Source organism: Ruegeria sp. (assembly GCF_965199275.1).
Taxonomy (GTDB): Bacteria; Pseudomonadota; Alphaproteobacteria; order Rhodobacterales; family Rhodobacteraceae; genus Ruegeria.
Window position 1 is genome coordinate 113094 of sequence record NZ_CBDAQX010000014.1, and the last position, 110181, is coordinate 223274.

General features: G+C 58.1%; 119 protein-coding genes, 3 tRNA genes, 1 other RNA gene, 3 pseudogenes and 1 riboswitch (2 of these 127 running past the window's edge). Of the genes and pseudogenes, 60 read left to right on the plus strand and 66 right to left on the minus strand.

The genetic code is table 11. The annotated features are described in order from the left end of the window. Positions 1-2884, plus strand: a pseudogene (locus tag ACOERD_RS10420) (ABC transporter transmembrane domain-containing protein) (it extends 111 nt beyond the left edge of the window). Between the two features lie 34 nt (positions 2885-2918). Here ACOERD_RS10420 and ACOERD_RS10425 read toward each other — a convergent pair. From ACOERD_RS10425 to ACOERD_RS10480, 12 genes and pseudogenes are all read right to left on the minus strand, one after another. Beyond that, positions 2919-3205 (minus strand): annotated as a pseudogene (locus ACOERD_RS10425) (ArsR/SmtB family transcription factor). A gap of 112 nt (positions 3206-3317) precedes the next feature. Then, complete coding sequence (locus ACOERD_RS10430; RefSeq protein WP_419738985.1) at positions 3318-4550, minus strand: mandelate racemase/muconate lactonizing enzyme family protein; 1233 nt, start codon at positions 4548-4550, stop codon at positions 3318-3320. A 1-nt stretch (position 4551) separates the two neighbouring features. Beyond that, positions 4552-4920, minus strand: a complete 369-nt coding sequence (locus ACOERD_RS10435; RefSeq protein ID WP_170659828.1) for a hypothetical protein — start codon at positions 4918-4920, stop codon at positions 4552-4554. A gap of 4 nt (positions 4921-4924) precedes the next feature. Then, complete coding sequence (locus ACOERD_RS10440) at positions 4925-6016, minus strand: Zn-dependent alcohol dehydrogenase (protein WP_419738986.1); 1092 nt, start codon at positions 6014-6016, stop codon at positions 4925-4927. Between the two features lie 81 nt (positions 6017-6097). Further along, positions 6098-6391, minus strand: coding sequence for a hypothetical protein (locus ACOERD_RS10445; protein WP_419738987.1), 294 nt, complete (start codon positions 6389-6391; stop codon positions 6098-6100). Positions 6392-6471: 80 nt separating this feature from the next. Next, a complete protein-coding gene (locus tag ACOERD_RS10450; protein WP_419737624.1) occupies positions 6472-8214 on the minus strand; it encodes an IS1634 family transposase in 1743 nt (580 codons plus the stop codon). Positions 8215-8327: 113 nt separating this feature from the next. Continuing rightward, positions 8328-9431, minus strand: coding sequence for a TCR/Tet family MFS transporter (locus ACOERD_RS10455; protein WP_419738988.1), 1104 nt, complete (start codon positions 9429-9431; stop codon positions 8328-8330). A 97-nt stretch (positions 9432-9528) separates the two neighbouring features. Further along, a complete protein-coding gene (locus tag ACOERD_RS10460) occupies positions 9529-10242 on the minus strand; it encodes an alpha/beta fold hydrolase (protein ID WP_170555753.1) in 714 nt (237 codons plus the stop codon). An 11-nt stretch (positions 10243-10253) separates the two neighbouring features. Beyond that, complete coding sequence (gene pcaD / locus ACOERD_RS10465) at positions 10254-11042, minus strand: 3-oxoadipate enol-lactonase (RefSeq protein WP_419738989.1); 789 nt, start codon at positions 11040-11042, stop codon at positions 10254-10256. 55 nt (positions 11043-11097) lie between these two features. Further along, on the minus strand, positions 11098-12072 hold the full coding sequence (locus tag ACOERD_RS10470; RefSeq protein WP_419738990.1) for a threonine ammonia-lyase: 975 nt from the start codon (positions 12070-12072) through the stop codon (positions 11098-11100). Then, on the minus strand, positions 12069-12896 hold the full coding sequence (locus ACOERD_RS10475) for an alpha/beta fold hydrolase (protein ID WP_419738991.1): 828 nt from the start codon (positions 12894-12896) through the stop codon (positions 12069-12071). The genes ACOERD_RS10470 and ACOERD_RS10475 overlap by 4 nt, the downstream gene beginning before the upstream one ends. Then, a complete protein-coding gene (locus ACOERD_RS10480; RefSeq protein ID WP_419738992.1) occupies positions 12896-13582 on the minus strand; it encodes a haloacid dehalogenase type II in 687 nt (228 codons plus the stop codon). The genes ACOERD_RS10475 and ACOERD_RS10480 overlap by 1 nt, the downstream gene beginning before the upstream one ends. 606 nt (positions 13583-14188) lie before the next feature. Here ACOERD_RS10480 and ACOERD_RS10485 point away from each other — a divergent pair. The 3 genes from ACOERD_RS10485 to ACOERD_RS10495 are packed head-to-tail and all read left to right on the plus strand — an operon-like array spanning position 14189 to position 16104. After that, a complete protein-coding gene (locus tag ACOERD_RS10485) occupies positions 14189-14527 on the plus strand; it encodes a hypothetical protein (protein WP_419738993.1) in 339 nt (112 codons plus the stop codon). Continuing rightward, positions 14520-15746 (plus strand): HlyD family secretion protein, encoded by a 1227-nt coding sequence (locus tag ACOERD_RS10490; protein WP_419738994.1) that lies wholly within the window; start codon positions 14520-14522, stop codon positions 15744-15746. The genes ACOERD_RS10485 and ACOERD_RS10490 overlap by 8 nt, the downstream gene beginning before the upstream one ends. 31 nt (positions 15747-15777) lie before the next feature. Continuing rightward, positions 15778-16104, plus strand: a complete 327-nt coding sequence (locus ACOERD_RS10495) for a potassium channel family protein (protein ID WP_419738995.1) — start codon at positions 15778-15780, stop codon at positions 16102-16104. Between the two features lie 558 nt (positions 16105-16662). On the opposite strand, the gene ACOERD_RS10500 is transcribed toward ACOERD_RS10495, so the two are convergent. From ACOERD_RS10500 to istA (ACOERD_RS10510), 3 genes are all read right to left on the minus strand, one after another. Continuing rightward, positions 16663-18147 (minus strand): BCCT family transporter, encoded by a 1485-nt coding sequence (locus ACOERD_RS10500; protein WP_419738996.1) that lies wholly within the window; start codon positions 18145-18147, stop codon positions 16663-16665. A 464-nt stretch (positions 18148-18611) separates the two neighbouring features. Beyond that, positions 18612-19343, minus strand: coding sequence for an IS21-like element helper ATPase IstB (istB, locus tag ACOERD_RS10505; RefSeq protein WP_419737606.1), 732 nt, complete (start codon positions 19341-19343; stop codon positions 18612-18614). Beyond that, on the minus strand, positions 19330-20838 hold the full coding sequence (istA, locus tag ACOERD_RS10510; protein ID WP_419737605.1) for an IS21 family transposase: 1509 nt from the start codon (positions 20836-20838) through the stop codon (positions 19330-19332). Before istA (ACOERD_RS10510) ends, istB (ACOERD_RS10505) begins: the two co-directional genes overlap by 14 nt. Before the next feature lie 99 nt (positions 20839-20937). Between istA (ACOERD_RS10510) and ACOERD_RS10515 the strand changes: the two genes are divergently transcribed. Next, the gene (locus ACOERD_RS10515; protein ID WP_419738997.1) at positions 20938-21372 is read left to right on the plus strand and encodes a hypothetical protein; all 435 of its coding nucleotides are present in this window, start codon (positions 20938-20940) and stop codon (positions 21370-21372) included. 120 nt (positions 21373-21492) lie between these two features. Here the strand turns inward: ACOERD_RS10515 and ACOERD_RS10520 are convergent, their stop codons facing one another. Both ACOERD_RS10520 and ACOERD_RS10525 read right to left on the minus strand, forming a co-directional pair. Beyond that, positions 21493-21885 carry an ectoine synthase gene (locus tag ACOERD_RS10520; protein ID WP_419738998.1) on the minus strand — a complete coding sequence of 131 codons (393 nt, stop codon included), beginning with the start codon at positions 21883-21885 and terminating at the stop codon, positions 21493-21495. Positions 21886-21900: 15 nt separating this feature from the next. Then, entirely contained in the window at positions 21901-22119 is a 219-nt protein-coding gene (locus tag ACOERD_RS10525; RefSeq protein ID WP_419738999.1) for an SDR family oxidoreductase, read from the minus strand. A gap of 66 nt (positions 22120-22185) precedes the next feature. Between ACOERD_RS10525 and ACOERD_RS10530 the strand changes: the two genes are divergently transcribed. Continuing rightward, a complete protein-coding gene (locus tag ACOERD_RS10530; RefSeq protein WP_419737631.1) occupies positions 22186-23367 on the plus strand; it encodes an ISNCY family transposase in 1182 nt (393 codons plus the stop codon). A gap of 108 nt (positions 23368-23475) precedes the next feature. Here ACOERD_RS10530 and ACOERD_RS10535 read toward each other — a convergent pair whose 3' ends face one another. Further along, entirely contained in the window at positions 23476-24057 is a 582-nt protein-coding gene (locus tag ACOERD_RS10535; RefSeq protein ID WP_419739000.1) for an SDR family NAD(P)-dependent oxidoreductase, read from the minus strand. 121 nt (positions 24058-24178) lie between these two features. Here ACOERD_RS10535 and ACOERD_RS10540 point away from each other — a divergent pair, with 121 nt between their 5' ends. Then, on the plus strand, positions 24179-25054 hold the full coding sequence (locus tag ACOERD_RS10540; RefSeq protein ID WP_419739001.1) for a LysR substrate-binding domain-containing protein: 876 nt from the start codon (positions 24179-24181) through the stop codon (positions 25052-25054). Between the two features lie 405 nt (positions 25055-25459). On the opposite strand, the gene ACOERD_RS10545 is transcribed toward ACOERD_RS10540, so the two are convergent. The 6 genes from ACOERD_RS10545 to ACOERD_RS10570 all read right to left on the minus strand — a co-directional run bounded on the left by ACOERD_RS10545 (position 25460) and on the right by ACOERD_RS10570 (position 31328). Next, on the minus strand, positions 25460-26509 hold the full coding sequence (locus tag ACOERD_RS10545; RefSeq protein ID WP_419739002.1) for a quaternary amine ABC transporter ATP-binding protein: 1050 nt from the start codon (positions 26507-26509) through the stop codon (positions 25460-25462). Positions 26510-26522: 13 nt separating this feature from the next. Then, complete coding sequence (locus tag ACOERD_RS10550; RefSeq protein WP_419739003.1) at positions 26523-27551, minus strand: ABC transporter permease; 1029 nt, start codon at positions 27549-27551, stop codon at positions 26523-26525. A gap of 66 nt (positions 27552-27617) precedes the next feature. After that, positions 27618-28583 (minus strand): ABC transporter substrate-binding protein, encoded by a 966-nt coding sequence (locus ACOERD_RS10555; protein ID WP_419739004.1) that lies wholly within the window; start codon positions 28581-28583, stop codon positions 27618-27620. Between the two features lie 234 nt (positions 28584-28817). Then, positions 28818-29033: a hypothetical protein gene (locus ACOERD_RS10560; protein ID WP_419739076.1), complete on the minus strand. Its 216-nt coding sequence runs from the start codon at positions 29031-29033 to the stop codon at positions 28818-28820. 740 nt (positions 29034-29773) lie between these two features. After that, on the minus strand, positions 29774-30529 hold the full coding sequence (locus ACOERD_RS10565; protein ID WP_419739005.1) for a sulfotransferase family protein: 756 nt from the start codon (positions 30527-30529) through the stop codon (positions 29774-29776). Positions 30530-30533: 4 nt separating this feature from the next. Then, positions 30534-31328: a hypothetical protein gene (locus ACOERD_RS10570; protein WP_419739006.1), complete on the minus strand. Its 795-nt coding sequence runs from the start codon at positions 31326-31328 to the stop codon at positions 30534-30536. 99 nt (positions 31329-31427) lie between these two features. On the opposite strand from ACOERD_RS10570, the gene ACOERD_RS10575 reads away from it, so the two are divergent. Continuing rightward, positions 31428-32369, plus strand: a complete 942-nt coding sequence (locus ACOERD_RS10575; RefSeq protein ID WP_419739007.1) for a LysR family transcriptional regulator — start codon at positions 31428-31430, stop codon at positions 32367-32369. A gap of 268 nt (positions 32370-32637) precedes the next feature. Here the strand turns inward: ACOERD_RS10575 and ACOERD_RS10580 are convergent, their stop codons facing one another. The 5 genes from ACOERD_RS10580 to istA (ACOERD_RS10600) all read right to left on the minus strand — a co-directional run bounded on the left by ACOERD_RS10580 (position 32638) and on the right by istA (ACOERD_RS10600) (position 37892). Then, a complete protein-coding gene (locus tag ACOERD_RS10580) occupies positions 32638-33600 on the minus strand; it encodes an ion transporter (RefSeq protein ID WP_419739008.1) in 963 nt (320 codons plus the stop codon). Continuing rightward, the gene (locus ACOERD_RS10585; protein ID WP_419739009.1) at positions 33593-34783 is read right to left on the minus strand and encodes a low temperature requirement protein A; all 1191 of its coding nucleotides are present in this window, start codon (positions 34781-34783) and stop codon (positions 33593-33595) included. Before ACOERD_RS10585 ends, ACOERD_RS10580 begins: the two co-directional genes overlap by 8 nt. Positions 34784-34980: 197 nt before the next feature. Further along, complete coding sequence (locus ACOERD_RS10590) at positions 34981-35358, minus strand: glutathione binding-like protein (protein WP_419739010.1); 378 nt, start codon at positions 35356-35358, stop codon at positions 34981-34983. 307 nt (positions 35359-35665) lie between these two features. Next, positions 35666-36397, minus strand: a complete 732-nt coding sequence (istB, locus tag ACOERD_RS10595; RefSeq protein WP_419737606.1) for an IS21-like element helper ATPase IstB — start codon at positions 36395-36397, stop codon at positions 35666-35668. Continuing rightward, positions 36384-37892 carry an IS21 family transposase gene (gene istA / locus ACOERD_RS10600; RefSeq protein WP_419737605.1) on the minus strand — a complete coding sequence of 503 codons (1509 nt, stop codon included), beginning with the start codon at positions 37890-37892 and terminating at the stop codon, positions 36384-36386. Before istA (ACOERD_RS10600) ends, istB (ACOERD_RS10595) begins: the two co-directional genes overlap by 14 nt. A 181-nt stretch (positions 37893-38073) precedes the next feature. Here istA (ACOERD_RS10600) and ACOERD_RS10605 point away from each other — a divergent pair, with 181 nt between their 5' ends. After that, positions 38074-38313, plus strand: a complete 240-nt coding sequence (locus tag ACOERD_RS10605; RefSeq protein WP_419739011.1) for a hypothetical protein — start codon at positions 38074-38076, stop codon at positions 38311-38313. A 30-nt stretch (positions 38314-38343) separates the two neighbouring features. Here ACOERD_RS10605 and ACOERD_RS10610 read toward each other — a convergent pair. After that, positions 38344-38427, minus strand: a tRNA-Tyr gene (locus ACOERD_RS10610). A 155-nt stretch (positions 38428-38582) separates the two neighbouring features. Between ACOERD_RS10610 and ACOERD_RS10615 the strand changes: the two genes are divergently transcribed. From ACOERD_RS10615 to ACOERD_RS10635, 5 genes are all read left to right on the plus strand, one after another. Further along, positions 38583-39764 carry an ISNCY family transposase gene (locus ACOERD_RS10615; protein ID WP_419737631.1) on the plus strand — a complete coding sequence of 394 codons (1182 nt, stop codon included), beginning with the start codon at positions 38583-38585 and terminating at the stop codon, positions 39762-39764. A 195-nt stretch (positions 39765-39959) separates the two neighbouring features. Beyond that, positions 39960-40736, plus strand: a complete 777-nt coding sequence (gene rlmB, locus ACOERD_RS10620; protein WP_419739012.1) for a 23S rRNA (guanosine(2251)-2'-O)-methyltransferase RlmB — start codon at positions 39960-39962, stop codon at positions 40734-40736. 9 nt (positions 40737-40745) lie between these two features. Beyond that, positions 40746-41027: a hypothetical protein gene (locus ACOERD_RS10625; RefSeq protein WP_170480654.1), complete on the plus strand. Its 282-nt coding sequence runs from the start codon at positions 40746-40748 to the stop codon at positions 41025-41027. A gap of 99 nt (positions 41028-41126) precedes the next feature. Continuing rightward, the gene (locus tag ACOERD_RS10630; protein WP_419739013.1) at positions 41127-41579 is read left to right on the plus strand and encodes a YHS domain-containing (seleno)protein; all 453 of its coding nucleotides are present in this window, start codon (positions 41127-41129) and stop codon (positions 41577-41579) included. A 197-nt stretch (positions 41580-41776) separates the two neighbouring features. After that, positions 41777-42247 carry a CoA-binding protein gene (locus ACOERD_RS10635; RefSeq protein WP_419739014.1) on the plus strand — a complete coding sequence of 157 codons (471 nt, stop codon included), beginning with the start codon at positions 41777-41779 and terminating at the stop codon, positions 42245-42247. Between the two features lie 2 nt (positions 42248-42249). Here ACOERD_RS10635 and ACOERD_RS10640 read toward each other — a convergent pair whose 3' ends face one another. From ACOERD_RS10640 to hisF, 3 genes are all read right to left on the minus strand, one after another. Further along, a complete protein-coding gene (locus ACOERD_RS10640; RefSeq protein WP_170468060.1) occupies positions 42250-42816 on the minus strand; it encodes a hypothetical protein in 567 nt (188 codons plus the stop codon). A gap of 72 nt (positions 42817-42888) precedes the next feature. After that, positions 42889-43206 carry a phosphoribosyl-ATP diphosphatase gene (locus ACOERD_RS10645; RefSeq protein WP_170554110.1) on the minus strand — a complete coding sequence of 106 codons (318 nt, stop codon included), beginning with the start codon at positions 43204-43206 and terminating at the stop codon, positions 42889-42891. Then, positions 43203-43964 carry an imidazole glycerol phosphate synthase subunit HisF gene (hisF, locus tag ACOERD_RS10650; RefSeq protein ID WP_170460845.1) on the minus strand — a complete coding sequence of 254 codons (762 nt, stop codon included), beginning with the start codon at positions 43962-43964 and terminating at the stop codon, positions 43203-43205. Before hisF ends, ACOERD_RS10645 begins: the two co-directional genes overlap by 4 nt. Positions 43965-44137: 173 nt before the next feature. Between hisF and ACOERD_RS10655 the strand changes: the two genes are divergently transcribed. Beyond that, complete coding sequence (locus ACOERD_RS10655) at positions 44138-44530, plus strand: DUF302 domain-containing protein (RefSeq protein ID WP_170637264.1); 393 nt, start codon at positions 44138-44140, stop codon at positions 44528-44530. 5 nt (positions 44531-44535) lie between these two features. On the opposite strand, the gene hisA is transcribed toward ACOERD_RS10655, so the two are convergent. After that, positions 44536-45255, minus strand: a complete 720-nt coding sequence (gene hisA, locus ACOERD_RS10660; protein ID WP_419739015.1) for a 1-(5-phosphoribosyl)-5-[(5-phosphoribosylamino)methylideneamino]imidazole-4-carboxamide isomerase — start codon at positions 45253-45255, stop codon at positions 44536-44538. Positions 45256-45378: 123 nt separating this feature from the next. On the opposite strand from hisA, the gene ACOERD_RS10665 reads away from it, so the two are divergent. Then, on the plus strand, positions 45379-45780 hold the full coding sequence (locus ACOERD_RS10665; RefSeq protein WP_170374923.1) for a DUF2147 domain-containing protein: 402 nt from the start codon (positions 45379-45381) through the stop codon (positions 45778-45780). A 4-nt stretch (positions 45781-45784) separates the two neighbouring features. On the opposite strand, the gene hisH is transcribed toward ACOERD_RS10665, so the two are convergent. Continuing rightward, positions 45785-46423 (minus strand): imidazole glycerol phosphate synthase subunit HisH, encoded by a 639-nt coding sequence (gene hisH, locus ACOERD_RS10670; protein WP_419739016.1) that lies wholly within the window; start codon positions 46421-46423, stop codon positions 45785-45787. Further along, positions 46424-47011, minus strand: a complete 588-nt coding sequence (gene hisB, locus ACOERD_RS10675) for an imidazoleglycerol-phosphate dehydratase HisB (RefSeq protein ID WP_170460832.1) — start codon at positions 47009-47011, stop codon at positions 46424-46426. A gap of 154 nt (positions 47012-47165) precedes the next feature. Here hisB and ACOERD_RS10680 point away from each other — a divergent pair, with 154 nt between their 5' ends. Then, on the plus strand, positions 47166-47405 hold the full coding sequence (locus ACOERD_RS10680) for an Lrp/AsnC family transcriptional regulator (protein WP_419739017.1): 240 nt from the start codon (positions 47166-47168) through the stop codon (positions 47403-47405). Positions 47406-47530: 125 nt separating this feature from the next. Here the strand turns inward: ACOERD_RS10680 and ACOERD_RS10685 are convergent. From ACOERD_RS10685 to ACOERD_RS10695, 3 genes are all read right to left on the minus strand, one after another. Continuing rightward, positions 47531-47605 (minus strand) — tRNA-Gly (locus ACOERD_RS10685). Positions 47606-47642: 37 nt separating this feature from the next. Then, a tRNA-Gly gene (locus ACOERD_RS10690) sits at positions 47643-47717 on the minus strand. A gap of 234 nt (positions 47718-47951) precedes the next feature. Continuing rightward, the gene (locus ACOERD_RS10695) at positions 47952-49694 is read right to left on the minus strand and encodes an IS1634 family transposase (protein ID WP_419737624.1); all 1743 of its coding nucleotides are present in this window, start codon (positions 49692-49694) and stop codon (positions 47952-47954) included. On the opposite strand from ACOERD_RS10695, the gene ACOERD_RS10700 reads away from it, so the two are divergent. Continuing rightward, complete coding sequence (locus ACOERD_RS10700; protein WP_419739018.1) at positions 49687-49869, plus strand: hypothetical protein; 183 nt, start codon at positions 49687-49689, stop codon at positions 49867-49869. The genes ACOERD_RS10695 and ACOERD_RS10700 overlap by 8 nt on opposite strands. A gap of 390 nt (positions 49870-50259) precedes the next feature. Next, positions 50260-51135: a hypothetical protein gene (locus tag ACOERD_RS10705; protein WP_419739019.1), complete on the plus strand. Its 876-nt coding sequence runs from the start codon at positions 50260-50262 to the stop codon at positions 51133-51135. Between the two features lie 16 nt (positions 51136-51151). On the opposite strand, the gene ACOERD_RS10710 is transcribed toward ACOERD_RS10705, so the two are convergent. After that, positions 51152-51418 carry a DUF2312 domain-containing protein gene (locus ACOERD_RS10710; RefSeq protein WP_170374913.1) on the minus strand — a complete coding sequence of 89 codons (267 nt, stop codon included), beginning with the start codon at positions 51416-51418 and terminating at the stop codon, positions 51152-51154. A 164-nt stretch (positions 51419-51582) separates the two neighbouring features. Between ACOERD_RS10710 and ACOERD_RS10715 the strand changes: the two genes are divergently transcribed. After that, complete coding sequence (locus ACOERD_RS10715; protein ID WP_419739020.1) at positions 51583-51801, plus strand: hypothetical protein; 219 nt, start codon at positions 51583-51585, stop codon at positions 51799-51801. Between the two features lie 9 nt (positions 51802-51810). Here ACOERD_RS10715 and ACOERD_RS10720 read toward each other — a convergent pair whose 3' ends face one another. Continuing rightward, entirely contained in the window at positions 51811-52026 is a 216-nt protein-coding gene (locus tag ACOERD_RS10720; protein ID WP_170468079.1) for a hypothetical protein, read from the minus strand. A 471-nt stretch (positions 52027-52497) separates the two neighbouring features. Between ACOERD_RS10720 and ACOERD_RS10725 the strand changes: the two genes are divergently transcribed. From ACOERD_RS10725 to ACOERD_RS10740, 4 genes are read left to right on the plus strand one after another with little or no spacing between them, the layout of a single operon-like run. Next, entirely contained in the window at positions 52498-53529 is a 1032-nt protein-coding gene (locus ACOERD_RS10725) for an IS110 family transposase (RefSeq protein WP_419737763.1), read from the plus strand. 21 nt (positions 53530-53550) lie between these two features. Next, positions 53551-54414 (plus strand): MBL fold metallo-hydrolase, encoded by an 864-nt coding sequence (locus ACOERD_RS10730; protein ID WP_419739021.1) that lies wholly within the window; start codon positions 53551-53553, stop codon positions 54412-54414. A gap of 30 nt (positions 54415-54444) precedes the next feature. Next, positions 54445-54864, plus strand: a complete 420-nt coding sequence (locus ACOERD_RS10735) for a YeeE/YedE family protein (RefSeq protein ID WP_419739022.1) — start codon at positions 54445-54447, stop codon at positions 54862-54864. Further along, positions 54864-55364 carry a DUF6691 family protein gene (locus ACOERD_RS10740; protein WP_419739023.1) on the plus strand — a complete coding sequence of 167 codons (501 nt, stop codon included), beginning with the start codon at positions 54864-54866 and terminating at the stop codon, positions 55362-55364. Before ACOERD_RS10735 ends, ACOERD_RS10740 begins: the two co-directional genes overlap by 1 nt. 6 nt (positions 55365-55370) lie before the next feature. Here the strand turns inward: ACOERD_RS10740 and ACOERD_RS10745 are convergent, their stop codons facing one another. Next, the gene (locus ACOERD_RS10745; protein WP_419737624.1) at positions 55371-57113 is read right to left on the minus strand and encodes an IS1634 family transposase; all 1743 of its coding nucleotides are present in this window, start codon (positions 57111-57113) and stop codon (positions 55371-55373) included. Here ACOERD_RS10745 and ACOERD_RS10750 point away from each other — a divergent pair. The 3 genes from ACOERD_RS10750 to ACOERD_RS10760 are packed head-to-tail and all read left to right on the plus strand — an operon-like array spanning position 57106 to position 58316. Next, entirely contained in the window at positions 57106-57444 is a 339-nt protein-coding gene (locus tag ACOERD_RS10750; RefSeq protein ID WP_419739024.1) for a YeeE/YedE family protein, read from the plus strand. The two genes, ACOERD_RS10745 and ACOERD_RS10750, sit on opposite strands and share 8 nt — an antisense overlap. Then, positions 57444-57875: a DUF6691 family protein gene (locus ACOERD_RS10755; RefSeq protein WP_419739025.1), complete on the plus strand. Its 432-nt coding sequence runs from the start codon at positions 57444-57446 to the stop codon at positions 57873-57875. The genes ACOERD_RS10750 and ACOERD_RS10755 overlap by 1 nt, the downstream gene beginning before the upstream one ends. Positions 57876-57884: 9 nt before the next feature. After that, positions 57885-58316 carry a TIGR01244 family sulfur transferase gene (locus ACOERD_RS10760; RefSeq protein ID WP_170678331.1) on the plus strand — a complete coding sequence of 144 codons (432 nt, stop codon included), beginning with the start codon at positions 57885-57887 and terminating at the stop codon, positions 58314-58316. A gap of 1 nt (position 58317) precedes the next feature. On the opposite strand, the gene ACOERD_RS10765 is transcribed toward ACOERD_RS10760, so the two are convergent. The 5 genes from ACOERD_RS10765 to ACOERD_RS10785 form a co-directional block, all read right to left on the minus strand. After that, positions 58318-59412 carry a FliM/FliN family flagellar motor C-terminal domain-containing protein gene (locus ACOERD_RS10765; RefSeq protein ID WP_419739026.1) on the minus strand — a complete coding sequence of 365 codons (1095 nt, stop codon included), beginning with the start codon at positions 59410-59412 and terminating at the stop codon, positions 58318-58320. 76 nt (positions 59413-59488) lie between these two features. Continuing rightward, positions 59489-62167 carry an ATP-binding protein gene (locus ACOERD_RS10770; protein ID WP_419739027.1) on the minus strand — a complete coding sequence of 893 codons (2679 nt, stop codon included), beginning with the start codon at positions 62165-62167 and terminating at the stop codon, positions 59489-59491. Further along, positions 62167-62475 carry a hypothetical protein gene (locus ACOERD_RS10775; RefSeq protein WP_419739028.1) on the minus strand — a complete coding sequence of 103 codons (309 nt, stop codon included), beginning with the start codon at positions 62473-62475 and terminating at the stop codon, positions 62167-62169. The genes ACOERD_RS10770 and ACOERD_RS10775 overlap by 1 nt, the downstream gene beginning before the upstream one ends. Further along, a complete protein-coding gene (locus ACOERD_RS10780; protein ID WP_419739029.1) occupies positions 62472-62852 on the minus strand; it encodes a response regulator transcription factor in 381 nt (126 codons plus the stop codon). Before ACOERD_RS10780 ends, ACOERD_RS10775 begins: the two co-directional genes overlap by 4 nt. A gap of 77 nt (positions 62853-62929) precedes the next feature. Continuing rightward, the gene (locus ACOERD_RS10785) at positions 62930-64222 is read right to left on the minus strand and encodes a helix-turn-helix domain-containing protein (RefSeq protein ID WP_419739030.1); all 1293 of its coding nucleotides are present in this window, start codon (positions 64220-64222) and stop codon (positions 62930-62932) included. 189 nt (positions 64223-64411) lie between these two features. Between ACOERD_RS10785 and ACOERD_RS10790 the strand changes: the two genes are divergently transcribed. The 4 genes from ACOERD_RS10790 to aat all read left to right on the plus strand — a co-directional run bounded on the left by ACOERD_RS10790 (position 64412) and on the right by aat (position 67643). Beyond that, a complete protein-coding gene (locus ACOERD_RS10790) occupies positions 64412-64948 on the plus strand; it encodes a LuxR C-terminal-related transcriptional regulator (RefSeq protein WP_170460784.1) in 537 nt (178 codons plus the stop codon). 151 nt (positions 64949-65099) lie between these two features. Next, positions 65100-65603: an acetyl-CoA carboxylase biotin carboxyl carrier protein gene (gene accB, locus ACOERD_RS10795; protein WP_170468101.1), complete on the plus strand. Its 504-nt coding sequence runs from the start codon at positions 65100-65102 to the stop codon at positions 65601-65603. 9 nt (positions 65604-65612) lie between these two features. Beyond that, positions 65613-66962, plus strand: coding sequence for an acetyl-CoA carboxylase biotin carboxylase subunit (accC, locus tag ACOERD_RS10800; protein WP_170460778.1), 1350 nt, complete (start codon positions 65613-65615; stop codon positions 66960-66962). 48 nt (positions 66963-67010) lie between these two features. Further along, positions 67011-67643, plus strand: coding sequence for a leucyl/phenylalanyl-tRNA--protein transferase (aat, locus tag ACOERD_RS10805; protein WP_419739031.1), 633 nt, complete (start codon positions 67011-67013; stop codon positions 67641-67643). Here aat and ACOERD_RS10810 read toward each other — a convergent pair. From ACOERD_RS10810 to ACOERD_RS10835, 6 genes are all read right to left on the minus strand, one after another. Further along, positions 67598-67966 (minus strand): DUF2155 domain-containing protein, encoded by a 369-nt coding sequence (locus tag ACOERD_RS10810; protein WP_170468105.1) that lies wholly within the window; start codon positions 67964-67966, stop codon positions 67598-67600. The genes aat and ACOERD_RS10810 overlap by 46 nt on opposite strands. Then, complete coding sequence (mlaD, locus tag ACOERD_RS10815; RefSeq protein WP_170468107.1) at positions 67963-68415, minus strand: outer membrane lipid asymmetry maintenance protein MlaD; 453 nt, start codon at positions 68413-68415, stop codon at positions 67963-67965. The genes ACOERD_RS10810 and mlaD overlap by 4 nt, the downstream gene beginning before the upstream one ends. A gap of 13 nt (positions 68416-68428) precedes the next feature. Continuing rightward, positions 68429-68812: an NADH:ubiquinone oxidoreductase subunit NDUFA12 gene (locus ACOERD_RS10820; protein ID WP_170460766.1), complete on the minus strand. Its 384-nt coding sequence runs from the start codon at positions 68810-68812 to the stop codon at positions 68429-68431. 79 nt (positions 68813-68891) lie between these two features. After that, positions 68892-69257: a RidA family protein gene (locus ACOERD_RS10825; protein ID WP_419739032.1), complete on the minus strand. Its 366-nt coding sequence runs from the start codon at positions 69255-69257 to the stop codon at positions 68892-68894. Between the two features lie 165 nt (positions 69258-69422). Continuing rightward, entirely contained in the window at positions 69423-70691 is a 1269-nt protein-coding gene (clpX, locus tag ACOERD_RS10830) for an ATP-dependent Clp protease ATP-binding subunit ClpX (protein ID WP_419739033.1), read from the minus strand. A 133-nt stretch (positions 70692-70824) separates the two neighbouring features. After that, the gene (locus ACOERD_RS10835; protein WP_170662077.1) at positions 70825-71457 is read right to left on the minus strand and encodes an ATP-dependent Clp protease proteolytic subunit; all 633 of its coding nucleotides are present in this window, start codon (positions 71455-71457) and stop codon (positions 70825-70827) included. Between the two features lie 324 nt (positions 71458-71781). Between ACOERD_RS10835 and ACOERD_RS10840 the strand changes: the two genes are divergently transcribed. The 3 genes from ACOERD_RS10840 to ACOERD_RS10850 all read left to right on the plus strand — a co-directional run bounded on the left by ACOERD_RS10840 (position 71782) and on the right by ACOERD_RS10850 (position 73435). Further along, the gene (locus ACOERD_RS10840; protein ID WP_170718966.1) at positions 71782-72126 is read left to right on the plus strand and encodes a metalloregulator ArsR/SmtB family transcription factor; all 345 of its coding nucleotides are present in this window, start codon (positions 71782-71784) and stop codon (positions 72124-72126) included. Positions 72127-72246: 120 nt separating this feature from the next. Next, complete coding sequence (locus ACOERD_RS10845) at positions 72247-72384, plus strand: entericidin A/B family lipoprotein (protein WP_170374868.1); 138 nt, start codon at positions 72247-72249, stop codon at positions 72382-72384. Between the two features lie 640 nt (positions 72385-73024). Continuing rightward, complete coding sequence (locus tag ACOERD_RS10850; protein ID WP_419739034.1) at positions 73025-73435, plus strand: hypothetical protein; 411 nt, start codon at positions 73025-73027, stop codon at positions 73433-73435. A gap of 284 nt (positions 73436-73719) precedes the next feature. Here the strand turns inward: ACOERD_RS10850 and ACOERD_RS10855 are convergent, their stop codons facing one another. Beyond that, positions 73720-74172, minus strand: a complete 453-nt coding sequence (locus ACOERD_RS10855) for a hypothetical protein (protein ID WP_419739035.1) — start codon at positions 74170-74172, stop codon at positions 73720-73722. Positions 74173-74409: 237 nt separating this feature from the next. Between ACOERD_RS10855 and ACOERD_RS10860 the strand changes: the two genes are divergently transcribed. From ACOERD_RS10860 to ACOERD_RS10885, 6 genes are all read left to right on the plus strand, one after another. Next, positions 74410-76287 carry a DEAD/DEAH box helicase gene (locus ACOERD_RS10860; RefSeq protein ID WP_419739036.1) on the plus strand — a complete coding sequence of 626 codons (1878 nt, stop codon included), beginning with the start codon at positions 74410-74412 and terminating at the stop codon, positions 76285-76287. An 88-nt stretch (positions 76288-76375) separates the two neighbouring features. Further along, positions 76376-76568, plus strand: a riboswitch (cobalamin riboswitch). 84 nt (positions 76569-76652) lie between these two features. Further along, positions 76653-76874 (plus strand): glutaredoxin-like protein NrdH, encoded by a 222-nt coding sequence (nrdH, locus tag ACOERD_RS10865; RefSeq protein ID WP_170374861.1) that lies wholly within the window; start codon positions 76653-76655, stop codon positions 76872-76874. Positions 76875-76889: 15 nt separating this feature from the next. Continuing rightward, positions 76890-77303 (plus strand): class Ib ribonucleoside-diphosphate reductase assembly flavoprotein NrdI, encoded by a 414-nt coding sequence (gene nrdI, locus ACOERD_RS10870; RefSeq protein WP_170702026.1) that lies wholly within the window; start codon positions 76890-76892, stop codon positions 77301-77303. After that, on the plus strand, positions 77285-79408 hold the full coding sequence (gene nrdE, locus ACOERD_RS10875) for a class 1b ribonucleoside-diphosphate reductase subunit alpha (RefSeq protein WP_419739037.1): 2124 nt from the start codon (positions 77285-77287) through the stop codon (positions 79406-79408). The genes nrdI and nrdE overlap by 19 nt, the downstream gene beginning before the upstream one ends. 11 nt (positions 79409-79419) lie before the next feature. Beyond that, positions 79420-80391, plus strand: coding sequence for a class 1b ribonucleoside-diphosphate reductase subunit beta (gene nrdF / locus ACOERD_RS10880; protein ID WP_419739038.1), 972 nt, complete (start codon positions 79420-79422; stop codon positions 80389-80391). Beyond that, a complete protein-coding gene (locus ACOERD_RS10885; RefSeq protein ID WP_419739039.1) occupies positions 80391-80777 on the plus strand; it encodes a hypothetical protein in 387 nt (128 codons plus the stop codon). Before nrdF ends, ACOERD_RS10885 begins: the two co-directional genes overlap by 1 nt. A 92-nt stretch (positions 80778-80869) precedes the next feature. Here ACOERD_RS10885 and ACOERD_RS10890 read toward each other — a convergent pair whose 3' ends face one another. The 3 genes from ACOERD_RS10890 to ACOERD_RS10900 form a co-directional block, all read right to left on the minus strand. Then, complete coding sequence (locus ACOERD_RS10890; protein ID WP_419739040.1) at positions 80870-81481, minus strand: hypothetical protein; 612 nt, start codon at positions 81479-81481, stop codon at positions 80870-80872. Positions 81482-81584: 103 nt separating this feature from the next. Beyond that, a complete protein-coding gene (gene rpmG / locus ACOERD_RS10895) occupies positions 81585-81752 on the minus strand; it encodes a 50S ribosomal protein L33 (protein ID WP_037309480.1) in 168 nt (55 codons plus the stop codon). A gap of 278 nt (positions 81753-82030) precedes the next feature. After that, positions 82031-83212: an ISNCY family transposase gene (locus ACOERD_RS10900; protein ID WP_419737631.1), complete on the minus strand. Its 1182-nt coding sequence runs from the start codon at positions 83210-83212 to the stop codon at positions 82031-82033. A 234-nt stretch (positions 83213-83446) separates the two neighbouring features. Between ACOERD_RS10900 and ACOERD_RS10905 the strand changes: the two genes are divergently transcribed. From ACOERD_RS10905 to ACOERD_RS10915, 3 genes are all read left to right on the plus strand, one after another. Further along, a complete protein-coding gene (locus ACOERD_RS10905; RefSeq protein WP_419739041.1) occupies positions 83447-84082 on the plus strand; it encodes a DUF1326 domain-containing protein in 636 nt (211 codons plus the stop codon). A 12-nt stretch (positions 84083-84094) separates the two neighbouring features. Beyond that, positions 84095-84916, plus strand: a complete 822-nt coding sequence (locus ACOERD_RS10910) for a DUF2182 domain-containing protein (protein WP_419739042.1) — start codon at positions 84095-84097, stop codon at positions 84914-84916. 76 nt (positions 84917-84992) lie between these two features. Beyond that, positions 84993-85325, plus strand: coding sequence for a GYD domain-containing protein (locus ACOERD_RS10915; RefSeq protein ID WP_419739043.1), 333 nt, complete (start codon positions 84993-84995; stop codon positions 85323-85325). Between the two features lie 9 nt (positions 85326-85334). Here the strand turns inward: ACOERD_RS10915 and rnpB are convergent. The 5 genes from rnpB to gatC all read right to left on the minus strand — a co-directional run bounded on the left by rnpB (position 85335) and on the right by gatC (position 89046). Beyond that, positions 85335-85734: RNase P RNA component class A (gene rnpB, locus ACOERD_RS10920), an RNA gene on the minus strand. A gap of 126 nt (positions 85735-85860) precedes the next feature. Beyond that, complete coding sequence (locus ACOERD_RS10925; protein ID WP_419739044.1) at positions 85861-86577, minus strand: N-acetylmuramoyl-L-alanine amidase; 717 nt, start codon at positions 86575-86577, stop codon at positions 85861-85863. Beyond that, positions 86528-87229, minus strand: coding sequence for a hypothetical protein (locus tag ACOERD_RS10930; protein WP_170768500.1), 702 nt, complete (start codon positions 87227-87229; stop codon positions 86528-86530). Before ACOERD_RS10930 ends, ACOERD_RS10925 begins: the two co-directional genes overlap by 50 nt. 38 nt (positions 87230-87267) lie before the next feature. Continuing rightward, positions 87268-88755: an Asp-tRNA(Asn)/Glu-tRNA(Gln) amidotransferase subunit GatA gene (gene gatA, locus ACOERD_RS10935; RefSeq protein WP_419739045.1), complete on the minus strand. Its 1488-nt coding sequence runs from the start codon at positions 88753-88755 to the stop codon at positions 87268-87270. 3 nt (positions 88756-88758) lie between these two features. Beyond that, a complete protein-coding gene (gene gatC / locus ACOERD_RS10940; RefSeq protein ID WP_170325838.1) occupies positions 88759-89046 on the minus strand; it encodes an Asp-tRNA(Asn)/Glu-tRNA(Gln) amidotransferase subunit GatC in 288 nt (95 codons plus the stop codon). A gap of 524 nt (positions 89047-89570) precedes the next feature. On the opposite strand from gatC, the gene ACOERD_RS10945 reads away from it, so the two are divergent. Continuing rightward, positions 89571-90134 carry a DUF4202 domain-containing protein gene (locus ACOERD_RS10945; RefSeq protein WP_419739046.1) on the plus strand — a complete coding sequence of 188 codons (564 nt, stop codon included), beginning with the start codon at positions 89571-89573 and terminating at the stop codon, positions 90132-90134. Here the strand turns inward: ACOERD_RS10945 and ACOERD_RS10950 are convergent. Beyond that, complete coding sequence (locus ACOERD_RS10950; protein WP_419739047.1) at positions 90125-90781, minus strand: ceramidase domain-containing protein; 657 nt, start codon at positions 90779-90781, stop codon at positions 90125-90127. The two genes, ACOERD_RS10945 and ACOERD_RS10950, sit on opposite strands and share 10 nt — an antisense overlap. Positions 90782-90839: 58 nt before the next feature. On the opposite strand from ACOERD_RS10950, the gene ACOERD_RS10955 reads away from it, so the two are divergent. Beyond that, positions 90840-91532 carry a metal-dependent hydrolase gene (locus ACOERD_RS10955; RefSeq protein WP_419739048.1) on the plus strand — a complete coding sequence of 231 codons (693 nt, stop codon included), beginning with the start codon at positions 90840-90842 and terminating at the stop codon, positions 91530-91532. Continuing rightward, positions 91532-92698 (plus strand): M24 family metallopeptidase, encoded by a 1167-nt coding sequence (locus ACOERD_RS10960; RefSeq protein WP_419739049.1) that lies wholly within the window; start codon positions 91532-91534, stop codon positions 92696-92698. Before ACOERD_RS10955 ends, ACOERD_RS10960 begins: the two co-directional genes overlap by 1 nt. Here the strand turns inward: ACOERD_RS10960 and ACOERD_RS10965 are convergent. Continuing rightward, positions 92695-93147, minus strand: a complete 453-nt coding sequence (locus tag ACOERD_RS10965; protein ID WP_419739050.1) for a nucleoside deaminase — start codon at positions 93145-93147, stop codon at positions 92695-92697. The genes ACOERD_RS10960 and ACOERD_RS10965 overlap by 4 nt on opposite strands. A gap of 61 nt (positions 93148-93208) precedes the next feature. On the opposite strand from ACOERD_RS10965, the gene ACOERD_RS10970 reads away from it, so the two are divergent. The 8 genes from ACOERD_RS10970 to ACOERD_RS11005 all read left to right on the plus strand — a co-directional run bounded on the left by ACOERD_RS10970 (position 93209) and on the right by ACOERD_RS11005 (position 101239). Next, positions 93209-94024, plus strand: a complete 816-nt coding sequence (locus ACOERD_RS10970) for a pseudouridine synthase (RefSeq protein ID WP_419739051.1) — start codon at positions 93209-93211, stop codon at positions 94022-94024. 174 nt (positions 94025-94198) lie between these two features. Next, entirely contained in the window at positions 94199-95113 is a 915-nt protein-coding gene (locus tag ACOERD_RS10975; RefSeq protein ID WP_419739052.1) for a 5-bromo-4-chloroindolyl phosphate hydrolysis family protein, read from the plus strand. Between the two features lie 33 nt (positions 95114-95146). Further along, positions 95147-96337 carry a toxic anion resistance protein gene (locus ACOERD_RS10980; protein WP_170374831.1) on the plus strand — a complete coding sequence of 397 codons (1191 nt, stop codon included), beginning with the start codon at positions 95147-95149 and terminating at the stop codon, positions 96335-96337. Between the two features lie 12 nt (positions 96338-96349). After that, on the plus strand, positions 96350-97306 hold the full coding sequence (locus ACOERD_RS10985; protein WP_419739053.1) for a DUF2927 domain-containing protein: 957 nt from the start codon (positions 96350-96352) through the stop codon (positions 97304-97306). A 22-nt stretch (positions 97307-97328) separates the two neighbouring features. Then, the gene (locus ACOERD_RS10990) at positions 97329-98477 is read left to right on the plus strand and encodes an SPFH domain-containing protein (protein ID WP_419739054.1); all 1149 of its coding nucleotides are present in this window, start codon (positions 97329-97331) and stop codon (positions 98475-98477) included. A gap of 18 nt (positions 98478-98495) precedes the next feature. Further along, positions 98496-99584: a TFIIB-type zinc finger domain-containing protein gene (locus ACOERD_RS10995; protein WP_419739055.1), complete on the plus strand. Its 1089-nt coding sequence runs from the start codon at positions 98496-98498 to the stop codon at positions 99582-99584. Between the two features lie 114 nt (positions 99585-99698). Next, on the plus strand, positions 99699-100136 hold the full coding sequence (gene dtd / locus ACOERD_RS11000; protein WP_419739056.1) for a D-aminoacyl-tRNA deacylase: 438 nt from the start codon (positions 99699-99701) through the stop codon (positions 100134-100136). After that, the gene (locus tag ACOERD_RS11005; RefSeq protein ID WP_419739057.1) at positions 100136-101239 is read left to right on the plus strand and encodes a DUF4147 domain-containing protein; all 1104 of its coding nucleotides are present in this window, start codon (positions 100136-100138) and stop codon (positions 101237-101239) included. Before dtd ends, ACOERD_RS11005 begins: the two co-directional genes overlap by 1 nt. A gap of 236 nt (positions 101240-101475) precedes the next feature. On the opposite strand, the gene ACOERD_RS11010 is transcribed toward ACOERD_RS11005, so the two are convergent. Continuing rightward, complete coding sequence (locus ACOERD_RS11010) at positions 101476-103218, minus strand: IS1634 family transposase (RefSeq protein WP_419737624.1); 1743 nt, start codon at positions 103216-103218, stop codon at positions 101476-101478. On the opposite strand from ACOERD_RS11010, the gene ACOERD_RS11015 reads away from it, so the two are divergent. The 6 genes and pseudogenes from ACOERD_RS11015 to ACOERD_RS11040 all read left to right on the plus strand — a co-directional run. Next, entirely contained in the window at positions 103211-103897 is a 687-nt protein-coding gene (locus ACOERD_RS11015; protein ID WP_419739058.1) for an MOFRL family protein, read from the plus strand. The two genes, ACOERD_RS11010 and ACOERD_RS11015, sit on opposite strands and share 8 nt — an antisense overlap. Positions 103898-104128: 231 nt before the next feature. Beyond that, positions 104129-105715 carry an ABC transporter substrate-binding protein gene (locus ACOERD_RS11020; RefSeq protein WP_419739059.1) on the plus strand — a complete coding sequence of 529 codons (1587 nt, stop codon included), beginning with the start codon at positions 104129-104131 and terminating at the stop codon, positions 105713-105715. Between the two features lie 15 nt (positions 105716-105730). Next, a complete protein-coding gene (locus ACOERD_RS11025) occupies positions 105731-106687 on the plus strand; it encodes an ABC transporter permease (RefSeq protein WP_170374804.1) in 957 nt (318 codons plus the stop codon). Further along, complete coding sequence (locus ACOERD_RS11030) at positions 106687-107502, plus strand: ABC transporter permease (protein ID WP_170375341.1); 816 nt, start codon at positions 106687-106689, stop codon at positions 107500-107502. The genes ACOERD_RS11025 and ACOERD_RS11030 overlap by 1 nt, the downstream gene beginning before the upstream one ends. Beyond that, positions 107499-109139 carry an ABC transporter ATP-binding protein gene (locus tag ACOERD_RS11035; protein WP_419739060.1) on the plus strand — a complete coding sequence of 547 codons (1641 nt, stop codon included), beginning with the start codon at positions 107499-107501 and terminating at the stop codon, positions 109137-109139. The genes ACOERD_RS11030 and ACOERD_RS11035 overlap by 4 nt, the downstream gene beginning before the upstream one ends. A 142-nt stretch (positions 109140-109281) precedes the next feature. Beyond that, positions 109282-109476: pseudogene (locus ACOERD_RS11040) on the plus strand (alkaline phosphatase family protein); the annotation flags it as partial. Positions 109477-109824: 348 nt separating this feature from the next. On the opposite strand, the gene ACOERD_RS11045 reads toward ACOERD_RS11040, so the two are convergent. Beyond that, on the minus strand, positions 109825-110181 hold the 3' portion of the coding sequence (locus ACOERD_RS11045; protein WP_419739061.1) for a hypothetical protein. It continues 114 nt past the right edge of the window; the window shows 357 of its 471 coding nt (coding positions 115-471); its start codon lies off the right edge, out of view — the gene reads right to left on this strand; the stop codon is at positions 109825-109827.

Here is a 110181-nt window from a genome sequence, read left to right on the forward strand (position 1 = left end):
ATCAATGACGCGATCGGTGCCTCGAGCAGCGTGGTTCAAGTTTGGGGCTACAGCCTGCAGCAGACGAATTTCCTGATCATTCTGTGCTTTGCGTTTTTGGCGGCGGTGCTGGCCCACGGCCTGATGAAAATGCGTATCAACACCATGAAAGGTGTCCTGAGCGAGCGTATGTTGCGCCGCTTTCGCTATCAGTTGATCAGCCGCGCCCTGCGTTTTCCCCAACCCTATTTCGAGCGGGTCAGCCAGGGTGAGATGGTCTCGATGATCACCGCCGAAAGCGAGCCGATGGGCGGGTTGATGGGGGATGCGATCAGCCAGCCGGTTTTACAAGCGGGGCAGATGATCACCATCCTGTCGTTTCTGTTTCTGCAAAGCGTTTGGTTTGGTCTGGCTGCGGTGGCGCTGATCCCCGTGCAGGCCTGGTTGATTCCCAAGCTGCAGCGCCAGATCAACCTTCTCAACAAAAAGCGCATCCAGGAGGTGCGTATCCTTGCCGCCCAGATCGGCGAGAACGCGGCTGGGGCCTCGACACTGCGCGCAAATGGGGGCTGGCGGTATCGCCGGGCGATGATCTCGGATCAACTGGGACGGCTATTCGGGATCCGGTTCGAGATCTACCAGAAGAAGTTCTTTATGAAGTTCATAAACAACTTCATCTCACAGCTGACACCGTTCATGTTTTATCTGGTGGGCGGCCTGCTGGTCCTCCAAGGCTCGGTCTCGCTGGGCGCGCTGGTGGCGGCGTTGGCTGCGTATAAAGATCTCAGCTCTCCGTGGAAGGAACTGCTGACCTACTACAACCAGACGCAGGATATGTCGTTGCGTTGGGATGTGGTGATCGAACGGTTTGCGCCGGCTGGAATGCAGGATGAGGAGCTGTTTGAGGGTGAGCCAAAGACCCGCCCGCATCTTGATGGCGACATCGCTCTGGATCGGGTGTCGGTGCGCGATATGGACGGAAACCAGATCCTGGACGATCTTAACCTGACCTTCCCGCATGGAAAGACAATCGGCATCGCCGCGCCTAGCGAAGAAGACCGCCGCGCCATTGCCGAGCTGCTGACCCGTGAAATCCTGCCGAGCGCTGGGCGTGTCCGCATTGGCGAGCAGAATCTGGCCGAACTGCATCAGGGCGTCGTCGCCGCGCGGATCGGCTATGCGTCATCGCGGCCGGTGATGTTTCAGGGAACGCTGGGCGATAATGTGATGATGCCGATTCGCTACAAGCCCCTGTCGGAGGGGGGCGACGATCCCGGATTTGCCGAAACCTTGCGGGCGGGCAACAGCGCCGACCCCTTCAAGGCCGAATGGCTGGACCCGTCTCTCGCTGGGCTGGAATCGGCGGATGCCCTGCGAGATTGGTGGCTGCAACTGATTGATGGAATGGGGTCAGGCGCGGCCTTGTTCCAGCGCGGGGCCGAGCAGGTTTTCGACGCTGCACTGCATCCGGAACTGGCGCAGAAACTGGTCAAGCTGCGACCGTTGGTGCAGCAGGCGGTGAAGAGGCAGGGCTTGAGCAGCAGGCGCTGATCTTCGACAAGTCCACCTATAACCCGGCCTTGCCCGTGGCCGAGAACCTTCTTTTTGCCACGCCCCGTGTACCGGTCACGCAAGCGCTGTTGGCACAGCAGAGAGTCTTTCTGGGTCAGTTGCGCGAACTGGGGTTGGACGAGACTCTTATCGCGCTGACCCGTGATGTGATCGACATGCTGCGCCAGATCTTTGGCCTAGATGGAACAGATCACCCGCTGTTCCGCAAGTTGGGACTTGAGGCGCAGACCTATGAAACAGCCGTCGAACTGGTCGAGCGCACCCGCAAGGAAGGCGCTGAGGGGTTGGACGACGAACAACTGGCAACATTGCTGGCGGTGCCTCTGGTCGTCTCGGCTGAACAGATCGGCCCGGCCTTTTCGGATGAGTTAAAGGATCGTATTCTGGAGCTGCGCCACAGCCACTCGGAAAAGCTGATGCGGCCGTTGATGGACGTCTTCGTGCCGCTGGACCCTGAGGCCGTCGCGCCCGGCCTGACCGTGACGGAGAACGCGCTGTTCGGCAGGTCAGCGAGATCGGCGGCGCGCGCTCGGACGAGGTGCGCAAGCTGATCGTCGACGTTCTGGCCGAACACGGCGCGCGCCCGTTGGTGGTTGAGTTGATCTATGATGTGCCGGTCGCGCTCGGTGGGCAGAACCTGCCCGCAGTTTTTGCCGAACCCCTGGCGTTCACCCGTGCGACGATCAAGAAACCCGACATCCTGATCCTGGAAAACGCGCTGGCCAGCTATGACATGCAGACGCAGGTCGCGGTCTACAAAAACCTGCGCGCGCTGCTGCCCGAGACCACGGTCATCTATCTGAACGATCAATTCCAAAACCCCGATGTCTTCGACATGTATGTCGAGATCCGGCAAGGTCGGGTTGTCACGGATGAAGGACCGGGGGATGTGGAAGAGGATAGTGCCGCCTCGGCCGACTTGGCCCGCAAGCTGCGCGCCCTAGAGCAGACGCCGCTGTTTTCTGGCCTTGATCGGCGACAGTTGCGCCTGCTGGCCTTTGGTGCGCGGTGGTTTGATGCCTCTGCCGGGCAGGTGATCTTCCTCAAAGATGACCAGCCCACGGATGGTGCCTACGTTGTTCTCGAAGGCGAGGCAGGGTTGTACCTGCCCAAATCGGGCACGCCGGATGAGCTGATCCTACGCGTCGGTCCCGGGGCATTGGTTGGGGAGCTGGGCCTGATCCGCAAAGAGCCCCGCGCGTTGAGCATGGTGGCCGAAACCGATCTTTCCTGCTTGCGCATCGGGGAAGAGGAATTCCTGGCCGTGGTGGAAAATGACGCGGCGACGGCGTTCAAGCTGCTGCAGGTGGTTGCGGGATATGTCTCGAACTAGCGCCGTTCCAGGTTAACCCCGGAACGCTCCTCTGTCAGTCTTTCGGCTTGCAGAACAGTTGATAGAGCAACTCGATCACTTCTTTCGTGTTGCCATCCTCAAGCGAATAAAACACCGTTTTTCCGGCGCGCCGGGTCGAGACCAAACCATCCTCGCGCAGACGGGCCAGCATCTGGCTGACGGCGGCTTGCCGGATCTGCAAAAGCGCCTCAAGTTCTCCTACCGATTTCTCGCCGTCTTCGAGGTGGCACAGGATATCAGGCGGCCCTCATGCGCGAGCGTTTTCAGAAACGCGGCGGCGCGGGCTGCGTTGTCTTTCATTTCCGCCAATCCGTCCGATGCCGGGGCTTGCATGGGGCTGTCTTTCAGTGTCACCCGTCCACCGTTCTTCAACTAAATCTTCTGACACTATGCCCTAAGAAACGTTATAATGTCACCCCTCGGATGCGGGTGCCCCACCCTGAAAGGCGTTACCATTGGCATAATCGCACGGTTCTTCCTGCATCTGAAGGTGAAGTCCGTCGCCTTTGTAAGGATGCGCGCGAGCCAAATCTTCGTCCACTTCAATCCCAAGTCCGGCGGTAGTTGGAGGGGTCACGAACCCCTCCTCAACCCGGATAGAGCCCTTGATCAACTGGTCATGGAATGGCGTTTCAATGGTTTCCAGTAGCAACAGGTTCGGGATAGAGGCCGCCAGATGGATATTCGCAGCCCACTCCACCGGCCCGGCATAAAGATGCGGGGCCATTTGCGCGTTGAACACTTCGGCCATCGCAGCGACTTTCTTCATTTCCCAGATGCCGCCTGCACGCCCCAGCGCCGGTTGCAAGATCTCGGCCGCGCCTGCGCGCAGAACCGCGCCAAATTCGGCTTTGGTGGTCATGCGCTCTCCGGTCGCGACAGGTATGCTGACGTTGCGGGCGACGCGGGCCATGTCCTCGATATTGTCGGGAGGAGTGGGTTCTTCGAACCAAAGCGGAGAGTATGGTTCCAACGCCTGACCCAAGCGGATAGCGCCTGCGGTGTTGAACTGGCCATGGGTCCCAAACAGCAAATCGGCCTTGTCGCCCACCGCCTCGCGGATCGCTTTGCAAAACGCGGCGGACAGAGAGATATCGGACATCGCAGGCATGTGCCCGCCCCGGATCGTATAGGGACCGGCGGGGTCGAACTTGACGGCGGTATAGCCCCGACGGACCGCATCTGTCGCAGCCTCAGCCGCCTGTTCGGGCGATGTCCAGAAGTCGGTCAGGTTATGCTGGGGCAGGGGGTAGAGGTAGGTATAGGCGCGAATGCGGTCATTCATCTTGCCGCCCAACAGCGCATAGACCGGGCGGTCGCGGTCCTTGCCCAGAACGTCCCAACACGCGATCTCAAGCCCCGAAAACGCTCCCATCACAGTCAGGTCCGGGCGCTGCGTGAAGCCCGAGGAATAGGCGCGGCGGAACATCAACTCGATGTTTTCCGGATTCTCGCCCTGCATGTGGCGGTCAAACACGTCGCGGATTATGTGGCTCATAGCGTCTGGTCCAACCGAGGAGGCGTAGCACTCGCCCCAGCCGGTGATGCCGGTATCCGTAGTCAGCTTGACCAAAATCCAATAGCGACCGCCCCATCCTGGGGCTGGCGGGGCCGTGACGATGATATCGAGGTCTTGCAGTTTCATCTTAGCCCTCTCGTGCTTGGTCAAAGGCAATGAGTTCGCGATCAATCTCGGCCACCACCTCGGCGCTGCCAAAGAACGCCATGTCCGGGGCGTCGACGTCGTCCATGAAAGCCTGAATTTCGATCAGCGCTGGTTTGCCGTCGAAACTGCCCTCGATCTGCCAGCGGCTGCTTTGGTCCACGGGCAAATCCGACAGGTTCTCCGCGATCTGGGTGACCAGAGCTTCGGGCAGCCCAAACCGGGGATTGTTGGCGAGGCCTGTCAGGAAAGGCGGTACCTCAGCCAAATCGAAATTCATCGACGTTTCCGAAGTGGAAGGCGCAGGTTTCGCCGCCTCGGGTTTGAAGAGATCGGTCAGGAAACGCAGCATCGGCCTACCTGTCGAACAGGATCACGTTGCGCTTGGCGGATCCGGTCTTGGTATCGGCAATCGCCTCATTGATCTGATCCAGAGACCAGCGGCCCGAGACCAGTTCATCCAGCTTCAGTCGTCCTTGCTCATAGAGGTCGATCATCCAGGGGATGTCTCGCTGGATAACCACGTCGCCCATCTTTGACCCCACCAGACCCTGACCAAGCGCGGCGAGGATCACCGGCTCATAGCTCGCTTCGTCCCCGGAATGTGGCATACCGATCATAACGGCTTTGCCGCCCAGACCCAGATACCGTGGGGCCTGATCATAGGCAGGGATCGCGCCGACGGTGATCAATACTGCATCCGCGCCACGGCCGCCCAGGGCTTTGCAAGCTGCTTTCCATGGTTCTTTCAAGCTGGCGAGGACGCCGTGGGTGGCACCGAACTCCTTCGCGATCTCAAGCTTTTCTTCGGTCATATCAACCGCAACGATGCGGCGCGCGCCGGCAATCCGAGCGCCTTGGATGGCGTTAAGGCCCACGCCGCCTGCGCCGATCACCACCACGTCTTGCCCGGGGCGCAAACCCGCGGCGTTGACTGCCGCGCCGACCCCGGTGATCACTCCGCAGGAGAGCAGGCTTGCGAGGTCTTTGGGCAGCGTTTCGGGAATCCGAACGATCTGTCGGTGGCTGACGACGACTTTCTCGGCGAAGGCCCCGCAGGCCATCGCCTGTTCCAAAGGTCCCCCGTCGCTCGTACGCAAAGGACCTTTGACAGTGTCATAGGGGGTTTTGCAGATCGTAGGTTTGCCTCCCGCACATGAAGGGCAGGAGCCGCACGCCCGGATCAGTGTCACGACCACTGGGTCGCCCAGTTTGAAATCCCCCGCGGCCTCGCCCACTGCGCTGACAACTCCGGCGGCCTCATGCCCATAGACAGCGGGCAGGAACCCGCCCCATGCACCATCGGCATATGAGATGTCCGAATGGCAGATGGCCACCGCGTCCAGTGTAACCTCGACTTCGCCGGTGCCAGGGGCGGCCAATTGGACCTCTTCTATCGTCAGAGGTTCCCCGAACGCCCGGCATACGGCGGCTTTGATGGTTTGCATATCGTCCCTCGCTTCGTTTGGTTTACGGTGGCGCGGGAATTGGCATCTCGCAAGACGGAAACCGTCACGGGTATGTCGGTATTACGCCACGGCAGGTCGGGCGCGCAGAAACAGCAAGAACCCCGCGGCCATAAGAACCAGTGCTAGGAGGAATGGCGCTCCGGGCAGGTAGAGCGATGTTTCAGGCCGGATGAACCACGCAAACACGCTGGTCATCAACAGGGGTGAGATCACCATGGACAAGGCGTGCAGAGACGTCAGGACGCCCTGAAGTTCACCCTGTTGCGAGTCTGGCGTCGCGCGCGAGGTCAATGCCTGCAGCGCGGGCGTGATCACCGCGCCCCCTGACTTCCGACATTTTTTCGTATAAGTCATTGATATTATTATGCCTTGGTTGCCAAAAGGCACTACACGGACTTTTTTCGCCAGCGATTGTTTCGGAGTGTTGAGGGAGCTCAGGCTTTGGTCTGGCCAGTTTTTCGGGTGCGCCCGGGGGGTATCTTGAAAGGGGCTTCGTTCCAGGTCAGGCCGACGCAGGTGAGGATGCGTCTGGCATCGACCGTGGCATGGCTTGGCATGCCGTAGCGGTCAGGGGTGCCTTTGTGGCGCAGGATCGAGAGCTGCAATGCGTTCAACTCGTTGCGGATACGAGCCGGGCTCATCGGGTGTCCGAGCAGGTCCAGATGCTTGCGCAGGTGCTGCAGGCAGCAGAAGGCCATGTAGCAGATGGCGATATGGGCCCGGACCCGACGCGGCGACCAGTGATAGATGGGCCGGATTTTCAGATCGTGCTTGTTGGTGCGGAAGCAGGCTTCGATCTCCCACAACTGGTGATAGCGGGCAATGACGTCCTGTGCCTCCAGTTCGTCCGCACCATGAACAACAATGGCATGCAGCCCGTCCCATTGTGCCGCTGCCTTGATCTTTGCATCATCCAGCGTGACGTCCCCGCTGTCGGGGAAGGCCAGGAAGCGGCCATATCCCCGGCTGCTGAAGCTGCCGGGTTTGCGAGAGCGCTTGAGCTTCTTGTGCAGCTTTTCGATTGCCTTGTCGCGCTTGTGGGCATCATTGCGTGCCCGGGTGGGTGACCAGGTCACAATGACCCGCGCTCCCTCCTGGTCGATCACCTTGTACCAGCCCTTCTCGGTTGCCTCTTCAGAACCGTGTCCAGCCCAAGGCTGGCGTCCCTCCGGGCTCAAAATGTTCGCCTTCACGGCGGCCGGGGCGGACTTCATGCGATAGCCGAGGATGTAGGGCAGACCCTTGTTCTGCAACATCTGCTGGTTGTCCTTGCTGAGCATGGCGGCATCGGCCACGAACGTGACCCTGGCCACGTCGAAGCGTCCCTCCAACGCCTTCAGCGCAGCTTCCAGCGTATGACCTTCCCAGGTGTTTCCCGGGAAGAGTTCATAGCCCACAGGCAGCCCATCGGAGGTGACGATCAGCGCCAGCATGACCTGAGCGCGGTGATGCTTGCCATCCTTGCTGAAGCCCTTGGCCAGAAGATGATCCTGCTCGACCCCGTCCGCATCCTCGGCCGGGTCCTCGCGCTCGGTGTCAAAGGCCAGGGTCGTGCAATCGTAGAACAGCACGGTCACTGGCCCGCCCAGCAACTTCTCTGCCGCCGCGTGAGAGGTTTTGCAAATCCCGTCTATCACCGGCGTATTGATGTAATCCATGCTCCGATAGACCACGTCCAGATTGAGCGTGATGCCTGCCTGGTTCTCCAACGCCTCCACGGTCGCGCGCTTGCTCTCGGGCTGTGCGATCCGCGCCATAACCAGCTCTTTCACAATGCGATTGGCACTTTTACGCGCCGCCCCCAGAAGGGCCCCCCAACCCAGTTGGTCATACATCGTCCCCATGACATCCCGCAGACCCAGAGAGACCCGCGCCTCCTCACGGCACTCGGCAAGATCAACGCCAAGCTTGTCCGGCCGCGGAGCGCGGCGCACCAGCGCCTGCAGATCGGCATATTCCGTGGGCGTGAACAGTTCCATTTGCGGCGAGCGATCAATGCGTAATTGCTCCATCAAGCGGCCCGCCAGACGCTTGATATCCTCAATCTCGCTGTCGTTATGGGCCACACCCACATGGCGCAGGATCTTCTGGCGTACCTTGGAGCCGGTGCGGACGGATTCAACGATCTGGATCCGTGTGCGGTTGAGCTTTGCGTCATGTTTGGTGCGGATGAACATGGGCGAAGAGGTTAGCCATCTGAAGGCCCATGTCAATACTTTTTATAATAATGGGGCACTACAACGCGCCTCTGAGCAACCACACCTGAAAACAAACCAAAAACCCAGTCAGATCAACAAAAAGGTCGGAAGTCAGGAAACACGCTGGTCATCAACAGGGGTGAGATCACCATGGACAAGGCGTGCAGAGACGTCAGGACGCCCTGAAGTTCACCCTGTTGCGAGTCTGGCGTCGCGCGCGAGGTCAATGCCTGCAGCGCGGGCGTGATCACCGCGCCCAAGGCGGTGATCGGGATCAGCATCAGGGCGATAGTGCCATTGGTCAGGAAGGCTAGCAAAGCGAAGCTGATGACCTCAAAACCCATGCCGCAGATAATGGTCATGCGCTCCCCAAGATGACGGGTCGCGGGTCTGATCAAACCGCCCTGAACGGCGGCCATGCCGATGCCATAGATGCCGAGAGACAGCCCGATCATCTGCGGCGACCACCCGAAACGCTCGGTCGTGAAATAGGACCAGATCGCGGGGTAGACGTAGATTGACACCGAATAGAGGAAATAGACCCACAACAGGGGGCGAACTCCGGGAAGGGCGGCGATGGCCTTGAGCGCGTTGACAGGGTTGGCGCGTCGCAAATTGAAGGCGCGGCGGGTTTTGTCTGTGACCGTTTCGGGCATGACCATCAGCCCGAGGCCGAACGAGAGAGCGGACAGTGCTGCGGCCGCCCAGAAAGGCGCGCGCGTTCCGTATTCGGCAAGCAGGCCGCCCATTACGGGACCCAGAACAAATCCCATGCCAAAAGCCGCGCCGAGCAGGCCAAAATTGGCTGCTTTGTCTTCGGGTTTCGAGACATCTGCCATGAAGGCAGCCGCGGTCGCGTGGGTTGCGGCTGTGATCCCTCCTACAATACGACCGAGCAAAAGCAACCAGATGCTGCCTGCAATGGCCATGACCACATAGTCCAAAGCCATCACAAACAACGAGACCAGCAAGACCCGCCTGCGGCCATAGGCGTCTGACAGGTTGCCCAGAATAGGACCGAACACGAATTGCATGGCGGCAAAGGCCGTGCTGAGGACGCCTCCCCAAAGTGCTGCGTCGGCAAGCGTTCCGCCCTGCACCTCGACGATCAGTTGCGGCATGATCGGCATCACTAGACCGATACCCATCGCGTCAATCATGACGGTCAGAAGAACAAAGACAAATGGAAGGCGCATGAAACCCGGCTATATGACCCGGCGCTTACCCTAGAGGGGCCAGCAGGATGTGGGAAGGGCGCAAAGACACCAACCCGGATGACGTCTCGTCAGGCGGCTAAAGTTTATCCGACAGCTCATCCAGTATTTGGGCAAGTTGCCGCGGGTGCGAGAAGAACGGAGAGTGTGAGCTGTCGATATCCCGCCGAAGATGTGCTGGAATTCGCTCGCTCATATCTTTCTGATAGGCCGGAGGGATAGTGTGGTCTTCGGTGGTGCGGATATAGGCCTTTGGGACCTGGTCAAAGTGATCCCCTATTGAAAGCGGTGTGTCTTGCGGCTTGATGGCCTGCGGGCAGAGCCGGGCGAATGCATAGGGCAGGATCTCGGGCGTGCAATCATGATAGAACAGGTCCTGAACGCGGTCGGGATGCACGGTATAAGATAGCCCATCGGTGGATTTGTCGACCGCATCGCCAATGGTTTGCACCGGACCACGTCTTCGCATGTCGACCAGAGACAATCCGCCCTGCGGGACATAGGCGCAAAGATAGATCAGCGCGCGCATGGCGTGCGGGTCGGCCTCGGCTGCGGCGCTGATCGGGTAGCCGCCCCAAGAATGCCCGACAAGGATCGCGTCTGGTGTTGAGGCCGCGAGCACGGCGTCTCGGCAGCTCTCTAGCGTGACATCGCAGATCGGCGTCGGGTCCGAGCCGTGGCTGGGCATGTCGATGGCACGAGCGATGTGGCCGAACGCTTCAAGCTCGGGTATCAGGTCCCGCCAGCACCAGGCGCCGTGACAGGATCCATGGACCAATAGAAATTCGGCCAAGGGACGCTCCTTCAGATGTGACCGATCTCGGTCAGGAATTGCCGCAACAGGGCAGCGTATTCAGCGGGTTTTTCGACGCAGGGCAGGTGGCCCACCCGGCGCATCAATTCGAACCGCGAGCCGGGGATCAGGTCCACCGTTTCGCGTACCAGATCAGGCGGTGTCGAGCCGTCTTCATTGCCTGCGATCCCAAGTGTGGGCAGGCGCAGGCCGCTGGTCGGCGTATAAAAATCGGTGCCCGCAATGGCGGCACAACAGCCCAGATACCCTTCGGTCGGCTGACTGACCATCATCTCGCGCCATGCGAGGTGCTGGTTGGCGGCCCGGAAATCACGCGAGAACCACCGCTCCATCGTCGTATCGGCCAGCGCCTCGATCCCACCGGTGCGGACGGCCTCCATCCGGTCCTGCCAGATTTTCGGCATCCCGATCTTGGCGGCGGTGTTCGACAGTACCAGCGCGCGGACCTGATCCATCCGTTTCACCGCCAGCCCTTGGCCTATCATACCACCAATCGACAAGCCGACGAAGACGCAATCCCGGATTTCGAGGTGATCCAGCAGCGCCTCGGCATCGCGGACCAGCGCGCCCATGGCATAGGGCGCAGGCGGGACCGAGGATTGTCCGTGCCCCCGCTTGTCATAGCGAATGATCCGCAGCCCGTCGGGCAAGTGTGGTAGCACATCGTCCCACAGGTGCAGATTGGTGCCCAGCGAGTTTGCAAACACGATGGGCGCACCGTTTAGTGCGCCATCAATCCGGTAGTTTAGCTGAACGCCACCCAGATCAGCGATCGTCATGCTTTGGTTCCTTGCTCGGCCTGTGCGTGCAGATTGCACAAACCCGATATGGGTGTCAGGTCAGGAATTCCAACGCACGCGCAAAGACGCCGGGATCAACATTTCCGCCCGAGGCGACAACGATCACGTCATCCCCTTCGATCTGATCCTTTCGGAACAGGGCCGAGGCCAGCGACACCGCACCGCCCGGCTCCAGCACGATCTTGAGGCGCAAAAAGGCCAGCGCAGTGGCGTGGAGCGCCTCGTCCTCGGTCACGGATAGACCTGGGCCGCAGAGGCGGTTGAGGATCGGAAAGGTAATGTCACCCGGTTGCGGTGTAAGGATCGCGTCGCAGATATTGTCGGCAGTTGCAGGGTTGCTTTGGATCTGCCCCGCCTCCAGCGAGCGCTTGACGTCGTCGAACCCGTCTGGTTCACACGGGCGGGCACGCAGGCTAGGGGCGTGGGCCTCAAGCGCAAGCGCGATGCCCGAGGTTAGACCTCCGCCGCCGCAACAGACCAGAACGTCGGCATTGCTCACGCCCGCGGCTTTGGCTTGTCGCGCGATCTCAAGCCCGGCGGTGCCTTGCCCCGCGATGACTTGAGGTTCGTCGTAGGGGCGGATCAGGGTCAGGCCGCGTTCTGAGGCCAGTTTATTGCCAATCTCTTCGCGGCTTTCCTTGGCTCGGTCGTACAGAACAACTTCACCGCCCAAGGCACGCGTGTTGTCGATCTTCAGCTGCGGCGCGTCCGAAGGCATTATGATGACCGAGGAGGTTCCGTGCTTCGCCGCCGCCAAGGCCACCCCCTGCGCATGATTGCCCGAGGAATAGGCGATCACGCCGCGCTGCCTTTCCGCCTCGCTCAGCGCCGAGATGGCCGACCATGCGCCGCGGAATTTGAAGCTGCCGGTGTGCTGCAGGCATTCGGGTTTGACCCACACCCGCCGCCCGGCGATTTCGTCCAGAAAGGGTGAGGTCAAAAGGGGCGTCTCGCGGACATGCCCTTGCAGCCGATGGGCGGCGGCTTCAATCAGCTCTAGTGTACTCATGTTTGGTCCAGAATCATGCGAATAACGGTGAGGGATTGCGGCTCGTCCAGAAAGGGCACATGGCCGCGATCCGGGATTTCAGCCGTGATCAGGCCCGGATGGCGGGACTGCATCTGTTTCAGTGTTTCTTGGCTGAGGATGTCCGAATTTGCGCCGCGCAGAACGCCCGTTGGAATGCCTTGCAGCGCCTCGAAGAAGGGCCATAGGTCCGGCACAGCGCCTGCTGCGGCTTGTTCCATCAGGGCCGTGCGCAGGGCTGGGTCATAGCGCAAAGCCAGCCCCTCGGTCGTCTCCTGATACTGGTTCTCGGCCTGTATGCGCCAAATTTCCAACGGGACGCCGGGGAAATGAGGCTCCATCACCGCCTTCAGGACGGCGGCGGCCTCATCATAGGTCTTTGAGGTGGGTGCTACGCCCAGGTAGTCCATGATCCGAGAGATACCTGAGGGCTCGATCACCGGACCCACGTCATTGAGGATCACGCCTGCCAGCCGGTTGGGCTGCAGCGTCGCGAGCGTCATAGCAACCATCCCGCCGCGCGACGTGCCCAAAACCGCCACTCGGTCAAAGGCCAGATGGTCCAGCAGTTCGACAACATCCTGAGTTTCGCGCAGGACGTTGTAATTCGCGTGGTTCGGATCATGATCCGACTGCCCACGCCCCCGCGCATCCAATGTGATAAGGCGGGCATCGGCTATATACGGAGCAAGAAGCGAGAAATCGCGTCCGTTGCGCGTCAACCCTGCAAGACACAGAAGAGGAGTGCCTGTGCGACTATCCTCATAGTACAGCCGAAGCCCGTCAGACGTTTTGAATTCCGCCATTATAGCCCGGCCAGTTCGGGGATTGAGGTCAGGTCTGACAGAACATGCGCTGGTTTCCACGGCAGTCGATCCATCGGTTCGCCCGCACGATTGACCCATGCGGTGACAAAGCCGTAACCGCTGGCCCCTGCGGCGTCCCAACCGTTGGAGCTGACGAACAGAACCTCATCGCGGGCACATCCGAACCTGTCTTGCACCAAATCATAGACCTTGGCGTGGGGTTTGAAGATACCGACGCTTTCGACCGACAGCACATCGTCCAGCACATCGCCAATACCGGCCGATTGCACCGCGCCATCCAACATGGGAGGCGACCCGTTCGACAGAATCGCCGTTTGCAACCCACCCTGTTTCAGGGCCTGCAACATCTCGGGCACCTCGGGATAGGCGCGCAGCTCCCAATACAAATCCAGCAGCCGCTGACGCAGCTTGGTGTCCCCCTGCAGCCCCGTTGCCTCGAGCGCCCAGTCCAGTCCGTCTTGCGTGACATCCCAGAAATCGCAATGAGCGTCCGCAACAGCGCGCTGCCATGTGTATTGCAATTGCTTCAGCCGCCAGTGATTGGCCAGATCCGGCCATGTATCGCGGAGCGCCTCAAAGCCGGGCTCAGCCGCTGCCTGGCGTGCCGCAGCGGCCACATCGAACAATGTCCCATAAGCGTCAAATACGCAGGTCGTGATTGCCATCAGCTCTCTCCCCTTTTTCTGGCGCAAGGTGGCACAAGAGGGCGATGCAGGAAAGAGCCAACGTCTGACAACATTTTGTCAGACACGGGCTAGTTAGGCGTAGTGCCGTTAGCGGTTTTGCACTTTTACCGAGGCGAGAGGCCAGGCTTTTTTCTGTCGGTGTCAATGCTAGCGAGACATGCTCATCCCTGCTCAAGAGAGCATAAAGAAACCAATAGTGATCTGAGAATTGGTGGATCCTAGGGGAAACGCCGCCGAACGACTAATGCAATGATAGTAAAAGCTACTGTAGCGTGTTGGTTTGCAGTGTGTCTCACGTCAGTGTCACACTCCAATATGCACAACCTCTTCCGCAAAGCTGTGCACATCAAAGCATACAAACCTCTTTGCTGCCCTGCTTGGTCTACTGTTCAGACCTACTGCTTCTTCCGTTTTTGAAGTGTTGCGAACGATGTTGAACAGTTGTGTGCGGATCTGCTCGGCAACTACCTTACTCACGCCGTACTAAGCCGTAATAAAGCCACTTCGCTATCTGCAGCGAGATTGGTCTTTTTGATTTCAATAAGTTATATTTGAATGTGATCACTTGAAGGCGGGGTGAGGCAGGTGAACAGTTCTATTTCTGATGAGGCAATGGCAAGGCTCCCATTTTGGGTAACACCTCCGGGGCAGACAGACGGTTTTTTGATCGTTGTTGGGTTGGTTCTAGTCATAGTGCTGCTGGGTTTTGGCGCGCTCTACTTCACTGTACAGGCCATTCCAGACCGCATGGCAGCAGGTGCTCACAAAGTGCAAATGCAGTTGGTTGGTGTGCTTGGGTTGATCTCTCTCTTCACCCTGAACAACGCTTTCTGGATCGCGGCTATTTTGATCGCTGCAGTGCCCTTGCATGAAATCTTTCCGCTCAAGACCGACGTAGACATCTCGGAGAGCGACGATGCTTGAGTTGGTATTCTCTGCACTGATCACAATCGTTCCGGACTACCTCTATCGCCGCTACAAGCAGGGCAAGCGGTGGGGCCAGGAAATTACCCTGTTCAATGTCTGGTATGAGTTGCGATGGGGATTGACCGCCTGTGCAATATTGGCTGTGACGCTGATCACGGTGATCTTCTATTTCCACCCTTCAACGCGGAATGTCTCAGCTGCATTTCGCACAGTTACCATTCTGTCGGATCGCGTAGGGCGGGTCGCGGAAGTCTACGTTGCCAATAATGAGGACGTTATGGCTGGCGAGGCGATTTTCCGACTGGACACCACGCGGCAGGAGGCGGCAGCGGAAACGGCGCAGCGGCGTATCCAAGAGATTGAGGCGGCTTTGGGCCTGACCGCTACGGAAGTCGCGAGCGCCACCGCTCGGGTTGATGCGGCAGAAGCTGACCTTTCTCAGGCGACGAGCGATTTGGAGCGACGTCTGGAGCTTGCGGAACGAAACAACACCGTTGTTAGTGAGCAGGAACTGGAACGTTTGCAAACCGCAGTGACCGGCGCAGAAAGTCAGCGCGCAGCCGCTATTGCCTCGTTAGACGGTGCCAAATTGCGCCAAACCACCCTTCTCCCTGCACAGCTTGAAACTGCGCGTGCGGTTTTGAGAGAGGCTGAGAACGAGATATCAAAATCCACCGTTTTTGCCGAGGTGGATGGGACGGTAACGCAATTTCTCCTCAAGCCGGGTGATATCGTTAATCCAATACTACGCCCTGCCGGGATTTTGGTGCCTGAGGTTACCGGACAGGGGCGTTTTATCGCGGCTTTTGGTCAGATTTCTGCCAGCGTACTAAAGCCGGGTATGCTGGTGGAAATTACCTGCGCGTCTAAACCGTTGACCATAGTCCCGATGGTTGTGGATGACGTGCAGGGGGCGATTGCTGCGGGACAGTTCCGACCGGGTGATGCGCTTCTGGATCAGCAGGATCGAGCGCGACCCGGTACAGTTACTGCGTTTCTAGCACCTATTTTTCCTCAGCATCTCGATAGCATCCCGCCAGGTAGTGCGTGCGTGGGCGTTGCGTATACGAGCCGAGCAAAGGAGATCGACGCTGGTGAGATCACGGGCCTGTCTGCCTTCATCGCAAGGATTGTGGATGGCATGGGTATAGCAAATGCAATTGTCTTGCGTGCGCAGGCCATTCTGCTTCCTGTTAAGACATTGGTATTCAACTAGGCCCCGACCGGCAGAGAGGTAGAGTTTCGCTATGGGTTGCGACGCCAGCTACATTTGCACGTTTCTATCGGTTTTCCTTTGGGACCTGATCTACCTGTCACCGATACTTGTATTCTTGTTGGTTTTGGTGTGCATGCTGGGGGTATCAATTGGTCGTATCGAAGGCTGGTCGACCGAGGTGAGCCTTTACCATGCTTTCATAAACGCAACTACGGTTGGCTACGGAGACATTAAGCCGGAGAAACCCGCGAGCCGGGCTTTGGCGGTTATTAACGCATTTGTTGGGCTTATCTTTGCAGGCATTGTCGTAGGTATAGGTGTACATGCAGTCGAGGCTGCGATGGTTGCCGAGTTCTAGTTGTCTCTCTCACTCGTTTGCAGCTGTGCTGTGGGTCTACCAGTTTATGCTTTGTTGTGTACTCAGGATGTGTCACGGTACAGAGCTTGGAGCGGTCTAAACGCGATAGTATCGCTTATCCTGACTAGCAGATGAATTCGCTCCGTTGTAAACCTGTGCACGTAGGCAGTGTATTGCCTTAGCCGTATGAAGAAGTTTAGTCTTTTGCGCGTGCCCGTTATGTCGCTTGAGCAGTGTTAGTGAGACAACAATACCAAACTAAACCGTTAAACTTATGATGATCTACCCATTGGGAGAACTCTCGCTATCGAATACGATAGATACTGGCTCGGTAAAGTTCGCCAAAGTTTCTAGGTAAATTCGGGCAGCACAGCGGACATTGACGCGATATGAAGCGAATGACCCTCCTGAGCCCGAAACGGTCAGTGTCCAAGAGCATTGGTTTCAACGGAGTCGCTTCAAATAAAAATTTTTAATCGCGATGAAGCGCGAGCCAGATCAAAAAACCAATGTATAAAAAAACAGATATGTTCAAAACCGTATCGACGATCGAACCTGTCATTTGGCGACCTCTTTTGAAAGCGACTTGAGGAGACAGACCACAAGAATTGGTACGATGAAAACAAACGCAATGGCCGAGAGTGCGATAATAGATCTGACGAGTGAAACATCGTTTACAAGGATCATGGCCAGTCCTAGAGCGCCGAGCACCATCCCCCAAATGGTTCGAACGCTCGGCGAGGGGTTTTCGTCTCCGCCTGTTCCAATCATTGCAAGTGTGAAGCCTGCGCTCACGACGCTCGTAACAACAAAGAGGAAAGCGGCAGTGATCGTTGCGATCTGCGTGATAAACTTCAATGGAAATTGTTGCAGGAGCGCGAATGTCGTCGCATCAAGGCTCATTTCGTTGACCTCAAGAAGATGACCACTTCCATCCAAAACATCAAAAAAACCTACACCGCCGAGCACTCCAAACCAGAAAATCGAAAATAGAGTGGGCGCAATTATTACCCCAGCCAGAAACTCGCGTATTGTGCGCCCCCGCGAAATGCGTGCAATGAAAATGCCTACAAATGGAGACCATGCAAGCCACCAGATCATGTAATTGAGCGTCCAGTCCTGAAACCAGGTGGAAATGCTCTGATCAAAAAATTCTGTTGTAGAAAAACCGGCAGGTATGACGTTGTAAACATAACGTCCAAAACCCGAGACGATCGAATTCATCATAAAAGACGTGGGACCGGCAACAAGCAAAAAAACCAAAAGACCGATCGCAATCGCCATGGCCAAATTTGACAGTTTTGACATTCCTTCTCCTAGATCACGTCTCAGAGGAATAAGGAAAGCAACGCACATGGCGGCAAAAATAGTTGCTGTCAGATAAGGAGAATTTGGAATTCCAAGAACTCCTGCCAGTCCTGTTTGAATTTGAAACACACCCATTGCCAACGAACCCGCTAGGCCAACGGCTATGGCGACGACCGATAAGAAATCGAACAACCATGCCAACCCGCGGGTCCATGCTTTCTCTCCGTAAACGTCCAGCAACGGAGCGCTGAGCAGCAACGAGCGCTCACGTCGAAACGCAAAATAGGCAACTATCAGTGCAACGACTCCGTAGATGGCCCAGGCGTGGAACCCCCAGTTCAAATAGGTTACGAACATGGCGAGCCTTGCGGCTTCTGGATCGGAAGAAAAATCGCGTATTACCGAAAAGTGAGTAAGTGGCTCTGATACGCCAAAAAACAGCAGGCCCACTCCCATACCAGCCGCGAAAAGCATTGCAATCCAAGCTGTAGTCGAAAACTCGGGCTCTGAACCTTCCGGTCCAATTCGGATAGAGCCGTACTTGGAAACTGCGAGATAAATTGCCAGTAACAAAAGTGCGCTGGCTTCCAGCATAATGAACCAGCCTCGGCTTTCGAACTGGATTGTGACAATTCTTGAGGAGACAGAACCCAAGCCGTGCGGGTCGACAACACCCCATAAGGCAATACAGCTGCTGACGAAGAGAGCCGAAATCAAAAGCGCATTAACTTTCATAAACTACCCAATCGAAGAAGAATGGCTTCGCTCAATCGTATCAGCGATTATCCAGCTCTAATAGCTGGAAACTTTTCTTTCCGGATTGGAACAGATAGCCGTTTTATCCCGCCTTACAGTCGTTCGATTCGTATAGACCAGCCAATTCCACGAGATGCCTGTTTTTGGGTTCCGAGCAGAACTAGAAACAGCTTACAGGGCTATGGGGAGCTTAAGCGTAATGCTTGCTCCTCTATCGACTTGGTTGATTTCGACTATTCCTCCATGCCTGTCAATCGGCATTGAATAATGACCCCCCATCGGCGTCCAAATTTGACCCCCCTTGGAGCTAAGAGGGGCGTTGAGGGGGTCGTGTTTAGGTTGATTCAGGAGGGGGTGGACAGCAGGTCAAACCGAAAAGAGAGCGTAGCTCGACTGAAGGTTTGACCTGCTGTCTGTTTTGAATTTATTCCCCGATTTCGAGGTTAGTCGCGGTGGTTAATTCGCCAGCTTTCGTTCCCGGTTTCGATGATATCGCAATGGTGTGTCAGTCGATCCAGGAGAGCAGTGGTCATTTTGGCATCTGTGAACACACTCGGCCATTCAGCAAATGCGAGGTTGGTTGTTAGCAGAATAGACGTTCGCTCGTACAGTTTGCTGATGAGATGGAAGAGTAATCGTCCACCAGACTCTGCGAACGGCAGATAACCGAGTTCGTCTATAATCACGAGGTCGACGCGGATCAGCTGCTCGCTGAGCCGCCCGGCGTTGCCTTCGCGATGTTCAGCCTCCAGCTTGTTCGCGAGATCCACAGCGCTGAAGAACCTGACCCGCCGGCGGTTATTGACCGCGTGGCCCCCGATCGCTGTTGCGAGATGCGTTTTGCCCGATCCGGTTCCACCGACCAGCACGCCATTCCTGGCCTGGTCCATAAAATCGCCGTCATGAAGATTGCGCACGACTTCCTCGTTGACGGGGCTGACCGTGAAGTCGAACTCAGGTAAGGACTTGCAGACCGGGAACTTTGCGGCACCCATCTGATACCGGATCGAGCGCGCAGTCTTTTCGGCCAGTTCGGCCGTGAGGAGTTCGGCCACGACCTGTTGGGGCCGCCAGTTGTTTTTGGCTGCGGCCTGCATCACTTCGTCAAAGCAGTTGACGATGCCTGGCAACTTCAGTTGACGGGCAAGTTCGAGAATTTCCTTACGCAGTTGCATGGGAGCCTCCAAGCCTGTCATAGCGAGCGCAATCCGCGATCGGTGCCATTTTCAGCTGCAGGTGGGCAGGCGGCTCAATCGCCTTTGGCGGCGGGGGATTGGTGCGCCGAGAGACAATGTTCAGGATCGCATCGGCCTTGCGCAGGCCAGATTTTAGAGCTTCTTCGCAGGCAGCCTCGACCACATCAATGTCGTGCTGGTAAGCAGCGAAAAGAATATCGGCAAGTTGCCGGTCTCCGTCGGATGTGCCCCGCAGATGGGTCCAGATCTGCGTCATTGCCGGTGGTAGGTCCCAGTCACGGAACGGTGCTCCATTGCGCAGAGCGCCAGGCTTGCGCTTGAGGACGGGCACATAGTGCCAAGGGTTGAAGATCGTTTTTCCTCGGCCGAAGCACCGTTCGTGCTCTCCGACAATCTCACCGTCTTGGCGCAGGACAATCCGCGTGGCGTAGACCTGCAACTGGACCTGACGTCCAACAGCTCTTGCCTCAACGCTGTATTTGTTTCTTTCGAAGTTGATCAGGCAGGTTCGGCTCACGGCGACCGTCTTTTCACGGAACCCGACGAAGGGCTTCTGCAGATGCGTCAGCAGCGGCTTTTCCTGCTGGAACTCCTCCCAGACCGTCACCTCCAGGTTTTCCGGATGCCGCAGTTCTTTTGCGCGTTTGATCGCGTCTTTTTGCAGCCGGGCATTCAATTCATCGAAGTCGGCCACCTCCAGACGCGGTGTAAAACTATAGGCGCGGCTCTCCTTGACCAGATTCTCAACCTGACCCTTCTCCCAACCGGCCGCGCGCGTACAGGCGATCGGGTTCACCAGATGATGAGAACACATCCGGGAGAATGCCTTGTTGAACTTTCTTTCCTTGCCCGACAGGATCGCATCGACGGCGGTCGTCATGTTATCGTAGATCCCGTTGATGCAGCCTCCACCAAAGAATTTGAAGGCCTCGTCGTGGGCATCAAAGACCATCTCCTGCGTCTCGCGCGGATAGGCAATGGAGAATGGCATGCGGCTATGGCAAAGTTTGAAATGGGCAACCTTCACGGTCGTGAGTGCACCGTCCATCAAAACCGTCTCCACACTCCAGTCGAACTGGTACGCCTCCCCAGGATCAAAGATCAGCGGGATGAACGCCTGCGCCTGTTGTCGGCCGTGCGCAATGCGCCAATTCTTTGTGTAGCGTCGAACACTGTCATACCCGCCGCCAAAACCATCATCGGAGAGTTCCTTCCAGATTTTGGTCATCCGCTTGCGGTGTTTCTTCGGAAGCGCCTCGTTCTCCTCAAGCGTTTCATCCAGACGCGCGCGCCAAGGCCCGAGCACCGGGTATGGCTGCGATTTGCGCTCATATTTGAACTCCGTCACTCCCGATCGGATTATCTTTCGAACCGTTGCACGGCTCAAATTGAGCGAACGGCAAATTTCCTTGATGCTCTTTTTTTCGATCAGGTGTAAGCGACGCACTTTTCTAATAGTTTCCACGCAAATCATCCCGCTTGCCTCTCCATCGACTGCTCAATGAAAAGGATGTCTACAACCATAGGGAGGGGTCAAATTTGGACGCCGATTTCCCCGCTTAGGGGGTCAAAATTGCACGCTTTTCTACACGGTAGCGCCGCCATTTTCGCCGCCAATGCATCGGTTTTCGTCTTTTCGATGCACGGCGAAAAGAATTTTCCGTTCCACAAGTTTCCGGCGGATCTCGATGTTGCCCTGCCGGATGGTACCGGCGACGAGGACTACCTTCGCGCCTTGGCCGACCACTTGCCGGCTGTGTTCGAGTTTCGCCCCGACCTCATTCTTTACCAGGCAGGCGTTGATCCGCTGGCAGAAGACAAGCTAGGGCGGCTTTCGCTGACCCATAGTGGCCTCATCCAACGCGATCAGGCGGTGCTGTACGCCTGCAAGGGCCGCGGCATCCCGGTCTCAATGGCAATCGGCGGTGGCTATGCCGACCCCATTGAGGCGTCCGTCACGGCATACTCCAATACCTACCGGGTCGCAAAGAAGCTTCACCGATTTTGATGACAGTTCTGATCTCATTGATTTTTCATTCTCACTGTGTTTCGATTGACCGCTTCGAGCCCAAATTTCCAGATGCTGCGCTCTTCATCAACGGCCGGTTTGCGCATCATATCACCGAGCTCATCCAGATACAGTTGGAGCATAACTTCCGTCTTCGCGGTGTACTTCGCGCCCGCTGAGCGGTGGGTTGAACACGCAGACAAGCCGAAGGTCTGCCTCTGTAGCACGCACCAAATGTCGGTCGTGTTGATCCAAGGCATAGAGGGTAAATGGTTCAAGGAAATGCCAGGTTTCATCTTCAAACGCTTTGATCTGCCCCTTGCCCTCGATGCAGTAACACGCTTCCAGATGATGGCTATATTTCAGCTCCAGTACTGCGCCTTTTTTGATGATCGTATCAGTCAGCGAGAACCCCATCCCATCCGACGCGAGAAGCAGTCTTCTGCTGTTCCAACCAGGCCCGGAAACGTCCCGATCTGTGCCAAGGATATCTTTGAGTTCCGTAACAATCATCTTAGCACCTATTTGCTATCGTACCGCGCGGTTCATCCCGCCATCGGATAGAATGCTCTGACCGTTAATGTACCGGGCTCCATCGCTGGCAAGAAATACGCAGGCTTGCCCGATTTCTTCGAACGTTGCCGGCCGCTGAGCTGGGATTTCCCGACGGGCCTGTTCGGATAGATTTACGTTTTCGCAGAACCCGGGCAGCAGGTTGTTCATGCGTATATTATGTGTCGCTAACACGCGATATGTCCGGTGTATGTAACATGCGATCTGTCCGGTTCTATTCTGTCTCTGAGAGGAGGCGTTATGAACCGAGCAGAAGTGTTACAGGAAGTTCGACTGATGAAGTTTGAAGATGTGTATTCGCGGCGAAGCGCGAACAAGCTGACGCAAGAACAGGCGGCTGAGATACTGGGTGTATCCGTGCGCACCGTCAGGCGTTGGGAGGATCGATTTGAGGCGGATGGTGCAGAAGGTCTGTACGACCGTCGGCTTGGCAAACTGGCCAACAATCGTGTTGCCACGGATAAGGTCATGGAGATGCTTGAACTGTTTGATACCAAGTACTGGGATTACACGCCGAAGCATTTCCACGAGAAGCTGGTGGCCCACCATGGTTTCACACAGAGCTACAACTGGGTGCGGCTTACACTGCAGCGCCACGGCCGGGTTCAGGCAGCACCCCGACGAGGTGCCCATCGGCGCAAGCGGCCCCGCCGTCCGATGGTTGGCATGATGTTGCATCAGGACGGCTCCAGCCATGAATGGGTTCCGGGTCAGTGGTGGGATCTGATCGTCACCATGGACGATGCCACCAACCGGGTTTATTCGGCATTCTTTGTCGAGGAAGAAGGGACGATGAGCAGTTTTCAGGGGCTGACAGAGGTGATCGAGGCGCAAGGTCTGTTTTGCTCGCTCTATGCCGATCGGGGCTCTCATTACTGGCATACGCCCGAAGCGGGCGGCAAAGTGGACAAGGACAATCTGACCCAGGTCGGGCGCGCCTTGCAGCAACTCGGCATTGAGCTGATCCCGGCCTATTCACCGCAGGCCCGTGGACGGTCTGAACGCATGTTTGGCACGTTCCAGAACCGATTGCCGCAGGAACTGCGGTCCCATGGGATCACAACCATTGAAGAGGCCAATCAGTTCCTGAAAGAGGTCTATCTTCCCGAACACAATGCCCTGTTTGCAAAGGAGCCGGAGGATACGACCTCGGCCTTCGTGCCGTTTACAGGCAATGTGCGCGACACCCTGTGTGTGCAGGAAGACCGCGTCGTCGGCAACGACAATACGGTGCGCTACAAGGGCCTGGTCATGCAGATCGCGGCAGACAGGCACCGTCATCATTTCGTCAAGGCGAAGGTCAGGGTCCACGAATACCCCGATGGTCAACTGGTCATCTTCCACGGCCCGAGATGCATTGGCCGCTACCAGCCTGACGGATCACCCATCACACAGGAGGATAGCAAACACAAAGTCGCGTGACCCGCTTCGACGTGGCGCGAACGCGGTGGCCCAAATCTACGGTCGCCTACGGCTCCCTCCGAATTGGGCCACCGCGCAATCAACTGAAGCGGACAATTGGCATGTTACCTACACCGGACAATTCAGAATGTTCTCGACAATATTATGCCGTGCGTAGCGATCCCCATAAAGCTTTGAGAAACTGTGCAGAGCGCCACGCAGCATGCTCATGGGATAGGGCGCACGCGGCTCGATTGTGTTCATGGACGAAATGTTCACGAATGCACCCCCGCCCTGTTCGATCAATATGGGCGTGACAATGCGGGCGATCTTGACGACGTTCAGTACGTACATATCCAGACTTTCATGCCACAACGCGTCGCTGAGTTCCAAAAGCGGCCCGTCAAAGTCGGGATCAAACCCTACCGTCTTTATCGCTTCTGGCACCGCACCGCCGTGGCCCATATTGCTAACGATTGCATCGATCCTTCCATATTTGCTCATGGTGTCGTCGATCATCTTTTGGAGATCGACGACATCTATTACAGAGCCACGACGACCAATGCCCCCAAGCTCTTCCGCCAGTTCAACAGACCGGTTTGACGGGGACATCAGCGAAACTTTGTAACCCGCCTTTGCCATTTCAATGGCGCAACCCCGGCCAATACCTTGTCCTGTGCCTGTCATCAGCGCGACTTTGGTATCGGGCATGGTATCCCCTTTCTTCAGATGTATTGTATGTGAGAATTATTGCGTTGATAGCAGTGTACCCTCTTAGAATTAGGTAATCCTATCGAGTTAATTGAACATTTCTGTTAGGTTTCCTCACATCATGGAGAACCTCAGACACCTTCGCGCCCTTCAGGCATTTGACGAGACCGCTACCCACTCCAGCCTGAGCAGAGCAGCGGATGTTTTGAACGTCACCCACGGGGCGATCAGTCGACAAATCAAGTTGCTGGAACTGCATCTTGGTGTGACGCTCTTTCACCGCCGACCAAATGGCGTTGAACTGACCAAGGCCGGGGAACGCCTGCATCAATCAACTCGCGGGGCGTTTTCGACATTGCAGCTGGGCGTGATGGAGGTGAAACGACTTCATCACCGCCAGTCGATTACAGTGTCTTTGTCCACATCGCTTGCGCTCAAGTGGTTTGTGCCGCTACTCAACTCGTTTCAACAAGAACATCCTGGTATTTCATTGTTGCTGGACACGAATGATGTATTTGCGGATTTCGATGTATCCGAAGTTGATGTCGCTTTGCGCTTTGGCGAACCCGGCTGGGACGGGCTATATCATGAGCAAATACGGCAAGAGGAACTGATTGTCGTGGCTGCGCCGTCTCTTATTGATCAAACCTGGCTGCCAATGCGCGCCGAGGACGTGGCCAGTCTTCCCCTTTTGCACGACGCCTTTAACGTCGGATGGGAAAGTTGGGCAGCGCAAGTTGGTTTGAGCTCTGATCGGATCAACGCGCAGAGCATCAAGTACGTCGACAGTGCTGTTTTGTTGGAGGCCGCGATTGACGGGCAAGGCGTGGCGTTGGCGAGACGTCTTTTGCCAGCTAGGGACTTGGAACTTGGTCGGTTGATCCGTCTGGATGAAACCCGTGTTCCATTGGATCGCGCACTCTACTTCGTCTGTCGTCCGGGTGATCAAGAACGAGTCACAGTAAGGATTTTCAAGAAATGGCTCATGTCGATTTAAGCCGTGTGCCTCAATCGAAGCTTCGAAAGAGCGGTCACTAGACCACGTTCTTCAGAAGTCGGCTTTGTCCGCGTCGCGGTCGTTTGCGCAGATTGCAGCGAACGGCGGCTACGAGTCCGATGCAGAAGTGACACAGCCCTGACCTTCGCAGCTGCGGCAACACCACGGTTGAAGCCGATAGCCGCAACGCAGCGGCAAAAGCTGCCGTTCGTCCCAACCGCAGCGAGTTTTTCGACACCGCCGTCCGACTTGCGGGCAAAGCGAGTTTCTACTGCGGCTGCACAAGTGGCTGTTCTTAGTTATTCGCGAAGCATTTATGACCTAACTTCCAGTACAAAGAGCGGTAGTAAACGCCTTAGAATTGGCGGTCTTTTAGAATGCCAATGGCTTTGTAGTAGACCGCGATTACATGACGGTCCTTTGTTCGACGTGAGCTGGTACGAGGGCCTTGACGAGGTCTTTCATGTTGAGAACGCCGACCTGTTCACTGCCGCTCATGACCCGGTAGGTCTTGTAGGTGTCGCCGCCCGAGATCGAGATCAGGTGTTCGAGATTGTCATTTACATCCACATCCCCATCATACTCGCCCTCATGGGCACCGTCCTTGTCCATCACTGAACGCACGCGCAGCACGCGGGCGCGGTTGATGTCGCTGACGAAGTCCTCGATGTAAGGGTCGTTCGGGTTCAGCAGGATATTTTGCGGCTCACCCTGTTGCACCACATAGCCATCCTTGAGGATCACAAGGTGGTCGGCCAGTTTGAGCGCCTCGTCTAGGTCGTGGGTGATGAATATGATCGTCTTGTGCAGATCCTTTTGCAACTCAAGCAGCAAGTCTTGCATGTCGGTGCGGATCAGCGGATCGAGCGCAGAGAACGCCTCGTCCATCAGCATGATCTCGGAATCCGAGGCCAGCGCTCGGGCGATGCCCACCCGCTGCTGCATGCCACCGGACAACTGATGCGGAAAATGATCCTCGTAGCCCGCAAGACCCACTCGGGCGAGCCATTTCCTGCCCGCTGCGACGATTTCGTCTTTGCTGTTGCCACGCACCGCCAGAGCCATGCCTGCGTTCTCGGCCACGGTCTTGTGCGGCAGCAGCGCAAACTTCTGGAACACCATCGACATCGTGTTCAGCCGCATGTCGCGCAGCTTCAGAGTGTCATACTCCAACACGTTCTTGCCATTGACCCACACCTCTCCGGCTGTGGGTTCTATCAACCGGTTCAGGTGCCGGATCAGCGTCGACTTACCTGACCCTGAAAGACCCATTATCACCGTGATCTCACCCGCCTGCATGTCGACATTGATGTCTTGCAGGCCAAGCACGTGGGCCTCTTTTTCAAGCAAGTCAGTCTTGCCCATGCCTTGCCGCACATGTTCCATCGCGCGCTCGGGATGCGCGCCGAAGATTTTGTAGAGGTTGCGGATCGAGATTTTTGGTTCAGCGTTCATATCTCGCCCCTTCTTAGTGTTTCTGCGCGGCAGAGACGCGCGCCAAGGCTGCTTTGGATACGCGGTCGAGCACAATGGCGAGCAGCACAATGCCCAGACCGGCGATCAAACCAACGCCCAATTCCAGATTTCGGATGCCGCGCAGCACCAGAACACCCAATCCGGGCGCAGAAACCAGCGAGGCAATCACAACCATTGCAAGGCTCATCATGATGGTCTGGTTGACACCTGCCATGATGTTGGGCAGCGCCAGCGGCAGCTCTACTCCCCACAGTTTCTGTCTCGGCGACATACCAAAAGCGTTGGCCGCTTCGACCACATCCTTGTCAACCAGCCGGATGCCCAGATCGGTCAATCGGATCACCGGCACGATGGCATAAACGATGATGGCGATGCCATATAGCTTCGGCTCGGTGACGCTAAACAAGAAGATCAGCGGGATCAGATAAACGAAAGTCGGCAGCGTCTGCAAAAGGTCTAGCACCGGCAGGATCATGCGTTGGAAACTGTCGGATTTCGCCATGGCGATCCCGATGGGCACACCTAAATGGATACAGAGCCCGGTACAGACCAGCACAATGGAGAGCGTCTGCATTGCGGGCTCCAGATGGTCGATCAGGCCCAGGAAACAGAAGACAATGATCACGAACCCGGTCACGATGGCCGAGCGCGACACATACCAGGTTAATACGAACAGCGCTGGCAGCATGATCCACCACGGCACCGCATCCACTGCAATCAGCGCCCACTCTAGCATCCACGATAGCGGCTGCGTCAGCGGATCCAGCACGAATTTCAGCGCGTCCTTGATCGCTAGGAACCCGTCCTCGACCGCCGAGACAAAATCCCGCGATTGAGGGATTCTCGGGCAGGCCTCGTTCAGTGCATCCAGCGAGGGGAAAGGAAAGGCCGGGCCATTCTCGCCGTTTGTTGCGTTGGTCTGTGCCAACAGGTCCGCCATTGATAGATTGGCGCCGCTGCCTGATGCGTCACACCATTCCCGAAGTCCCAACGCATCGAACATGCGGTCATAAAAAGCCATGTAATCCCTTTCCCTGCCAACCCGGGCGACGAATTGGGACGCCCGGGCCTTTTTGCGAATTTTTTGTTATTTCAGTAGCGCCGACAGTTTCCCGCGAGCTTCATCGTTCAGCCATTCACTCCATGTGTCCTGGAAGTTGGTCAGGAAATACACCGCAGCCTCTTCGCCTGAGGCGTTGTTCTCTTCCTGCCAAGCCAACAGACCGTTCATGACTTCGTTTGTGAACTGGACGTTTTCCATAAGCGCCGTCTCTTCAGGATGCGACTCCGCAAAAGTGTTGGTAACAACCGTGGTCACGTCGCTCGAAGGGAAGGCCCCCAGCACTGGTTCGGCGCATTCTTCCTGGCTGTTACACTCGTGAGCTTCCGGCACATGCGGGCCTACATCAACCTGCACCATCGGGTAGCGGCCAAGGATTGAGGTCGGCGCCCAGTAATAGCCGAACCACGGCTCTTTGGAGTCATAGGCCGAGGCGATAGAGGCCGCCAGCGTCTCGCCCGAGCCGTGGATGAAATCCTCGATCCCCGCATCCGCAAGACCAGCCGCCTTTGCCATGTTCGAGCTGACCCGCTGACAGGTCCAGCCTACCGGGCAATTATGGAACCGGCCGCCCACCAAATCCGGATTGGCCAAAATGCCTTCCATCGTCGTCAATTCTGGATGCGCCTCGGCCAGATAAGTGGGAATCCACCAGGCCTCGACCCCGCCATCCGACAGCACCTTAGCCCTTTCGATGATGGCGCCGCTTTCGATCAAGCCAGGATAGGCCGGGGCGCCGTTGGTCCATAGCTCGGTTAGAATGTCCGGCTCACCGGTTTCCGCAACTGATGCCAGCGCGGGCGTCGTTGCCGATGGAACAATCGTCACGGAACAGCCATAACCCTGTTCCAGCAGGAACTTGCTAACCTGCGTTACAATGATCGCAGAGCCCCAGTCCATCTCGGTTATTGAAATTTCGCCGCAATCTGCTTGCGCCGAACCGGCAACACCAAGCGCGACCGCAGCGCTGGCCGCGAGTAGTTTCATTTTCATTGTAGTCTCCCTAGTTGGTTGTGCCCTGGGCGCTTGCCGGCCCTTCAGGCGTAGAGTTCGTTTTTCTTTAGCCCGTGCAAATGCTCCCTCTTCTTGTTCCCGGTTCCGAATTGCCGAGTTTTCACGATACAGCGCCTCCAGACGAAGTCCAAAAGTTTCTGGAACCAAGTGCCTGGCACGATGCAATCCATCGAAGCGGGCGCGCATATTCCACTTTTTAGCAGCCTGGTGGGGTTAGGTGTTGTTCATGAATTCAATATCGACCGGCACGCCATCCTCAAAAAAACCGGCGGCAGTCGCAGCCTCCAGCAACTCGGCCCCACGCCGCCTACGTGTCGTGATCGAATTGGCGCCCGGGTCTGTGGCAGAGTCCTCTCGGTCCGGCGCAGCGTCCAGCCAAGTGTCTGCCGCCGCGATTTCGGCACCTTCACTGATGCCATCCGGACAGATCTTGCAGCGAAACGGCGGCGATCAGCAACTTTCGTTTTCCCCCCAAAACAGTCGAGCTAGTGAAAATCCCGCAGCGTCCCATCCATCGTTTCAATCGCGGTGGGTCCCGGGCTACCGCGCCAGCGGTAGCGCAAAGAGGAAACTTGGTTCCGGTCAATCCCGTTGTCGGACAGGAAATGCGGCATTGCTTGATCGGGCACAAACGAGATCAACATCAGCCTTGCCTGACATAGACTGAATGTTGGGCCTTAGCTCACCATTTTCATCCTTGATTATGCTCACTTTTCAGGACCAAGGAGCGAAGCATGAAGCCCGCACCCGATGCATAGCCCATCAGTTACAATCCGCTCGAAACGCGCGTTAGTATCCGTTGCGGTCATTTTTTCGAATTATACCTACTGGTTAAGAATGGTCCAATTGCACTAAGTGATGAAGGAGCAATTTCGTTAGTACATCCTCCCAAAAAGCGGTACGGTCTTTGCTCGGATTGGTGACGCGGCCACCTACTGAAGCCAAGACCACGTGGCTTGCAATGGTGTCCGGTCCAAGGTCGGATTATACTGGGGATTAGCATCTGCCTCGCCAGCCGCCGCCAGGCAGAATTTCATTGAGCTCAACTTGTAGTTTTTTTCGTCGAGGCATACCACACATAGTGTCCAAGAAGTGGGCCACAGTGCGCTCCCCTAGCGGGGCGTCGAGCCACGGCTGTTTCGACCTGTTTGTTCTATTTTGCATTTTTCTCAGACAGTTTTCGACACACGGATGCGGTGCTTGTACAGATGATCATAGTGAGGCTTCATCCGGCGGTGCACACGGCGCACGCGTTCAGGGGCGTCAGCCACTTCGATATACCTGCGTTTCTGGGGTTGCAGACCGGTAGACTGGGCTAAATTAGCATGGAAAGATCCACCGTCCCACCAACTATGCTCAGATGGGTCTCCACCAACTTCCCAGGTCAGCGCGTCTTCGATGAAGGGGATACCGACAGAAGCACAGAACGCTGCGGTGACGTGCTTGGGGTCTTCCAGAAGGTCATCACTGTCGATAACCGGGGGGGACTTGCCGCCATTCAGCGCAGTCAATAGGTCAAATAGCGCGCGCTGCTCGGGAAAACCGACCTCAAGCTCATCAAAGTCCGGCCACTTGTTGTACATTGAGGAAATCGTCTTGGCGGGGTCGCGGATCAGGAACGCATGGGTGAAATGTGACAGGAATTCTGGATCCCACATGTGGTTGATGTAATGCGGGAAATCCTTGATGAAGACCGGACCTTTTTCGGCACGATCTTTGATGTCTTCCCACACGCTTTCCAAGGTCAAGCCGGGGGTTGTGACTTCACCCTCTTTGAAGCGCGGCCACATCGGGTCTTCACCCTGGTACCAGGCCTCACCAAAAGGTTCATGAAGGCAATCCAGATCACCGCGCTGGCGCATCATCCATTCAAACGCGGTTGAGGTGGAGCGAGGAATCGCCCAAACAGCTAAAATCTTGTGCATCACTTCAGTCTTTCAGGGAGGAGAGCAGGCTGCCTTGCCGGGTTTCCGGGGCCAGGCCCAAGGTTTTGAAAATGCGCCAGTAGAGCGCGGTGTCATGGCCGATGACTGGCTTGCCGAGGCGTTTTTCAAGCTCGACTTCGTAGTGAACCGGGCGACGGGCGATTCCGTCGGACGGGCGGCGGTAATTGCTCATCCCGTTGATCAGATAGGCATCGACATTGGGCGCTTTGTCAGCGGTATAGTCGAAGGACTTGTAAATTAGCTCTTCGTCAAAGCACCAAATGCAATCGTCAACCTCTTCCTGGCTGTCGAACCACCCTTGGTCAAAAAAGTTTCCAGCCCAGACCACATCAAACCCGGCTTCTTTTAGAAAACCTACGGTGCCCTGATACCAGGTGTCTCTGTGGTAGCAGGCGTTGAGCGCTACCTTCTCGACATTCTGATCGCGCAGTGCCTCGACCATGGCATAGCCTGCCATATGGAACGCGGTCTCGTACTTGTCGCTCAGCATTTCGCAATGGTGACGGATGCCTTCGACACCCAGCCCGCTGGCATGCACCCAGTTCGAGCCAACTTGTCCACAGACGTCAGCGCCGTTATTGGCCATACATTCCATGTACTCTTCCAGCAGGCCAAAGTTCTTTTTGCGCTGATCCAGGCGGTGGGCATAGTCCGGCACGTGCAGCATTCGACCATGCACGCCAACGCTGCGCGGGGCCATGCGCAGGAAATCGGACGGGGCCGCATCAAAATCATGCGGAGGGCAGGTAAACCCCACTTGGTGGGGAAAAAGTCTCACTTTGGGGTCGGCCCATTTCCGAGGCTTAGAATAGTCTGTCACGGCTTGCCCAATCAGATTTAGATCACGAGTTCTGCTGGTGAGGATGGCTGTGGACGCATGCGTTTTCCATTGCTTTTATGTGCTCATAACCATATCAAGAATGATATAGTAGATCGTAGATACAATATCCCTTCTTTAAGCTCGCTTGTTGCATTCGAAGCGGTTGCTCGTCTAAGGGGTTTTGCGCGCGCTGCCGAAGAGCTTAATACATCGCAGCCGGCAATCAGCCGCCATATACGCAATCTAGAAATCCGGTATGGTGTCGCGTTCTTTAATCGCGATAAGAGCCCTGTAGCCCTTACCTCCAAGGGCAGCCAGTTCTACGCCGGTGTTGTCCAGGGCTTCAATGCTTTAGAAAATGCGATTGAAGATTTGAAACAGGTGGACAATCGGGTCACGCTGGTTTGTTCGCACTCAGTCTCGCACCTGTTGTTAATGCCCCGATACGGAAATCTTCGCAACGCCTTAGGAAATGAGGCCGAACTGCGGATCATGACAGCCGAATACAATCTGATTGAAGCGGCAGTGGATACTGGTGGCGATATTGTCTTCGAGTATTCTGAAACAGAGCCCGATACGGAACATGTCCTGGTATGTGAGGAACAGATAAAACCGGTTGGTACGCCTGAAATGGTCAGGAGAGCGTTAGACGCTTTGTCGGGAAAGTGTGAAGCACCGCCTCTTCTGCGGCTACAGAAAGAAAACTTCGGCTGGGTGGATTGGATAGATTGGTGGAGGGCACACCCAGAATACGCTGATTGGCCGATTTCAGAAGAATTCGACAGTTATGTCTATCTTTTGGAAGCCGCGGCTTTGGGTCAAGGTTTGGGTTTGGGTTGGCGAAGCTTTGTTGATCCGTATCTGGCGCGTGGCGATTTGGTAGAGATGCCAGTCGATTGGCATTCGACATCCACTAAGGTCTATGCCCGGCTAACGCATTTTGGGCAAAAAAATCCTGCGGCAAGAAAATGTTTGTCTTTGCTGGCCAATCTTCAATGAGTGTGACCGCGAAACACGGCTTTTCTAGTATAGACGATGTTTCCGACCCCGCTGACAATATTCTTGGTTGCTACTCTATCTGGCTGAGAAGACGGACAATAACGAGAATCTCGCTTTCTGGATTGCGGTGATCCCGAAAAACGCTCACGCGACGGTAGTTCATGCCCGATGCAGCATTCGTGGCTAAGGGCTCATCGCGGACCTCGGAGGCAGCGCAGCATGCTGTGATAGAATTTTCCGTTCGACGCCGGTTTGTCGTTGTGACCGATCAGGGATTGTCGCTTTGGTTCTTTGGCTGACCGCAGGTGGAACAGCGATCAACCTGTGACATCGTTTCGGCATGCACGCGGTTGCGGATATGATCCGCAGCGCGGCGCGAGAGACCCAATTGCTTGCGAACTGCGTCAATTTCTTTCTCATCGGCCTCGCAGATATCGCCGTCTACCAACGCCTTTCGAAATTCACTTTCCAGGCTGGCCCGTCGGCGGTGCAACTGGTCGTTTAGACCGCTTGCTATGATCCCTGCTGGCAATGCAGCCATACCAATGCCAATCACTGTGATCGCAGCGCCGAAGATCTTACCGGCAACTGTCACGGGCGTTACGTCGCCATAGCCGACGGTTGTCAATGTCGCCATCGCCCACCACATCGCCGCCGGGATTGAGCCAAAGGCTTCTGGTTGCGCCTCGTGCTCTGCGAGCCAAGCGCCACTTGCAGCAAAGATCAGCATCACCATCAGGATGAAGAAACCCGCAAAAAAGGCGCCCGCTTCTTCCTCGAACACCGCAAGCAGCATGCCGAGCGCGGGTGAGTACCTTGTGAGTTTGAGCAAGCGCAACATACGGAAGGTTCTTAGCAGCCGCAGGTCAACCGGAAAGAGTAGGTAAAGCAGCGCTGGGAGTATGGCCAATAGGTCGATTATTGCGATTGGAGAAACGGCCCAGGATGCGCGCGTTTTGTAGTTTGGGTTTTCTGTCGCAACCCACAGCCTCGCCGCGTATTCCACCACGAAAACGAACAATGAAAGGCCTTCAAACAGATTGAGTGCGACCCCCCAGCGGTCATAGATTGAATCGACCGTTTCAAGGATAACAGCGGCCACGTTCAGCGTGATCAGAGCGATTAGAGCGAGTTCAAGTACCCAAGGGCCAGTCGCAGCACGGTCTGGGCGCTCGAGCCACCAGTACACTCTTTTTCTCAGGTAGTTTGCACGTTTCACAGCTTCAGTCATGGCGAAGCTTCGCTCCTGCGCGCATCAAGGGAATCGCGATTTGAGACAGCAAGGCCGTGCCCCAAATCAGATTGCCAACCAAGGAGGGGACATGCGGGACGATATAGAAACACGCGATTGCCAGAACGATCCCAAACACCCGCACATCCCAGCGCCCGAAATCTGAGGCCACACGGTGTTCAATGACGTTCTGAAGTACCCAAAGCATGGCGATGTAGCCCGCAAGGCCGAAACAGCCAATGGCGGCATATTCTGTTGGGTAAGGCTCCCAAAACCCGACCTTAACCTCGGCCGCAAGGGCCACGCCGACCATTACGCCACACAACATCAAGACCAGATGAGCAAGCCACCAGATCACCAAGGTCGAAACCTTTTTGTCTTTAGGTTTGGCGTTGCCAACGAAGTCGAAATAGATCCAACACATCACGAACATCGAAACGCCGCCAATTACAAAGTTGACCAGCACGTCTGGTGAAACTTTGTAGATGCCTTTCTCAGAAAGTGTGACGACCAGTTTGAAGAACCCTTCACCCAAAACGATCAGCGTCAACAAGGCAAACCGCTCTGCCATATGACCGAGGCGCGGGACGAACCGTTCAAAGCGCAGGACAGTGACGCCGGGGATCATGTACATCGCCTGCGTGGCAACCATCGCGGCAGCAAACGCCCAATAGGCAAGCGGTTTAGGCAGAAACGCCGTAATGGCAAAGATCACTGCAAAGGCCGAGAAGTTGCGGATCTGTGCCGCCGACATCGAAACGCCCGAGGAATTGGTTCGCTGAGCACGGAAATATAGCGCGGCGATCATGGCTCTGTTCGCGGCAAACCCCAACGCGAAGAAAACCCAGCCCTTGCCGTCGATGGCGGGGATGGCGGCGGCCATGAACATCACCGTACAGATCATCACGGCCATGATCAGGCGATGCCAGAAATCGGTGCTGACGTAGATCGAGTTGAAAATACTGAGCTCACCCCACGCGTACCAGAGCGTGATGAAGACACCGGCGAACACAAGAAACCCATTCAGATCGAGGTGGTGTGACAGGTAGTTCCCAAGAAGGAAGATCGTCACAACATGGATCAGGTCATAGAACAACTCGGCCCAGTGGACGTGGTCGTGAGTGTGGTCGAGGTCTTGATGATGTTGCGGCTTCCGCCACATGGGGTGGTTATGCAGTGCCATAAATTAGGGACCCTTCAAAATTCCAAGGTTGTAGTGGTCGGCAAGCGACCACCCCGATTGAGTGTTTTTCTATAGGATGAAGGTTGGCGTGGAGACCCTCGCCTTGCAACCCTGCAACGGTTGTTCAGCGAGGGCGCACTGGAATTTCCAGTCCGATCGTGTGGTGATCATGCCGGAAATGCCCGGTATTCACCGCTTCAGCTTCCTTTCACATCGCTCGAAAACCGCGCTGCGTTTTCCTTAGCAAAGGCGCTGGCATCTGCGGCGGCGTCCCAGAACTGAGGGTTGGCCTTGGGAATGGTCAACGCCCGCTGCACGGCGGGCCGGGCATCAATGCGGTCGAACCATGCGTTTAGATATGGCAGGTCCGATACATCCACCCGTGCCCAGACATGAGCACGCGCCCACGGGTACAGCATCATGTCGGCAATGGTGTATTCGTCCGCAGCGATCCATTCACGCCCGTCCAGACGTGTATTCATCACCTCCATCACGCGGCGGCTTTCGTCCACGTATCTGCGGATTGAAAAGGGCTCTTCGTGGCCATTGGGTGCTGCAATGTGTTGGAAATACATTGCCTGTCCCATCATGGGGCCTACATGGCCGACTTGAAACAGAACCCATTGCATCACCTCGGACCGTTTTACTGGATCCGCAGGCAGGAACTTTCCGTATTTCTCGGCCAGATGTCAATCGGCATTGAATAATGACCCCCCATCGGCGTCCAAATTTGACCCCCCTTGGAGCTAAGAGGGGCGTTGAGGGGGTCGTGTTTAGGTTGATTCAGGAGGGGGTGGACAGCAGGTCAAACCGAAAAGAGAGCGTAGCTCGACTGAAGGTTTGACCTGCTGTCTGTTTTGAATTTATTCCCCGATTTCGAGGTTAGTCGCGGTGGTTAATTCGCCAGCTTTCGTTCCCGGTTTCGATGATATCGCAATGGTGTGTCAGTCGATCCAGGAGAGCAGTGGTCATTTTGGCATCTGTGAACACACTCGGCCATTCAGCAAATGCGAGGTTGGTTGTTAGCAGAATAGACGTTCGCTCGTACAGTTTGCTGATGAGATGGAAGAGTAATCGTCCACCAGACTCTGCGAACGGCAGATAACCGAGTTCGTCTATAATCACGAGGTCGACGCGGATCAGCTGCTCGCTGAGCCGCCCGGCGTTGCCTTCGCGATGTTCAGCCTCCAGCTTGTTCGCGAGATCCACAGCGCTGAAGAACCTGACCCGCCGGCGGTTATTGACCGCGTGGCCCCCGATCGCTGTTGCGAGATGCGTTTTGCCCGATCCGGTTCCACCGACCAGCACGCCATTCCTGGCCTGGTCCATAAAATCGCCGTCATGAAGATTGCGCACGACTTCCTCGTTGACGGGGCTGACCGTGAAGTCGAACTCAGGTAAGGACTTGCAGACCGGGAACTTTGCGGCACCCATCTGATACCGGATCGAGCGCGCAGTCTTTTCGGCCAGTTCGGCCGTGAGGAGTTCGGCCACGACCTGTTGGGGCCGCCAGTTGTTTTTGGCTGCGGCCTGCATCACTTCGTCAAAGCAGTTGACGATGCCTGGCAACTTCAGTTGACGGGCAAGTTCGAGAATTTCCTTACGCAGTTGCATGGGAGCCTCCAAGCCTGTCATAGCGAGCGCAATCCGCGATCGGTGCCATTTTCAGCTGCAGGTGGGCAGGCGGCTCAATCGCCTTTGGCGGCGGGGGATTGGTGCGCCGAGAGACAATGTTCAGGATCGCATCGGCCTTGCGCAGGCCAGATTTTAGAGCTTCTTCGCAGGCAGCCTCGACCACATCAATGTCGTGCTGGTAAGCAGCGAAAAGAATATCGGCAAGTTGCCGGTCTCCGTCGGATGTGCCCCGCAGATGGGTCCAGATCTGCGTCATTGCCGGTGGTAGGTCCCAGTCACGGAACGGTGCTCCATTGCGCAGAGCGCCAGGCTTGCGCTTGAGGACGGGCACATAGTGCCAAGGGTTGAAGATCGTTTTTCCTCGGCCGAAGCACCGTTCGTGCTCTCCGACAATCTCACCGTCTTGGCGCAGGACAATCCGCGTGGCGTAGACCTGCAACTGGACCTGACGTCCAACAGCTCTTGCCTCAACGCTGTATTTGTTTCTTTCGAAGTTGATCAGGCAGGTTCGGCTCACGGCGACCGTCTTTTCACGGAACCCGACGAAGGGCTTCTGCAGATGCGTCAGCAGCGGCTTTTCCTGCTGGAACTCCTCCCAGACCGTCACCTCCAGGTTTTCCGGATGCCGCAGTTCTTTTGCGCGTTTGATCGCGTCTTTTTGCAGCCGGGCATTCAATTCATCGAAGTCGGCCACCTCCAGACGCGGTGTAAAACTATAGGCGCGGCTCTCCTTGACCAGATTCTCAACCTGACCCTTCTCCCAACCGGCCGCGCGCGTACAGGCGATCGGGTTCACCAGATGATGAGAACACATCCGGGAGAATGCCTTGTTGAACTTTCTTTCCTTGCCCGACAGGATCGCATCGACGGCGGTCGTCATGTTATCGTAGATCCCGTTGATGCAGCCTCCACCAAAGAATTTGAAGGCCTCGTCGTGGGCATCAAAGACCATCTCCTGCGTCTCGCGCGGATAGGCAATGGAGAATGGCATGCGGCTATGGCAAAGTTTGAAATGGGCAACCTTCACGGTCGTGAGTGCACCGTCCATCAAAACCGTCTCCACACTCCAGTCGAACTGGTACGCCTCCCCAGGATCAAAGATCAGCGGGATGAACGCCTGCGCCTGTTGTCGGCCGTGCGCAATGCGCCAATTCTTTGTGTAGCGTCGAACACTGTCATACCCGCCGCCAAAACCATCATCGGAGAGTTCCTTCCAGATTTTGGTCATCCGCTTGCGGTGTTTCTTCGGAAGCGCCTCGTTCTCCTCAAGCGTTTCATCCAGACGCGCGCGCCAAGGCCCGAGCACCGGGTATGGCTGCGATTTGCGCTCATATTTGAACTCCGTCACTCCCGATCGGATTATCTTTCGAACCGTTGCACGGCTCAAATTGAGCGAACGGCAAATTTCCTTGATGCTCTTTTTTTCGATCAGGTGTAAGCGACGCACTTTTCTAATAGTTTCCACGCAAATCATCCCGCTTGCCTCTCCATCGACTGCTCAATGAAAAGGATGTCTACAACCATAGGGAGGGGTCAAATTTGGACGCCGATTTCCCCGCTTAGGGGGTCAAAATTGCACGCTTTTCTACACGCGCGGTACGACGTTGTCAAACGCCCGCACTGTCCTACAATTTGGGTGTGAACAAACGAAGCGAATGGCCATGTTGGAAGACAAGCGCAAAGATCTTGACTCGGAAAAGCAGAAACAACTCCTCCGGAAGTTGGTTGAAGATCTGAGTAAACAGCAGATCGACCTCTACTATCAGCCCACAAGCGAAATCGCCGCGTTTCTTGAGAAACAGATCGAAAGCGGTGAGTCTCTGCTGGCCGAAGACAGGGCGCTTCTACGTCGGTTGAGCCGCCGCGACATCGAAGTGCTTCTCAGCCTACACTGATAAATTTCGCGAAATTTCTGCTAGAGAAAGTGGTGGGCGACCCTGGAATCGAACCAGGCGTGCGTCTCCGCGAGGGAGTTACAGTCCCCTGCCACACCTTGCGGCCTGTCGCCCACTGTCAGGCGTTGCACCTGACGTGGAGGCGTGATTACTAGCGCACCAAAGGAGCGTCAACAGGAAAATACCGCTTTTGTCGCTAACACGCGATATGTCCGGTGTATGTAACATGCGATCTGTCCGGTTCTATTCTGTCTCTGAGAGGAGGCGTTATGAACCGAGCAGAAGTGTTACAGGAAGTTCGACTGATGAAGTTTGAAGATGTGTATTCGCGGCGAAGCGCGAACAAGCTGACGCAAGAACAGGCGGCTGAGATACTGGGTGTATCCGTGCGCACCGTCAGGCGTTGGGAGGATCGATTTGAGGCGGATGGTGCAGAAGGTCTGTACGACCGTCGGCTTGGCAAACTGGCCAACAATCGTGTTGCCACGGATAAGGTCATGGAGATGCTTGAACTGTTTGATACCAAGTACTGGGATTACACGCCGAAGCATTTCCACGAGAAGCTGGTGGCCCACCATGGTTTCACACAGAGCTACAACTGGGTGCGGCTTACACTGCAGCGCCACGGCCGGGTTCAGGCAGCACCCCGACGAGGTGCCCATCGGCGCAAGCGGCCCCGCCGTCCGATGGTTGGCATGATGTTGCATCAGGACGGCTCCAGCCATGAATGGGTTCCGGGTCAGTGGTGGGATCTGATCGTCACCATGGACGATGCCACCAACCGGGTTTATTCGGCATTCTTTGTCGAGGAAGAAGGGACGATGAGCAGTTTTCAGGGGCTGACAGAGGTGATCGAGGCGCAAGGTCTGTTTTGCTCGCTCTATGCCGATCGGGGCTCTCATTACTGGCATACGCCCGAAGCGGGCGGCAAAGTGGACAAGGACAATCTGACCCAGGTCGGGCGCGCCTTGCAGCAACTCGGCATTGAGCTGATCCCGGCCTATTCACCGCAGGCCCGTGGACGGTCTGAACGCATGTTTGGCACGTTCCAGAACCGATTGCCGCAGGAACTGCGGTCCCATGGGATCACAACCATTGAAGAGGCCAATCAGTTCCTGAAAGAGGTCTATCTTCCCGAACACAATGCCCTGTTTGCAAAGGAGCCGGAGGATACGACCTCGGCCTTCGTGCCGTTTACAGGCAATGTGCGCGACACCCTGTGTGTGCAGGAAGACCGCGTCGTCGGCAACGACAATACGGTGCGCTACAAGGGCCTGGTCATGCAGATCGCGGCAGACAGGCACCGTCATCATTTCGTCAAGGCGAAGGTCAGGGTCCACGAATACCCCGATGGTCAACTGGTCATCTTCCACGGCCCGAGATGCATTGGCCGCTACCAGCCTGACGGATCACCCATCACACAGGAGGATAGCAAACACAAAGTCGCGTGACCCGCTTCGACGTGGCGCGAACGCGGTGGCCCAAATCTACGGTCGCCTACGGCTCCCTCCGAATTGGGCCACCGCGCAATCAACTGAAGCGGACAATTGGCATGTTACCTACACCGGACAATTCAGAATGTTCTCGACACAGGAAAATACCGCTTTGACGCAGGAAATCGAACGCCCGGCCCGGAGGCCAATAAAATGAAGAAACCCAAGTGGGTCGTGGAAAAGGAACAGGCGCGCAAAGCAGCGGCTGCGGAAACGGTTTGGCTATTTGGTCTGCACGCTGTGCGCGATGCGTTGATGAACCCGAAACGGCAGAAATTGCGCCTGATTGTGACCCGAAATGCCCGCGTCAAGCTGGCTGAAGCCATTGCTTTTGCAGGGATCGAGGCAGAGATGGTCGATCCACGGAAGTTCAACGCTCCGATTGATCAGGGATCAGTCCATCAGGGTGCCGCCCTTGAGGTCAAGCCGCTGGAATGGGGCGGGTTGGCCGAAAACTGTATCGGGCGCGAACACCCACGTGTGATTTTGCTGGATCGGGTGACAGACCCGCACAATGTCGGGGCGATTCTGCGCTCGGCCGAGGTACTGGGCGCCAGCGCTGTGATCGGGACTCGGCACCATTCCGCGCCTGAGACTGGGGCGCTGGCCAAAACCGCAAGTGGCGCTTTAGAGCGTCAGCCCTATTTACGGGTCCGCAATCTGGCCGACGCGATTGTCGAGTTGCAGGGCATGGGCTTTCTGGTGCTGGGTCTCGATGGCGAGGCCGAGGATACGATCGAGGCCGCCATAGGGGATCAACGTGATCGTCCGGTGGCGCTGGTGCTGGGTGCAGAAGGCCCCGGATTGCGGCAAAAGACCAAAGAAACCGTGGACAAGCTGGTGAAAATTGACGCAGCCGGCGGTTTTGGATCTTTGAACGTCTCAAATGCGGCGGCGATCGCCCTATATGCCTCACGGTACACAGGATAGGAGCGCGTCATTTCCGGCCCATCAAAAATCGCCACCTGCTGTTATTGCGGGACCCGAGCGGCGCTTGTCCTGAAGGGAAAGCAGCGGCATGAGCTGAGCTGTTCCAGCTGCGGCGCGCCCTTGCATGACCTCAAGATGTTGCCCAAGCGCAAGGTGACCGAAAGCGCGCCCAGAAAACATGCGGTATCCCATACCGCCCCGCCGAAATCCAAGCGCAAGAAAAAGAAGAAAACACTGTTTTCACGCGTGATGGATGAGGCCTGGGATGTGATCGAGGATATCTTTGACTGATCCTCGCGCTTCGGGGTGTTCACAACCGCGTCATCTGGGGTGTCTCGCAGCGCAAAACGTTGCAGATTGAGACGCTGAGTCCATGATTCCGTTGTAACTATGCCGATCCGCCACGCTCTCTTTGGCGCGCTGAGCGCCACTCTTCTCGCTTCTGCCGCTATTGCGCAGCCCATGCCCGTGTATTTCGCGCCCGAGGGGGCTGCGATGGCGGGATACGATCCAGTGTCCTATTTTCAGGGTGACATACCCGTGCAGGGCCGCCCCGAAATTTCGGTGACCTGGAAGGGAGCCGAATGGCATTTCGCATCCCTCGAAAACCGCGCGTTATTTGAGGCTAATCCGCGCGCTTTTGCCCCTCAGTTCGGGGGGTATTGTTCCTATGCGATGGCACAGGGCATCCTCAAGGGAACCGATCCGGGGGCCTGGCAGGTGGTAGATGGGCGCCTCTACTTGACGTTTTCGCCTGAAATTGAGCGGAAATGGCGTGAGGATCAGTTGGAATACATCCATCAGGCCGAAGGGAACTGGCCTGAGATTCTGTATCGAGAATAGGCAATCTTTCGCCGTTTGTGAAAAGTCATCACAAAAATGCGCGCGCCCTCTTTTTTTTAACCAAAACATGCTTAAATGTCACAGTGACCGCGGAACGGAACTGCCGCGGGTCATTTCACTGTCCCTCGTTCCAACAACTGGCGCCCAAGGTTTCTTGGGCGCTTTTTTCTTTTTCAGCCGTAGCATAGGGTAGCGGTATGGCTGAGTATTCTGATGAGCTCCTGAGATCCATTCTGAAGCGCACCAAGACCGTTGCCGTGGTCGGGGTGTCCATGAACGAGGTGCGGCCGAGTTTCTACGTGGCCCGCTACCTGTCGCTGAAAGGCTTTACCGTAGTCCCAGTCAATCCCGGCCATGCGGGAAAGCAGCTTTTCGGTCAAACCGTGCGCTCCACCCTGTCAGATATCACGGAAGACGTTGATATGGTGGATATCTTCCGCCGCTCTGAGGCTGTGCCTCCGATCGTGGATGAGGCGCTGGAGGCGTTCCCATCCCTACGCACCATCTGGATGCAAATCGGTGTTGAACATGCAAAGGCTGCCGCCAAGGCTGAAGCGCGTGGCGTGGATGTGGTGATGAATCGATGCCCCAAGATCGAATATCAGCGTCTGTTCGGAGAATTGCGCATGGGCGGCTTCAGCACCGGCATCATTTCTTCCAAACTATAGCGTCACTGCGCCGGGTAGGGTTTGAGGCGGGCCACCTGTTCTTGCCTGCGCTTTTCCAGAACAACTTCACGCGGGACCCAGTCATATCTTGTGTCTTCCTGCAGCGGAGACCAGAAAAGAACCCCGCCATAGCGCCACGGGTCCAACACAACGCCATCATAGAGCGACTCGCCCCGCGCGCTGATGATCGCTGTGCTGTGGTCGATTCGCAGTGGATTGTCGGCATTGGCGATGGCGCGATGCATGTCCAGCGTTTGGAAGTTCTCTTGCTTCAACCGCCGCTCGATATCTTCGGCCCAGTGCCAGCATAACCCACGCGGGCGCAAGCCCTTGTTGACCTTGGCATTGTGGATCAACGGAGGGTCGGTGATCTCATATTCCTGCACCAGCTGCGCGGTGTAGGAATACGCAATGCGGGCGGCCCGGTTGGCCTCAGCCGGGTCGATATCGGGACCGAGGCTTTGGATTTCCGAGGCAAGACGCTGAACTTCATCACCGGTGGACGGTGGCGGGGCCGCACAGGCGCCCAAAGTCACGAGGGCCAGAACGCAGGCCAAAGCTCTGATCATTGTGATGTCCCTCGCCCGATAGACCGTGAAACATGATCATAGAACCGCTTCGGCGCGGACGGAAGACTGAGCTTAACTTTTTGGGCGTGCGGCCTTTTCGGCGATGCCGCTAAGGCCCTGACGCCGCGCCAACTCCGCCAGCACATCGTCCAGCGCAACGTCGCGCGAGGCCAGCATGACCAGAAGGTGATACAGCACGTCGGCGGCCTCGGCCGTCAGCCCGTCTTTGTCATTCTTGACGGCTTCGATTATGGCCTCAACGGCCTCCTCGCCGAATTTCTCAGCGCATTTTTCTGGGCCCTTGGCCAGAAGCTTTGCTGTCCAGCTGCTCTCCGGGTCCGCCCCTTTGCGCGCCTCGATTGTGGCGGCCAGATCGTGCAGAATGCTCATGTCAGCCTCATCGGGATACCGGCGGCGGCCATGTGTTCCTTGGCCTCGCGGATGGTGTATTCACCAAAATGGAAGATCGAGGCTGCAAGTACGGCGCTCGCCCCGCCCTCGGTGACGCCTTCGACCAGATGGTCCAGATTGCCAACCCCACCCGATGCGATCACAGGCACATCCACCGCGTCGCTGATTGCGCGGGTTAGCGGCAGGTTGAACCCTGACTTGGTTCCGTCCCGATCCATCGAGGTCAGCAGGATTTCTCCAGCACCTTTGGCAACCACGGTTTTCGCGAACTCGACCGCATCGATGCCGGTTGGCTTGCGGCCACCATGGGTGAATATCTCCCATTTTCCGGGGCTGACGGTTTTGGCGTCGATCGCGCAAACTATGCACTGGCTGCCGAACTGGTCTGCCGCCTCAGCAATCACATCCGGGTTGGCGACAGCGGCCGAGTTGAAGCTGACTTTGTCAGCCCCTGCCAGCAACAGGGCACGCACGTCATCCTTGGTACGCACGCCGCCACCCACGGTCAGAGGAACAAAGCACTGCTCGGCCGTGCGCTGAACTACATCGAACATGGTACCGCGGTTCTCATGCGTTGCATGAATGTCCAGAAAACAGATCTCATCCGCGCCGGCGGCGTCATAGGCTTTGGCGGATTCCACCGGGTCGCCTGCATCGCGCAGACCCACGAAATTCACACCTTTGACCACGCGGCCATCGGCGACATCCAGACAGGGAATGATACGGGTTTTCAGCATGCGCTTTCCTTTGTTGCCCGCACCCTTACCGGCAAAGCCCCGCCGATGCCAGACTTGTGATTGTCACCCTTCTCAAACCTGTGAAAACTGTCCCCAAATTCATCAGGAGATCAATAAGATGCGAAACCTTATTCTGACCACCACTTTCCTTTTTTACAGGAGCAGTTGCCGCAATGGCTGACGATATCATCAAAGTAGAAACCACAAAATCTGTGCCCGAGGCGCTGGACGCGCTCGAAGCCGCTGTGGGCAACGCAGGCGCAACGGTCTTCGCGCGCATCGACCACGCAGCCGGTGCCGAAAAAGTCGGCACGCCGATTCCGCCCAATCAGGTGCTGATCTTCGGCAACCCAGCCCTCGGGACACCCGCGATGCAGATAGACCCGCGTGCAGGCCTGTTCCTGCCGCTAAAAGTGCAGGCCTATGAGGATGCGAACGGGCAGGTCTGGCTGGCCTACGAAGACCCAAAAGAGACGATGGATGAACTTGACGAGGTCGAAGACTCTCCCGTGATTGAGAAAATGCGCGGCGCGTTGAAGAAACTGACCTCGGCTGCCGCGCAGTAAGGCGTTTAGTTCAGGGCGCGAATGGCCTCGGCCAGGTCAATCGCGCCATCATACAGCGCCCGGCCCGAGATCGCGCCGTTCAGCTCAACTCCGCAATCGCGCAGGGCGATGAGATCGTCCAATGAGCTGACGCCACCCGAGGCAATGACCGGGATGGAGACGGCTTGGGCCAGCGCGGCTGTGGCCTCGATATTCGGGCCCTGCATCGCGCCGTCGCGGTTGATGTCGGTATAGATGATTGCCGCAACGCCAGCGTCCTCAAAACTGCGCGCCAGATCAGTGACCTGCACGTCGGTTTCCTCGGCCCAGCCTTTGGTGGCAACCATGCCATTGCGGGCGTCGATACCCACTGCGACCTTGCCGGGGAAGGCTTTTGCGGCCTCACGCACCAGATTGGGGTTTTCGACCGCAACGGTGCCCAGAATAACACGCGCCAAACCCTTTTCGATCCAAGTCTCGATCGTAGCCATGTCGCGGATACCGCCACCCAGCTGAGCGGGCACGTCGCAAGCCTTCAGGATCGCCTCGACCGGAGCGGCGTTGACCGGCTCGCCCGCGAAGGCGCCGTTCAGGTCGACAAGGTGCAGCCACTCACATCCTGCATCAACAAAGGCACGGGCCTGCGCGGCCGGGTCCTCGTTGAAAACGGTGGCTTTGTCCATTTCTCCGCGCAGCAGGCGAACAGCGTTGCCGTCTTTCAGGTCTATGGCGGGATACAGGATCATGTCGGGCGGCCTTATCTGAATGTTACACGGGCGGCGTATCGCACAAGCGGGTTAGCGACGCAAAGTCAATCTTGCCCGAAGCCCGACACCGGGCCAGAGTGAACCCAAATCAGGGAGGTTATCATGAAGAAACTTGCACTTTCGATTGCTTTTGCATCGCTGGCCACAGGCGCGATGGCGGCAGATCCGGCGGATGGGCTTTGGAAAACACAACCGGGCGACACAGGTGGGTACCTGCACGTGTCGATCAGCGAATGCGGCAGCGCAATTTGCGGCACTATCGACAGCGCCTTTGACGGCAATGGCGACCAGATACTGGACTATGAAAACCTGGGCAAACAGATCATCTGGGACATGGTTGCAGAAGGCAGTGGCAGCTATGACAACGGCAAGATCTGGGCCCCCGATCGCGACAAGACCTACAACTCCAAAATGACACTGGACAGCCAGAACCAGCTCACGGTCAAAGGCTGTGTCGCAGGCGGATTGGTCTGCCGGGGGCAGACCTGGACTCGCATTCAGTAACGCCCTACGGCGCCCAAGTCAGGAAGTTGCCGATCATACGCAGGCCAACATCCTGGCTTTTCTCGGGGTGAAATTGCATCCCAAGCATCGTGTCGCGGCCAATTACGGCCGTGACGTCCTGCCCATAGTCAACGTAAGCCAGCCGCTGCGCCGGATCCGCGACGCGGAAATGGTAGGAGTGGACGAAATAGACATGATCGCCGGATTTGACACCATTAAACACCGGGTGATCGCTATCCAGAACAAGATCGTTCCAGCCCATATGCGGCACCTTGAGCGAAGCGTCCGAAGGCTCGATCCGCAGCACGTCCCCAGCGACCCAATCCAAACCATCGGTTTCGGTGTATTCATGGCCTTTTGAGGCCATCAACTGCATCCCAACGCAGATACCGAGGAAGGGGCGACCTTTCTGTTCGACCGCCTCAACCATTGAATCATAAATGCCCTTGTGACCGCGCAGCTCGGTAGCGCAGGCCGGAAAAGCTCCGTCCCCGGGTAGCACCAGCCGGTCCGCGCGCGCGACTACATCCGCGTCCGAGGTCACAACGACCTCACCCGCGTGCAGTTCTTTCGCCATACGCTGAAAGGCTTTTTCGGCCGAGTGCAGGTTGCCGCTCTCGTAGTCGATAATCGCGGTTAGCATTTACAACGCGCCCTTCGTTGACGGAATCGCATCCGCCTTGCGCGGGTCGGTCTCAACCGCATCACGCAGGGCGCGGGCAACGGCCTTAAAGGCAGCCTCAGCGATGTGGTGGCTGTTGAAACCGTGCAACTGGTCGATATGCAGCGTGATGCCGCCATGGGTGCTGAGCGCCTGAAAGAACTCGCGTACCAGCTCGGTGTCGAAAGTGCCGATCTTCTGGGTCGGCAGGTCCACGTTCCAGATCAGGAACGGGCGCGCGGACAGGTCCAGCGCACACCGCACCTGCGCGTCATCCATGGGCAAGTGACACTCGCCGTAGCGGCGGATGCCTTTCTTGTCGCCCAATGCCTGCGTCAGAGCCTGACCCAGCGCGATGCCGGTGTCTTCGACCGTGTGGTGGTCGTCGATGTGATAGTCGCCCTTGGCGCTGATCGTCATGTCGATCAGCGAATGACGCGCCAACTGATCCAGCATGTGGTCAAAGAAGCCAACGCCGGTCTGGTTGTCATACTGGCCGGTGCCGTCCAGATTGACCTCGACCGAGATCTCGGTCTCGGCGGTCTGACGGCTGATCTTTGCGCTGCGCATGGGCGAATTCCTTTTGCTACAGGCGCGCTTATAGACGGGGTTGGGCGGGTTGATCCAGTGCCCGCAGTGCAATCGGTACAAACTGTTGCAGGGGATTGCACACAGGTCCGGGCCATGCCAGCCTGCCTGAAACTCAAGTCAAAAGGCCCGGCACATGTCCACCTGCGTTTTTATCCAGATCCGCTGCAAACCCGGTACCACCTACAAGGTCGCCGAAGAGATCGCCCTGCGCGAGATTCACTCGGAACTTTATTCCACCAGCGGCGAATACGACCTGCTGCTGAAGCTCTATATCCCAGAGACTGAGGATGTGGGCCATTTCATCAACGAACACCTGCTGGTGATTCCAAACATCGAACGATCCTTGACCACGATGACGTTCAAAGCGATCTGATCTGAACCTGCACTCTTGATGCGGCAGAATCGGCCCGGTCGCGAAAGACCTCCGGGCCAATGCCAAACACAGATGCTCAGACACTGCATATTTACCGTGATCTACTATTTGGGAAGTTTTGTGTCTGGAGCGGGCGAGGCGATTCGAACGCCCGACCCTAACCTTGGCAAGGTTATGCTCTACCCCTGAGCTACGCCCGCATCAGATACATATTTTGGTCCGAAGACCTTAACTCAATGGAGCGGGCGAGGCGATTCGAACGCCCGACCCTAACCTTGGCAAGGTTATGCTCTACCCCTGAGCTACGCCCGCGCCGTTGAGTGAGGAGGGATGTATAAATTCCCGCGCGAGCCTGCAAGCGGAAAAAGACAAAAACCTGCAAAAATCTTTCGACGGAATTTCGGGGCTGAAGCGTTGAAGGGGTAATGAGGCTTCCTGACTTCCGACATTTTTTCGTATAAGTCATTGATATTATTATGCCTTGGTTGCCAAAAGGCACTACACGGACTTTTTTCGCCAGCGATTGTTTCGGAGTGTTGAGGGAGCTCAGGCTTTGGTCTGGCCAGTTTTTCGGGTGCGCCCGGGGGGTATCTTGAAAGGGGCTTCGTTCCAGGTCAGGCCGACGCAGGTGAGGATGCGTCTGGCATCGACCGTGGCATGGCTTGGCATGCCGTAGCGGTCAGGGGTGCCTTTGTGGCGCAGGATCGAGAGCTGCAATGCGTTCAACTCGTTGCGGATACGAGCCGGGCTCATCGGGTGTCCGAGCAGGTCCAGATGCTTGCGCAGGTGCTGCAGGCAGCAGAAGGCCATGTAGCAGATGGCGATATGGGCCCGGACCCGACGCGGCGACCAGTGATAGATGGGCCGGATTTTCAGATCGTGCTTGTTGGTGCGGAAGCAGGCTTCGATCTCCCACAACTGGTGATAGCGGGCAATGACGTCCTGTGCCTCCAGTTCGTCCGCACCATGAACAACAATGGCATGCAGCCCGTCCCATTGTGCCGCTGCCTTGATCTTTGCATCATCCAGCGTGACGTCCCCGCTGTCGGGGAAGGCCAGGAAGCGGCCATATCCCCGGCTGCTGAAGCTGCCGGGTTTGCGAGAGCGCTTGAGCTTCTTGTGCAGCTTTTCGATTGCCTTGTCGCGCTTGTGGGCATCATTGCGTGCCCGGGTGGGTGACCAGGTCACAATGACCCGCGCTCCCTCCTGGTCGATCACCTTGTACCAGCCCTTCTCGGTTGCCTCTTCAGAACCGTGTCCAGCCCAAGGCTGGCGTCCCTCCGGGCTCAAAATGTTCGCCTTCACGGCGGCCGGGGCGGACTTCATGCGATAGCCGAGGATGTAGGGCAGACCCTTGTTCTGCAACATCTGCTGGTTGTCCTTGCTGAGCATGGCGGCATCGGCCACGAACGTGACCCTGGCCACGTCGAAGCGTCCCTCCAACGCCTTCAGCGCAGCTTCCAGCGTATGACCTTCCCAGGTGTTTCCCGGGAAGAGTTCATAGCCCACAGGCAGCCCATCGGAGGTGACGATCAGCGCCAGCATGACCTGAGCGCGGTGATGCTTGCCATCCTTGCTGAAGCCCTTGGCCAGAAGATGATCCTGCTCGACCCCGTCCGCATCCTCGGCCGGGTCCTCGCGCTCGGTGTCAAAGGCCAGGGTCGTGCAATCGTAGAACAGCACGGTCACTGGCCCGCCCAGCAACTTCTCTGCCGCCGCGTGAGAGGTTTTGCAAATCCCGTCTATCACCGGCGTATTGATGTAATCCATGCTCCGATAGACCACGTCCAGATTGAGCGTGATGCCTGCCTGGTTCTCCAACGCCTCCACGGTCGCGCGCTTGCTCTCGGGCTGTGCGATCCGCGCCATAACCAGCTCTTTCACAATGCGATTGGCACTTTTACGCGCCGCCCCCAGAAGGGCCCCCCAACCCAGTTGGTCATACATCGTCCCCATGACATCCCGCAGACCCAGAGAGACCCGCGCCTCCTCACGGCACTCGGCAAGATCAACGCCAAGCTTGTCCGGCCGCGGAGCGCGGCGCACCAGCGCCTGCAGATCGGCATATTCCGTGGGCGTGAACAGTTCCATTTGCGGCGAGCGATCAATGCGTAATTGCTCCATCAAGCGGCCCGCCAGACGCTTGATATCCTCAATCTCGCTGTCGTTATGGGCCACACCCACATGGCGCAGGATCTTCTGGCGTACCTTGGAGCCGGTGCGGACGGATTCAACGATCTGGATCCGTGTGCGGTTGAGCTTTGCGTCATGTTTGGTGCGGATGAACATGGGCGAAGAGGTTAGCCATCTGAAGGCCCATGTCAATACTTTTTATAATAATGGGGCACTACAACGCGCCTCTGAGCAACCACACCTGAAAACAAACCAAAAACCCAGTCAGATCAACAAAAAGGTCGGAAGTCAGGAAACCTGCAAAAATCTTTCGACGGAATTTCGGGGCTGAAGCGTTGAAGGGGTAATGAGGCTTACAAAGCGAAGGGACGCGTGATGAAATCAAGAGCTTTGGCAGAAATGAAGACGGCGCTGTTGGCGGCGCTGATTGTTTTCGCGGTATTGCTCTGTCCGCCCGAGGACGATCCGTTGGCCGAGGCCCCCTCCCCCATGTATGAGCGGCAGGTTTTGACTGGATAGGCCATCTTGCCGGGATTTGCCAAAAGAAGGCACCGCATTCGAAGCAGGCGTGGTCCAAGCTGACTTTTGCAGACGGGCGCCAAATCTCGATTTCTCCATAACGACGCCAGCAGCCAACCACCTGCTTTCCAGTTACGGCATTTACCGATGAAGGCGCAGGATGTAACACCGGAGAAAGGAGCCCGGCAAGAACAGGACGAAGATGCAGGTTGTTATCCACGCAGGCGTGGCCTTTTCCGACAATGACCGGTTGATCGAAACCCTAATGGCGAACACCGCGGTTCTAAGCCAGCAGCGGGTCATCCCTCTGGACCTCGCGCAGGGGCGGCAGTTTGTGAAAGTCGCCTCGGATTCCATGACAACCGGAGTGCCTCTGCCAGATGTCCAGATGGGCTTGAATGAGGTTCTTCCCGACCGCACCACTTGTGATCGCGTTGTCCTGTCCAGCGACAAGGTTTTTGGCCCCAGACGAGCCGCGATTCTGCACGGGCAGTTTTATCCAAATGCGGCCGAGCGGATTGCGTTCCTGGACCGTGTTCTAGAGGCGGATCAAATCGAGCTGTGTTTCGCGCTGGTCAACCCGGCGAGCTTCATCTCGAAATTGCTGATGTCACTGCCCGAAGAGCGGCGGAAAGCCGTTCTAGGGAATACCGACTTGAGCAACCTGAACTGGCTGACCATGATCAACGACCTGCGAGAAAGAGCTCCGAACGTTCAGATCACGCTCTGGGCCAATGAAGACACTCCGCTTATCTGGGGCGATATCCTCAGAACGCTTGCCAGACTACCCGACAAAGCGGCCCTGCAACATGAATACGCGTTCCTTGCTTCGGTGCTAACAGACGCCGGTCGTGCAGAGCTGACGCAACTGTTGGAACAAATAGCGTGGCAGGATCGGGACATGCTACGGGATAGTCTGACCCATCTGTTTGATGAACATGCCGACCCGGCGCAGATCGAAGAAGAGCTTGAGATTTCGGGTTGGAATTCCGATGTGGTCAGCGCGTTTTCCGAGATCTACGAACAGGATCTCGCGGCACTATGCGCTATGCCGGGCGTAAGGGTGCTGCAGCCCTGACACGGGCTGCATCGCATTACATACCCAGAGCTTCCTTATACATTTCGAGAACCGCCTCTTCTTCGGCGATATCATCCTTGTCGCGCTTGCGCAGAGCGACCAATTTGCGCATGACCTTGGTGTCGTAGCCGCGCGCTTTCGCTTCGGCCATGACCTCTTTTTGCTGCTCGGCCAGATCTTTCTTTTCGGCATCCAGACGCTCGATCCGTTCGATGAACTGGCGCAGCTCGCCTGCAGTCACGCGGTAGTTGGCGGCGGCCTGATCTTCGGTCATGTCTTCCATGTAGGTCTCTCCCAGAGGCTGAATTGCGATGCTGAGACATCGGGCATGGTGCCGGATACATCGCCGCTGCCCGGGTCGCAAGCACCCAATCCCCTAGGCGGGCTTGTCGGCAGGCCCCTGATCCGCTAAGCGCAAAACCACGGCACCAGCAGAGGCAGGCAACCATGTTCGAAATCATCACCTGGGGCGGCGCCGCCCTGTCAGTGGCCGGTCTTGTCGGTCTGGTCTGGTGTATTCTTCGCGTGATGAAGGCCCGCAAAGCAGGCCTTTCAGATGACGAACTACGCGCTGTTGTTCAGGGTGTTCTGCCCTGGAACCTTGGGGCATTGTTTCTGTCGGTCTTGGGACTAATGCTGGTCATCCTCGGCATATCGCTGGGATAACCCGATCAATCAGATCGGCAAATTGTCAAACCGCGCTTCCATCGCGTCCTCGCACAGGGCCGCATCCAGTCGGCGCATGCGCGACGGAACATGCATCCCCTGCTGACGCATGCGATCTACGATCTTGCTGAAACTGGGCTGCAGCGCCAACCGGGTATCCAGACAAGCGTTCTGAAGTTTTTGCTCTAGCTCTTGCGCTTCGAAATAGAGGTTATCTGTCGTCATTGTGATCCTCCCAATTGTCAGTATCCCCGATATAGGTAGCGTGGATACGACACTAAGATGCTACCGGAAACGATGGCGGTTTATTGCCCGCTAAAACACCCTGTTCGGCAAATCTGCGCGTCTGGGTTAAAGTTTAGGCAAATTTCATCTGTCGTGCCTTGACGGACATCAAAAACCGAACTGGCTCTTGCATCATATTCTGTTTTTCTTATATGTTGTCTAAGTGGAGGGGGTATGAATGATTTGTGATCGGCCAAACGCCCTGAATCTGTTAGAGGATTCGGGGAGGCGGATAGGTCTCAGGCTGGATGTTTTCGTAGGGCATTGTGACCCTGTAGTGGAGCTTAGCCTTCGCCTGTTTCCGAACAGCCCCCATAGGGCCCGGTTTTGGCCGGTGATCCTGCATAGGAGCTTGGTTTGGCCGTTCACGCCCCATTGGGGGCTCCGCCTCCTTGAGCAGGGAGTATAGCCATGGCTTACATAGGTGTCGATCTTCATACGAATTCCTTCACGATCTGTCGGCGTGAGACGGACGGATCGGAAACATTCCAAACCTTTCAACTGTCCGCGCAGGCGCTTGAGCAGTTCTGTCAGAGCCTTGATGCGGATGACGAACTGGCGGTCGAGGCCACCGGCAACACGGCCTGGTTCTGCGGTGAGGTGGAACCCTGTGTCGGCCGGATCGTTGTGGTCAACCCGCGCCAGTTTAAAGTGATCCGCACATCGGTGAAGAAAACCGATCGCAACGATGCCCGCGCCCTGGCGTTTTTCCTGTCGAAAGACATGCTGCCGGAAACCCGGCTCAAGTCCACTCAGGAAAGCGAACTGGCCTCGCTGACCCGGACGCGTGACATGCTGGTCAAACAGCGCACCATGCTGCTGAACGGCATCCACGCGATGTTTGTCCGCCACGGCATGAAGCTGAAGAAGGAAGGGTTGTCCAGCAAGAAGCGCCTGCGCGACCTGGATCTCAGCCGCTTCACACCGCTTGAGCAGGTCGAACTGGCGGCATTGCGGGACCAGGCGCTCGGCCTGACCGAAACCCTGAGCCGTCTCGACAAGGCCATCGAGGAGGCCGCCTCGGCCATGAAAGGCTTTGAGGGGCTCACCAGCATCAAGGGGATCGGTGCGCGATCTGCCGCGGTCCTGCTGGCGGGGATCGGCAGGGTTGAAGACTTCTCCGACGCGGACAAGCTGGCCGCCTATGTCGGCATCGTGCCCAAGGTGAGCAACTCAAACGAAACCGAACATCACGGGCGGATCACGAAGCGCGGCAACAAGCTCATGCGCACCACGCTGGTGCAATGTACGCTCATCGCGATCCGCTATTCGGGATATCTCAACAGCCATTATCGGCGCATCAAGGAACGCCGTGGCGCGGGCAAGGCGATCATAGCCACTGCCCGCAAGCTGCTCAAGATCATCTATGACACGCTCAAGAACGGCTGGGTCTTCGACGATTTTGTCGAATTTAAAATCAAACAAAATCAATGTCATGCTTGACAATCATCATAGGAGGAAACCATGAAGCCAAATGTGAAAGCGTTCTTCGACGACCAGACCTTTACGGTCTCGTACGCCGTCCACGAAGACAGCAGCCGCGCTTGTGCGATTATCGATAGCGTTCTGGATTTCGATCATGCCTCGGGCCGGACGGGGACAAGCTCTGCCGACCAGATCATCGCTTATGTACACGCCAAAGACCTCAAGACCGAGTGGATTTTGGAAAGCCATGTGCATGCAGACCACCTCTCGGCTGCGCCATATCTGCAGCAGGAACTGGGCGGCAAAATCGGGATCGGACATCACATCGTCGAGGTGCAGGAAACCTTTGGCAAAATCTTCAACGAAGGGACCGAGTTCCAGCGCGATGGCAGCCAGTTTGATGCCCTCTTCCGCGAGGGCGACAGTTTCCACATCGGACAGATGCGAGGCGATGTGCTGCACACACCAGGTCATACGCCGGCCTGCTTGACCTATGTGATCGGCGATGCCGCTTTTGTCGGCGACACCTTGTTCATGCCCGACTTCGGCACCGCACGATGCGATTTCCCGGGCGGCTCGTCCGAGACCCTTTTTGCTTCAATCCAGAAAATCCTGTCTCTGCCCGATGAGACCCGCATTTTTGTAGGGCACGACTACAAAGCTCCGGGCCGGGATGAGTATGCGTGGGAGACGACGGTGGGCGAGCAAAAAGCGCTGAACATCCATATCGGGCAAGGTCGCAGCATCGAAGAGTTTGTGGAAATGCGGGACGCACGCGATGCGACCCTCTCCAAACCCAAGCTGATTCTGCCGTCGCTTCAGGTCAATATGCGCGCGGGTCAGATGCCCCCGGCCGACGAACAGGGCGATGTTTTCCTGAAATTGCCGATCAACAAGCTGTGACCCGCGCCAACAGTATAGGATGGACATAGAATGAACCCGGACTGGATATGGGGCCTTTGTGGCGGCATCCTGATCGGCTGCGGCGCTGCGCTTTACCTGCTTGGCAATGGCCGAATCATGGGAGCCAGTGGGATTCTGGGAGGTTTAATCGACGGCCCGGCAAGGCGCGAGAAACTGGTATTTGTCTTGGGGCTGATCGGTATGCCGCTGATCATGAGCCGTCTGATGAGCGAACAGCCTCAAACTCACCTGACAGAAAATCTGGGCCTCCTGGTCGTCGCCGGGTTGCTCGTTGGCATTGGCACGCGGTTGGCCAACGGTTGCACATCGGGTCATGGGGTCTGCGGCATCTCTCGGTTTTCTCTACGCTGGATTGTTGCGACCCTAATCTATATCGCTGCTGGAGCGGTGGTTTTGGCGTTGTTCCGCCACGGTTTGGGGGTGATCTGATGCGGTTGTTGATCGCTTTGCTATCGGGCGCGCTTTTTGGCGCGGGGCTGTTGCTGTCGGGGATGACGGATACCCAAAAGGTACAAGGCTGGCTGGATATCTTCGGCGCATGGGACCCGACACTTGCCTTCGTCATGGGAGGCGCGATTCTGCCCATGTTGGTCGCGTGGCGCATGACCAAGACCCGCCAACCGGTGACTTGCGGCACATTTCCCGCACCTGCTCGGCCCGAACTTGACCGAGGGCTGATCCTCGGCTCAGTCCTGTTTGGCGCAGGCTGGGGATTGGTCGGCCTATGCCCAGGCCCAGCCATGGCGGCACTGTCCTATGGCGGGACCAGCAGCGCCGTCTTTCTGGTTGCGATGGCGGCGGGGATGCGGTTGGCGCCGGGGCTCCTGACTTCCGACATTTTTTCGTATAAGTCATTGATATTATTATGCCTTGGTTGCCAAAAGGCACTACACGGACTTTTTTCGCCAGCGATTGTTTCGGAGTGTTGAGGGAGCTCAGGCTTTGGTCTGGCCAGTTTTTCGGGTGCGCCCGGGGGGTATCTTGAAAGGGGCTTCGTTCCAGGTCAGGCCGACGCAGGTGAGGATGCGTCTGGCATCGACCGTGGCATGGCTTGGCATGCCGTAGCGGTCAGGGGTGCCTTTGTGGCGCAGGATCGAGAGCTGCAATGCGTTCAACTCGTTGCGGATACGAGCCGGGCTCATCGGGTGTCCGAGCAGGTCCAGATGCTTGCGCAGGTGCTGCAGGCAGCAGAAGGCCATGTAGCAGATGGCGATATGGGCCCGGACCCGACGCGGCGACCAGTGATAGATGGGCCGGATTTTCAGATCGTGCTTGTTGGTGCGGAAGCAGGCTTCGATCTCCCACAACTGGTGATAGCGGGCAATGACGTCCTGTGCCTCCAGTTCGTCCGCACCATGAACAACAATGGCATGCAGCCCGTCCCATTGTGCCGCTGCCTTGATCTTTGCATCATCCAGCGTGACGTCCCCGCTGTCGGGGAAGGCCAGGAAGCGGCCATATCCCCGGCTGCTGAAGCTGCCGGGTTTGCGAGAGCGCTTGAGCTTCTTGTGCAGCTTTTCGATTGCCTTGTCGCGCTTGTGGGCATCATTGCGTGCCCGGGTGGGTGACCAGGTCACAATGACCCGCGCTCCCTCCTGGTCGATCACCTTGTACCAGCCCTTCTCGGTTGCCTCTTCAGAACCGTGTCCAGCCCAAGGCTGGCGTCCCTCCGGGCTCAAAATGTTCGCCTTCACGGCGGCCGGGGCGGACTTCATGCGATAGCCGAGGATGTAGGGCAGACCCTTGTTCTGCAACATCTGCTGGTTGTCCTTGCTGAGCATGGCGGCATCGGCCACGAACGTGACCCTGGCCACGTCGAAGCGTCCCTCCAACGCCTTCAGCGCAGCTTCCAGCGTATGACCTTCCCAGGTGTTTCCCGGGAAGAGTTCATAGCCCACAGGCAGCCCATCGGAGGTGACGATCAGCGCCAGCATGACCTGAGCGCGGTGATGCTTGCCATCCTTGCTGAAGCCCTTGGCCAGAAGATGATCCTGCTCGACCCCGTCCGCATCCTCGGCCGGGTCCTCGCGCTCGGTGTCAAAGGCCAGGGTCGTGCAATCGTAGAACAGCACGGTCACTGGCCCGCCCAGCAACTTCTCTGCCGCCGCGTGAGAGGTTTTGCAAATCCCGTCTATCACCGGCGTATTGATGTAATCCATGCTCCGATAGACCACGTCCAGATTGAGCGTGATGCCTGCCTGGTTCTCCAACGCCTCCACGGTCGCGCGCTTGCTCTCGGGCTGTGCGATCCGCGCCATAACCAGCTCTTTCACAATGCGATTGGCACTTTTACGCGCCGCCCCCAGAAGGGCCCCCCAACCCAGTTGGTCATACATCGTCCCCATGACATCCCGCAGACCCAGAGAGACCCGCGCCTCCTCACGGCACTCGGCAAGATCAACGCCAAGCTTGTCCGGCCGCGGAGCGCGGCGCACCAGCGCCTGCAGATCGGCATATTCCGTGGGCGTGAACAGTTCCATTTGCGGCGAGCGATCAATGCGTAATTGCTCCATCAAGCGGCCCGCCAGACGCTTGATATCCTCAATCTCGCTGTCGTTATGGGCCACACCCACATGGCGCAGGATCTTCTGGCGTACCTTGGAGCCGGTGCGGACGGATTCAACGATCTGGATCCGTGTGCGGTTGAGCTTTGCGTCATGTTTGGTGCGGATGAACATGGGCGAAGAGGTTAGCCATCTGAAGGCCCATGTCAATACTTTTTATAATAATGGGGCACTACAACGCGCCTCTGAGCAACCACACCTGAAAACAAACCAAAAACCCAGTCAGATCAACAAAAAGGTCGGAAGTCAGGAAAATCTGGGCCTCCTGGTCGTCGCCGGGTTGCTCGTTGGCATTGGCACGCGGTTGGCCAACGGTTGCACATCGGGTCATGGGGTCTGCGGCATCTCTCGGTTTTCTCTACGCTGGATTGTTGCGACCCTAATCTATATCGCTGCTGGAGCGGTGGTTTTGGCGTTGTTCCGCCACGGTTTGGGGGTGATCTGATGCGGTTGTTGATCGCTTTGCTATCGGGCGCGCTTTTTGGCGCGGGGCTGTTGCTGTCGGGGATGACGGATACCCAAAAGGTACAAGGCTGGCTGGATATCTTCGGCGCATGGGACCCGACACTTGCCTTCGTCATGGGAGGCGCGATTCTGCCCATGTTGGTCGCGTGGCGCATGACCAAGACCCGCCAACCGGTGACTTGCGGCACATTTCCCGCACCTGCTCGGCCCGAACTTGACCGAGGGCTGATCCTCGGCTCAGTCCTGTTTGGCGCAGGCTGGGGATTGGTCGGCCTATGCCCAGGCCCAGCCATGGCGGCACTGTCCTATGGCGGGACCAGCAGCGCCGTCTTTCTGGTTGCGATGGCGGCGGGGATGCGGTTGGCGCCGGGGCTGCGCGCGCAACTGGACAGGGCGGCCAACGCGGCCTAATCAATTGGCATGGAGATTCGACCTATAACCCCCCGCTACGCCGTGTCCCCGCAGATCACTGTCGAGGACGTGCCCGCTATTGCCGAGGCCGGCTTCGTCAAGGTTATCTGCAACCGACCCAATGCTGAGGTCCCCGAGATCATGCAATCGGATGCGATCGGAGACGCGGTCCGCGCAGCAGGGCTGGAATACGAGGTGCTGGAACTGACCCACCAGACAATGACACCCGAGAATGTCGCCCGGCAGAGGGATATGGCCGAAAGTTGCTCTGGCCCGGTTCTGGCATATTGCGCGTCCGGCACGCGTTGTTCGGTTGTTTGGGCTCTGGGTCAATGCGACCAGATGAGTACGGATGAGATTCTGACTGCCACCACCAATGCCGGGTATCAGTTGGAGCAGCTGCGCCCCACTCTGGATCAACTGCGCAACACGTCAGACTAGATCAGACCTCCCCATACTTCGGGCCATCGAGGCCCGCCAGTTGCGAGATTTCTGCAGCCATTAGATCGGGTTCAACAAGGCTCAGGTCGTCGTCGACCGGATCGGCAACTGAGTGGCTCGCGACCAGATCGAGAGGGTCGGACAGGATATCTACGTCCGTGTCAGCCATATCGCCCCGGACACTGGCCGGTCGGCTTTCTATGAATTCGGCGGACTCCAAAGCATCCAGCGCGGGCAGCGGTACGTTTTCGTTCAGCCGAACGGCGCGCATCCCGCCCGACTGCCCCAGACGCCCGACCGAGGCGCGGGTGCGTTCGATCGTCAGAACCTCAGTCCGGTCCAAGCGTGCGCCGGTCAGCGGCAACAGGCTGCCTACCTCAAGCGTGGAAAGATGTGCCAACGGCAACCTCATCCGGCACACCACGACGTTCAGCTCGGCTCGGACGACGCCTGATGACTGCTCCAGCCGAGGGCCAGTGTCGATATCCAGCTCGACCTCAGCTTCGTCGGGCGCGAGCGGATCAGGCAGCACGATCGTGATCTGGCCCTGACGCAACCCGCCTCCAAGTTCCACGGTCAGGTCAAAAACTCGGCAGCTGTCTGCCTCCAGCGATAAGATCAGACCACGCAAATCCGCCGCCCGTGAGGTATACTCATACCCTGTCAAACCCTGCTGATCTGCCGCATCGACCAGACCGACGGCACGGCGCAATGCATCCTCGACCAGCGGGGCTGCCATGGCGGCGTCCGTATCCGTAAAGCCTCTCGCGGCGGGCGCGTCCGAAGTAACCTCACCAATTGTTTGGGTCTGAACGATGGCCGAGACGCAGTTCAAATCCAGACAGGCCGCGGCAACCCCCTCTGGCCCCGTAAATTTCAGAAGCAGCCAATCCTCGGCCAATGTGGCCGCAAGGCCAGCCTGCGCCCGGTCTGCCTGCTTTGCACCAATAATAGCCAGCGGAAGATTCAAACGCTCACCTGCGGCCCGCGCAAAGCCCAGACGCAACGCCCGCAGGATCGAGCGGGGTCGATCCCCCAGATCCCCCTGCCCCAATGACAATTTGCGCGCCAGAGCGGCGCCGGCCGTGTGTGCCATGGCTTCGGTACCATCCAATTTCTTGTCGTGAGTCTTGGTGTAACCCGGAAGAGGTTACGAACTTCTTTAAACCAAACTATTGTGCCGCTTGCCGGTAGGCCAAAGGCAGGCTGACCCGGAACGCGGCACCGCCCTGCCCCGGCAGATATGTGATATCACCGCCCAAACGGTGCATGATCTCGCGGCAGATCGCCAAACCCAGCCCGGCACCGCCGGCCTTATCCCCCCCGACCCGGGCGAATTTCTCAAAGATCATCGACCGCGCCTCGGGCGGGACACCGCTGCCATTGTCAATGAAGTCCACAACCAGCTGCCCGCCCACATCATGCGCCGAGATCGTCAGAACGGGCTCATCGGCATCACAGTATTTCCGCGCATTGGAGATGAGGTTGATAAACACCTGCCCCAAGCGGTCGAGATCAGTTTGCAAGGGGATACGCTCGGATGCCTTGCTGCGCCGCACAACCAGCCGCTGATCCGTGCCCGCCAGCGCGCTGGAGATCGACCGATCCAGAACCGAACGCAACGTATCGTCGCCGAGGTTCAGCCTGACCTGCCCGTTCTCAAGAACGCTGAGGTCGAGCAGATCGTCCAGCAGACGCGTCAGGCGCAGCGCTTCATCGTGGATAATAGTGGCATAGCGGGTCTGTTCTTCACCGCTCAGCCCTTCGGTGTCGCGCATGATCTCGGAAAACGCCCGGATCGAGGTCATGGGCGTGCGCAATTCATGACTTACCTGACTAAGGAAGCTGTCTTTCTGCTCAGATATTTGGGTCAGCTTGGCGTTGGCATCGCGCAACTGGCGTGCCGTGCGGCTAAGTTCGGCAGATTTCTCTTCCAACTGGCTGGAATATTCCAGCAATTGCGCAGATTCGTCGGCAACGGCCAAGAGGTCCTCAACCGAAACCGAGGCACCGCCCACGATCTGTCCGATCATCGCATGTGCCGTCGCAGCCCCCACCGAACCGCTGAGCTCCCTCTCAAGCCGGGCCAGAAACCCGGGTGTCGGCTCCGGCAAGGGCGAGCGTCCGCCCTGAAGCTCGGCCTCCCGCTGGAACAGTTCCTGGGCGGGCGATGTGCCCAGAATGCGCTGGGTCATGATCATCAGGTCTTCGCTTTGCGCAACCGACCCGGTCCAGCCACGCGGCGCGACCGAGTGGTCAAAGACATTGACGAATTGCGCGCCCTGAAGCCGCTCCAACGGGCTGGGAAAGCTCAGCAGGGACGCAACACAGAACACAATCGCATTCAAGGAAATTGACCACATGACCGAATGCACCATTGGGTCGATACCTTCGATCCCGAACAGGGCCTGAGGTCGCAGCCATGCAATTCCAAATGGTCCGTTCAGCAGCACACTCTCGGGCATCCACGCCGCCCCCATTCCGGGAAGAAGTAGCGTGTAGATCCATAAAACAAAGCCCACGGTCAAACCCGCCAAGGCACCGGTTCTGGTGGCTCCGCGCCAGAACAATCCGCCGACCATCGCGGGCAGGATTTGCGAAATACCGCTAAAGGCCACCAACCCGATCGAAGCCAGCGCCGCGCCGCCGCCAGACAGGCTGTAGTAAAAATAGCCCAGCGCCATGATCGCAGCGATCGAGATACGCCGGGCCATCAAAACGATGTTGCGCACGTCTCCGGGCACAGCCCCAACGCGCTCATGCGTATTCAGCCAGATCGGCATTACGACATGGTTCGAAACCATCGTCGACAGGGCCATTGCCGTTACGATCACCATCGAGGTCGCCGATGAGAACCCTCCGATAAAGGACAGCATCGCCAGCCCGTCCTTGCCTTGCGATAAAGGTACGGTCAGAACGAACAGATCCGGGTTGGACCCTTCCGGCAATAAATCGAGGCCGACAACGGCGATGGGGACAACAAACAGGCTCATCAGCAGCAAGTATAAGGGAAAGGCCCAGGCGGCGGTGCGCAGATGGCCCTCGTCATCATTCTCAACCACCATCACCTGGAACATGCGCGGCAAGCAGACAAAGGCGGCGGCGGACAGGAAAATAAAGGTTGTCCAGCGCCCGGCATCCACTTGCCATTTGCCAATCTCCGAGGCGTCGATCCGCTCCATCATCGGACCAAAGCCACCGGCAACGCCCCAGACGACGAAGATGCCGACAGCCACCAGCGCAAACAGTTTGACCACCGACTCGACCGCAATGGCAGTGACCACGCCGTGGTGGCGTTCATTGGCATCCAGATTTCGGGTGCCAAACAGGATCGCAAACATCGCCAGCCCAGCTGCCACCCAGAAAACGCTGGAGCCTTCGCGATAGAGGCCCGAGGGGTCGGCCTCGGCAAAGATCGAGAAAGACAGGGTAATCGACTGCAATTGCAGCGCTATATAGGGCGTGCCGCCAATCACGGCCAGAATCGTGACGCACACCGCCAGCGTGTTCGACTTGCCATAGCGCGAGGACAAAAGGTCCGCGATCGAGGTCACGCGCTGGCTGCGCCCGACCCGCACCAGTTTGCGCAGCCCCCACCACCAGCTGATCATCACCAGCGTCGGCCCGAGATAGATTGTCACGAACTCCAACCCCGACCGCGCCGCATTGCCAACCGCGCCATAAAAGGTCCAGGCCGTGCAGTAGATCGAGAGGGACAGCGTGTAGATCAAAGGAGAACGCAGCCATTTGCCCCGTCCGGCCACCGCCATCCTGTCTGCGGCAAAGGCCACGCCGAACAGCAGAACGACATAGCCCAGACAGACCAGAATCAGGACGTTCAGCGTTGCCATCAGCCCGCGTCCGAACCGTGGCTGTCATCCGCGCCAGAGCGCCGGGCAATGAGGCCAAAAATCAGGCTGATCAGAATCAGACCGATCCAGCAGGCGAAAATGTAGAAGATTGCCGACGACAGCGGCACACCGCCGGATTCAGACTCGGCAGCTGGCCACAGCAGCGGCAGTACCAGCAGCGCTCCGCCCAGAAAGGGCAGAAACCGAGCCGAATCCGCCAACCTGCGCCGTCGATAGCTTTGCCGTTCCAGAAACAAAGAGGGCCGCGCACCGCGCGACGTGCGGTCCTGACCCTCGGGCGACGTCATAACTGCGTCGCCTGCGCGTGCAGATCGCGCACGGCGGTCAGCACCTCAGCGTTGGAAAACGGTTTGGTCATAAAGCGGCTGACGCCCGCATTCTCGGCCATCTCACGATCTCTGGACTGCCCGCGCGCGGTCAGCATCAGAACCGGCAGGTCCTGCATGTCGTCCAAGGCGCGCAGATCGCGCAGAATGTCCATCCCGCTTTTGCCCGGCAGCATCACGTCCAGAATCACCAGATCGGGCTGCGCGCCCCGGATCACCTGAAGCGCATCCGCACCATCGCCGTGTGTCTCGACCTGCCACCCCTCACGAGTCAGCAAGAACCGGATGGCCTCGGCGATGTTGGGCTCATCCTCAATCAACAGAACCTTACGGCTCATTTGTGTATATCCTCCCGATGACTGGCCTCCACCCCGGAACCGGTCATCGCCAGATTAAGCGGTTGTTCGGGAACCTGTCAAAAGCCTTCGCTGAGAATTGACGGCTCGCGACGAGAACCGCAATCACCGCTTGGGCAAATCCGGCAGCTTGACCCGACCCGTGTTGCCTCTGGGTTCGGTTCGGCCTCGACCAGCGGCCATATCAGCATGGCCGCGCGATACGAGGGTTCCTGATCATATCCGGACACGCCATGCGGCCAAGCATAGGCGTGGCATTCGAACATTGCAGCGGCACGCCCCTGCTGCGCGACCTGCCGTCTGATCGGAACCAGAGGCCGGTTCAGCGCGGAAAACAGCGGCCAGAGCGGGCAGGCCTCGCCGTGGCGTGGCAGTGACAGGCCGGGGACAGGCTTCAGAAACAGGATACTGCCCGAGCCGTCGCAAATCACCAGGCCTACTGGGCGGCTCAGCACCCCTTCGGGCAGGCTGGCGAGGCGTCGGAACACTGTCGGCAGATCGACCGAGAATCGCTGCGCCAGTTCCAAAGGGTTCGGATCACCACCTGCCAGCGTGGTTTTGAGGGCATACAGCGGCATAACCTTGGCATCAGCCTCACTCTGCCTAAGCCATTCCCCTGCAAGGTTGCGTGCAGCCGAGGTATTCAGACCCTCTAGATCAATGACCTCTGCCCCTTGCCCGGCGTCCAGTTCGGGAAAACTGTAGCCGCGCGCCTCAAGAAACACCTCGACCTCTTCCAGCGGTGCGCCACGCGGGTCTTTAGACGTATCGCTTTCGTCCAAATAGGTCACCAGCGCCTTGGAACTGTCGGCCAGTCGCTCGGCATCCTGATGAAGGTTCTGGTGGAACCGATCCTGCCACTCGGCGTCGATATCCTGCGGGTCGGCCAGAATCGCTGCGGTCGACCGAATCGCCGCTGCGGTCGACAGCACTTCGTGCATCGAGGCTGCCAGATGCGGGTCATGGGTCAGCCGGTCCGAAAGCGTTGCAACCGTCCGTTCCAGCGACACGACACGCCGATGCATCTGCGCCAACACGCCCGACCAGCCGGGAAAGCGGCCTGCAAATTCCTCAAGCGTTTCAATCTCGGCCTGCTGGCCAACTGCATCGGCTGCGGCTTCGCGCAAAGCCGATATCAAGGTCGCTTCGATCCCTTGCGTCAACACGGACGGCTCAACCGCCAGCGCCCCGGCGATATCGACCAGCAATTTGCCCCCGATCCGGCGGCGGTTGTGTTCGATCAGGTTCAGATAAGAGGCCGAGATCCCCACCTGACGTGCAAGCTCCGCCTGCCTCAGACCCGCGATCTGCCGCCGTTCGCGGATCCGGCTACCGGTCAGCAAATCCCGCATGATCAAGGTCCTCAGTCACGTTTAGCTATCTCTGGTTGGCCGTGTTTTCAGTTTATCCTATCATTTTCTTGATGTTATGCACCAATTTTCAGATTGGATTGACAAGATTAACAACTTCCGGTCCTTCGCCGCATCACCAGACACGCTTCGCCCCTTCTCATTTCCTGCATTTACCGCCACCATATGGGTATGAGCGACCCAGCTTTTGAATATGCACCCATCGGCCTTGTCGAATTGGAAAACCGCATCATCCGACGGTGCAACTTGCAATTTGCGCGCACCTTTGGCGGGGATGAAGCCGAATACAACAACATGCCCTTGCTGCATCTCTACCCATCGGTCGCGGATTGGGAAAGAATCGGGCAACGCAGCCTGCAAGTGATGCGCGATACCGGCTACTACACTGATGAGCGGGTGATGCGCCGTAGGAACGGAGACCTGTTCTGGTGCCGCGCGCGAGGACGCTCGCTGACCCCTGACGATCCGTTTCGCCATGGAATCTGGAGCTTTTCCGACATCTCGGAAGAGCGGCCGCTGGTGGAACTGACCGTGCGCGAGCGCGAAGTGGCGATCCTGTCCTGCCGCGGCCTGTCTGCTAAGGAAATCGGGATGGAACTGGGCCTGAGCTACCGCACGATCGAGGCCTACCGCGCCCGGCTGCTGGAAAAATTCGGCGCGCGCAAACTGCCGGAACTGGTCGCAAAGCTCTCTGGTATGCCGCTGTAGGCGCAACCGCCCATCATTAACCATCCAAACCCCCTGTTTTCAGGCTTAAACGGCGCTTTTCATGGCTGCTCGCTTGGCTTATAACGCTGCGTAATCAGATCGAAGCCCGCGCAAACACAGACGGGCCAAAGGGGAACCTTCGAGGATACTCATGACAGATACCAAACACGAAGCGGATGTGGCGTTCATCAAAGCCTTGGCCGAACTGCTGCGCGAAAATGACCTGACCGAGCTGCAGGTCAAACGCGAATATGGCGAGGAAGACAGCCTGAACGTGCGCGTCAGCCGCGCAACGCAAGCTGTTGCCGCTCCGGTTCAGGTCGCCGTTCCGGCCGCAGCCGCAGCACCTGTCGCTGCCGCGCCGGCCCCTGCAGCAGCCCCCGCAGCCCCGGCCGCAGATGTGGAAGACCCGGCCAGCCATCCCGGCGCTGTGACCTCGCCTATGGTCGGCACGGTTTACATGCAACCCGAGCCCGGTGCGCCCTCTTTCGTTTCGGTCGGTGCGTCTGTTTCCGAAGGAGACACGCTGCTGATCGTCGAAGCTATGAAGACGATGAACCACATCCACGCGCCCAAATCGGGCACCGTGAAACGCATTCTGGTCGGCGACGGCGACGCTGTGGAATTCGGCACCCCTCTGGTCATCATCGAGTAAGGCGGGCCCATGTTCGACAAGATCCTGATTGCCAACCGAGGCGAGATCGCCCTGCGCGTCATCCGCGCCGCGCGCGAGATGGGGATTAAGACGGTCGCCGTCCACTCCACCGCCGACAGCGACGCGATGCATGTGCGCATGGCGGACGAATCGGTCTGCATCGGCCCCCCGCCCAGCCCGCAAAGCTATCTGTCTGTCCCCGCGATCATCTCCGCCTGTGAGATCACCGGCGCGCAGGCCATCCACCCCGGCTATGGCTTCCTATCCGAGAACGCCGAGTTCGTGCAGATCGTCGAAGACCACGACATCACCTTCATCGGCCCCACCGCCGAACATATCCGCGTGATGGGCGACAAGATCACCGCAAAGGACACGATGAAAGCGCTGGGTGTACCGTGTGTTCCTGGCTCCGACGGTGGTGTTCCGACATTGGAAGACGCAAAGCGTATCGGTGAGGAATTCGGCTATCCCGTCATCATCAAAGCAACCGCCGGTGGCGGCGGACGCGGCATGAAAGTCGCGATGAGCGCGGATGAGATGGAAAGTGCCTTCATGACCGCACGTGCCGAAGGTAAAGCTGCCTTTGGCAACGATGAGGTCTATATCGAGAAATACCTCACCACACCGCGCCATATCGAGATTCAGGTCTTCGGTGACGGCAAAGGCAACGCTGTCCATCTGGGCGAACGCGACTGCTCGTTGCAACGTCGTCACCAGAAGGTGTTCGAAGAGGCCCCCGGCCCCTGCATCACCCCCGAAGAACGCGCCAAGATCGGCAAAATCTGCGCCGACGCGGTAGCCAAGATCAACTATATCGGCGCGGGCACCATCGAGTTCCTGTACGAAAAAGGCGAGTTCTACTTCATCGAGATGAACACCCGCCTACAGGTGGAACACCCGGTGACCGAGGGTATCTTCGGCGTCGATCTGGTGCGCGAACAAATCCGCGTGGCCTCGGGCTTGCCGATGTCGTTCGGACAGGATGACCTGGAGATCAATGGTCACGCCATCGAGGTTCGGATCAACGCAGAAAAACTGCCCAACTTCTCGCCCTGCCCCGGCAAGATCAGCGCGTATCACGCACCGGGTGGCCTGGGCGTGCGGATGGATTCGGCGCTCTATGATGGCTACTCGATCCCGCCCTATTACGACTCGCTGATTGCCAAGCTGATCGTTCAGGGCCGCGACCGCGCCGAGGCTCTGGCCCGTCTGGAACGCGCCTTGGGTGAGTTGATCGTTGACGGCATCGACACCACAGTGCCTCTGTTCCACGCACTCTTGCAGGAGCCGGACATCCATAGTGGCGACTACAATATCCACTGGCTGGAGCATTGGCTTGCGGAGAATATGGCCGACTAACCCCACAGGGCCGGTTGGAATGCGCCGCCCGGCCCTTGGATGTTCCTCATGAGCCTGTCACCAGAACTTTTGCTGCATGGCTATTCGATCGGCATCTTCCCGATGGCCGAGCATCGCGATGACCCGGACCTGTTCTGGGTCGACCCCAAATTCCGCGGGGTTTTCCCGCTGGACGGTTTCCACATCTCGCGCAGCCTTGCAAGGCGGATACGAAGATGCGGCTTTTCCATCTCGATCAATCAGGATTTTGAAGGCGTCGTCGATGGGTGTGCCGATCGTGCGGACACATGGATTAACGCCGAGCTGCGCGACCTGTATCGACAGGTGTACAACATAGGCCAAGCGCATTCTCTGGAAGTATGGGAGGATGACCAGCTTGTCGGAGGCGTTTTCGGAGTGGCTCTGGGCGCTGCGTTCTTTGGCGAGAGCATGTTCTCACGTCGCACTGACGCCTCGAAAATCGCGCTGGCTTATCTGGTGGACCGCCTGCGACAGACCGGTTTTCAGCTATTCGACACCCAGTTTCTGACCGCCCATTTGGCCTCACTCGGCGCGATCGAAATCCCCCGGAGTGACTATAGAAAAGCGCTGGAAGAAGCGATTGGTGATAGCGCCGACTTTGCGGCTGAGGTGCCTCAGTCCGCCGATGGAGTGATACAGCGGATCACCCAAACGTCGTAGCGCGAATGATCTAAGGCATTCAGTGCCGGAGAGGTCGCGATCATCCACCCGTCAAACAACTGCTCCGCCTTGCCCTGTTCCCAAATGGTCAGGAAGGCAAACGCATCCCCGGTCGGGTTGTCGACGGGATAGCGGCAATCCCCCAAAGCGACATCCAGACCAAAGACGGCCTGTGTCTGACCAGTCTGCAGCTCAACATCCACGGTCTGACCGTTGACCTTATCCAAGCCGCGCAACATCGCGCCGGGTCCGGATTGAACCGTTTGCTGCGCCGTCGCGGATGTCGCGGCCAGCGCCAACGCAAATGCCAGAGCGCGCATCATTCGCTGCCGTCTCCGGCCACAAACTTCACCAGCAACGAGATCAGGCTGACAGCGCCCTGCGTATCTTCGATCTGATCTCCGGGCTCAAAATAGAACGGAGAACCCCCGGGCATAACCTCAACAAAATTACCTCCCAACAGCCCCTCGGAAGAAATCACGATGGCGCTGTCATCTGGCACGAGGACACCATCCGCGACCGAAAAGGTCGTATCGGCGCGGTAGGTCTCAGGATTCAGGGTCACGTCGGTAACGGTCCCGATTTTGACACCCGCAAGGCGCACATCGGTTCCGACATTGACCCCTTCCAGCGACCGGAAGGACGCCCCAAGCTCATATCCGGCACTGCCTTGTGACAGGCCGGTGGATTGGCTGGCATAAACACCAAACGCGACGGCGCAGGCCAAAACGGCACCGCCGACGAATACTTCGGTCCAGTTGTGGGTCGACATTGCTCGCCTCGTCTTATTCCGGGCTCCAGGCCTCGTAGTCTTTGCGCTCAACAGGCTCTGCCCGGCGCAATGACCCCGCAGGGGTGTAAGCAAGCGCGGTGCCTGTCAGGTTCTCCTGATGCGGTTTTTCCCAGGCCTTGTGCGCCAGCGGTTTGTCTGTCGGCGGCTCATCCCAGGTGCGGTGAAGCCAACCATGCCAATCTGGATCAACCCTGCTGGCTTCAGCCTCACCATTGAAAATGACCCAGCGTTTGCTGTCATCGGCGGTTCTATAGAAGACGTTGCCTTCATTGTCCTCACCAACTTTAACACCTTTACGCGCAGTGAAAATCTGCGTGTTCAGGGTTGCCCCGTTCCACCAGGTTACGGCCCGTAAAAGAGTGTTCAGGATGCCCATGATCCGCCTCCGGCAATTCGGTCCCGAGAAGGTATGACCCAAAGGCGCGCCAAGGTCCAGTACCCGCCGCGTGACTGCGTCACTGCGGCAATAAAGCGGTCACTTCGATCTCGATCCGGTATTTGGGGTCGATCAGACCGCATTCAATCATCGTCGCGGCCGGCGGATTGGCTCCAAAAACCTCGGATAACACCGGCCAGCAAGGCTCGAACTCGGTCCGGTCGGGCAGCATGTAGGTCACGCGAACAACATCGGCGAAACCTGCGCCAGCCTCGACCAATGCTTTCCCGATGATGTCCAAGGCTGATCTGCATTGATCGACAACGCTCTCACCCTGTCCAACAGTGCCGGAAACGTGAACCCACCCTCCGGCCACCACGGCGCGGCAATAGCCGACCTTGCCCTCGAATTCACCACCTGAAGAGATACGCTTGATAGCGGACACGGCTCATTTCTCCGAGAATTTGAATGTCATGAGATTTTGCGAGTCTCTGCCTCGCGCTCCGGGATATTTATGGCCAGATGAAGTAAAGGATCCCCTGTTCATCTGGCTGGAAATACCTCGGGAGAGGCGCCTGAAGGGCGGCGGGGACAGCGCCCCCCTTACCCCTTAGCCAGCTGACGCCGACTCTGGCACGGCATCCGCATAGATGGTCAAGGGCTGCGAGTCAGAGGTCACGGCTTCTTCGTTTACAACCACTTCGGTCACATTCTTGAGGCCCGGAAGTTCGAACATCGTATCCAGCAAGATATCTTCGAGGATCGAACGCAGCCCCCGAGCGCCGGTTTTACGCTCGATCGCTTTCTTGGCGATCGATTTCAGCGCCTCATCGGTGAAGGACAGTTCGGCATCTTCCAACTCGAACAAACGCTGGTATTGTTTGACCAGAGCGTTCTTGGGTTTGGTAAGGATGGTGACCAGCGCATCCTCATCCAGATCCTCCAGCGTGGCCAGAACCGGGAGACGGCCGACAAATTCCGGGATCAATCCAAATTTCAGCAGGTCTTCCGGCTCGAGATCCTGGAAAATCTCACCAACGCCACGCTCGTCATTGTCGCGTACGTCAGCCCCAAAGCCCATTGCCGAGCCTTTGCCGCGTTGGGCGATGATCCGATCCAGACCGGCAAAGGCACCGCCACAGATGAATAGGATATTAGTGGTGTCGACCTGCAGGAACTCCTGCTGCGGATGTTTACGGCCACCCTGAGGTGGAACTGAGGCGACAGTCCCTTCCATCAGTTTCAGCAGCGCCTGCTGAACACCCTCACCCGAGACGTCACGAGTGATCGACGGGTTTTCGGACTTGCGCGTGATCTTGTCGACCTCGTCAATATAGACGATGCCGCGCTGTGCGCGTTCGACATTATATTCGCTGGCCTGAAGCAGCTTCAGGATGATGTTCTCGACATCCTCACCCACATAACCAGCTTCGGTCAGCGTCGTCGCATCGGCCATGGTGAACGGCACATCCAAAATACGCGCCAGCGTCTGGGCCAGCAACGTCTTGCCGCAACCCGTCGGGCCGATCAGCAGGATGTTCGATTTGGCCAGTTCAATATCGCTGCCGGCTTTCTGGGCGTGGTTCAGACGCTTGTAGTGGTTGTGGACCGCAACCGACAGAACCCGCTTGGCTGTGGCCTGACCGATCACATAGTCGTCCAGAACCTCACAGATATCCTTGGGTGTCGGTACCCCATCCGAGGACTTCAGACCGCTGGCCTTTGTTTCCTCACGAATAATGTCCATGCACAGCTCGACGCATTCATCACAGATGAGAACGGTCGGGCCTGCGATCAGCTTACGCACCTCATGCTGGCTTTTTCCACAAAAGCTGCAGTAGAGCGTGTTTTTGCCGTCACCGCCTGAATTCGTCGCCATGATCTACCTTTCGGGCTTCGTCTCTGCGCCCCTACCTGTGGGGCACGCTTGCGCATGTTCGTGCAGCTTAGGCCAGCGCTCTGGCGGCTACAATCTCAAAATGGCCCCGCGCTTGGCGCGCGGGACGCGTTTCTTAGGCCTCTTCCGTGTCCATCTTGGCACGGTTTTCGACGATCTCGTCGATATGGCCCCAATCCTTGGCCTCTTCGGGACTCATGAAGTTGTCACGATCCAAAGCCTTTTCAACGGCCTTCTTGGTCTGACCCGTGTGACGTACGTAGATGTCATATAAGCGATCTTTTAGCTTCTGCGTCTCGGCAGCATGGATCATGATATCGCTGGCCTGACCCTGATATCCGCCGCTGGGCTGGTGAACCATGATCCGGCTGTTGGGCAACGAAAAGCGCATACCTGTCTCACCGCCGGCCAGCAGAACCGAGCCCATCGAGGCCGCCTGACCGATGACCAATGTGGAACATTTCGGCTTGATGTACTGCATTGTGTCGTAAATCGACAAACCGCTGGTCACCACGCCGCCGGGCGAGTTGATGTAGATCGAGATTTCCTTGTTCGGGTTTTCCGCCTCAAGATGCAGCAACTGCGCGACGATCAAATGGCTCATCCCGTCGTGAATCGGACCGTTGATGAAGATGATCCGCTCTTTGAGCAGGCGCGAGAAAATATCATAGGCGCGCTCCCCCCGGCTGGTCTGCTCAACGACCATGGGCACGAGCGTATTCATATAGGTATCTACTGGATCGAACATTCGGAACCTGCCTGCTTTGCTATGGATCGGGACATTATCCCAACAAGAGTTACCCGAGTCTTAGTGTCGCCACTGGGGGGCTGCAAGGGGGGCCAGCAAGAACGACCTTGCAAACTGTTCGCAAGATACAGCGGAGCTTGTCTTTGGCTCACCTTGCACAGAGGCCGAAAACGGCGCTTTTTTGTTCACCGCTTCTTTGATCACAGTATTTTGATGCATGCATATAGGCGCAAAAGTGCAAAATCAGTAAATTGGATGTACTCATACAGCAAGTAGTATATGGCAGGCATCACCCATAGCGGGATCGTAAGGAACGAAGAATAGATGGCACTCCCCCAAGTAACCCAGGACACCCCTTCAGCAGAGCTTGACCACATGGTCGAAAACGCGGCGAGGGCGGCGAATTTTCTGAAGGCAATTAGCCACGAAGGGCGTCTTATGATCCTGTGCCATCTGGCGTCGGGCGAGAAATCTGTTACCGAGCTTGAGACCCTGTTGTCCGCCCGCCAGGCCGCCGTGTCGCAGCAATTGTCGCGTTTGCGGTTGGAAGGGCTGGTGACGCCCCGCCGCGACGGCAAAGCGATCTATTACCGACTGGCCGATGACAAGCCCCGTCGGATGCTGGAAACCGTCTATGAGCTGTTCTGCAGCGAAAACACAGGGCACTAATAGTTTGCCCGGCAGGCCGCAGGCGTAGACGCAGCGCGACCTCCGGAAAACCGCAAAAGTGCTAGCCTCCTCAGTAAGATACTGCTACCGAAGGCCTGATCGAGCATGAAGGAGAAAAACATGATCCGCGCAATTCTGATTGGCCTGAGCCTGTTTGCACTAACCGCTTGCGAAACCGCCAAAGGCGCGGGCAAAGACATCGAAAAAGCGGGCGATGCGATCCAAAACGCAGCCTCGGACGTGCAGGAAAACCTCTGATTTACGCCTTCATCTTGCGGATCGCAGGATGACGCACGCAATATGTTGTTGATGCGGTAGGCTGAACTGGCTATTGTGCAAGGACAGGTGCATAGACGCGGCATTGCATCATCTGACGTTTGCACGGGGCTCTTTTGCACATGCGAAAGAGCCCCGTTCCCATTCTGACGAGGGGTGGGTGGTAGCCTGCATGAAGCCAGCAAGGGAAAAGGCGTCAGGTGCGCAGACGCGGTCTTTGCATGCGCCCTTGCGGGCAACCCCTGACGCCTTAACCGGACGAAGTCGGTCCTAAGACCTCTTCAATCCAGTTGCCCCGGCCCCCGAAGGAACCGCAGCCGCCGCCACAAACTAGAAAGTCGCCGCGACGCACAAAGCCCATTTGAGAAGATGATCCGTCGACCCAAGGCACGAAGCCCCAACTCGATGCACCACCCACCGGTAAGCCTTTGCAAAAGAACGTCAATCCTAAGATCCACCTTCCCTGCGCAGACCCTCCTTGGCCTTTGCATCCCGCCTTCTGATCCGAGGAACTCCAGCGATGATACCAATCTTGCATTGCACCCTTAGTCAGGCAAGAAAATAGCACTGCAGCATGGAAATCAGGCGGGGATAAGTTGTTGATATCTGCCGGGAGGGCACTGTGGATAACTCGGGATTTCTCGACAACCACGTAGGGTTAGAATCGGAAAACTCTTTTCGCCAAATTCTGACCGGAATATTGCGACTTGCTGCAGGCGCAAAGGGCAACGGACGATTGGCTGATCGCAAACTGCCCGAACTGACGACGCTGCATCGTCCGCAAAACCGAATCGTTCGGACTGAAACAGGGCTAAATTCCCTACATACTCAACTGTGTTTTAGAACATATGTGCGAGAAGGATATCAGAACGAGACCTGCATCCAGTATCGATCCCTTGCCGACGCATTAAAAAACGCCGACCGCGCTGACGTCGTTCGCCGAGGCGGCGCGGATATGTTCGCAAAAGATCGACTGGACAAATCCTCGGTTCAGAATCCGCCGAATACAGCAGACAAGATGCCATACACCTGAAATGGAGCTTGGACCGGACGGCGAATTTTTCATCGCGCGCGACCTCGCGCTGAAGGTTCGCTGGATCCGAATAACCCGGGCCGAGGAACACGGCGTGCAAACCCGGTATAATCTGAATCCTGTCGCGAGCGGCGAAATCACCGTCTGGTCCGCCTCCTCCCTGTGGAGACAAGTTTTCCGATATTGAGAAGCGTTCCGACCCGGACGGTTTACCTACTAATCTGTCGCTGTCAAAATCGGGCGACAGTCTGTACCCCCTACAGTCCGGCCGGGCCGGAAACGCTTCAGTTCACCTGACGTTCCAGAACAGTGCTGTAGGTTGTTCCAGTCCGCAGGCTACGGAAATCCGCATAAATTCTCCCATCCTCGTATCGCGCGTCGATCAAGGCGTTCACGCCAATCGACGGCTCGGCCGAGCTTTCGACGATCCCGATCTTTCCCGAGCCATCCTGGCTGATGGAGCCGGTGGCCTCGTACATCGTCCAGTCATCCATGGCATTGCGTCGCCACATACTCGGCCCCCAGAACGCGTTGTCGTTCTGAACCTGAATTTCGAGCACCCATTCCGACTGGTTAAAACGCGGCGCATCACCGGTAGCCGAATTCGACGGCGAAACCGTAGTCTGGCTGGCCGTCCAAATACCGCGCAGATCAGGTGTGGTTTCGGCGGCAGCGGCAGTGCCAAAGGCGAGGCTCGTGGCCAGAGCGGCTGCTCCGGCAGTCATAAATCTGGTCATGGTGTCATTCTCCCTGAAATCGAAGCCATCTCTGGCCGTGTTCAACAGATTGGGAGGGGTAAGGTCGGTTGCAAGTTACCTTAAGGAACCTTCATCAAGCGTTCATTCAGCGTTTGATCACACAGCCCGCTTTCCGCTCTATACATCCGGCGTCCCACTCGGTAAGGAGTGCCCTTCGACGATCATCCGCGTGTAAGACGCTCTGAGGGTGACCGCAGCACCCCAAAGAGCCGAGCCATGAAACAAACACTTCAAGACGCCCTTGATCGCAAAGGGTATGACACGCTGACCCCTGTCCAAACCGCCGTATCCGCGCCCGACCTGCAAGGCCGCGACATGTTGGTTTCGGCGCAGACCGGATCGGGAAAAACCATCGGGTTCGGCCTTGCCATAGCCCCGACCGTTCTGGGCGACGCGGATGTATTCGATGCGGCGGGCGCGCCTTTGGCACTGGTCATCGCACCGACACGCGAATTGGCGATGCAGGTCAAACGCGAACTGGCGTGGCTTTATGCGGATGCGGGCGCGTTCATCGCGTCCTGTGTCGGTGGCATGGATATGCGAGACGAGCGGCGGGCGCTGGCCCGCGGCGCGCATATCGTGGTCGCAACGCCGGGCCGCCTACGCGACCATATCATGCGCGAGTCGATTGACCTGACCGCCGTGCGCGCCGTGGTTCTGGATGAAGCCGACGAAATGCTCGACCTGGGCTTCCGCGAAGATCTTGAGTTCATTCTGGAACAGACCCCGTCTGAGCGTCAGACACTGCTGTTTTCCGCCACGGTTCCCCGCGCCATCGCCTCCCTCGCCGCCCGCTACCAGCGCGATGCCGAGCGTGTCAGCACCGTCAGCGAGCGCACGCAACATGCCGATATCGAATACCGCGCGATGAATGTGGCCCCGCGCGATGGTGAGAATGCAATCATCAACGTGCTGCGCTTTTACGAGGCTCCCAACGCCATCATCTTCTGCAACACCCGCGCCATGGTCAGCCGCCTGACGGCGCGACTGTCGAATCGTGGATTCTCGGTCGTGGCCCTGTCCGGAGAGCTGACGCAAAGCGAACGTTCGAACGCGCTGCAAGCCATGCGCGACGGACGCGCCCGCGTCTGTGTGGCGACCGATGTGGCCGCGCGCGGCATCGACCTGCCGAACCTTGATCTGGTGATCCATGCGGAACTGCCGAACAGTCATGAAACGCTGCTGCACCGCTCGGGCCGAACCGGACGCGCCGGGCGGAAGGGCGTCAGCGCGCTGATCGTGCCGCCCGCGTCGTTCAAAAAGGCGCAGCGCCTGCTGAAATTCGCCAAGCTGACCGCCGATTGGGGGTCTGCACCCTCGGCCGAAGAGGTTCAGGCGCAGGACATGCAGCGGATGTTCAGCTCGGACGACTGGACCGTGGATGTGACCGAGGGCGAAAGTGCGCTCGTCGATGATCTGGTCTCGCGCTTTTCACCGCAGCAACTGGCGGCGGCCTATCTGCGTCAATACGGGCGCAAACACTCCGCCCCGGAGGAGCTGAGCGACACGCCGGATGCAGCGCCAAAACCGAACGTTCCCTTTGGCCCAAGCGTGTGGTTTTCACTGTCGGAGGGACACAACGAAAACGCCTCGCCTCGCTATTTGCTGCCCATGTTGTGCAAGGCGGGCAAGATTACCAAAGACGATATCGGCGCGATCCGCATTGCAGACACCGAAAGCTATATCGAGATTCGCGAAAGCAGCGTTGAAGGTTTCCTGAAGGCCATTGGCCCCGAGATGACGATCGAAGGCACCAAGACCCTGGTGCAACTGGACGCACCGCCCACCCTTTCCGGTGGTGGCCGCAAAGGCCCCAAGCGCGACTTCAAAGGCAAGAAGCGCCCCGAACGTGCTGAACGCCCGGCCCGCGCGGCTGAGCCTCAGCCCGCAAAACCACGCCGGAAGCCGGCCGAGAAACCCAAGCCCGAAGCGCGGCCCAAACGGGATGAGGCCCCCTCGGGCGATCAGCACAAGAAACCTGCGCGTCGTCCGAAAGGCCCGCCTCCGCCCAAAGGCAAGCCAAGCAGCAAGAAAAACCGCGCACGTGCGGCTGCGATGAAGGGTGGCAACGCAGTGCCCAAGCGGAAAAAGTAAACCGCCTTAGCGCCCGCGGCAGGTTGTGCAAGCGAAGAAATTTATTTTCTTCGCTACACCATATATTGACAACACGCCACCACCAACCCCAATATGGTGTTGCTTCGGTTCTTTCGATTCCTGTTGAAAGCTAAGAGGGAAACCGGTGAAAAACCGGCGCTGCCCCCGCAACTGTAAGCGGATAGTTCGGCTGAATACGCCACTGAAAGTGAGCTTTTGGGAAGGCCAGTCCGAACATCAATCCGCGAGCCAGGAGACCTGCCGTAAGCAAAGAAAGAAAACCGCGAACGGAGGGTTCGGGGGCGTGTTCAGGGTTCATTTTGCCCGCAGCGTCCTCGGCATTCATTAAAAGGACAGAGGACGACATGAGCATTACCGTATATTCCAAACCCGCATGCGTACAATGCACCGCCACCACCCGCGCGCTGGATGCAAAAGGCATCACCTATGACGTCATCGATCTGACCCAGGACGACAGCGCCATGACCCACGTGACCGAGCTGGGCTATCGTCAGGCCCCTGTCGTTGTGGCGGGCAGTGATCACTGGTCGGGTTTCCGCCCGGACATGATCGCCCAATTGGCCTGATCCATGGCCGCGCCGATCCCGGCGCTGGTCTATTTCTCATCGAAATCCGGAAACACCCACCGCTTTGTCTCGCGGCTGGGCCTGAGTTCTTTCCGCATTCCGAACGGGATGGACCCGCTGCCTGACCCCGGACACCCATACGTGCTGATCAGCCCCACCTATGCCGATGGCGAAGGGCGCGGGGCGGTTCCTAAACAGGTGATCCGGTTTCTGAACGACCCGGACAGACGCACCGGGATCATTGGAGTGATCGGCACAGGCAACCGCAATTTCGGTGCGACCTACGCTTTGGCCGGTCGCATCATCGCCCAGAAATGCAACGTACCGCTGCTCTACACGTTTGAGCTGGCCGGAACAGAGACCGACATCGCCCGCGTCCGCGCCGGGCTGGAAAAACTAGGGAGAAACCTATGCTCGACAGCAGCGTAAACGAGCAGGACTACCACGCGTTGAACGCGATGCTGAACCTCTACGATGGTGAGGGGAAGATCCGGTTCGATGCCGATCGTATGGCCGCGCGGCAGTATTTCCTGCAGCACGTGAACCAGAACACCGTGTTCTTCCACTCGCTGGACGAAAAGCTCGGGTATCTGGTGTCCGAGGGCTATTATGAAGAGGCCGTTCTGGACCAGTATTCCAAGAACTTCATGCGGAAGATCTGGGATGCGGCCTATGCCAAGAAGTTCCGGTTCCCGACCTTTCTGGGCGCGTTCAAATATTACACCTCTTATACGCTGAAAACCCGTGACGGGCAGCGGTTCCTGGAACGCTATGAGGACCGCGTCGTCATGACCGCACTGGCGCTGGCACGCGGCGATGAAGCGCTGGCCCTGTCCTTCATGGAGGAAATCCTCGACGGCCGCTTCCAGCCCGCCACGCCCACTTTCCTGAACGCGGGCAAAGCCTCACGCGGCGAGCTGATCTCGTGCTTCCTGCTGCGGCTTGAGGACAACATGGAGAGCATCGGGCGCGGCATCAACTCGGCCCTGCAACTGTCCAAGCGCGGCGGAGGTGTGGCGCTGCTGCTGACCAACATCCGCGAGCACGGCGCGCCGATTAAGGGCATTGAGAACCAATCCTCCGGCGTGATCCCGGTGATGAAACTGCTGGAAGACAGCTTCTCCTACGCCAATCAGCTTGGTGCGCGGCAAGGAGCGGGTGCGGTGTATCTGAACGCGCACCACCCGGACATCATGCGCTTCCTCGACACCAAGCGCGAAAACGCGGATGAGAAAATCCGTATCAAAACGCTGAGCCTTGGCGTGGTGATCCCTGATATCACGTTCGAGCTGGCGAAGAAAAACGCGGATATGTACCTGTTCTCGCCTCATGACGTAGAAAAGGTCTATGGCGTGCCGTTCTCGGAAATCTCGGTGACGGAGAAGTATCACGAGATGGTCGATGACAAGCGAATCCGCAAATCCAAGGTCAATGCGCGTGAGTTCTTCCAGACCGTTGCAGAGATTCAGTTCGAATCCGGTTACCCCTACGTTATGTTCGAAGACACGGTGAACCGGATGAACCCCATTGCGGGCCGGATCAACATGTCGAACCTGTGTTCCGAGATTTTGCAGGTCAATGAAGCATCCGAGTTCAACGATGACCTCAGCTATTCGCATCTGGGCACGGATATCTCCTGCAACCTCGGCTCGCTGAATATTGCCAAGACGATGGATGGCGGTGATCTGGGCCGCACTGTTGGCGCTGCGATCCGCGCGCTGACGGCGGTGTCCGAAATGTCGGCAATCGACTCGGTGCCGTCGGTGCGTCGGGGCAATGATGAAAGTCACGCGATTGGTCTGGGGCAGATGAACCTGCACGGGTTCCTCGCGCGCGAACATATCCACTATGGCTCGCCTGAGGGTATCGAGTTCACATCCGTGTATTTCGCGACCGTGGCCTATCACGCGATCCGCACCTCTTGCGAACTAGCAAAGGAAAGCAAGACATCTTTCAAAGGGTTCGAGAAGTCAGACTATGCCTCGGGCACCTTTTTCGACAAATACACCACCCGTGACTGGCTACCCGAAAGCGAGCGAGTGAAAGCTCTGTTCGACGGCATGACCCTGCCCACACGCGACGACTGGGCAGCGTTGAAGGTGGATGTGATGAAACACGGCCTCTATAACCGCAACCTTCAGGCCGTGCCGCCGACAGGGTCGATCAGCTATATCAACAACTCGACCTCTTCGATCCACCCCATCGTCTCGAAGATCGAAATCCGCAAAGAGGGCAAGATCGGCCGCGTCTACTATCCGGCGGCTTTCATGAGCAATGAAAACCTCGAATACTACCGCGATGCCTATGAGATCGGCCCCGAGGCGCTGATCGACACCTACGCGGCGGCCACCGAACATGTGGATCAGGGACTGTCGCTGACCCTGTTCTTCCCGGCCGAGGCGACGACCCGCGACATCAACCGCGCCCAAATCTATGCGTGGAAGAAAGGCATCAAAACCATCTACTACGTACGTCTGCGCCAGGAGGCCCTCGAAGGGACCGAGGTGCAGGGCTGCGTATCCTGCTCGCTGTAAGGGGAAACGATATGAAAGACATGATCCAAACCAAGATCCCCCGCGCCATCAACTGGAACCGGCTGGAGGATGACAAGGACCTTGAGGTCTGGAACCGCCTGACGGTCAACTTCTGGCTGCCCGAGAAAGTGCCGCTGTCCAACGATATCCAAAGCTGGGCGACGCTGACGGACCATGAAAAGCAGCTGACCATCCGCGTCTTCACCGGCCTGACCCTGCTGGATACGATCCAAAACACGGTCGGTGCCCCTGCCCTGATGCCCGATGCATTCACTCCGCATGAAGAGGCCGTGCTGACCAACATCGCCTTTATGGAGGCGGTTCACGCGCGCAGCTATTCCTCGATCTTCTCGACACTCTGTTCAACCAAAGAAATCGACGAGGCGTTCCGCTGGTCCGAAGAAAACCCGCATCTGCAGGCCAAGGCCGAGGCGATCCTGAACACATACGCTCCGGGCAACGATCCGCTGAAACGCAAGATCGCGTCGGTGTTTCTGGAAAGCTTCCTGTTCTATTCTGGGTTCTACCTGCCAATGTACTGGTCCAGCCGCGCCAAGCTGACCAACACCGCCGACCTGATCCGCCTGATCATCCGGGATGAGGCCGTGCATGGTTATTATATCGGCTACAAATTTCAGCGCGGCTACGAGAAGCTCTCCGAGGCGGAACAGCAGGAGTTGAAGGACTATGCCTTTGGCCTGATGTTCGAGCTTTACGGGATCGAGAACCAGTACACCGAGGAACTCTATGATGAGCTCGGCCTGACCGAGGACGTGAAGGTATTCCTCCACTACAACGCCAACAAGGCGCTGCAAAACCTCGGGTTCGAGGCCCTGTTTCCACCAGAAGTCTCCGAAGTGAATCCGGCGATTCTGGCGGCCCTCAGCCCCGATAGCGAGAACCACGACTTCTTCTCGGGCTCCGGATCCTCCTATGTCATCGGCAAGGCAGTTGCGACCGAGGACGAGGATTGGGATTTCTGATGGCAAAGGACACTCTGACCATCGTTCGGGACTGGCACGAAGCCTTTGACGTGCCGGTCGTGGACACACCAGCGATCCCCAAGGCGCGAGCGCAGATGCGGTTGGCGATCCTCGAAGAGGAAGTCGCGGAGCTGCGCGCAGCGGTCGAGGATGGCAATCTGGTCGAGGTGCTAGATGCCCTGTGTGACATCCAATACGTGCTGGACGGCACCTTTCTGGAATTCGGCCTACACAGCCTCAAACAGGCGGCGATGGAGGAAGTCCACGCCTCGAACATGTCCAAGTTGGGCGCCGATGGGAAACCGGTTCTTCGCGAAGATGGCAAGGTGCTGAAAGGCCCGGCCTTCCGCCGGCCTGACCTCGCCCGCATCCTTGAGGATGGCTAACACCGCCTTGATTGGGACGAATAGCTATCGGTGCAAATGAACAGGGCGGGTAAATCCCCGCCCTTTTTCACGTCAACTGATCTTTGACCGGATCAGCTGCAGTTCAGCGGAACCGCAAAGCCCGAGCTGCGATCGGATGAGCCCTTGCTATAGACATCTCCTGCAGGCAGGCAACCGGTAAAGCGTTCGGTCTCTCTGCCAAACGCCGCCCCCACAGAGTTATCGACCCGAGTGCTGTTTGAGCGAGTCCGAACAACTCCGAACAGGGTGCCGTTCACATTCACTGTGCTCAGATACAGGTTCTGGCTGCTTCCCGATAGCTCCACCGCGTTTGCAGGCGACTGACCGCCATTTTCGATTGCCACACCGGCAATCTTATCGATCCCGACCTTGTCGGACAGGACCGAGACGGTGGGCAATTCCGCAAGCTCGGCCGGGACATTGGTCGCTGGCGGTAAGAAGGCAACGGCTCCCGGAACATCGGACACCGTGCGCGGTTCACCATCAATCCCGGTGAACCCGACACCTTGGCGATTGAAGGGGTCTTCACAAGCCGCGAGGGTCAAAACGGCGATTGTCGGTAGCAAGATTTTTTTCATGACGGTCAACATTTTGTGGCGATTTGCTAAACCGTAGCGGTAGCGAGATGCAAAAAGCAAGCCGCGGCAGGTGCGAAGGGGCGTGGCGCTGATGCGTCCCTGCAACGGACCTGTTCCCTTCGCATGGCCGCACCAGCGTACGCGTCCAAAAGAAAAAGGGCTCTGACAACTCAGAGCCCTTTTCAAAATGTCCAATTGGAACGGCAGATTACTTAATCTTGCCTTCCTTGTACTCGACATGTTTCCGAACGACCGGGTCGTATTTACGAATGGTCATTTTCTCGGTCATCGTACGCGCGTTTTTCTTGGTCACGTAGAAGTGGCCCGTGCCCGCGGTCGAGTTCAGGCGGATCTTGATTGTCGTCGGCTTCGCCATGGTTATCTCCTGCGTCCGAAAAGGCAGGGCCTTCCGGTTGAATTCCTATGAGCGTGCGCTTTTACCCCGTCGCGCGCCCGAGTCAACCGGATTCCGCAAGTGAGGCGCACAAAAGCTTAATTGCTAACTCGCACCGGATTGTCGAGAACATTCTGAATTGTCCGGTGTAGGTAACATGCCAATTGTCCGCTTCAGTTGATTGCGCGGTGGCCCAATTCGGAGGGAGCCGTAGGCGACCGTAGATTTGGGCCACCGCGTTCGCGCCACGTCGAAGCGGGTCACGCGACTTTGTGTTTGCTATCCTCCTGTGTGATGGGTGATCCGTCAGGCTGGTAGCGGCCAATGCATCTCGGGCCGTGGAAGATGACCAGTTGACCATCGGGGTATTCGTGGACCCTGACCTTCGCCTTGACGAAATGATGACGGTGCCTGTCTGCCGCGATCTGCATGACCAGGCCCTTGTAGCGCACCGTATTGTCGTTGCCGACGACGCGGTCTTCCTGCACACACAGGGTGTCGCGCACATTGCCTGTAAACGGCACGAAGGCCGAGGTCGTATCCTCCGGCTCCTTTGCAAACAGGGCATTGTGTTCGGGAAGATAGACCTCTTTCAGGAACTGATTGGCCTCTTCAATGGTTGTGATCCCATGGGACCGCAGTTCCTGCGGCAATCGGTTCTGGAACGTGCCAAACATGCGTTCAGACCGTCCACGGGCCTGCGGTGAATAGGCCGGGATCAGCTCAATGCCGAGTTGCTGCAAGGCGCGCCCGACCTGGGTCAGATTGTCCTTGTCCACTTTGCCGCCCGCTTCGGGCGTATGCCAGTAATGAGAGCCCCGATCGGCATAGAGCGAGCAAAACAGACCTTGCGCCTCGATCACCTCTGTCAGCCCCTGAAAACTGCTCATCGTCCCTTCTTCCTCGACAAAGAATGCCGAATAAACCCGGTTGGTGGCATCGTCCATGGTGACGATCAGATCCCACCACTGACCCGGAACCCATTCATGGCTGGAGCCGTCCTGATGCAACATCATGCCAACCATCGGACGGCGGGGCCGCTTGCGCCGATGGGCACCTCGTCGGGGTGCTGCCTGAACCCGGCCGTGGCGCTGCAGTGTAAGCCGCACCCAGTTGTAGCTCTGTGTGAAACCATGGTGGGCCACCAGCTTCTCGTGGAAATGCTTCGGCGTGTAATCCCAGTACTTGGTATCAAACAGTTCAAGCATCTCCATGACCTTATCCGTGGCAACACGATTGTTGGCCAGTTTGCCAAGCCGACGGTCGTACAGACCTTCTGCACCATCCGCCTCAAATCGATCCTCCCAACGCCTGACGGTGCGCACGGATACACCCAGTATCTCAGCCGCCTGTTCTTGCGTCAGCTTGTTCGCGCTTCGCCGCGAATACACATCTTCAAACTTCATCAGTCGAACTTCCTGTAACACTTCTGCTCGGTTCATAACGCCTCCTCTCAGAGACAGAATAGAACCGGACAGATCGCATGTTACATACACCGGACATATCGCGTGTTAGCGACACTAACTCGCACCGGATTTGGCGCTATCACGCTTTCGTGATATGGTCGCTCAATTCGGAAGACCCAAAAGCCGGCGCCAAGCCCGGCCTTCGAGGCATCCAGATCAGGCGCGACCCTATCACGGCAGAGTACATTTATGCGTGTTTGGGGGTTAATCATGACAGAATGGAAACTGCAGGCCGAAGAACTGGCCAATTGTAACTGCAACTTCGGCTGCCCATGCCAGTTCAGTGTTCTACCCACCCATGGCAATTGCGAGGCCGTCGTCGTCTTCGATATTGAATCCGGCCACTATGGCGACACGGATCTTGCCGGTGTGCGGGCAGCGGGCGTGTATCACTGGCCCGGCCCGATCCATGAAGGCAATGGCCAGATGCAGCTGATCATCGACGAAAGCGCCTCTGCCGATCAGCGCGCCGCGTTGCAGGCGATCATGTCCGGCGAAGACACCGATGAAATGGCGACCATGTGGTACGTCTTCAGCGCAATGGCGCCTAAGAAACACGAAACTCTTTACGTTCCGATCGAACTGGACTGGAGCCGCGAGGACCGGACTGGCTATGCGAACGTGACCGGTGTGTTCGATGTGAAAGTCAGACCGATCCCAAATATCGTGACCGGAGACCCGCATCGCGCGGCGTTCCATCTGCCCAACGGGTTCGAATATCGCACCGCCGAGGCGGCCTCGGGCTCGGCCCAGACCACGGGCGCGGCGATCAGCCTAGCCTTTGATGCGACCCACGCGCATCTGGCGCATCTCAACATCTCAGGACACGGGGTTCTGGGCGCTTAGGCCGGGTGTCCAATGACTGAATCCCCACCACCGAGCCATTTGGTCGATCGGGTGCTTCGGCATGACCGTGGCGTTGTTCTGGTCTGTGTCGCGCTGATCATTCTGGCGGCATCGTGGTATACGATTGCCGGGGTTGGCATGAACATGACCGCTGTGGACATGACCCGGATGGCCCGCCCGATTGGCAACCCAATGCAGATGGCGACCGAGGTACATTGGACGGCGCCTTATGCCGTGCTGATCTTCCTGATGTGGTGGGTGATGATGATCGCGATGATGACACCCAGCGCCGCCCCTACTGTTCTGCTGTTCATGGCGTTGAAACGGGTCGGGCCGGATAAGGCCAATACGGCGCGGCTGAGCCTGTTTTTTCTGGCCGGCTATCTGGTGGCCTGGGCCTTGTTCAGCGTGCTTGCAACCGGCGCACAATGGCTGCTGGAAGTTGTTGGGCTGTCCGATGGCCCGATGATGACCATCCGTTCTCGGACGGCGGCTGGATGCGTTATGATCGCAGCGGGGCTGTACCAACTTTCTAGCCTCAAAACCGCCTGTCTGCGCCATTGCCGCAGCCCGGCGCGTTTTCTGGCCGATCACAACAGACCCTACGCCTATGGCGCATTCCGCACCGGCGCGCTGCACGGAGCCTATTGTCTGGGCTGCTGCTGGGCCCTGATGCTGCTGCTGTTCGTAGGCGGAGTAATGAACCTCTATTGGATTGTCGGCGTCGCCATTTACGTCGCGTTGGAGAAGTTGATGCCGCGCGCCATGTGGCTGGTGCCCACGACGGGCGCGGTGCTGATCGTTCTTGGCGTCTGGCTGGTGGTCGTGCCTTAGCGCACGCCTCGGATCAGATTTCAGGCCAAAGGACCGGCCCAATCAAAGGTCCCTAAACTTCAGTCAGGAGGCATCCATGCCTATTTTTATCACCTATGCATCCTATTCACAGAAAGGCGCGAAGGGGATGGTCGGCAAACGATCCGATCGGACGGACGCCGTCAAAGCGCTGTTGAAAAAGGTCGGTGCCAAGCTTTTGGCCTTCTACATCACGACGGGGGATAACGACGTGGTTGTCATCAGCGAAGCACCAGATGAGACGGACGCAGTTGCGGTGGGCATGGCGGTCGCCGCCTCGGGCGCTGTATCCAATATTGAAACCGTAAGGGCCTGGAAAGCCAAGGACTTCGTGGCGGTTCAGAAGAAGGCTGCGAAACTGGTCGGAGCCTATACGCCACCCGGAAACTGACAATAGGATACGCGCGGAGGGCCTGTAAGCCGGATCTTGTTCCGGGGTTGCCCCCTTCGATGACCATTCCTCTAGGCCGCGCATTGCTGCGCGGCTCAAGCTGCCAACCCGGTCCCTCTCGGCCAAGACGCGCTTAGCGGTGGTATCGGCAGACGCCGACCATCCCGCGCGGGGACCCTATTTGGCATTGCTCCCGGTGGGGCTTGCCGTGCCGTCGCTGTTGCCAGCGGCGCGGTGGGCTCTTACCCCACCGTTTCACCCTTACCTTTGGCCAAAGCCGCAGGCGGTCTGATTTCTGTGGCGCTTTCCGTCGGGTTACCCCGCCCGGGCGTTACCCGGCACCGTTGTCTTGTGGAGTCCGGACTTTCCTCTCGGGTCTTGCGACCCCAGCGGCCATCCGGCCCTCCGCGCAGAGGGGTGGGTATGCTGTGTTCCCGGTCGCGTCAAGAGTGGATAGGGTGGAGGAAGGGGCCAGCCCCTTCTTGGCCTTTGGCCAATTCATCCCCGAGATATTTTTGGCCAGATGAAGAGCGGATCAGGTCGCGTTTGGGGCCAAGCTGAGCGCCTTGATATCGGCTAGGGAGAGCGGACCGGTGCCCCAAGGGCGGTATCGCAAACGTATGGCCGCCAGAAGCGTCTCGTTCGGGACATCGGCGGTGAAACCTGCGGCGCGAGCCAGTTCGCGAAAGTTTTCGCACGAGATGCCTGCCGGGGTAGTTTGGGTTGCACCTGCGGCGGCCAGCCCCTGTCGTTCGAGTCGCTGCCAGTCGAACTTTGCTCCGGGGTCACTTTTTCGGCCGGGGGCCATATCGGAATGGCCGATCACGCCCTCGGGCGGAATCGCCCAGCGCGACATGATCTGTGGCAAGAGGGTTTCCAACACTGCCATCTGCAGATCCGAGAAAGGATGCGCCCCGGTATTGTCCAGCTCGATCCCGATGGAGCGCGAGTTGATGTCGGTCTGACCATGCCATTCGCCCGCACCGGCGTGCCATGCACGGTCCTCTTCGCGCACCATCTGCCAGAGCGTACCGTCAGAACCGATCAAGTAGTGTGCTGAGACCTCGGCTTGTGGGTCGCAGAGGCGCTCCAGCGCCGCCTGAGCGCTATCCATCGCGGTGTAGTGCAGGACAATCAGCGTCGGCGTCAGGCCATCGCGGCGGGGGCCGAAATTCGGCGAAGCGTGCCAGATCGGCGCAGGCTTAGTTGTTGATGGCACTGCGGAACGGGCTCGGGTCCCAGCTGCAGGCATAGCCGTCGCCATCCGGGTCCAGTCCTTTGCGGTCGCGCTGTGGCCCTCCATTTGACAGGAAGGCGATCTGGGCCTGATCTGGCGAGGGAAATTGCGCGCAGTTGCGCTGTGCTTTGGCCTGCAGGTTGAACCCCGCACGGCTGTAAAGCTGGGTGCCCACCGGGTTGGATGTGCTGAGTGCGTATTGCACGATGTTGGGCTGCCCGTCGCTGCCACGTTCAGGCACGGCCGTAGGGGCAACCACTTCGTAGGTCTGGCGGTTCTGTTCGATGCGAGCAGCGTCGGATTCGATGCTGCGGCGCTCGGACACGGCTCCAAAATCCTGTTCGTCGGAGATGCCGGTATTGTTGGGCACGGGAGTGACCGTTGGTTGCGCCGAAGTGCTGGCCAAAGCCGCCGCCGTCTGATTGGCAATATCGGCATTGGCACCGGTCGCAACTGGCAGGTTCGACGCCGAACCCGGTGCACCTAGGGCCTGCTCCGAAACATCCACCGGGGCAAGCAGCGGGTTTACGACACTCCCCTGCCCGGACAGTTGCGCCTCACGCTGGGCCTGATACTCGGGCGTGTTGAAATCGGTTCCGCCAATCGGTGTGACCGTATCACAGGCGGCGATCAGCGAGATCGCCGCGATGAGAGGCAAAGAGCGCATGCTGCGCCTCCGTGTCTGATGTCTTTCAGGCCCGAGGCTTACCACCATTTCGACGGTTTTGCCACAAAACCGGCGGCGTTTTCCAACGCATAGGCGGTATTGAGCAGATCGCCCTCTTCCCAGGGCCTACCGATCAGTTGCAGACCCAGCGGCAGCCCTTGTTTATCGAGCCCTGCAGGCACCGAGATCCCCGGCAAACCGGCAAGGTTCACAGTCACGGTGAAGACGTCATTCAAGTACATTTGAACGGGATCGGCCTCGGTCATCTCGCCCAGACCGAAGGATGCGGACGGGGTGGCCGGGGTCAGAATCGCGTCGACACCCGCAGCGAAGACATCCTCGAAGTCCTTCTTGATAAGGGTGCGGACCTTGCGGGCGCGGTTGTAGTAGGCGTCGTAGAAGCCCGCCGACAGCACGTAAGTCCCGACCATCACGCGGCGCTGCACCTCGTGACCGAAGCCCTCGGCGCGGGTTTTCTCGTACATCTCGGTGATACCGTCACCCTGAGATAGCTGCGCGCGGCGGCCATAGCGCACGCCATCATAGCGGGCGAGGTTCGAGGACGCCTCGGCAGGCGCAATCACGTAGTAGGCTGGCAGCGCGTATTTGGTATGCGGCAGCGAGATATCCACGATTTCGGCGCCCGCGTCTTTCAGCATCGCGGCGCCATCCGCCCAGAGCTTTTCGATCTCGGCAGGCATGCCGTCCATGCGGTACTCTTTCGGGATACCGATCTTCTTGCCTTTGATATCACCGGTCAGCATCGCCTCGAAATTCGGGACAGCCAGTTCGGCGCTGGTGGAATCCTTGGCGTCATGGCCACACATGGTTTCCAGCATGATCGCCGCGTCGCGGACATTCTTGGTCATCGGACCGGCCTGATCCAGCGAGGAGGCAAACGCGACGATGCCCCAGCGCGAGCAACGGCCATAGGTCGGCTTGATACCGGTGATACCAACAAAGGCGGCAGGCTGGCGGATCGAACCGCCGGTGTCGGTGCCGGTCGCGGCCAGGCACAGATCTGCGGCCACAGCAGACGCAGAGCCACCCGACGAACCGCCCGGTGTCAGCTGCGCGTCGTCATTGCCGCGACGCCACGGGCTGACTGCGTTGCCGTAGACCGAGGTTTCGTTGGACGAGCCCATGGCGAATTCGTCCATGTTCAGTTTGCCCAGCATAACAGCACCAGCATCGGCCAGTTGCTGAGATACGGTGGATTCGTATTCGGGCTTGAAGCCTTCCAGAATTTTGGATGCCGCCTGTGAGGGCACGCCCTTGGTGCAGAACAGATCCTTGATGCCGATCGGCAGACCACACATCGACGGCGCGTCGCCACCTTTGATCCGCTCATCTGCAGCCTTGGCGCGTTCCAGCGCGATCTCGGGCGTTTTGTGGACAAAAGCGTTCAGCGCGTCGGCGTCATCAATGGCTGTCAGGCAGGATTCGGTCAGTTCTACCGAGGTCACGTCACCCTTGCGCAGCGCATCGCGAGCCTCGGCCAGGCCCAGTTTGTTCAGATCGCTCATGTCTTACTCCACCACTTTGGGGACTGCGAAAAAGCCTTCGCGGGCGTCGGGGGCGTTGGCCAGAACCTTGTCCTGCTGGTTTCCGTCGGTGACCACATCCTCACGACGTTTCAGGCGCATCGGCTCGACCGAGACCATCGGCTCGACGCCTTCGACATCCACTTCGTTCAGTTGCTCGATGAACCCAAGGATGGTGTTGAACTCGGACGCCAGCGCGGGCAGCGCGTCATCCTCGACCTTGATCCGGGCCAGTTTGGCCACCTTGGCGGCGGTGCTTTGGTCAATCGACATCGGAAAACCTCATATGCGTTAGGGGGCGTTTACCCGTCCGGGGTCCGGGTCGCAAGAGCGCGATAGGATCTGTCCGGGCATCATCTGATGCGGCCCCTTTTCCATTTTGCATACCTCCCATGCAAAAAAGTAAACCGGTTAGTTCATTTTTGCCCTTGAAAAACTAAACTGAACTGTTGATTTCTATTCCACGGCACAGCCAAAACCCGGAGTAGAGACATGAAACCCTTCCTGATTGCATTTGTAGTGGCCACCACTGTTGTCGCGTCCCAAGCACAGGCTTTTGGCCCAACAATGAATACCCTGACACCTGATCTGACCTTCCCCACACCTGCCCCCGAGGTTGTCAGCTAGGATCAGGTCAAGACGAACAAGTGATAGACCCCCTGCCCCGGGTCGGGCGATTAATGCCCGGCCCGGCTGGCTACAATTAACTACTGCTCTTTTCGACGCGACCCGCTACGGTAGACCGAGCGATGCGTCGAACCGTAAGGTTGGTTCGGCAAGAACCAACGGAGCAGAAGATGAGCGCGCGCAAGCAAGCTGTTCTGGACGCGATTGATGCGGCCAACAGGCAAGACCCCAACATCGAAGACGGCCAACCGGTCGAGCTGATCTATGGCCAGCGCATGAGCACCGAGATGGACAGGTTGTTCCCTGACGCCTCGGACATGTTGCAGATTGCCGCCCGTGGGCAGCATGTTGAACGCTGGAAGCTGGCGCGCAGTGAATTCCCCGAAGGTCGCGCCGGATATCTGGCATGGCGCAAGGCGCAGGGTGTCCATCACGCCGAGGTTGTCATGGGCCTGATGCAGCAGGCCGGGTACGACGCGGACGACGTCGACGCGACCGGGCGCATGCTACGTAAACAAGGCATCAAGCGCGACGATGAGGTTCAGGCGCTGGAGGATGTCATCTGCTTTGTGTTCCTGAAATGGTATTTCGCGCCCTTCGCCGCAAAACACTCGGCCGAAAAGATCCAGAGCATCGTCGAAAAGACCGCCCGGAAGATGTCAGCCGAAGGCCGCGCGCGGGTTTTGAAGGAGTTCGATCTGCCCGACAACCTGGCTGCTGCGTTTCAGGACTGAGATGCGCGGATCATGTGCCTGCGATAGACCTCGATCATCCAGCCCAGCATGGTTGCGTTCAGGATGTGCCACATGAAATGCGTGCCCAGCGGGAGCTGCATACATAGTGGTTCATCCAACGCGCGGAAGGTGATCGAGGCGATCAGGATAAACGCACCAATCGCTAATCCTCGGGCCGTTTCCGGCGAGCGTTTGCGCAGCAAAAACGCATAGATCAGAATCAGCAGCGGCACCGGAGCGTATGCTGCGGACCCTCCCAAACCCGGAACCAGTTGAAATAGCGGCAGGGTTGCGGCCGCATAGGGAATGAAAAGCGCGGTCACTATCGCGGCGGGCAGCGGTCGCATCTGCCAGACGTCCCGATTGATCGCGAAGATATAGACCAGAATATAAAGAAGGATCGGCACGACATCGGCCATCGCAGCCCAGACCCGCGCGTGGGTGTGAAACAGATAGCTGCCGATCCCGATCGCGGCGAGAATCACAACCAGCAGCATCGCCAGAGGCATCCCCTGCCCGCGCACCCTGCGCCACATGATGAAAGCCGCGATCAGAAACGCAGCGTTGGTCACCGCGTTGATCGGCTCGGCCCAATAGGCGGGGGTAAGGCGTTCGCAATACCCATCAATTTCCTGAAACCAATCCATGAACTTTTACATAACGGATGATAGTGTGATGCCAATAGGCATCGCAGGAGGATTTCTCATGAACATCATTTGGTTGGGCCATGGCAGCTTTCGCATTGAAACCGAAGGTCAGGTGCTACTGGTCGACCCGTGGCTGACCGGCAACCCGTCTCTGCCCGAGGATCAGCATGATGCGGCCGTTGAAGGTGCCACGCATATCCTTCTGACCCACACGCATTTCGACCATGTCGTCGACATCCTGCCTTTGGCCAAACACCTGAAGGTGCCGGTGGTCGGTCAGTACGACCTCATGGGCTATTGGGCCGAGGCCGAAGGGATTGAGACCATCGGCTTCAACAAAGGCGGAACGGTCAATCTGAACGGCATCAAAGTCACGATGGTGCCCGCCTCGCACAGCTCGACCTTTTCGACCCCGGACGGGCTGCGCACCGGCGGCAGTGAGGTCGGATTCATGATCGCAGCTGAGGGGCGCATGCTTTATGTCTCGGGCGATACCGATGTCATGGCGGATATGGATTGGATGGGGGACTACTACAAACCCGATATCGGCATTCTGTCCGCCGGCGGACATTTCACAATGGATATGAAAGCCGCCGCCTATGCCGCCAAACGGTATTTCAATTTCAAAACGGTGATTCCCTGCCACTACAAAACCTTCCCCATACTTGAGCAATCCGCGCAGACACTGATCGACGGTCTGCCCGGTGTGGACGTGATCGAGCCTGAAGTCATGAAAGCGATCTCTCTCTGATGCCTGCGTCAGATTTCAGCGCGCAGGAATACGCGGATCGTCTGAGCAAGACCCGCGCGGCGATGAACGCGCGCGGGATTGAGACTCTGCTGGTCACCGACCCATCCAACATGGCCTGGCTTACCGGGTATGACGGCTGGAGCTTCTACGTCCCGCAGATGGTGATCTTGCCTGCACACGGGGCGCCTCTGTGGTGGGGGCGCACGCAGGACAAGGCCGGCGCCGCGCAGACCACCTGGCTGGACGCGGCGGATTTGCTGGATTGGCCGGAAGAACACGTTCAGCATCCCGACCACCATCCGGTCGACGCTTTGGTTCTCGCGCTGCGCGACCGGGACTGGACCCGAGGGCTGGGTGTCGAGTTGGACAATTACTACTACTCCGCCGCCAGCCACCGCATTCTTGAGCGCGCCTTCGGTGAAATGATCGACGCGACGAGTCTGGTGAACTGGCAGCGTGCGGTCAAAAGCGACGCTGAGATCGACATGATGCGCAAGGCGGGCCAATTGACGGCGCATATGCATGGGGTGCTGCGCGAGGCATTTCGCGAAGGCCTGCCCAAGAACCAACTTGTCGCCCAAGTGCAGGCCGCAGGCATTGCTGGCCTGCCCGATTTGGCGGGCGACTACCCTGCCATTGTACCAATCGCACCCTCGGGGCGCGAGGCATCGGCGTCGCATATCACCTGGAATGACAGGCCATTAGCGCGAGGAGAAGCCACCTATTTCGAAATCTCCGGCTGCTACCGACGGTATCACTGCCCCGCCAGTCGCAGCCTGTTTCTGGGTAATCCACCGGATGACATCCGCCGGGCCGAAGCGGCGGTTCTGTCGGCGATTGAAGCCACTCTGGCAGCCGCCCGTCCCGGCACCACATGCGAGGAAATCGCCACCTGCGTTTACGACAGTTTCGCCCAAGCCGGATATGAAAAGGCCAACCGTACCGGCTATCCCATCGGCCTCAGCTACCCGCCCGATTGGGGCGAGCGCACGATGAGCCTGCGTCCCGGCGACACCACGGTATTGCAGGAAAACATGACGTTTCACCTGATGCCGGGACTGTGGACTCCGGACTGGGGGCTGGCGATAACCGAGAGCTTTGTGGTGACGCCGGAGGGCGGCCAACCGCTGGCCGATATCCCGCGTGAGATGGTAGTTAAATCCTAATCGCGTTGGCTCGCGAAAAAGCACCTGAGCAGGTCGGCCGCCTCCTCGGCGGCGATGCCATCGTAGACCTCCGGCTTGTGATGGGCCTGCGGGTGCGCAAAAACCCGTGCGCCATGGGCGACCCCACCTGATTTCGGGTCGGACGCGCCGTAGTAGATGCGGCGGATACGAGCCGAAGCCAACGCCGCTGCACACATCGCGCAAGGCTCCAGCGTCACATAGAGGTCATGACTAGGAAGCCTTTCCGAGCCTGCCTCAGCACAGGCGGCGCGTAGAGCCAGTATCTCGGCATGGGCGGTCGGGTCGTTCAGCTCACGCGTGCGATTCCCGGCAGAGGCCACAACCCGGCCATCAGGCGCGACGATCACCGCGCCGACAGGAACCTCCCCCCGTTCGGCGGCCGCGCGGGCCTCGGCCAGTGCCTCGTCCATATGCGATTTAAACACCATGTCTCTGACTGCCTTAGAAACCTGCCTTTCGCAAGCGGGCGGGATGGGGTATGGCCCTGCCATGAGCAACACCCCTCCTCCCGGCGACCGGATCGCCAAAGTCCTGGCCCGTGCTGGCGTTGCCTCGCGGCGCGAGGCGGAACGCATGATCGAAGCTGGCCGCGTCAGTGTGAACGGCAAGGCTATCAAAAGCCCCGCCCTGAACGTGACCGGCAAAGACAGGATCACCGTCGACGGCAAACCGGTGTCGGAACCCGAACCCTCACGGCTTTGGCTGTATCACAAGCCGACCGGTTTGGTGACCACGACCAAGGACGAAAAAGGCCGCGCGACGATCTTTGACGAATTGCCAGAAGGCATGCCTCGGGTGATGTCCGTTGGCCGGTTGGACCTGAATTCAGAAGGGCTGTTACTGCTGACCAATGATGGCGGCATCAAACGCAAGCTGGAGCTTCCCTCAACCGGTTGGCTGCGCAAATACCGCGTGCGGGTGAATGGACGCCCCAAGGACGAAGACTTCGCCCCCCTTCGCAAGGGTCTCGTGATCGAGGGCGAGCGGTTTCAGCCCATGACCGTCTCGCTGGATCGTCAGCAGGGCGCAAATGCCTGGCTGACAATCGGTCTGCGCGAAGGCAAAAACCGCGAGATTCGCCGCGCGATCGAGGATATCGGCTTTACCGTGAACCGCCTGTTGCGTGTGTCTTACGGGCCATTCCAACTGGGCGACCTGAAACCGGGTGAGGTTGAAGAGGTCCGCCGCCGCGTGATGCGCGATCAGTTGGGTCTGGATGGCGACGAAAAGCCCGAAGGTACAGCGAAACGAGCGACGCGACCGCAGCGAAAACGCCCTCCGATCGGCAAGAAACCCCGCAAGTGATGCGGGTTTAACAACCTTCCCCCTAGCGCCAAGCCCTCGTATCCCCTAAATTTTCTGTGAGTGCTGCTATTTGGGGGGCTGAATGTCCGGGAGCGGAGTGCAAAAACTGGCCTATGCGGCCCTTCTGGTGCTGCTTTTTGGCGTCTGCACTGGCCTGCTTGGGGGTCTGTAGCCATGGCCAAACGGTTCGGTGGCAAATACAGCCCTCAGGGTGAGGACTCGCCAGACAGCCCGCTGCCGCGCGGCCAGTTTGACAATGCTCGGGTTGAACCTGCAGGCGCGCGGGCGAATATCCTGTTCATTCCCGCCATCCCTCTGGTCTTTTTGTCGCTGAATGATGGCGCCATTGGCACGACCATGGGTCTTGTCGCCGCTGGCCTGCTGACCGCCGCTGCGTTTTTGCTGCGCGAAGGGTTACGGGCCGAGGCCGCCTATAACGTCCGCAAAACCGCGCGTCGCCCGGCCTTCCCTCGCAAGATCTTTGCCAGCGTTCTGACCGGACTTGGGGCTGCGCTCGCGTCCTACCGGACGGAGTTTCTGGACGCTGAGACCGCAGCACAAGCAAGCCTTGTAGCCCCGATCCTGTTTGGTGCCGCCGCCGCGACCCTGCATTCCGTGTCCTTTGGCTTGGATCCCATGAAAAACAAGGGCATGGAGGGCATCGACACGTTCCAGCAAGACCGTGTCGCCCGCGTCGTCGATGACGCCGAAAAGCATCTGGCCGAGATGACGGATGCGATCAAACGGGCCGGAGATCGACGGATCGAGGCGCGTGTCGAGCGATTTCAGGACACCGCCCGTGATCTGTTCCGCACGGTCGAAGAAGATCCTCGCGATCTGGCGGGCGCACGGAAGTATCTGACCGTCTACCTGCAGGGCGCACGTGATGCGACCGTCAAGTTCGCGGATGTCTACGCCCGCACCCGCGACGGACAGGCTTTGGCAGACTACTCTGCCCTATTGGATGATCTGGAACAGAATTTCGCCGCGCGTACGCGCAAAATGCTATTGGATGACCGCAGTGACTTGACGGTCGAAATCGACGTGCTGCGTGAAAGACTGCAGCGCGAAGGCGTCCGGCTGGACTGACCGGCCCTTTATATTTGAGCGAGGAACTCCCCTATGTCCGACGAGATCAAGAACAAAGCGGTTGAGGCCGAAACACTTGTGCAAGAGGTCACCGCGGTGGCCCTGCCCGAACCGCAGGCCGAGGTCGTCTCGCTTGAAGAGGCCGACGAACCCGTCAGCGCCGAGATCCGCAAGCGGATGGATGAGATCGACATGGGCAACACCAATTCGATCGTCGCCTTCGGCTCATCCGCGCAGGCCGAATTGCAAGAGATCAGCCAGGCCATGCTTGCAGATGTGCGCAACAAGGATGTTGGCCCCGCAGGGGACAGCCTGCGCAACATCGTCACCACGATCCGGGGGTTCTCGGTCAGTGAACTGGACGTGCGGCGCGAACGCAGCTGGTGGGAGAAATTGTTGGGCCGCGCCGCACCCTTCGCCAAGTTCACCGCGCAATACGAAGAGGTTCAGGGCCAGATCGACCGTATCACAGACGATTTGCTTTCTCACGAACACACTCTGCTGAAAGACATCAAATCGCTGGACCTGCTCTATGAAAAAACGCTGGGGTTCTATGACGAACTGGCGCTCTATATTGCTGCGGGCGAGGAAAAGCTGACCGAGTTGGATAGCCATGACATCCCCGAGAAAGAGGCCGAGGTTCAGGCAGCGCCCGAAGACCAGCAGGTCATGAAAGCGCAGGAGCTGCGCGACATGCGCGCCGCGCGCGACGATCTGGAACGCCGGGTGCATGACCTTAAACTGACCCGGCAGGTGACGATGCAGTCGCTGCCCTCGATCCGGTTGGTGCAGGAAAACGACAAATCTCTGGTGACGAAGATCAACTCAACCTTGGTCAACACGGTTCCGCTGTGGGAAACCCAGCTGGCGCAGGCCGTCACCATCCAGCGCAGCGCCGAAGCCGCCGCTGCCGTGCGCGACGCCAATGATCTGACCAACGAGCTGCTGACCTCGAACGCGGCCAACCTGCGCGAGTCGAACAAGATGATCCGCGAGGAGATGGAGCGTGGCGTGTTCGACATCGAAGCCGTCAAACAGGCCAACGCTGATCTGATCGGCACGATCAATGAAAGCCTGGCGATCGCAGACGAAGGCAAAGCCAAACGTGCAGCCGCTGAGCAGGAACTGCAGAAAATGGAAGCCGAACTGCGTGACACGCTGGCCGCCGCCAAAGCACGGCGTGACGGGACCGGCGACAATGCCGGAACGGCTGTTCCGGGATAAGGTGGGCTGGGCGTGCGGCCTTTGACCTGTCTCAAAACGGGCCTTGGTGTACTGGGGCTTCTAGCGCTTGCGGGGTGCGAAGAGGCGCTGACCTCTTCGGTCGTTCCTCAGGTGCGGCCATCGGCCCCGCCGCCTGCGGCGAACGCCTATGTGCCGCCATCCGCGGCCAGCCAAGACCTCGCGCGGTTCTATCAGCGGATCGAACGGGATCTGCTGACCCGCGGCCTGCTGCGCACCGATGGCGGCGGACCAGACACCCCCTATGACGCCGACGACCTGAGCCGGAATTTCGAGGCCATCGCCTTCTACAGCGAGTATCCCGATCACACTGTCTCGCTCGGGTCTCGGCAGACGGATGGACAGCTCAGCCGTTGGTCAGGACCCGTTCGCATTCAGACCGAGTTCGGCCCCTCGGTCCTGCCCGCAACACGCAGTAGTGACGCGGATCAGGTTCAATCTTATGCTGCGAGGCTTGCCAAACTGACCGGCCATCCGATCTCGACCGTTAGTCGCAAGGCCAATTTCCACGTGTTCTTTGCCGGAAAAGATGACAGCGCCTATGTTGTCACGCGTCTCAAGGAACTGGTGCCCAACATCAGTCAAGCCTCTTTGGATTTAGTCGCCAACCCGCGTGCGAGTTTCGACTGTTTTGTGTTTGCTTCGGCCACCCGCAACGATCCAAACAAATACGTGCGTGCTGTGACGCTGATCCGGTCGGAACTGCCCGATCTGGTGCGGCGCAGCTGTATTCACGAAGAGATTGCGCAAGGGCTGGGCCTGTCCAATGACAGCCCCGCCGCGCGGCCTTCGATCTTCAACGATGATGATGAGTTTGCTTTGCTGACAAGTCATGATGAGAAACTACTGACAATGCTCTATGACCCGCGTCTTTCGCCCGGAGTGACGGTCGATCAGGCCCGCCCCGTGGTGCGGATCATTGCGCGCGAATTGATGGGGCAGCCGCTCTGACCCCAAGGACAGGAGAACCCAAATGGGAATTTTCGATTTTCTGACCGGAGAGTTTATCGACGTTATTCACTGGGTCGATGACTCCCGAGACACCATGGTCTGGCGGTTCGAACGCGAAGGGCACGAGATCAAGTATGGTGCCAAGCTGACGGTGCGCGAAGGTCAGGCCGCGGTGTTTGTCCACGAAGGACAGCTGGCGGATGTGTTCACGCCCGGCCTCTATATGCTTGAGACCAACAACATGCCGATCCTAACGACTTTGCAGCACTGGGATCACGGCTTTCAGTCTCCGTTCAAGTCCGAGATTTATTTCGTCAACACGACTCGGTTCAATGATCTGAAATGGGGCACCAAGAACCCGATCATGTTGCGCGATCCCGAATTCGGACCAACCCGCATTCGGGCCTATGGAACCTATACGGTACGCGTTAAAGACCCGGCGAAATTCCTGGTCGAGATCGTCGGAACCGATGGTGAGTTTACCATGGACGAGATCAGCTTTCAGGTCCGCAACATCATCGTGCAAGAGTTCAGCCGCGTGATAGCTGGATCCGGCATTCCGGTTCTCGACATGGCTGCGAATACGGCCGATCTGGGCAAACTGATTGCAGCCGAAGTCTCGCCCGTGTTGGATGGCTACGGGCTTGAGATGCCCGAGTTCTACATCGAAAACATCTCGCTTCCACCTGCGGTAGAGGCCGCGTTGGACAAGCGCACCTCGATGGGGCTGGCGGGTGATCTGGGCAAGTTCACCCAGTATTCCGCCGCCGAGGCGATGACGGCAGCAGCCAACAACCCCGGTCAGGGCGGCGGCATGGGTGCCGGTCTTGGCATGGGAATGGGCATGGCGATGGCCAATCAGATGGCGAACATGGCAGCGGGCCAACCGAGCGGCCCGTGGGGATCGCCCGCCCCCGCTGCCCCGCAAACATCCGCGCATGCGGCCCCGCCGCCTCCTCCGCCCGTTGAGCATGTATGGCATATCGCGGTGGACGGACAGACCAGCGGGCCGTTCTCGAAGGCCAAGATGGGGCGTATGGCTTCGGACGGGGAACTGACACGTGAGACACATGTTTGGACTGCAGGTCAGGACGGCTGGAAAAAAGCGGGTGAGGTGCAGGAATTGGCGCAGCTATTCACGATCCTGCCTCCGCCCCCGCCGGGTGCCTAAGTGGTAGCAGGCGGACGGATGACTGAAGAACATCGCTTTCCCTGCGACCAATGTGGTGCGGATTACCGGTTCAATCCCGGCGATGGCACATTGACCTGTGACCATTGCGGCCACTCCGAACCCATTGGCTCAGGCCCATGGGGCGGCGCAAGCCTGCGCGAGCTGGATTTTGACTCCGCCATCGCGGACCGTCTGCCGGAAAGCGAGATTGAGGAAACGCGGGTTCTGTCTTGCCCGAACTGTGCCGCTCAGGTCGAGTTCGACCCGAATACCCACGCAGCGGAATGTCCGTTCTGTGCCACTCCTGTGGTGACGGATACAGGCGTCAACAGGCATATCAAACCCAAAGGCGTCCTGCCTTTTGCGCTGGATGAACGGTCCGCCCATAAGGCGATGGGGGATTGGCTGGGTCGGCTTTGGTTCGCGCCGAACGGGCTGAAGGACTATGCTCGCAAGGGGCGAAAAATGCAGGGCATCTATGTGCCTTACTGGACCTTCGACGCGGACACCAAATCCAGTTATCGCGGCGAACGCGGCACCGTCTACTACGAAACGCGCACCGTCATGCGCGACGGGAAGCGGGTGCAACAACAGGTGGCCAAAGTGCGCTGGAGCCCGAAATCCGGTCGTGTCGCTCGGTTCTTTGATGACGTTCTGGTGTTGGCGTCACGCTCTCTGCCCAAGAAATATACAGACGCGTTGGAGCCCTGGGATCTGCCCGCACTTGAACCCTACCAGCCGCAATACCTGGCGGGGTTCCGGGCCGAGGCTTATTCGGTCGAGTTGCCCGATGGGTATTCCGAGGCGCGTGCGCATATGGCGCGGGTGATCGAACGTGACGTGCGCTTTGACATCGGCGGCGACCGGCAACGTATTCACGCGGTGGACACGGATGTGCGCGATGTGACGTTCAAGCATATCCTGCTGCCCATCTGGATGGCTGCCTATAAGTATCGCGGGCAAACCTATCGCTTTGTAGTCAACGGGCGCACTGGCCGGGTGCAAGGTGAACGGCCTTGGTCTGCGATCAAGATAACCATTGCGGTGGTCCTCGGCCTTCTGGTGGCAGCGGGCGTGGGGTACGTGATGGCGACGTCGCAGGGTTGAGCCTACCAAAATCACACAGGCAGACGTTTTCCCGAATACGGGCAAGACGCTGGATGACAAGTGGTTCTCCGGCGGCTAAACCGACTGCTGAACGCATGCGATTTGGGGAGAGCGATGCGCGCAGTCGTACAACGGATCTCTAGAGCGTCAGTCTCGGTGGATGGCGCTGTTGTCGGTCAATCGGGACCGGGCCTGATGATTCTCGTATGCGCGATGCAGGACGACAGCGAAGAGAACGCCTCGAAACTTGCTGCGAAAATCTCCAAGCTGCGAATCTTCAAGGATGCCGCCGGCAAAATGAACCGGTCTGTTGTGGACATCGGCGGCTCGGCCCTGGTTGTCAGCCAGTTCACCCTTGCTGCGGATACGGCCAGCGGTAACCGGCCCGGATTCTCGCAGGCCGCTGCGCCGGATATCGGAAAACACCTTTATGAAAGTTTTGCCAAGAACCTCGCCGCGTGCGGGATCGCGGTTGAGACAGGGCAATTTGGGGCCGACATGGCCTTTGAGCTGGTCAATGATGGGCCAGTGACAATCTGGATGGAGAATTGATGACCCGCGCTGAACAGGCAATCGCACTCTGGCAAGCAGGGGTCGCTGCGGTAGACGGATACACGGCGACCCGAAAAGCACTCTCCGATGTTGCAAAACCGGATCGGATTCTGGCCGTGGGCAAACCTGCGGCGGCGATGGCCCGAGCGGCATTGGATCATTTCGGAGACATCCCTGCGCTGGTGGTCACCAAGGACGATCATGGGCGCGACCTGCCGGAGGGCGTCGAGGTGATCGAGGCCTCACATCCCGTCCCGGACGGCCGCAGCCTGGCAGGCGGCAGGGCGCTACGGCTTGCGGTCGAGGCCATGCCACCCGAGGCGCATTTGCTACTGTTGGTGTCGGGCGGCGCATCCTCGCTGGCTGAAGATTTGATAGGTGGCAAAACGCTTGAGGATCTGGAGACGTTGAACAAAAAGCTGCTCTCCGAAGGACTTGATATCGGGGCGATGAATGCGGAACGACGCAAGATTTCGCAGGTCAAAGGCGGAGGATTGCTGTCCCGGCTCAAAGGCCGGAAGGTCACGGTTCTGGCGATCTCGGACGTGCCAGGGGATGATCTGAACGTTATCGGCTCGGGCATCGGTGCGCTGCCTGAACAAGTCTCTTACGAGGCCGAAGCGCAGATCATTGCCTCGAACGCCCATGCCCGTGCGGCAGCCGCCGAAGCGGCCGAGGATGCGGGTCTGTCGGTGCTGGCCAATGAAGAGGCCTTGCATGACGATTATCAGGCCGTCGCCACCGCAATCGGTAAGAAGCTAAGGCAGATGGGATCAGGCGTGATGGTTTTCGGCGGCGAGCCGACTGTTGTGCTGCCCCCAAACCCCGGACAGGGTGGGCGCAATCAGGCCCTGGCACTGGCACTGGCGCACGAGATTTCCGGCCTTGAAGATATCACGGTCGTGGTCGGAGGAACCGACGGAACGGATGGCCCGACCAACGCAGCAGGCGGGGTTGTTTCTGGCGCCACTTGGGCCAAAGGCGCGGACGAGGCGCTGGCTGCCGCCGATAGTGGGGCCTTCCTGGAAAACGCAGGCGCTTTGCTGGTGACCGGGCCGACAGGAACCAATGTGATGGACCTGATTGTCGCAATTCGGGATTAGAATGACGTATTCTCCCGATACCGACCAAGGCAACCAATAGATCATTTTCGTCATAGCGGAGGACGCGAAGACACGGCGCTATGACGGCTTTGATAAACACGGTATTGTCAGGCAAGGCACATTTCCTGACTTCCGACATTTTTTCGTATAAGTCATTGATATTATTATGCCTTGGTTGCCAAAAGGCACTACACGGACTTTTTTCGCCAGCGATTGTTTCGGAGTGTTGAGGGAGCTCAGGCTTTGGTCTGGCCAGTTTTTCGGGTGCGCCCGGGGGGTATCTTGAAAGGGGCTTCGTTCCAGGTCAGGCCGACGCAGGTGAGGATGCGTCTGGCATCGACCGTGGCATGGCTTGGCATGCCGTAGCGGTCAGGGGTGCCTTTGTGGCGCAGGATCGAGAGCTGCAATGCGTTCAACTCGTTGCGGATACGAGCCGGGCTCATCGGGTGTCCGAGCAGGTCCAGATGCTTGCGCAGGTGCTGCAGGCAGCAGAAGGCCATGTAGCAGATGGCGATATGGGCCCGGACCCGACGCGGCGACCAGTGATAGATGGGCCGGATTTTCAGATCGTGCTTGTTGGTGCGGAAGCAGGCTTCGATCTCCCACAACTGGTGATAGCGGGCAATGACGTCCTGTGCCTCCAGTTCGTCCGCACCATGAACAACAATGGCATGCAGCCCGTCCCATTGTGCCGCTGCCTTGATCTTTGCATCATCCAGCGTGACGTCCCCGCTGTCGGGGAAGGCCAGGAAGCGGCCATATCCCCGGCTGCTGAAGCTGCCGGGTTTGCGAGAGCGCTTGAGCTTCTTGTGCAGCTTTTCGATTGCCTTGTCGCGCTTGTGGGCATCATTGCGTGCCCGGGTGGGTGACCAGGTCACAATGACCCGCGCTCCCTCCTGGTCGATCACCTTGTACCAGCCCTTCTCGGTTGCCTCTTCAGAACCGTGTCCAGCCCAAGGCTGGCGTCCCTCCGGGCTCAAAATGTTCGCCTTCACGGCGGCCGGGGCGGACTTCATGCGATAGCCGAGGATGTAGGGCAGACCCTTGTTCTGCAACATCTGCTGGTTGTCCTTGCTGAGCATGGCGGCATCGGCCACGAACGTGACCCTGGCCACGTCGAAGCGTCCCTCCAACGCCTTCAGCGCAGCTTCCAGCGTATGACCTTCCCAGGTGTTTCCCGGGAAGAGTTCATAGCCCACAGGCAGCCCATCGGAGGTGACGATCAGCGCCAGCATGACCTGAGCGCGGTGATGCTTGCCATCCTTGCTGAAGCCCTTGGCCAGAAGATGATCCTGCTCGACCCCGTCCGCATCCTCGGCCGGGTCCTCGCGCTCGGTGTCAAAGGCCAGGGTCGTGCAATCGTAGAACAGCACGGTCACTGGCCCGCCCAGCAACTTCTCTGCCGCCGCGTGAGAGGTTTTGCAAATCCCGTCTATCACCGGCGTATTGATGTAATCCATGCTCCGATAGACCACGTCCAGATTGAGCGTGATGCCTGCCTGGTTCTCCAACGCCTCCACGGTCGCGCGCTTGCTCTCGGGCTGTGCGATCCGCGCCATAACCAGCTCTTTCACAATGCGATTGGCACTTTTACGCGCCGCCCCCAGAAGGGCCCCCCAACCCAGTTGGTCATACATCGTCCCCATGACATCCCGCAGACCCAGAGAGACCCGCGCCTCCTCACGGCACTCGGCAAGATCAACGCCAAGCTTGTCCGGCCGCGGAGCGCGGCGCACCAGCGCCTGCAGATCGGCATATTCCGTGGGCGTGAACAGTTCCATTTGCGGCGAGCGATCAATGCGTAATTGCTCCATCAAGCGGCCCGCCAGACGCTTGATATCCTCAATCTCGCTGTCGTTATGGGCCACACCCACATGGCGCAGGATCTTCTGGCGTACCTTGGAGCCGGTGCGGACGGATTCAACGATCTGGATCCGTGTGCGGTTGAGCTTTGCGTCATGTTTGGTGCGGATGAACATGGGCGAAGAGGTTAGCCATCTGAAGGCCCATGTCAATACTTTTTATAATAATGGGGCACTACAACGCGCCTCTGAGCAACCACACCTGAAAACAAACCAAAAACCCAGTCAGATCAACAAAAAGGTCGGAAGTCAGGTGAACGTTATCGGCTCGGGCATCGGTGCGCTGCCTGAACAAGTCTCTTACGAGGCCGAAGCGCAGATCATTGCCTCGAACGCCCATGCCCGTGCGGCAGCCGCCGAAGCGGCCGAGGATGCGGGTCTGTCGGTGCTGGCCAATGAAGAGGCCTTGCATGACGATTATCAGGCCGTCGCCACCGCAATCGGTAAGAAGCTAAGGCAGATGGGATCAGGCGTGATGGTTTTCGGCGGCGAGCCGACTGTTGTGCTGCCCCCAAACCCCGGACAGGGTGGGCGCAATCAGGCCCTGGCACTGGCACTGGCGCACGAGATTTCCGGCCTTGAAGATATCACGGTCGTGGTCGGAGGAACCGACGGAACGGATGGCCCGACCAACGCAGCAGGCGGGGTTGTTTCTGGCGCCACTTGGGCCAAAGGCGCGGACGAGGCGCTGGCTGCCGCCGATAGTGGGGCCTTCCTGGAAAACGCAGGCGCTTTGCTGGTGACCGGGCCGACAGGAACCAATGTGATGGACCTGATTGTCGCAATTCGGGATTAGAATGACGTATTCTCCCGATACCGACCAAGGCAACCAATAGATCATTTTCGTCATAGCGGAGGACGCGAAGACACGGCGCTATGACGGCTTTGATAAACACGGTATTGTCAGGCAAGGCACATTTGCGACACGGAATTCCACTTGCCCGACCCGCTGAAATGCGTCATTGTTGACTCACGCGTCAATAAAAAGCCCGAAAACGGGCGAACACAACCAACTGGGAGCTTCTGAATGAACGAACAACTCACTCACATGTCCAAACAGGTGACGGCAGGCAAACTGACCCGTCGCGAGTTCATGGGCAAAGCCGCCGCTCTTGGCGTTTCGGCAGCCATGGCCAGCAAGATGTTTGCCGACGCGGCCCGTGCAGCCGGCCCGAAAAAGGGTGGCGACCTGAAATTCGGCCTACAGGGCGGCGAATCGACCAACTCGCTTGACCCGGCGACCTATGCAAGCTCGGTACCGTTCCAGAACGGCAAACAGTTTGGCGACCAACTGGTCGAAGTTGCACCCGACGGCACGATCGAACCACGCCTTGCCGAAAGCGTCGAAGGCAGTGCAGACGCCAAAGTCTGGACCTTCAAGCTGCGTCAAGGGGTCGAGTTCCACAACGGCAAGACTATGACCAGCGAAGACGTGCTGAAAACCATGCAGCGCCACTCGAACGAAGACTCCAAGTCCGGTGCTTTGGGCATCATGAAGGGCATCGAGTCGATGAAGGCCGATGGCGACAATTTCCAGGTCACCCTTTCCGAGCCCAACGCCGACCTGCCCTATCTGATGGCCGACTATCACCTGATCATTCAGCCGGATGGCGGTATGGAGAACCCGGCGGCCGGTATCGGCACAGGCCCCTACAAGCTGGAAGTTGATGAGCCCGGCGTCCGCCACCTGTTCACCAAGAACGAAAACCACTGGAACAGCGATTTCGGCAACTTCGACAGCGTCGAAGTGGTTGTCATCAACGACGCAACTGCCCGGACAGCTGCACTGCAATCGGGTCAGGTTCACGCCGTGAACCGCGTTGAGCCCAAAGTTGCCGACCTGCTGGGCCGCGCACCCAACCTGACTGTTCATTCGACCGCTGGTCGTGGCCACTATGTGTTCATCATGCATTGTGACACGGCTCCGTTCGACAACAACGAACTGCGTACGGCTCTGAAATACGCCATCAACCGCGCGGATCTCGTGGACAAAGTTCTACGTGGCTATGGCTCGATCGGGAACGACATGCCGATCAACGCGGCCTACCCCCTGTTCGATGAAACCATCGAACAGCGTGAGTTCAGCGTTGAAAAAGCAGCCGAGCACTACAAGAAATCCGGCCACGATGGTTCGCCGATCATTCTGCGTGTTGCAGATGGCGCCTTCCCAGGCGCAGTGGATGCGGCGGCGCTGTTCCAGCAAACCGCAGCTCAGGCAGGTATCCCGCTGGAAATCAAGCGTGAACCTAATGACGGTTACTGGTCGGAAGTGTGGAACGTTCAGCCGTTCTGTGCCTCCTACTGGGGTGGTCGTCCCGTCCAGGACCAGATGTACTCGACCGCGTATCTGTCGAGCGCAGACTGGAACGACACGCGCTTCAAGGTTCAGGCCTTCGACGACATGCTGTTCGCAGCGCGCGCCGAACTGGATCCCGAGAAACGCAAGGGTATCTACAGCCAGATGGGCCAGATGGTCCGCAACGAAGGCGGCCTGATTTGCCCGATGTTCAACGACTTTGTCGAAGGCATCAGCAACCAGCTGGACGGTTGGGAATCTGATCCGACGCAAGAGATGATGAACGGCAACATCTCACGCAAGATGTGGTTCGTGTAATTCGGGCAACGGATAATGCATCCTATCATCAAACTGGTTTCCCAGCGCCTTGCGCTGGGACTCCTATTGCTGCTCGGCGCTTCGGCTCTGATTTTTGGCCTGACCGAAGCCCTTCCGGGAGACGCCGCGCAAGCCGTCCTGGGGCAGTCCGCAACCCCTGAGGCCCTTGCCAACCTACGAGAAGAGATGGGCCTGAACCGCCCTGCCCTAACCCGCTATTTCGAGTGGTTGGGTGGCATCGCGCAAGGCGATCTAGGGCAATCCCTCACCAACAAACTTGATATCTCCGAGAGCATCGGAAAACGCCTCGGCAATACGTTGTTCCTTGCTTGCGTTGCTGCGATCGTTTCCGTTCCGCTGGCGATTTTCCTGGGCCTTCTGGCCGTTCGGTTCCGCAATCGCTGGCCCGACAAGCTGATCTCGGCGATCACGCTGACGACAGTTTCAATTCCCGAGTTTCTGATCGGCTACGTGGTGATCTACTTTATCTCAGTTAAACTGGGCTGGTTCTCATCCCTGGCGATGATCAACGACTCCATGACATTCGGGCAGAAGCTGAATGCAATTGCCCTGCCGGCTTTCGTTCTGACGCTGGTGGTTCTGGCACAAATGATGCGCATGACCCGCGCGGCCATTCTGAACCTCATGCAATCGGCCTATATCGAAACCGCCGAGCTTAAGGGGCTCAGCACCTTTCAGGTCATTGCACGCCATGCCTTCCCCAACGCGATTTCCCCGATCGTAAACGTTGTGATGCTGAACCTGGCCTATCTGGTTGTCGGCGTCGTCGTGGTCGAGGTTGTATTCGTCTATCCCGGCATGGGGCAGTATCTGGTGGATGCGGTGACCAAACGTGACGTGCCCGTCGTGTTGGCCTGCGGCGTTGTATTCGCGGCCGTCTATATCGGCCTGAATATGGTTGCCGATATCGTGTCGATCCTTGCCAACCCAAGACTGAGGCATCCGAAATGATAAAGAACATTCCTCTTTCGGCACTGATTGGCCTCTTGTTCACTGGCGCATATTTCTTTGTGGCCATCGCGGCCCCATTGATTGCGCCCTATGGAATGGCAGAAGTTGTCGGTGATGTGTGGGAGCCTGCCAGCGCCGAACATTTGCTAGGCACGGACAATATCGGGCGAGATCTTCTGACCCGCATGATCTATGGCGGGCGCACGACGATCTTCATCGCTGCCGCCGCAACCTTGCTCAGCTTTTTGACCGGTACGTCTCTGGGTTTGCTGGCCGCCGTTCTGGGCGGATGGGCAGATCAGGCACTCAGCCGGACTGTTGACCTGATCATGTCGATCCCGACCCTGATCCTGGCACTGGTTATTCTGGCCATCGTTCCGGTGACCGTTCCAATCCTGATCCTTGTGATGGGTCTGCTGGACGCAACCCGCCCCTATCGACTGTCGCGCTCGGTCGCGGTGGACATCAACGTGATGGACTACGTCGAAGCCGCGAAACTGCGCGGTGAAGGGCGCGCATGGGTTATCTTCCGGGAAATCCTGCCCAACGCTCTGTCACCTCTGGTGGCCGAGTTCGGGCTGCGGTTCATCTTCATGGTTCTGTTCATCTCGACCCTGTCCTTCCTGGGCCTGGGCGTGCAGCCGCCGCTGGCGGACTGGGGCGGCATTGTGAAGGAAAACAAGGACGGTATCGTCTATGGCATCGGTGCTGCCCTGTGGCCCGCCGTCGCCATTGCGACCCTGGCCATCTCGGTCAACCTTGTGGCTGACTGGGTTCTGAACCGCACCACATCGCTGAAAGGAGGCCGGGGATGAGCGACGATATCCTTCTCAAGGTCCGCGACCTCAAAATCGGCGCGACCGTCTATCCGCCGGGCGAAAAGCCCCATGACATCGAAATCGTGCACGGGGTCAGCTTTGACCTCGAACGCGGCAAGGTGCTGGGCCTGATCGGTGAATCCGGTGCCGGTAAATCCACCATCGGTCTGGCCTCGATGGCCTATGGCCGGGGTGGCGTGAAGATCACCGGCGGCGAGGTCTGGGTGAACGGGCGCGATATCCTCAAGACATCTCATGGGGATATCCGCAAGCTGCGCGGGGGTGAGGTCACCTATGTGTCCCAATCCGCTGCCGCGTCGTTCAACCCTGCCAAAAGGATCATGGATCAGGTCGTCGAAGCGGCGGTCGAGCAGAAGAAATTCACTCGTAAACAGGCCGAGGCCCGTGCACGTGAACTCTTCGCCAAGCTGGGCCTGCCCGATCCAGACAATATCGGCAGTCGCTACCCGCACCAGGTTTCCGGTGGTCAGCTGCAACGCTGCGTGACCGCACTGGCCCTATGCCCTGAGCCTGATCTGGTGGTGTTCGACGAACCCACCACAGCCTTGGACGTGACCACCCAGATCGACGTTCTGATGGCCATCAAGGAAGCCATTGCAGATACCGGCGTCGCTGCGCTTTACATCACCCACGACCTGGCGGTTGTGGCGCAGGTTAGCGACGACATCATGGTTCTGCGGATGGGCGACACCGTCGAGTACGGCAATACCGATCAGATCATCAACAACCCGCAGGAAGACTATACCAAGGCCCTGGTCTCGGTCCGGTCTATCGAACATGAAGAGAAAAAGCCGACTGCGGAGCCGGTTCTTCAGGTCGACGGTATTACCGCACGCTACAAGGGTCTGAACTTCGACGTTCTGCACAACGTCAATGTTGAGCTCCACCCGGGGCAGACTTTGGCGGTTGTGGGCGAATCCGGCTCGGGTAAATCCACGCTGGCGCGTGTGATCACTGGCCTGCTGCCTGCACGCGAGGGTGAGATTACCTTCAACGGGCGCAAACTGAGCTCGGATCTTAAGGGGCGCACGCGCGAAGACCTGCGTGAGCTGCAGATGATTTACCAGATGGCAGACACGGCGATGAACCCGCGTCAGACCGTCGGCACGATCATCGGCCGCCCGTTAGAGTTCTACTTCAACATGCGCGGGGCCGAGAAACGCAAACGCGTGGTCGAGCTGCTGGATGAGATCGAACTGGGCGAAAAGTTCGTCGATCGCTATCCGGCGGAACTCTCCGGTGGCCAGAAACAGCGCGTCTGTATCGCGCGGTCACTGGCGGCCAAACCCAAGATGATCATCTGTGATGAGGTTACCTCGGCGCTGGATCCACTTGTGGCCGACGGCATCCTGAAGCTGCTGCTGGACCTGCAGAAGATCGAGGATGTGGCCTACCTGTTCATCACCCATGATCTGGCGACGGTCCGCGCAATCAGCGACAGCATCGCGGTTATGTATCAGGGTCGCGTCGCGCGCTATGGCTCGAAGTCTCAGGTGCTTAGCCCGCCATTCGACGACTACACTGACCTGCTGCTCAGCTCGGTCCCCGAGATGGAACTTGGCTGGCTGGAAAAAGTCGTTGCCAACCGCAAGATGGAGGCGGCAGGGAACTGACCCTTGCCCCAACCAACACTATGAAATCCCGGCACGTGTCAAAAACAGGTGTCGGGATTTTGCTATTCGGGGCGGGAATGGGCAGCCCAAGTGCTACGAATCTTCTAGGGTCGCCGGAAACACTCTCGAAAAGGGTCGGATCATGGACCGCAAACTCCTCCTCATCATTCTGGATGGCGTCCCGTGGCGCAACTTCCGCCGGTTGTTCGGCAATCTCGAAGGCTGGGTCGATAGTGGCGAGGCCCGCGTGTGGAAACTCCGCTCGGTCCTGCCGTCGACTTCGGCCAGTTGCTATGCTTCGATCCACACGGGTGTGACCCCGCAAGAGCATGTGTGCCCCGACAGAATTAATGCTCAATCGGGCCTATCCGGGCCTATCCGGGCCTATCTGGGATGAGGGGCGTTAAACCGCGCAGAATAAGGGGTTTTTCGGGTGCTTGAGGAGGCGTGACGATGAGGGCTCAAAATCGGGCTTGCGACAGTGATTTGCCCAATCTCGACCGCTCAGTGGTTCAGATCGCCGGAAAACGCTGGTTTTTTCTTCGCATTTCAGGGCCCGGAATCGGGCGGATTTTCCACGATCTGCGCAGGCCAGAACACCCGGATTGCGCCGATCGGTCAGAGCGCGTGGCATTGGCGTTTAACGGGGCTTTGAAGATGCGTTTAGGGCCTGTGTTAGGGCGGTTCAGGGACGGCCCCACCAGTCGGGCGGTTCGATCCCGAGGATGTCCCATGGCGGTGTCCAGGCCTTGCCCTCGGCATCAGGCCATCCATGCCGGGCTGCGGCCTCTTCCTCAGGGGTATCAAGGCAGTCGATACCGTGCAGATCGACCCATGCGGTGATCTGCGCAATGGCCTCGCGGACGCAATCCCGCAATCGGTGAATCTCTGCGGGTTCGGGCAGGCCCGCACCCCAGGGGAACCGCAGGCCGTTTCTGACAGCCCCGATGGAGCATCTCAGTTCCACGGCGAATCCGGCGCCGCAGGTCGGTTTGCCGGATTTGAGTGTTTGACGGAGCCAGTCCACGGATTGCCCTGGCTC

What these genes read in the sequence shown, in the direction of transcription:
- clpX (WP_419739033.1), bottom strand. Translation starts at nt 70,691, where the DNA reads ATGGCGACGAATTCAGGCGGTGACGGCAAAAACACGCTCTACTGCAGC.
- ACOERD_RS10755 (WP_419739025.1), top strand. Translation starts at nt 57,444, where the DNA reads ATGCGGTTGTTGATCGCTTTGCTATCGGGCGCGCTTTTTGGCGCGGGG.
- ACOERD_RS10695 (WP_419737624.1), bottom strand. Translation starts at nt 49,694, where the DNA reads ATGTTCATCCGCACCAAACATGACGCAAAGCTCAACCGCACACGGATC.
- ACOERD_RS10835 (WP_170662077.1), bottom strand. Translation starts at nt 71,457, where the DNA reads ATGTTCGATCCAGTAGATACCTATATGAATACGCTCGTGCCCATGGTC.
- ACOERD_RS10435 (WP_170659828.1), bottom strand. Translation starts at nt 4,920, where the DNA reads ATGCTGCGTTTCCTGACCGATCTCTTCAAACCCGAGGCGGCGAAACCT.
- rlmB (WP_419739012.1), top strand. Translation starts at nt 39,960, where the DNA reads ATGAAGAAACCCAAGTGGGTCGTGGAAAAGGAACAGGCGCGCAAAGCA.
- ACOERD_RS10500 (WP_419738996.1), bottom strand. Translation starts at nt 18,147, where the DNA reads ATGAAAGTTAATGCGCTTTTGATTTCGGCTCTCTTCGTCAGCAGCTGT.
- ACOERD_RS10580 (WP_419739008.1), bottom strand. Translation starts at nt 33,600, where the DNA reads ATGACTGAAGCTGTGAAACGTGCAAACTACCTGAGAAAAAGAGTGTAC.
- ACOERD_RS10740 (WP_419739023.1), top strand. Translation starts at nt 54,864, where the DNA reads ATGCGGTTGTTGATCGCTTTGCTATCGGGCGCGCTTTTTGGCGCGGGG.
- ACOERD_RS10535 (WP_419739000.1), bottom strand. Translation starts at nt 24,057, where the DNA reads ATGCCCGATACCAAAGTCGCGCTGATGACAGGCACAGGACAAGGTATT.
- ACOERD_RS10635 (WP_419739014.1), top strand. Translation starts at nt 41,777, where the DNA reads ATGGCTGAGTATTCTGATGAGCTCCTGAGATCCATTCTGAAGCGCACC.
- ACOERD_RS10470 (WP_419738990.1), bottom strand. Translation starts at nt 12,072, where the DNA reads ATGAGTACACTAGAGCTGATTGAAGCCGCCGCCCATCGGCTGCAAGGG.
- ACOERD_RS10915 (WP_419739043.1), top strand. Translation starts at nt 84,993, where the DNA reads ATGCCTATTTTTATCACCTATGCATCCTATTCACAGAAAGGCGCGAAG.
- ACOERD_RS10765 (WP_419739026.1), bottom strand. Translation starts at nt 59,412, where the DNA reads ATGGCACACACGGCCGGCGCCGCTCTGGCGCGCAAATTGTCATTGGGG.
- ACOERD_RS11005 (WP_419739057.1), top strand. Translation starts at nt 100,136, where the DNA reads ATGACCCGCGCTGAACAGGCAATCGCACTCTGGCAAGCAGGGGTCGCT.
- hisA (WP_419739015.1), bottom strand. Translation starts at nt 45,255, where the DNA reads ATGATCCTGTATCCCGCCATAGACCTGAAAGACGGCAACGCTGTTCGC.
- ACOERD_RS10995 (WP_419739055.1), top strand. Translation starts at nt 98,496, where the DNA reads ATGACTGAAGAACATCGCTTTCCCTGCGACCAATGTGGTGCGGATTAC.
- istB (WP_419737606.1), bottom strand. Translation starts at nt 19,343, where the DNA reads ATGCAACTGCGTAAGGAAATTCTCGAACTTGCCCGTCAACTGAAGTTG.
- ACOERD_RS10780 (WP_419739029.1), bottom strand. Translation starts at nt 62,852, where the DNA reads ATGAGCCGTAAGGTTCTGTTGATTGAGGATGAGCCCAACATCGCCGAG.
- ACOERD_RS10545 (WP_419739002.1), bottom strand. Translation starts at nt 26,509, where the DNA reads ATGAACGCTGAACCAAAAATCTCGATCCGCAACCTCTACAAAATCTTC.
- ACOERD_RS10965 (WP_419739050.1), bottom strand. Translation starts at nt 93,147, where the DNA reads ATGGTGTTTAAATCGCATATGGACGAGGCACTGGCCGAGGCCCGCGCG.
- ACOERD_RS10750 (WP_419739024.1), top strand. Translation starts at nt 57,106, where the DNA reads ATGAACATGGGCGAAGAGGTTAGCCATCTGAAGGCCCATGTCAATACT.
- ACOERD_RS10490 (WP_419738994.1), top strand. Translation starts at nt 14,520, where the DNA reads ATGCTTGAGTTGGTATTCTCTGCACTGATCACAATCGTTCCGGACTAC.
- ACOERD_RS10845 (WP_170374868.1), top strand. Translation starts at nt 72,247, where the DNA reads ATGATCCGCGCAATTCTGATTGGCCTGAGCCTGTTTGCACTAACCGCT.
- ACOERD_RS10785 (WP_419739030.1), bottom strand. Translation starts at nt 64,222, where the DNA reads ATGCGGGATTTGCTGACCGGTAGCCGGATCCGCGAACGGCGGCAGATC.
- pcaD (WP_419738989.1), bottom strand. Translation starts at nt 11,042, where the DNA reads ATGACGATCGCTGATCTGGGTGGCGTTCAGCTAAACTACCGGATTGAT.
- ACOERD_RS11010 (WP_419737624.1), bottom strand. Translation starts at nt 103,218, where the DNA reads ATGTTCATCCGCACCAAACATGACGCAAAGCTCAACCGCACACGGATC.
- ACOERD_RS10520 (WP_419738998.1), bottom strand. Translation starts at nt 21,885, where the DNA reads ATGATTGTTACGGAACTCAAAGATATCCTTGGCACAGATCGGGACGTT.
- ACOERD_RS10945 (WP_419739046.1), top strand. Translation starts at nt 89,571, where the DNA reads ATGAGCGCGCGCAAGCAAGCTGTTCTGGACGCGATTGATGCGGCCAAC.
- accC (WP_170460778.1), top strand. Translation starts at nt 65,613, where the DNA reads ATGTTCGACAAGATCCTGATTGCCAACCGAGGCGAGATCGCCCTGCGC.
- ACOERD_RS10910 (WP_419739042.1), top strand. Translation starts at nt 84,095, where the DNA reads ATGACTGAATCCCCACCACCGAGCCATTTGGTCGATCGGGTGCTTCGG.
- ACOERD_RS10760 (WP_170678331.1), top strand. Translation starts at nt 57,885, where the DNA reads ATGGAGATTCGACCTATAACCCCCCGCTACGCCGTGTCCCCGCAGATC.
- ACOERD_RS10975 (WP_419739052.1), top strand. Translation starts at nt 94,199, where the DNA reads ATGGCCAAACGGTTCGGTGGCAAATACAGCCCTCAGGGTGAGGACTCG.
- istA (WP_419737605.1), bottom strand. Translation starts at nt 37,892, where the DNA reads ATGATTTGCGTGGAAACTATTAGAAAAGTGCGTCGCTTACACCTGATC.
- ACOERD_RS10710 (WP_170374913.1), bottom strand. Translation starts at nt 51,418, where the DNA reads ATGGAAGACATGACCGAAGATCAGGCCGCCGCCAACTACCGCGTGACT.
- ACOERD_RS10455 (WP_419738988.1), bottom strand. Translation starts at nt 9,431, where the DNA reads ATGCGCCTTCCATTTGTCTTTGTTCTTCTGACCGTCATGATTGACGCG.
- ACOERD_RS10590 (WP_419739010.1), bottom strand. Translation starts at nt 35,358, where the DNA reads ATGTATTTCCAACACATTGCAGCACCCAATGGCCACGAAGAGCCCTTT.
- ACOERD_RS10775 (WP_419739028.1), bottom strand. Translation starts at nt 62,475, where the DNA reads ATGACGTCGCCCGAGGGTCAGGACCGCACGTCGCGCGGTGCGCGGCCC.
- ACOERD_RS10700 (WP_419739018.1), top strand. Translation starts at nt 49,687, where the DNA reads ATGAACATGGGCGAAGAGGTTAGCCATCTGAAGGCCCATGTCAATACT.
- ACOERD_RS10720 (WP_170468079.1), bottom strand. Translation starts at nt 52,026, where the DNA reads ATGACGACAGATAACCTCTATTTCGAAGCGCAAGAGCTAGAGCAAAAA.
- ACOERD_RS11015 (WP_419739058.1), top strand. Translation starts at nt 103,211, where the DNA reads ATGAACATGGGCGAAGAGGTTAGCCATCTGAAGGCCCATGTCAATACT.
- ACOERD_RS10445 (WP_419738987.1), bottom strand. Translation starts at nt 6,391, where the DNA reads ATGACTTATACGAAAAAATGTCGGAAGTCAGGGGGCGCGGTGATCACG.
- ACOERD_RS10540 (WP_419739001.1), top strand. Translation starts at nt 24,179, where the DNA reads ATGGAGAACCTCAGACACCTTCGCGCCCTTCAGGCATTTGACGAGACC.
- istA (WP_419737605.1), bottom strand. Translation starts at nt 20,838, where the DNA reads ATGATTTGCGTGGAAACTATTAGAAAAGTGCGTCGCTTACACCTGATC.
- hisH (WP_419739016.1), bottom strand. Translation starts at nt 46,423, where the DNA reads ATGCTAACCGCGATTATCGACTACGAGAGCGGCAACCTGCACTCGGCC.
- ACOERD_RS10855 (WP_419739035.1), bottom strand. Translation starts at nt 74,172, where the DNA reads ATGACCAGATTTATGACTGCCGGAGCAGCCGCTCTGGCCACGAGCCTC.
- ACOERD_RS10735 (WP_419739022.1), top strand. Translation starts at nt 54,445, where the DNA reads ATGAACCCGGACTGGATATGGGGCCTTTGTGGCGGCATCCTGATCGGC.
- nrdE (WP_419739037.1), top strand. Translation starts at nt 77,285, where the DNA reads ATGCTCGACAGCAGCGTAAACGAGCAGGACTACCACGCGTTGAACGCG.
- ACOERD_RS11035 (WP_419739060.1), top strand. Translation starts at nt 107,499, where the DNA reads ATGAGCGACGATATCCTTCTCAAGGTCCGCGACCTCAAAATCGGCGCG.
- ACOERD_RS10960 (WP_419739049.1), top strand. Translation starts at nt 91,532, where the DNA reads ATGCCTGCGTCAGATTTCAGCGCGCAGGAATACGCGGATCGTCTGAGC.
- ACOERD_RS10860 (WP_419739036.1), top strand. Translation starts at nt 74,410, where the DNA reads ATGAAACAAACACTTCAAGACGCCCTTGATCGCAAAGGGTATGACACG.
- ACOERD_RS10665 (WP_170374923.1), top strand. Translation starts at nt 45,379, where the DNA reads ATGAAGAAACTTGCACTTTCGATTGCTTTTGCATCGCTGGCCACAGGC.
- accB (WP_170468101.1), top strand. Translation starts at nt 65,100, where the DNA reads ATGACAGATACCAAACACGAAGCGGATGTGGCGTTCATCAAAGCCTTG.
- ACOERD_RS11020 (WP_419739059.1), top strand. Translation starts at nt 104,129, where the DNA reads ATGAACGAACAACTCACTCACATGTCCAAACAGGTGACGGCAGGCAAA.
- ACOERD_RS10495 (WP_419738995.1), top strand. Translation starts at nt 15,778, where the DNA reads ATGGGTTGCGACGCCAGCTACATTTGCACGTTTCTATCGGTTTTCCTT.
- ACOERD_RS10715 (WP_419739020.1), top strand. Translation starts at nt 51,583, where the DNA reads ATGTTCGAAATCATCACCTGGGGCGGCGCCGCCCTGTCAGTGGCCGGT.
- ACOERD_RS10955 (WP_419739048.1), top strand. Translation starts at nt 90,840, where the DNA reads ATGAACATCATTTGGTTGGGCCATGGCAGCTTTCGCATTGAAACCGAA.
- nrdH (WP_170374861.1), top strand. Translation starts at nt 76,653, where the DNA reads ATGAGCATTACCGTATATTCCAAACCCGCATGCGTACAATGCACCGCC.
- ACOERD_RS10640 (WP_170468060.1), bottom strand. Translation starts at nt 42,816, where the DNA reads ATGATCAGAGCTTTGGCCTGCGTTCTGGCCCTCGTGACTTTGGGCGCC.
- ACOERD_RS10885 (WP_419739039.1), top strand. Translation starts at nt 80,391, where the DNA reads ATGGCAAAGGACACTCTGACCATCGTTCGGGACTGGCACGAAGCCTTT.
- ACOERD_RS10705 (WP_419739019.1), top strand. Translation starts at nt 50,260, where the DNA reads ATGCAGGTTGTTATCCACGCAGGCGTGGCCTTTTCCGACAATGACCGG.
- mlaD (WP_170468107.1), bottom strand. Translation starts at nt 68,415, where the DNA reads ATGTCGACCCACAACTGGACCGAAGTATTCGTCGGCGGTGCCGTTTTG.
- ACOERD_RS10905 (WP_419739041.1), top strand. Translation starts at nt 83,447, where the DNA reads ATGACAGAATGGAAACTGCAGGCCGAAGAACTGGCCAATTGTAACTGC.
- ACOERD_RS10925 (WP_419739044.1), bottom strand. Translation starts at nt 86,577, where the DNA reads ATGCCTGCAGCTGGGACCCGAGCCCGTTCCGCAGTGCCATCAACAACT.
- ACOERD_RS10990 (WP_419739054.1), top strand. Translation starts at nt 97,329, where the DNA reads ATGGGAATTTTCGATTTTCTGACCGGAGAGTTTATCGACGTTATTCAC.
- gatC (WP_170325838.1), bottom strand. Translation starts at nt 89,046, where the DNA reads ATGTCGATTGACCAAAGCACCGCCGCCAAGGTGGCCAAACTGGCCCGG.
- ACOERD_RS10930 (WP_170768500.1), bottom strand. Translation starts at nt 87,229, where the DNA reads ATGCGCTCTTTGCCTCTCATCGCGGCGATCTCGCTGATCGCCGCCTGT.
- ACOERD_RS10430 (WP_419738985.1), bottom strand. Translation starts at nt 4,550, where the DNA reads ATGAAACTGCAAGACCTCGATATCATCGTCACGGCCCCGCCAGCCCCA.
- ACOERD_RS10820 (WP_170460766.1), bottom strand. Translation starts at nt 68,812, where the DNA reads ATGGGCATCCTGAACACTCTTTTACGGGCCGTAACCTGGTGGAACGGG.
- hisF (WP_170460845.1), bottom strand. Translation starts at nt 43,964, where the DNA reads ATGCTGAAAACCCGTATCATTCCCTGTCTGGATGTCGCCGATGGCCGC.
- istB (WP_419737606.1), bottom strand. Translation starts at nt 36,397, where the DNA reads ATGCAACTGCGTAAGGAAATTCTCGAACTTGCCCGTCAACTGAAGTTG.
- dtd (WP_419739056.1), top strand. Translation starts at nt 99,699, where the DNA reads ATGCGCGCAGTCGTACAACGGATCTCTAGAGCGTCAGTCTCGGTGGAT.
- ACOERD_RS10810 (WP_170468105.1), bottom strand. Translation starts at nt 67,966, where the DNA reads ATGATGCGCGCTCTGGCATTTGCGTTGGCGCTGGCCGCGACATCCGCG.
- hisB (WP_170460832.1), bottom strand. Translation starts at nt 47,011, where the DNA reads ATGCGCAGCGCAAAGATCAGCCGTCAGACCGCCGAGACCGAGATCTCG.
- ACOERD_RS10680 (WP_419739017.1), top strand. Translation starts at nt 47,166, where the DNA reads ATGTCCACCTGCGTTTTTATCCAGATCCGCTGCAAACCCGGTACCACC.
- ACOERD_RS10605 (WP_419739011.1), top strand. Translation starts at nt 38,074, where the DNA reads ATGGCCATGTTGGAAGACAAGCGCAAAGATCTTGACTCGGAAAAGCAG.
- aat (WP_419739031.1), top strand. Translation starts at nt 67,011, where the DNA reads ATGAGCCTGTCACCAGAACTTTTGCTGCATGGCTATTCGATCGGCATC.
- ACOERD_RS10615 (WP_419737631.1), top strand. Translation starts at nt 38,583, where the DNA reads ATGAACCGAGCAGAAGTGTTACAGGAAGTTCGACTGATGAAGTTTGAA.
- ACOERD_RS10440 (WP_419738986.1), bottom strand. Translation starts at nt 6,016, where the DNA reads ATGCAAACCATCAAAGCCGCCGTATGCCGGGCGTTCGGGGAACCTCTG.
- ACOERD_RS10900 (WP_419737631.1), bottom strand. Translation starts at nt 83,212, where the DNA reads ATGAACCGAGCAGAAGTGTTACAGGAAGTTCGACTGATGAAGTTTGAA.
- ACOERD_RS10450 (WP_419737624.1), bottom strand. Translation starts at nt 8,214, where the DNA reads ATGTTCATCCGCACCAAACATGACGCAAAGCTCAACCGCACACGGATC.
- ACOERD_RS10840 (WP_170718966.1), top strand. Translation starts at nt 71,782, where the DNA reads ATGGCACTCCCCCAAGTAACCCAGGACACCCCTTCAGCAGAGCTTGAC.
- ACOERD_RS10730 (WP_419739021.1), top strand. Translation starts at nt 53,551, where the DNA reads ATGAAGCCAAATGTGAAAGCGTTCTTCGACGACCAGACCTTTACGGTC.
- ACOERD_RS10725 (WP_419737763.1), top strand. Translation starts at nt 52,498, where the DNA reads ATGGCTTACATAGGTGTCGATCTTCATACGAATTCCTTCACGATCTGT.
- ACOERD_RS10630 (WP_419739013.1), top strand. Translation starts at nt 41,127, where the DNA reads ATGCCGATCCGCCACGCTCTCTTTGGCGCGCTGAGCGCCACTCTTCTC.
- ACOERD_RS10555 (WP_419739004.1), bottom strand. Translation starts at nt 28,583, where the DNA reads ATGAAAATGAAACTACTCGCGGCCAGCGCTGCGGTCGCGCTTGGTGTT.
- ACOERD_RS11025 (WP_170374804.1), top strand. Translation starts at nt 105,731, where the DNA reads ATGCATCCTATCATCAAACTGGTTTCCCAGCGCCTTGCGCTGGGACTC.
- ACOERD_RS10790 (WP_170460784.1), top strand. Translation starts at nt 64,412, where the DNA reads ATGAGCGACCCAGCTTTTGAATATGCACCCATCGGCCTTGTCGAATTG.
- ACOERD_RS10475 (WP_419738991.1), bottom strand. Translation starts at nt 12,896, where the DNA reads ATGGCGGAATTCAAAACGTCTGACGGGCTTCGGCTGTACTATGAGGAT.
- rpmG (WP_037309480.1), bottom strand. Translation starts at nt 81,752, where the DNA reads ATGGCGAAGCCGACGACAATCAAGATCCGCCTGAACTCGACCGCGGGC.
- ACOERD_RS10770 (WP_419739027.1), bottom strand. Translation starts at nt 62,167, where the DNA reads ATGGCAACGCTGAACGTCCTGATTCTGGTCTGTCTGGGCTATGTCGTT.
- ACOERD_RS10530 (WP_419737631.1), top strand. Translation starts at nt 22,186, where the DNA reads ATGAACCGAGCAGAAGTGTTACAGGAAGTTCGACTGATGAAGTTTGAA.
- ACOERD_RS10565 (WP_419739005.1), bottom strand. Translation starts at nt 30,529, where the DNA reads ATGCACAAGATTTTAGCTGTTTGGGCGATTCCTCGCTCCACCTCAACC.
- ACOERD_RS10585 (WP_419739009.1), bottom strand. Translation starts at nt 34,783, where the DNA reads ATGGCACTGCATAACCACCCCATGTGGCGGAAGCCGCAACATCATCAA.
- nrdF (WP_419739038.1), top strand. Translation starts at nt 79,420, where the DNA reads ATGAAAGACATGATCCAAACCAAGATCCCCCGCGCCATCAACTGGAAC.
- ACOERD_RS10575 (WP_419739007.1), top strand. Translation starts at nt 31,428, where the DNA reads ATGCGTTTTCCATTGCTTTTATGTGCTCATAACCATATCAAGAATGAT.
- ACOERD_RS10950 (WP_419739047.1), bottom strand. Translation starts at nt 90,781, where the DNA reads ATGGATTGGTTTCAGGAAATTGATGGGTATTGCGAACGCCTTACCCCC.
- ACOERD_RS10970 (WP_419739051.1), top strand. Translation starts at nt 93,209, where the DNA reads ATGAGCAACACCCCTCCTCCCGGCGACCGGATCGCCAAAGTCCTGGCC.
- ACOERD_RS10550 (WP_419739003.1), bottom strand. Translation starts at nt 27,551, where the DNA reads ATGGCTTTTTATGACCGCATGTTCGATGCGTTGGGACTTCGGGAATGG.
- ACOERD_RS10655 (WP_170637264.1), top strand. Translation starts at nt 44,138, where the DNA reads ATGGCTGACGATATCATCAAAGTAGAAACCACAAAATCTGTGCCCGAG.
- ACOERD_RS10645 (WP_170554110.1), bottom strand. Translation starts at nt 43,206, where the DNA reads ATGAGCATTCTGCACGATCTGGCCGCCACAATCGAGGCGCGCAAAGGG.
- gatA (WP_419739045.1), bottom strand. Translation starts at nt 88,755, where the DNA reads ATGAGCGATCTGAACAAACTGGGCCTGGCCGAGGCTCGCGATGCGCTG.
- ACOERD_RS10745 (WP_419737624.1), bottom strand. Translation starts at nt 57,113, where the DNA reads ATGTTCATCCGCACCAAACATGACGCAAAGCTCAACCGCACACGGATC.
- ACOERD_RS10980 (WP_170374831.1), top strand. Translation starts at nt 95,147, where the DNA reads ATGTCCGACGAGATCAAGAACAAAGCGGTTGAGGCCGAAACACTTGTG.
- ACOERD_RS10480 (WP_419738992.1), bottom strand. Translation starts at nt 13,582, where the DNA reads ATGGCAATCACGACCTGCGTATTTGACGCTTATGGGACATTGTTCGAT.